A 114,332-nucleotide genomic window follows, 5' to 3' on the forward strand; every position below is an offset into this window, starting at 1 on the left:
GACCAGTGCACGCCTTCGCTGGCCGGAGTGCCGGCGCGGCGGGAGTACACATCAACCTGGTCGGCAACGATGAAGGCAGAGTAGAAGCCGACACCGAACTGGCCGATCAGGTGTGAATCCTTTTTCTGATCGCCCGAAAGATTCTTCATGAAATCCGCGGTGCCGGATTTGGCGATGGTCCCCAGGTGGGTGATCACATCGTCACGGTTCATGCCGATACCGTTGTCTTCGAGGGTGACGGTTTTGGCGTCCTTGTCGAAGCTCACACGGATTTTCAGATCAGCGCCACCCTCGAGCAACTCTGGCTTGGCCAGGGCTTCGAAGCGCAGCTTGTCGACAGCGTCAGAGGCGTTCGAGATCAATTCGCGAAGGAAGATTTCCTTGTTGGAATACAGCGAATGGATCATGAGGTGCAGCAGCTGCTTTACCTCGGTCTGGAAGCCCAGGGTTTCCTTTTGAGTTTCCACACTCATGGTCATCAAACTCCAATCAGATGGCAGTGGCCGCGACCCGAAATGGTCGGCGGCGGGTTGTCTTGTGAGTTTGGGGCGCTGTTCAGGATTTCAAGGGCTCATCGATTTTGAAGTGCGCACGAGCGGTGGCAATCGGTTCGCCTTCGGTACTTTGCCAGGCAGTGATCGCGACGTTGGCGACGCGGCGGCCCTGGCGGCAGACCTGACACTTGGCCCAGGTATCGCGGAATTGCCCGGCGCGCAGGTAATCGAGGGAAAAATCGATAATCTTCGGCACACCGGGCGCACCGGTGAAAATCAACAGATGCAGGGCGGCGCCCAGTTCCATGAATCCGGCGATCACCCCGCCATGGATCGCCGGCAATAAAGGGTTACCAATGTTGTCCTTGTTCGCCGGCAGCTTGAACAGCAGGTCATCACCGACTCGCGAGCATTCAATGCCGATCAGCCCGGCGTAGGGAATCAACTGCAACAGCGGCGCGTAGTCGCCCTGAGCGTGAGCCTGCTGCAACTGCTGCTTCAGGTCGTCACTCATTGCCCTTCTCCTTTGATTACGCCGCCAAAGCCTTTGGTGCCTTTGAGGCCCTTGCCCATGCGCATGAACGTACCGACCACATGGGCGATGGGCTGCTCGGGGTCATCTTGGTAAGCGAAGCCACGGGCAAAGATCACATCGGTGGTTACGCGGTAGCACTGGGCGAATCCGTACACCGCTTTGTTCGGCTCGGCGGCGTGCATGTAATCGATGCGCAGGTCGAGGGTCGGGCAGACCTCGAACTCCGGCAGCACGCACAACGTCGACATGCCACAGGCGGTGTCCATCAACGCCGTAATCGCGCCGCCATGGATCACGCCGGTTTCCGGGTTACCGACTATTTGCGGGCTGTACGGCAAGATTACGGTGAGCCCTTCACTTGAGGCGCTATGCACCTGCAAACCCAGTACCTGACAGTGACGCAACGCCGATAAAAATCGCGTTGCACGCTCAAAAACGCTGTTCTCGGCCATTTGATAATTACTCTCGTTAGAGCCTTTTGCCAGTAGCAAGCAAAACAGCAAAAGTTCCGTGTAAAAACAAACTTATATATCTGAAAGAAATGAGGAACTTAACCTGTAGCGCCGAGTTCTTAAGGCCAGTAGTTATTTTCCATAAGGAGAAACACCCCATGCGTAAGACTTTTGCTATTGCCTTGATGTTGACCGCTTCCCTCGGTCTCGCTGCCTGCGATAAAAAATCCGAGGACAAAGCTCAAGATGCCAACCAACATGCTGAACAAGCTCAGCAAGACATGAACAAAGCTCAGGATAAAGTGAACGACGCTGCGAAAGAAAACGCCGAAGCTGCCAAAGCTCAGGCTGAATCGAACGCCGCTGCTCAAGAAGAAGCTGCCAAGAAGCAATAATTCGCTTTTTGCTGCAGAAAAAAGAAAACCCGCCAAGTGCGGGTTTTCTTTTGCCTGTCATTTAGCGCCAGGCTCTCCTTAGAGCAAGACAGTTCTAAAAGTCGGACTAATCATCAGTAACAGCGAGCACAGTACGCCAACTACCCAAACCAGGCTGCGCAGCTTGGGCTGGTCGGCCAGATAGAGCCACAAGTAGAGGATCCGCGCGATAACAAAAACGATTGCCAATGTATCGATCAGCCATCCTGCCGTTTGAGTGGTGTGCGCCATCAACACACCGACCGCAAACAACATGAACGCTTCAATCGTATTCTGATGCGCCGCCAGCGCTCGCGCGCCGTAACCGGTCAGTTGCGCTTGTTGCTGGCGCGGCAAGTGGTTGTTGTAACCGCCCTGTTCTTTCATCGCCTTGCCCACCGGCATACGCGCGATATAAATCAACAGCGCAGTGATAAACACACACCAGAACGGAATACTCATCAAGCGACCTCTTTGTTTGTTTCGGGAAGGGGGGCTTCTGTAGGGGTATAGACCATGACATCGAGAACGTCGGAATGAAACTCGCGGCGGTACAAGACCAATACCACACCGGCGCTCATCAGCATGAACAGCCACGGGCTGACGAACCACGCCAGCATGGTCATGCCGAAGTAGTAAGAGCGCAGCCCGAAGTTGAACTGGTTGGCCGCCATCGAAATCACCCGCGCCGCCCGCGCAGCGAACGCCTTGCGCTCCTGTTCGGAAACATGTCGCTCACCGATCATTGGCGCCGAGCCAACCAACACGGCCGCGAAGTTGTACTGACGCATGCACCAACTGAAGGTGAAGAAGGCATAGACGAACACCATCGCCAGACACAGCAACTTGATTTCCGACATGCCCTGCGACGCCTGCTGCACCATCGGGATGTCTGCCAGCAACGACACCGCCCGCTCGGATGCACCGAGCACGGTAAGAATACCGGCGAGGATGATCAGCGTGCTGGAAGCGAAGAAGGAGGCATTGCGTTCCAGATTGCCGATCACACTGGCATCGGCAATGCGGTTGTCGCGCAGCAGCATGCGGCGCATCCAGTCTTCACGGTACAAGTGCAGCACGCTGGCCAGGCACGCTGTATCGCGCCCCTTCCAGGAGGCATAACGGGTATAACCGCCCCAGCAGATGACAAACCAGATGGCGGCGAGCAAGTGAATCAGGTTGGCTTGGATGAACGACATGCAATTCCTTGTGAGATGCGGATGCTGTACCTGTAGGAGTGAGCCTGCTCGCGATAGCGGTGTGTCAGCCGTCATCAATGTTGCGCGATACGCCGCTTTCGCGAGCAGGCTCGCTCCCACATTGAGATTTCGGCAATCCTTCGACGTTAGCCTAGGGAAAAAGACACTGCCTGACGCACATAAAAAATGCCCCGTATCGATTGATACGGGGCATTTCTGTTTAAACGTTGAAGACCCGCTTTTGGCGGGTCAGACAACGTCAGGCAACGGCTTCGCTGCGCTTGCCCAGCAGGCGATCGCAAACCACCGCGACCACCAAGGTCATCACGCACGGCACCAGCCATGCCAGGCCCTGCTCGCTCAGCGGCAGGTGCGACAGTTGCGATGGCATCCAGCCGGCCAGACCAGCGCCTTTCAGCGCGTCGATGGTGCCGAACACGAACGACACCAGCATCACCGGGCCGAGAATCCGGCCGTGCTCATGCCAGAAGTCTTTGCAGAAGCTGAGCGCCACCAGCACGATGCACGGCGGATAGATCGCGGTCAGCACCGGGATCGAGAAAGCAATCAGCTTGGTCAGGCCCAGGTTGGACACCAGCAGCGAGAACGCCGCCAGAATGATCACCAGGGTCTTGTAGGACAGTGGCAACACACGGCTGAAGTATTCGGCACAGGCACAAGTCAGACCGACCGCCGTCACCAGACACGCCAGCGAGATCAGCACCGCGAGGAAACCGCTGCCCAGCGAACCGAAGGTGTGTTGCACATACGCATGCAATACCGCCGCGCCGTTGGTCGCGCCTGCTGCCACTTCGTGACTGCCGGAACCGAGGCGGAACAGGCTGACGTACACCAGCGCCAGACCGACACCGGCAATCAGGCCGGCGATGATCGCGTAACGGGTGATCAGCGCCGGCGACTCGACGCCACGGGAGCGGATCGCGTTAACGATGACGATGCCGAACACCAGTGCACCCAGGGTATCCATGGTCAGGTAACCATTGATGAACCCTTGAGAGAACGGTGCCGCCACGTATTCCGGCGTGCCGTGGCCGATGTCACCCGCAGGCAAGGCGAATGCAGCGATACCCAGCACTGCCAGCGCGATGATTTTCAACGGCGCGAGGAAGCGGCCAACAGTGTCCAGCAAACGCCCTGGGTAGAGCGAGATGAAGAACACCAGCAGGAAGTACACCGAACTGTAGAGGAACAGCGCCAGCGGGCTTTCGCCGGTCAGCGGCGCCAGACCCACTTCAAACGATACGGTCGCGGTACGCGGGGTGGCGAACAACGGGCCGACCGCCAGATAGCACGCCGCCGCCAGAATGCCGCCAGCGATCTTGCCGATCGGGCTGCTCAGCGCATCCATTGCCCCACCGACCTTGGCCAGTGCAACGACGGTGATCACCGGCAGACCGACCGCAGTGATCAGGAAGCCCAGCGCGGCCATCCAGACGTGAGGTCCGGCCTGCAAGCCAACGATCGGCGGGAAAATGATGTTTCCAGCCCCAACGAACAGGGCAAATGTCATAAAGCCAAGTGCCAGGATGTCCTGACCTTTCAAAACTTTCATTAAGGTAATACCACACTACTGAATCGGAATTTAGAGGGGGATTGCCCTGTGTAATTAGGGAAATGCTGTCGATCCGTATGGGACTGACCCTTAAAGCGCGTTGCATGCCTTGTGGGCGGCAGACGCAAAAATGGCTGCTAGCCTAACGAATTTGGCTTACAAACGCACTGTTAGAGGGCGAACTATCCGATACGCGACGTTTCCGTGTCGCGTTTTTGCATGTAATTGGGGGCAAGCCTATAAATCAGCGAATGCCAGAAACGACAAAGGCCACCCGAAGGTGGCCTTTGTTTGGTGAAGCGTCAGCTAAGCGCGAGGCTTACTTGACAGCCCAACCGGTCAGCTCGGCCAGGGCCTTGCCGATGTCTGCCAGCGAACGCACGGTTTTAACGCCTGCGTCTTGCAGCGCAGCGAATTTCTCGTCTGCAGTGCCTTTGCCGCCAGAGATGATTGCGCCAGCATGGCCCATGCGCTTGCCCGGAGGAGCAGTCACACCAGCGATGTAGGAAACAACCGGCTTGGTCACGTGTGCCTTGATGTAGGCAGCCGCTTCTTCTTCAGCCGAACCGCCGATCTCACCGATCATCACGATCGCTTCGGTCTTCGGGTCTTCCTGGAACAGCTTCAGGATGTCGATGAAGTTCGAACCCGGGATCGGGTCACCACCGATGCCGACGCAAGTCGACTGACCGAAACCGGCGTCAGTAGTCTGCTTCACAGCTTCGTAGGTCAGGGTGCCGGAACGCGAAACGATACCGACCTTGCCTGGCAAGTGAATGTGACCTGGCATGATGCCGATCTTGCACTCGCCCGGAGTGATAACGCCTGGGCAGTTAGGGCCGATCAGGACTACGCCCAGCTCGTCGCACTTAACTTTAGCGTCCAGCATGTCCAGGGTAGGAATGCCTTCGGTGATGCAAACGATCAGCTTGATGCCGCCGAATGCCGCTTCCAGGATCGAATCTTTGCAGAAAGGAGCCGGAACGTAGATAACGGAGGCGGTAGCGCCAGTGGCTTCTACTGCATCTTTGACGGTGTTGAACACTGGCAGACCCAGGTGCTCGGTGCCGCCTTTGCCAGGCGTTACGCCACCAACCATCTTGGTGCCGTATTCGATGGCTTGCTGGGTGTGGAAACTACCTTGCGAACCGGTAATACCCTGGCAGATAACTTTGGTGTCTTTATTGATCAGGACGCTCATTATTTGCCCTCCGCAGCTTTGACAACTTGTTGAGCAGCGTCGGTCAGGCTGGTAGCAGCGATGATGTTCAAACCGCTTTCTGCCAGTACTTTAGCGCCCAGCTCAGCGTTGTTGCCTTCAAGGCGAACAACAACCGGGATTTTCACGCCGACTTCTTTCACAGCGCCGATGATGCCTTCGGCAATCATGTCGCAGCGAACGATGCCGCCGAAGATGTTGACCAGTACTGCAGCGACGTTGGTGTCGGACAGAATGATCTTGAACGCTTCAGTTACGCGTTCTTTGGTAGCGCCACCACCTACGTCGAGGAAGTTTGCTGGCTTGCCGCCATGCAGGTTGACGATGTCCATGGTACCCATGGCCAGGCCAGCACCGTTGACCATGCAGCCGATGTTGCCTTCCAGTGCTACGTAGTTCAGTTCGAACTTGGCAGCGTGCGCTTCGCGCGGATCGTCTTGCGACGGATCGTGGAAAGTCTTCAGCTTAGGCTGACGGTACATGGCGTTGGCGTCGATGTTGATCTTGGCGTCCAGGCAGTGCAGATCGCCGTCAGCCTTGATCACCAGCGGGTTCACTTCCAGCAGAGCCAGGTCGTGATCCTTGAACAGCTTGGCCAGACCTACGAAGATCTTGGCGAACTGAGCAACCTGCTTGCCTTCCAGACCCAGCTGGAATGCCAGCTCGCGACCCTGGAATGGCTGAGCGCCAACCAGTGGATCGATAGTGGCCTTGAGAATTTTTTCTGGAGTGTCGTGAGCGATTTTCTCGATGTCCACGCCACCTTCGGTGGAAGCCATGAACACGATGCGACGGCTCGAACGGTCAACGACAGCGCCCAGGTACAGCTCTTTAGCGATATCAGTGCACGATTCAACCAGGATCTTGGTGACTGGCTGGCCATTGGCGTCAGTCTGGTAAGTCACCAGACGCTTGCCCAGCCACTGCTGTGCGAAGGCTTTGGCGTCTTCTTTGCTGCGAACCAGCTTGACGCCGCCCGCTTTACCGCGACCACCGGCGTGGACCTGGGCTTTGACAACCCACTCGCTGCCGCCGATTTTGTCGCAAGCTTCTGCTGCTGCTTCCGGGGTGTCTACTGCGTAACCAGTGGAAACTGGCAGGCCGTATTCAGCGAACAGCTGCTTACCCTGATACTCGTGAAGATTCATGCTTTTTACCGTCTTCGTTAGGTACTGCGCATTCGGCGCTGCGCTCGTTTGAGTGCCGCGCCACCTGTGACTGCTGCTTGCGTAGCTGAGCTACGCAAGACTGCGTCCAGCGGACATTCCGCGGTGAGACTTGCTCGCAAGGCTCACGACGGGCCGTTACCGCCGTGGTTTCTTATTGTCTGTTAACGCTTTTTGCGGTTGGCAATGTGGATGGCGCCGCCATTCACTGCCAAAGCAGCTTCATGCAAGGCTTCAGACAGGGTCGGATGGGAGAAAACCATCATGCCCAGATCTTCAGCGCTGGTGCCGAATTCCATACCGATCGCGCCCTGCTGAACCAGTTCTGCAGCGCTCGGGCCAATCACGTGCACGCCCAATACGCGGTCAGTCTTGGCATCAGCGATGACCTTGACGAAACCACCGGTATCGTTGGCGGCCATGGCACGGCCGGAAGCGGCGAACGGGAAGGTGCCGACGTTAACTTCAACGCCTTCAGCTTTCAAGGCCTGCTCGGTTTTGCCAACCCACGCGATTTCCGGGTGAGTATAAATAACCGAAGGGATCAGGTCATAGTTCATCTGGGCTTTGTGGCCCTTGATGCGCTCGACAACCATGATGCCTTCTTCCGAAGCTTTGTGAGCCAGCATCATGCCGCGAACCACGTCACCGATGGCGAAAACGCCCGGCACGGTGGTCGCGCAGTGATCGTCAACGTGCACGAAACCGCGCTCGTCGAGGGTCACGCCGCTGTCGGAAGCCAGCAGATCAGTGGTCACCGGACGGCGACCAACGGCTACGATCAGCTTGTCGAAAGTGATGGTCTGTTCGCCGTTGGCGTCGGTGTAGCTCACAACGACTTCGTCGCCGTTGACTTTCGAGCCGGTTACGCGAGCGCCCAGTTTGATGTCCAGACCTTGTTTGGTCAGGGTTTTCAGCGCTTCCTTGGAAACAGCGGTGTCCGCTGCCATCAGGAAGGTGTCCAGCGCTTCCAGGACAACCACTTCAGAACCCAGACGCGACCATACCGAACCCAGTTCCAGACCGATCACGCCAGCGCCGATCACGCCCAGACGCTTAGGTACGGTCTGGAATTCCAGTGCGCCAGTCGAATCAACGATGACTTTCTGATCAACCGGAGCCGGTGGAATGTCGATCGGACGCGAGCCTGGCGCCAGAATCACGTTTTCAGCTTCGATGACTTCAACCGAGCCGTCTGGCTTGGTGACTTCGACTTTCTTGCCAGCCAGCAGTTTGCCGTGGCCCTGGATCGAAGTAACGCCGTTGGCCTTGAACAGGGTAGCAACGCCGCCGGTCAGGTTCTTGACGATGCCAGCCTTGCGGCCAACCATCGCAGCGACGTCCATTTTGACTTCGCCAGTCGAGATACCGTGAACGTTGAAGCTTTCTTTCGCTTCCTTGTATTTCCAGGAGCTGTCGAGCAGTGCCTTGGAAGGAATGCAGCCCACGTTCAGGCAGGTGCCGCCCAGGGCTTGCTTGCCTTCAGCGTCGGTGTACTTCTCGATGCAGGCAGTGGTCAGACCCAGCTGCGCCGCCTTGATGGCAGCCACGTAGCCACCAGGGCCAGCACCGATCACTACTACGTCAAATTTCTGCGACATTCAAAAAATCCTCTTTAGCGAAAAGCTTCAAGCCGCGCGCTCCAAGCCAAGCTGCCCTTTCCTGCAACTTGAAACCTGAAGCCCGCGACTGCTTCTATCAGATATCCAGCAACAGACGAGCCGGATCTTCCAGCAGGTTCTTGATGGTCACCAGGAAAGTCACAGCTTCTTTGCCATCGATCAGACGGTGATCGTAGGACAGTGCCAGGTACATCATCGGACGGATAACGACCTGACCGTTGATGGCCATAGGACGCTGGATGATGTTGTGCATGCCCAGAATCGCTGCCTGCGGCGGGTTGACGATCGGGGTCGACATCATCGAACCGAAGGTACCACCGTTGGTGATGGTGAAGGTACCACCGGTCATCTCGTCCATCGACAGTTTGCCGTCACGGGCTTTTTTGCCGAATGTTGCGATGCCGCCTTCGATTTCAGCCAGGCTCATCAGCTCGGCGTTACGCAGAACCGGAACCACCAGGCCACGGTCGCTGGAAACGGCAACGCCGATGTCCGCGTAGCCGTGGTAAACGATGTCAGCGCCGTCGATCGATGCGTTAACAGCTGGGAAGCGTTTCAGCGCTTCGGTAGCCGCTTTCACAAAGAACGACATGAAGCCCAGGCGTACGCCGTTGTGGGACTTCTCGAACAGGTCCTTGTACTTCGAACGCAGAGCCATGACTTCGGTCATGTCGACTTCGTTGAAAGTGGTCAGCATCGCCATGTTCGACTGAGCTTCAACCAGACGCTTGGCCACGGTGGCGCGAACGCGGGTCATCGGTACGCGCTTCTCGATGCGGTCGCCAGCGGCGAACACAGGAGCGGCGGCCGAAGGAGCAGCAGCCTTGGCAGGCGCGGCAGCCGGAGCGGCTTTCTTGGCAGCAACAGCAGCGACTACGTCTTCCTTGGTCACACGACCGCCCTTGCCGGTGCCGGCAACGGAAGCGATGTTGATGCCGTTTTCTTCAGCCAGCTTGCGCGCAGCAGGAGCAGCAACAGGATCGTCTTCGCCTTCAGCAGCAGCCGGGGCAGCGGCAGCAGCGGCCGGAGCAACAGCGGCGGCTGGAGCTGCGGCAGCAGCGCCGCCCGCTTCGATGGAGCCCAGCACTTCGTCGGACAGAACGGTGTCGCCTTCGTTCTTGACGATTGCGCCCAGCACGCCATCAGCGGTAGCCAGAACTTCCAGTACGACTTTGTCGGTTTCGATGTCGACGATCAGGTCGTCGCGCTTGACAGCGTCGCCCGGTTTTTTGTGCCAGGTGGCAACGGTGCCATCGGCAACCGATTCCGGGAAAGTGGGGGCTTTGATCTCGATAGCCATTATCTGTGGTTCCTTAAATTCGGTTTCAGGTGCGCGAAGGCGTTAAATGGTAAACGCGTCTTGCAGGAGTTTTTCCTGCTGCTCGGCGTGCATCGATGCGTAACCACAAGCAGGTGCAGCAGAAGCCTCACGGCCCGCGTACTCAAGTACGAGAGACTTGTCGAGGTTCCCGATGCTGCGACGCAAGTGGTGCTGGCTGCAGTACCAGGCGCCCTGGTTCATCGGCTCTTCCTGACACCAAACGGCATTTTTGACGTTGGTGTATGGAGCCAGGACTTCTTTCAAGTCGTCCTCAGGGAATGGGTACAGCTGCTCGATACGCACGATAGCGATATCTTCACGGCCTTCGGCACGGCGTTTTTCCAGCAGGTCGTAGTAGACCTTGCCGCTACACAGAACAACGCGCTCGACCTTTTTCGGGTCCAGTGCATCGATTTCCGGGATCACGGTCTGGAACGAACCTTCGGCCAGATCTTCCAGGGTCGAGATGGCCAGCTTGTGGCGCAGCAACGACTTCGGCGTCAGCACGATCAGCGGCTTGCGCAGCGGACGAATTACCTGACGACGCAGCAAGTGGTAGATCTGTGCTGGCGTAGTCGGGACGGCGACCTGAATGTTGTGCTCGGCGCACAGTTGCAGGTAACGCTCAAGACGTGCCGAACTGTGCTCAGGGCCCTGACCTTCGTAACCGTGTGGCAGCAACATGGTCAGACCGCAGAGACGGCCCCACTTGTGCTCGCCGCTGGTGATGAACTGGTCGATTACAACCTGTGCACCGTTGGCGAAGTCGCCGAACTGGGCTTCCCAGATCACCAGCGCATCCGGCGTGGTGGTCGAGTAACCGTATTCGAACGCCAGTACCGCTTCTTCCGACAGGAACGAGTCGTACAGATCAAAACGCGGCTGACCGTCGTACAGGTGCTGCAGCGGAATGTAGGTGCCTGCGTCTTTCTGGTTGTGCAACACAGCGTGACGGTGCGAGAACGTACCGCGGCCGATGTCCTGACCAGTCATCCGGATCGGGTGACCTTCGAACGCCAGGGTCGCGTACGCCATGGTTTCGGCGTAACCCCAGTTGATCGGCAGGCCGCCGGCTTGCATTTTCTGACGGTCTTCGTAGATCTTCGCGACCTGACGCTGAACCACGAAGCCTTCCGGAATTTCCAGCAGCTTGGCGGACAGTTCTTGCAGGGTCTTCAGATCAAAGCGAGTGTCGTGACGCGCAGTCCAGGCGTGGCCCAGATACGGACGCCAGTCCACGAACAGCTCTTTGTTCGGCTCTTTGACCAGCGATTTCACTACGTGCAGACCGTTGTCCAGCGCGTTGCGGTATTCGTCGACCTTGGCCTGAACACGCTCAGCGTCCAGCACACCGCCCTGGGTCAGACGATCAGCGTACAGCTCACGAGTGGTGCGCTGTTTGGTGATCTGCTGATACATCAGAGGCTGGGTGCCGCTTGGCTCGTCGGCCTCGTTGTGGCCGCGACGACGGTAGCAGACCAGGTCGATCACCACGTCACGCTTGAACTGCATGCGGTAGTCGATGGCCAACTGGGTCACGAACAACACGGCTTCCGGATCATCACCATTCACATGGAGGATCGGCGCCTGGATCATCTTGGCAACGTCGGTGGCGTACTCGGTAGAACGCGAGTCCAGCGGGTTGCTGATGGTGAAACCGACCTGGTTGTTGATCACGATGTGCACGGTACCGCCGGTCTTGAAACCGCGGGTCTGCGACATCTGGAAGGTTTCCATGACCACGCCCTGACCTGCGAATGCAGCATCACCGTGGATGGAGATCGGCAGAACCTTCTCACCGGTCGGGTCGTTACGACGATCCTGACGGGCGCGAACCGAACCTTCGACCACCGGGGAAACGATTTCCAGGTGGGACGGGTTGAACGCCATGGCCAGGTGAACTTCACCGCCGGCGGTCATCACGTTGGACGAGAAGCCCTGGTGGTATTTAACGTCACCGGAACCCAGCTCGACCTTCTTCTTGCCTTCGAACTCGTCGAACAGCTCGCGCGGGTTCTTGCCGAAGGTGTTGACCAGCACGTTCAGACGGCCACGGTGGGCCATGCCGATGACGACTTCCTTGGTGCCGTAGGAACCGGAACGCTGGATCAGTTCGTCGAGCATCGGAATCAGGCTTTCGCCGCCTTCCAGACCGAAACGCTTGGTGCCCGGGTATTTGGTGCCCAGGTATTTTTCCAGGCCTTCACCGGCGGTCACGCGCTCAAGCAGGTGGCTCTTGATGTCGGCGGAGTACGTCGGACGACCACGCACGCTTTCCAGACGCTGCTGGAACCACTGGCGCTGCTCGGAATCGGTGATGTGCGTAAATTCAGCGCCGATGGTGCGGCAATATGTCTGCTGCAACGCTTCGTGAATTTCGCGTAGGCTCGCTTCCTCTTTGCCGATGAACAGGTCGCCGGCACGGAAGGTCGTATCAAGATCGGCATTGGTCAAGCCGTAATGATTGATCGACAGGTCTGCAGGTGCAGGACGCTGCCACAGCCCCAGCGGGTCAAGCTGGGCTGCCTGGTGGCCACGCATACGGTAGGCCTGGATCAATCGCAGCACTTCAACTTGCTTCTTCTCGTGCTCACTGCTCACGCTGCCGGCGGAAACCGGTTGAGCGCGGCGCTGGTTCTTTGCCAGCAGCACGAAATGATCGCGAATTGTCGAGTGCGAAACATCAGTGGCAGAGTTGCCGTCGGCAGGCAACTTCTGAAAGTAGGTGCGCCACTCTTCTGGCACAGCGTTAGGGTCGTGCAGGTAGAGCTCATAAAGCTCTTCCACATAGGCAGCGTTTCCACCTGAAAGGTAGGCGCTGTTCCACATGCGCTGCATCACGCTTTCTTGCATGCTTGGTCACCCTCGGTTAGGGGAACACCATCGATGTCGACACCGAGCAAACTTGCAGAAGTCCGAATGCAGCGACTAAAACAAGCCACTTAGGATCACACTGATAGTCCGGGTACCAGCCCGGATGCCCCTGCTTGTCTCATTTCTTCAAAATAAGAGCCGCAGCTTATGGCTACTGCTCTGGTTATAGCCATGACGCGGGTTGAAGCCCGCGCCACAGCCTCTACGGTGCAGCGGTTACAGCAGCTGAATCACACGCCGCTCGAAAGCAGCATGTTACGGATGTGACCGATGGCCTTAGTCGGGTTCAGGCCTTTCGGACATACGTTGACGCAGTTCATGATGCCCCGGCAGCGGAAGACGCTGAACGGGTCATCGAGCGAAGCCAGACGCTCGTTGGTCTTGGTGTCACGGCTGTCTGCGAGGAAGCGATAAGCTTGCAGCAGTGCAGCTGGACCCAGGAACTTGTCCGGATTCCACCAGAAGGACGGGCAAGAGGTCGAGCAGCAAGCGCACAGGATGCACTCGTACAGACCATCGAGCTTTTCGCGCTCTTCCGGCGACTGCAGACGCTCGATGGCCGGAGCCGGCGTGTCGTTCTGCAGGTAAGGCTTCACCTTCTCGTATTGCTTGTAGAAGATGCTCATATCGACGACCAGGTCACGGATAACCGGCAAACCTGGCAGTGGACGAACAACCAACTTGTTACCTTTTACAACCGCAGACAGCGGCGTGATGCACGCCAGACCGTTCTTGCCGTTGATGTTCATGCCGTCGGAACCACAAACGCCTTCACGGCAAGAGCGACGATAGGAGAAACCTTCGTCCTGCTCTTTGATCAGGGCCAGTACGTCCAGCACCATCAGATCTTTACCACCGGTATCGATCTGGAATTCCTGCATGAACGGCGCGGCGTCCTGATCAGGGTTGTAACGATAAACGCTGACTTGCAACATGGCGGCCACCCTTAATAAGTCCGAATCTTAGGTTCAAAAGTCGGAACAGTCTTCGGCGAGAAGTTCACGGCACGCTTGGTGACGCGCTTGTCACCCGGGAAGTACAGGGTGTGGCACAGCCAGTTTTCGTCGTCACGGTCTTCGAAGTCTTCGCGGGCGTGAGCACCGCGCGACTCTTTGCGGACTTCAGCGGCGATGGCGGTAGCTTCAGCCACTTCCAGCAGGTTTTGCAGTTCCAGCGCTTCGATACGAGCAGTGTTGAACGCCTGCGACTTATCGTTGATTTTCACGTTGGCGATGCGGGTACGCAGGTCAGCAAGCTGAGCGATACCTTTCTGCATGTATTCGCCGGTACGGAATACACCGAAGTAGTTCTGCATGCAGTTTTGCAGTTCGCGACGCAGGGTAGCCACGTCTTCGCCATCAGTACGGCTGTTCAGCGCGTTCAAACGCGACAAGGCAGCTTCGATGTCGGCTTCGGTAGCGTCGTCGTATTCGATGCCGTCGGTCAGCGCTTTTTCCAGGTGCAGGCCGGCAGCGCGGCCGAATACCACCAGGTCGAGCAGCGAGTTGCCGCCCAGTCGGTTGGCACCGTGAACCGATACGCAAGCCACTTCGCCCACAGCGAACAGACCAGGGATGATCTTGTCGACGCCTTCAGCGTCCTGGGTGATCGCCTGGCCATGAATGTTGGTGGCAACGCCGCCCATCATATAGTGGCAAGTCGGAACAACCGGAACCGGAGCAACAACCGGGTCAACGTGTGCGAAAGTCTTCGACAGTTCGCAGATGCCTGGCAGACGGCTGTGCAGCACTTCCTCGCCCAGGTGGTCGAGTTTGAGCAGTACGTGGTCGCCATTCGGACCGCAACCGTTGCCGGCGATGATTTCTTTAACCATCGAGCGAGCAACCACGTCACGACCGGCAAGGTCTTTGGCGTTCGGAGCATAACGCTCCATGAAACGCTCGCCGTGCTTGTTGATCAGGTAACCACCTTCACCACGGCAACCTTCTGTAACCAGTACACCGGCGCCGGCGATGCCGGTCGGGTGGAACTGCCACATTTCGATGTCTTGTACCGGCACGCCAGCACGCAGAGCCATGCCGACGCCGTCACCGGTGTTGATCAGGGCGTTGGTGGTGGAAGCGTAGATACGACCTGCACCGCCGGTAGCCAATACGGTGGCCTTGGCGCGGATGTAGGTGGTTTCGCCGGTTTCAATGCAGATCGCGATCACACCGACGAAGTCGCCTTCCTGGTTTTTCACCAGGTCGACAGCGTAGTACTCGTTCAGGAACGTGGTACCGGCTTTCAGGTTGCCCTGATAAAGGGTGTGCAGCAGCGCGTGACCGGTACGGTCGGAAGCGGCGCACGTACGGGCAGCCTGCCCGCCTTTGCCGTAGTCCTTGGACTGACCACCGAACGGACGCTGGTAGATACGGCCCTGTTCGGTACGCGAGAACGGCATGCCCATGTGGTCCAGCTCATAAACAGCAGCCGGGCCTTCCTGACACATGTATTCGATAGCGTCCTGGTCACCGATGTAGTCGGAACCCTTGACGGTATCGTACATGTGCCAGCGCCAGTCATCGTTCGGGTCAGCGGACGCGATTGCGCACGTGATGCCGCCCTGAGCCGATACAGTGTGCGAACGGGTCGGGAAAACCTTGGTGATCACGGCAGTCTTGTGACCGCCCTGTGCCAGTTGCAGCGCAGCGCGCATGCCGGCACCGCCACCACCAATAATGATGGCGTCGAAAGAAATCGTTGGAATGTTAGCCATGACTCAGATACCCCAGAGAATCTGCACACCCCAGACGAAGTAAGCGAACATCGCAACGCCGCATACTGCCTGGAAAAGGAAACGTATCGCCGTTGCGGACTTGCCGAACGCCATTGGCGTCAGGTAGTCAGTCGCGATGGTCCACATGCCGACCCAGGCGTGAGCGCCGAGAGCAACAAGGGCCAGGAGGCTGAAAATACGCATCCCGTTGTGGGCGAACAGTTCATGCCACTGGGCATACTCGAGGCCAGGGTGGGCCACGACGTATCCGATCAGAAAGATGAAGTAAGCCGCGAGAACGACCGCAGACACACGTTGCGCCATCCAGTCATAGAGGCCCGAACGCGACAGGTTCGTGACGTTAGTTACCATATCCAAACTCCTGCCAGAACGATTACCACCACGGAAACGGCGATAACGATTTTCGAGCCCAGTTTGCCGCCTTCCAGCGTCTCACCGATGCCCATGTCCATGATCAAATGGCGCACACCGGCTACCAGGTGATACAGCAGAGCGGACAGGATGCCCCAAATCACTAGCTTGGCTAGCGGACTGGTCAGACACGCTTTCACCTGACCGAAGCCTTCCTCGGAGCTCAGCGACTTGTCCAATGCATAAAGCATGATGGCAAGGCACACGAAGAGGATGACACCGGAGATACGGTGAAGAATGGACGTGTAAGCAGTGACTGGGAGTTTGATGGTCCTTAGGTCTAGGTTTACAGGTCGTTGGCTTTTCACGGCTTTTTTTTCACACTGAAGAGCCCCTAACAATCAGGGCAAAGTTGTTGGGGAGTGCACTGGTCAGGTAACCACCACCCAGGGATGCGACCCCCAATGAAAGCAAGCCCAAAAGCCCTTGGCGGTCGGTGGCCGAGTATAGACAGTTAGGCTACTAATGACAACGCAATCACCTACCCCCAATAGCTGATTGCACAAGTTGCATAAAAGGCGTAAATGGCAGGCAATTTCGAGGAAAAAGTGCGCTTAAAGCCTTCTGGAGCAAGACTTTAGGCAAATTGACATTCGAATTTATCTCACTATAGTGGTGCGGGCCCTGCGTGGGGGGTCTGTCTGATGGTTCAAGCATAAATAGGAGGCCACATGGCTGACAAAAAAGCGCAGTTGATCATCGAGGGCGCAGCCCCCGTCGAGCTGCCCATTTTAACCGGCACCGTTGGTCCCGATGTTATTGATGTTCGGGGTCTGACGGCCACGGGCCGCTTCACTTTCGACCCGGGTTTCATGTCGACCGCCTCGTGCGAGTCGAAGATCACCTATATCGACGGCGACAACGGCATTCTGTTGCACCGCGGCTACCCGATCGAACAGCTGGCTGAAAAGTCGGACTACCTGGAAACCTGCTACCTGCTGCTCAACGGCGAATTGCCGACCGCAGAACAGAAGGCCCAGTTCGTCAGCACCGTGAAAAACCACACCATGGTTCACGAGCAGCTGAAAACCTTCTTCAACGGTTTCCGTCGCGACGCCCATCCAATGGCCGTCATGTGCGGTGTAGTCGGCGCCCTCTCGGCCTTCTACCACGACTCCCTCGACATCAATAACCCGCAGCATCGCGAAATCTCCGCGATCCGTCTGGTTGCCAAGATGCCGACCCTGGCAGCGATGGTTTACAAGTACTCCATGGGCCAACCCATGATGTACCCGCGCAACGACCTGACGTACGCGGAAAACTTCCTGCACATGATGTTCAACACCCCGTGCGAGATCAAACCGATCAGCCCGGTGCTCGCCAAGGCCATGGACCGGATCTTCATCCTCCATGCCGACCACGAGCAGAACGCTTCGACCTCCACCGTGCGACTGGCCGGTTCTTCGGGTGCCAACCCGTTCGCCTGTATCGCCGCCGGTATCGCCGCACTGTGGGGCCCTGCCCACGGCGGCGCGAACGAAGCCGTTTTGACCATGCTTGACGAAATTGGCGATGTTTCGAACATCGACAAGTTCATCGCCAAGGCCAAGGACAAGAACGATCCGTTCAAACTGATGGGCTTCGGTCACCGCGTTTACAAGAACCGCGACCCTCGCGCGACTGTAATGAAGCAGACCTGCGACGAAGTACTGAAGGAACTGGGCATCAACAACGATCCGCAACTCGAACTGGCCATGCGCCTGGAAGAGATCGCGCTGACCGACCCGTACTTCATCGAACGCTCGCTGTACCCGAACGTCGACTTCTACTCGGGGATCATCCTCAAGGCGATCGGTATTCCGACCAGTATGTTCACCGTGATTTTTGCGCTGGCACGTACTGTTGGCTGGATCTCCCACTGGAAAGAAATGCTCTCCAGCCCGTACAAGATTGGCCGTCCGCGCCAGCTGTACACTGGTTACGAGTCGCGTGATATTTCCAAGCTGGAAGACCGTAAATAAGAGCTGTCTTGCGATAACGTCTTAATGTTGTACCGGGAACGGCCTCTATTTATATAGGGGCCGTTTTTGTTTGTGTGGTCTCAGCGGCCTGTGGGCCGACTGGTTTTGGGTATTGGGTTTATATCCGTTTCTTCGGGTCCTGCCGCTGGCGGTTTCGCTCTTACAGCGACTCACTTTTCCAAACGCCGAAAAGTAAGCAAAAGGCTTTGCCCCTGGCGTACGGCACTTCGCTGAGGCTCAGTGTTCCCTCGCTACGGTGTCCATCCGGGGGCATCGCCTACGGTTTGCTTCGCTGCACCTCCTCTCGATGTATGCGGCTTCGCCGCACGGCGCTGCGCGCCTCCCCCCGGATGAACACCTACGCTCGGCCTGCCGAAAGGGGCAAAAGATCAGAAACCAAAGCCAAAGCAAGATCACAAGCCAGATCAAGAGCCCCTCACCCTAGCCCTCTCCCGGAGGGAGAGGGGACTGATTGAGGTGTTTGGGGGAGCTACGCCGACGTGCGATACCGCGTTGAACTCAGGTTTTGAAAAGCCCACAAATCGGCTCCCTCTCCCTCGGGAGAGGGCTGGGGTGAGGGGCAAATCCACCACAAATCCAAAGCCGACCACCCGCTCTTCACCACTCAATAGGCCGAGTGGCAGCTCGCCTGCTCTTGATCTTGATCCACCAGCGACGTCGGAAGGCTGAGTGGAGGGATTGATCCGGGCGTGGGAGCGCAGCGACCGTTTGGCGAAGCCAAACACAGCGAGAGGAGGTGCAGCGAAGCAAACCGTAGGCGCTGCGCCCGGATCGATCCCGCAACGAAGGAACCACGAGCCCCAGCGAGCGGGCCGCACGTAGGAGCAAGCGTTTTTTGCTTACTTTTTTTGGCGTTTGAAAAAAAGTGAGTCGCCGTCAGGGCGAAACCCTAAGCCGCCGCTACCGCAGCAACGGATATGTACACGATCCACACAAAAAACACAGCCCGCCCGATAACCGCCCACAAAAAATGCCCCGATCTCTCAACCGGGGCATTCAGCAAAACACTCAAACAAGCATCAAGCGATCAATGCGAAACCGCCCCACTCGCCCCCAACCCGGTCTGCGAACGCACAAACTGCGGGAAGAACAGCGCCCGCTCTTTATCCGCAGCCGCCGACTTATCAGTAATCGAGAAGAACCAGATCCCGACAAAAGCAATGATCATCGAGAACAACGCCGGATACTCGTAAGGGAAGATCGCCTTCTCGTGATGCAGAATCTGCACCCAGATGGTCGGGCCAAGGATCATCAAGCCAACCGCACTGACCAGCCCAAGCCAGCCGCCAATCATCGCACCACGAGTGGTCAGCTTCTTCCAGTACATCGAAAGCAGCAGTACCGGGAAGTTACAGCTCGCCGCGATCGAGAACGCCAGGCCCACCATGAACGCAATGTTCTGGCTTTCGAACAGAATGCCCAAGCCAATCGCCAGCACTGCCAAGGCAATGGTGGTGATCTTCGAGACACGAATCTCGTCCTTCTCGTTCGCCTTGCCCTTCTTGATCACACTGGCATACAGGTCGTGAGAAACCGCCGAGGCACCGGCCAGCGTCAGGCCTGCCACAACCGCCAGAATGGTCGCGAACGCCACCGCCGAGATAAAGCCGAGGAAGATACTGCCACCGACCGCGTTGGCCAGGTGCACCGCCGCCATGTTGTTGCCGCCCAACAGCGCGCCAGCAGCATCTTTGAAGGCCGGGTTGGTGCTGACCAGCAGGATCGCGCCGAAGCCGATGATGAAGGTCAGGATGTAGAAGTAGCCGATGAAGCCAGTGGCGTAGAGCACGCTCTTACGTGCTTCTTTTGCGTCACTTACGGTGAAGAAGCGCATCAGAATGTGTGGCAGGCCAGCGGTACCGAACATCAGCGCCAGACCCAGCGAGAAGGCCGAAATCGGATCCTTGACCAGACCGCCCGGGCTCATGATCGCTTCGCCTTTGGCGTGAACCTTGATCGCCTCGGAGAACAGCGTGTTGAAGTCGAAGCCTACGTGCTTCATCACCATCAACGCCATGAACGAGGCACCGGACAGCAACAGCACAGCCTTGATGATCTGTACCCAGGTGGTCGCCAGCATGCCGCCGAACAGCACGTACATGCACATCAGCACACCGACCAGAATCACCGCGACGTGGTAGTCCAGACCGAACAACAGCTGGATCAACTTGCCGGCACCGACCATTTGCGCAATCAGGTAGAACGCCACCACCACCAGCGAGCCGCAGGCCGATAGGGTGCGGATCTGGGTTTGCCCGAGGCGGTAGGACGCCACGTCGGCAAAGGTGTATTTACCCAGGTTACGCAGACGCTCGGCGATCAGGAACAGGATGATCGGCCAGCCCACCAGGAAGCCGATCGAGTAGATCAGGCCATCGTAGCCGGAGGTGAACACCAGCGCGGAAATCCCCAGGAAGGACGCTGCCGACATGTAGTCACCGGCAATCGCCAGACCGTTCTGGAAACCGGTGATCTTGCCGCCGGCCGCATAGTAGTCGGCCGCCGAGTTGTTTTTCTTCGAGGCCCAGTAGGTGATGTACAACGTCGCGCCAACGAAGGCGACGAACATCAGGATCGCTGGAATGTTCAGTGGCTGTTTGGCCACTTCACCCGTCAACGCGTCAGCCGCCCAGACACTCGGCGCGAAAGCGGCAACACTCAATAAAGCCAGTAGACGCCGGATCATTGCTGAGCCTCCTTGAGAATCGCATTGTTCAGGTCGTCAAACTCGCCATTGGCGCGGCGCACGTAGATACCGGTGAGGATGAATGCCGAAAGAATCAGCCCGACACCGATCGGGATGCCCCAGGTAATGGATGATTCAGGACTGATCTTCGCGCCCAGAATATGCGGCCCGTATGCGATCAGCAGAATGAATGCGGAGTAAAGCCCGAGCATGATTGCCGAGAGAATCCAGGCGAATCGTTCCCTTTTCTGAACCAGCTCCTTGAATCGGGGACTGTTTTGAATCGAGAGGTAAATGCTGTCGTTCATTGTTTTTATCCTCGCAGCACAGATTATTGTTGGAACATAGCTAATGTATGCGGCTGCGGGAGCGGTAACAGACGACCTTAGTAGTAGAACGCCATGACACTTTTGCCAATTTCCGGTACACACAAAACAACTGTAGGAGTGAGCCTGCTCGCGATGGCTTCGTATCAGTCGACATTTTCATCAACTGACAGGACGCTATCGCGAGCAGGCTCACTCCTACAGGGGTACAGCGGTGTGGTGGTTATTTGGTCCAGTCAGCCACGCGATCCGGGTGCTTGGCGACCCAATCTTTCGCCGCTGCGTCAGGCTTGGCACCGTCCTGAATCGCCAGCATGACTTCGCCGATTTCGTCTTTCGACGCCCACTGGAAGTTCTTCAGGAACTTGGCCACTTCCGGTGCTTTGGTCGCCAGCTCTTTGCTGCCGATGCTGTTTACGGTTTCAGCCGCGCCATACACGCCTTTCGGGTCGTCGAGGAAGCGCAGTTTCCACTTGGCGAACATCCAGTGCGGCACCCAACCGGTGACGGCGATGGATTCGTTTTTCTTCTCGGCACGGGTCAGCTCGGCAATCATGCCTGCGCCGGAACTGGCCTTGAGCGAGTACTTGTCGAGGCCATAATCCTTGATCGCCTGGTCGGTCTTGAGCATCACGCCTGAACCGGCGTCGATGCCGACGATGCGGTTTTTGAAGGTGTCATCGGTTTTCAGGTCTTCGATCGACTTGGCTTTCACATACTCCGGCACGATCAGGCCGATTTTCGCATCCTTGAAGTTCGGGCCGTAATCGACGACCAGATCCTTGTTCTTCGTCCAGTATTCGCCGTGGGTCACGGGCAGCCAGGCCGAGAGCATGGCGTCGAGTTTGCCGGTGGCCACGCCCTGCCACATGATCCCGGTGGCGACGGCTTGCAGTTTCACGTCGTAGCCGAGTTTCTGCTTGATCACTTCGGCGGCCACGTGGGTGGTCGCGACGCTGTCGGACCAGCCGTCAACGTAACCGATGTTCAGGGTCTGTTTTTCTGCACTGGCGAACGTGGAACTCATCGCAAGCACCAGAGCAGCACTTGCGCCTAAAAGTCGTCGCATCTTCATCGTTACTTCCCCGAAATGCTGCGCCCGACGGATGACGGGCGGCGTCAACGTATTGTTATGGTGCACGGCGCCCCCATCACGCCTGACCGCAAACTCGTTAGAACATCAGCGGAGTACTGACACTTCGATCATCGACCTGACGACAATAGCGACCTGCTCTGCCAGCGACCTCAAGACAACGAGAAACGACATCACAAGGCCATTAATGGCGTCTGGATATTTGACGCCAGACAATCCGCCCGAACTTTGCATGGGCAAATCATGCGAGCCACCAACCCCTCTATAAATGCAGGTAACATGCGTCGCTTTGCAGCCACTCGGCCTGACCATGTCCGCGACTTCCCGCTTTCCCTTTCTGCCGTATCTTTTCGCCTGCCTGCTTGGGCTGTTTGCCCTCGGGGGCTTCTGGTACGGCCTCGGCCAACCGGTGATCCTGCCGGACGCTGCGACCCCGACGCATAAATTGCAGTGCGCTTCCTATACCCCATTCGATAAAGATCAGTCGCCGTTCGACGTGCCGTTCAAGCTGCGCCCGGAACGCATAGACGCCGACCTCGCATTGCTGGCGACTCGCTTTGAGTGCATTCGTACCTATTCGATGACGGGTCTGGAGGCGTTGCCGGATCTGGCGCGCAAACATGGCCTGAAATTGATGATCGGCGCTTGGGTCAACAGCAACCCGGTGGACACCGAGAAAGAAGTCGATCTGCTGATCAAATCGGCCAATGCCAACCCGGACGTGGTCAGCGCGGTGATCGTCGGCAACGAAGCCTTGCTGCGCAAGGAAGTCACCGGCGCGCAACTGGCGAAGCTGATCAATAAGGTCAAAAGCCAGGTCAAGCAACCGGTGACGTACGCCGATGTCTGGGAGTTCTGGCTCAAGCATCCGGAAGTCGCGCCAGCGGTGGATTTCCTGACCATCCATTTGCTGCCGTACTGGGAAGATGATCCGTCGAACATCGACGTCGCCCTGCAACACGTCGCGGATGTGCGCCAAGTGTTCGGCAATAAATTTGCGCCGAAAGACGTGATGATCGGCGAAACCGGCTGGCCGAGCGAAGGCCGCCAGCGTGAGACCGCCCTGCCGAGCCGGGTCAACGAGGCCAAGTTCATTCGTGGTTTTGTCGCAATGGCCGAGAAGGAAGGCTGGCATTACAACCTGATCGAAGCGTTTGACCAGCCGTGGAAGCGCGGCAGCGAAGGTGCGGTTGGCGGTTATTGGGGCCTGTTCGATGCCGATCGTCAGGACAAAGGTGTGCTGGCCGGGCCGGTGACCAACGTGCCGTTCTGGAAGGAATGGCTGGCGGTCGGCGGGTTGATTTTCCTTGGCACACTGATCCTTGGCGGTCGCGCTCGTACGACACGCTCGGCGCTGGTGTTGCCGCTACTGGGCGCCCTCGCCGCTTGTTCGATTGGCGCCTGGGGTGATCTGGCGCGGGTGACCACGCGGTTTGCCAGTGAGTGGCTGTGGGTCGGTTTGCTGACCGCGTTGAACCTGTTGGTGTTGGCGCATGCGGCGCTGACGCTGAGTGCTCGCACTGGCTGGCGTCAACGGGCGTTCAATCTGCTGGAACGTCGCGCTGGCTGGCTGGTCGCGACGGCAGGTTTTGCCGCTGCGGTGATGATGCTCGAGATGGTCTTCGATCCGCGTTATCGCAGTTTTGCAAGCATGGCGTTTGTGCTGCCGGCGCTGGTTTATCTGTGCCGCCCGGTGAGCGTGCCGCGTCGCGAGATTGCGTTGTTGACGTTTATTGTCGGTGCGGGGATTGCACCGCAGTTGTATCAGGAAGGGTTGCAGAATCAGCAGGCGTGGGGGTGGGCGTTGGTGAGTGGCTTGATGGTCGCTGCTTTGTGGCGCTGCCTGCGTGTTCGCAGCTTCTGATCTTCAGAGTGGCATCAGGCCTCTTCGCGAGCCTGCTCGCTCCCACAGGAGAATGCATTCCAAATGTGGGAGCGAGCTTGCTCGCGAAGACTGACTGTCAGGCGCTACGGGACTCGCGGACCAGCCGCAAGCCGGCAATCACCAACGCAAACACCGCCAACGTGGTGTTGTACAACGCCAGTGCCGGCGCCCCAAACACCAGCGCCAACACCGCCAGCCACCACCCTGCCCGCCCGGGCACGACAAAACCGATCAGCGCCGCGCCGAGCGCCGTCCAGCCCATTACCTTGAAGTGAATCATCAACCCAAGGTTGGAACGCACCTGGCATTCCCAGCGACTGGCCTCATCCACGCAGATACCGACCCACTGCCCGTCCTCCATAAAGCCATAACGCGCGCCATAACTGGCAGCCAGCCACAACGGCAACAGAACAAGCAGCACAATCAAGGGCAAGCGGCGGGACATGAAGCACTCCAATCATGAGAAATCGGCGGCCAGCTTAATCTGCCGTCATGCATACGCAAGCGCTAACAACACTTAACTGTTCATTCAGACCGTGCAAAGTGTATCGTCCAGCTACTATTACTCCGAATTCTGCCTGTTTGGTGCCGCAGCATGGCACTTTGGCGCAAACCCGGTGGTCATAGCCTGCGAACTTCATTCGGCACCTTCCTCTAAGGGATCTAGTCATGCTCCGTTCCTTGCGCTTCGCCGCGCTGTTCAGCGGCCTTATTTCGAGTGCGTCCGCACTGGCGGTGGATATCGACGCCGCCAGTTATGGCTATCCCCTGACCAATCCGTTCGAGGCGACCATTGCCACGACCCCGCCGGACTTGCGCCCGGAATTGCCGCTGGACGATGACATCAATCAGTCAGACCGCAGCGTCACTCTGCGTCCGGAGCGCGAATTCATCCTGCCGGACAATTTCTGGCCGGTGAAAAAGCTGACCTACCGCATCGCCGAACAGGACAAACCGGCGCCGCTGATATTCCTGATCGCCGGTACGGGTGCGCGCTACGACAGCACGCTCAACGAATACCTGAAAAAGCTCTACTACAAGGCTGGCTACCACGTCGTGCAATTGTCCTCGCCGACCAGCTTCGACTTCATCAGCGCCGCTTCACGCTTCGCCACACCAGGGGTGACCAAGGAAGACGCTGAAGACATGTATCGGGTAATGCAGGCAGTACGTGCGCAAAACCCGAAGGTGCCAGTCACTGAGTACTACCTCACCGGCTATAGCCTCGGCGCCCTCGACGCCGCGTTCGTCGCTCACCTGGATGAAACCCGTCGCAGCTTCAACTTCAAGAAAGTCCTGCTGCTCAACCCACCGGTCAACCTCTATACCTCGATCACCAACCTCGACAAGCTGGTCCAGACCGAAGTCAAAGGCATCAACAACAGCACCACGTTCTATGAGCTGGTGCTGGCCAAGTTGACCCGCTACTTCCAGCAAAAAGGTTACATCGACCTGAACGACGCGCTGCTCTACGACTTCCAGCAGTCCAAGCAGCACCTGAGCAACGAGCAGATGGCGATGCTGATCGGCACTTCGTTCCGCTTCTCGGCAGCCGACATTGCCTTTACCTCGGACCTGATCAACCGTCGCGGCCTGATCACCCCGCCGAAATTTCCGATCACCGAAGGCACCAGCCTCACGCCGTTCCTCAAGCGTGCGCTGCAATGCGACTTCGACTGCTACCTGACCGAGCAGGTTATCCCGATGTGGCGCGCGCGCACCGATGGCGGCAGCCTGCTGCAACTGATCGATCAGGTGAGCCTGTATGCGCTCAAGGATTACCTGCATGACAGCCCGAAAATCGCCGTGATGCACAACGCCGACGACGTGATCCTTGGTCCGGGCGACCTCGGTTTCCTGCGCAAGACCTTCGGTGATCGCCTGACTGTTTATCCACTGGGCGGCCATTGCGGCAACCTTAACTACCGCGTCAACAGCGACGCCATGCTGGAGTTCTTCCGTGGCTAAATATCTCCTGCTGATTGCAGCGCTACTCTGCGCAGGCGTGGCCCAGGCCGACAACAGTAAAGCCAACGCGCCCGTGGTGGTCGACAGCGACGGCTTCAAAGAGCCGCTGTCCAAACTCAAGTTCAACCCGGGACTGGATCAACGCGAGTTCGAGCGCTCGACGCTCAACGCGCTGAACGTCTACGACCCGCTGGAATCGTGGAACCGCCGGGTCTACCACTTCAACTACCGCTTCGACCAATGGGTGTTCCTGCCGGTGGTCGACGGCTATCGCTACATCACCCCAAGCTTTGTGCGCACCGGGGTGAGCAACTTCTTCAACAACCTCGGTGACGTGCCGAACCTGGTCAACAGCCTGTTGCAGTTCAAGGGCCAGCGCTCGATGGAAACCACCGCGCGGCTGCTGCTCAACACCACCATCGGCATTGCCGGCCTGTGGGATCCGGCCACCGCCATGGGCCTGCCGCGTCAGAGCGAAGACTTCGGTCAGACGCTGGGCTTCTATGGGGTGCCGGGGGGTGCCTATTTCGTGCTGCCGATCTTCGGCCCGTCGAACATCCGCGATACCGCAGGCCTGGCAGTGGATTACACCACCGAATCGGCGATCAACTTCCTCAACGTCTCGGAAGTCAGCTCCAACCACCCGGAGATCTGGGCTCTGCGTGCGGTCGACAAACGCTACCAGACCAGTTTCCGCTACGGTCAACTGAACTCACCGTTTGAGTACGAGAAAGTACGTTACGTCTACACCGAGTCACGCAAACTGCAGATCGCCGAGTAAAAACGGTTGCCACAAAACACTGTGGGAGCGAGCTTGCTCGCGAATGCGGTAGTCCAGTCAATATTTAAGTCGACTGATACTCCGCTTTCGCGAGCAAGCTCGCTCCCACATTTGCTTTGTGTCGCTGGTTAGCCCTTCACGGTTTTCCAGATTTTGCCGACGACAGAAACCACCGCCAACACCACCGCGCCAGCGATGATCCCCGCGACACCATTGAGCAACATCGGCACCGCAAACCCGGCACTGCCAGCCGCCGCGCCAACACCCTCAATCCAGTGATGCAGCACTGGCACGCCATGGGTGAGGATGCCGCCGCCGACCAGGAACATCGCCGCCGTACCGACCACCGACAAGGTCTTCATCATGTACGGTGCGGCGCTGAGAATGGCGCTGCCGATTTTCTTCGCGAACTGCCCAGGCTTCTGGGTCAGCCACAAACCGAGATCGTCGAGCTTGACGATGCCCGCCACCAAGCCGTAAACGCCAACCGTCATGACGATGGCGATACCAGACATCACGATCACTTGCTGCGTCAACGAAGCATCAGCCACGGTGCCCAAGGTGATCGCAATGATTTCTGCAGACAGGATGAAGTCAGTGCGAATCGCACCTTTGATCTTGTCCTTTTCATAGGCCACCAGATCGGTCGCTGGATCAGCAACGGCCTCAGTCAACTGCGCGTGCCCTGCTTCATCTTCTGCTTCGCTGTGCAAAAACTTGTGCGCGAGCTTCTCGAAACCTTCGAAACACAAGTAAGCACCGCCGACCATTAGCAGCGGTGTCACCAGCCACGGCACGAACGCACTGATCGCCAGCGCCGAGGGCACCAGAATCAGTTTGTTGACGAACGAGCCCTTGGCCACGGCCCAGACCACGGGAATTTCCCGCTCGGCACGCACGCCGGAGACCTGCTGGGCATTGAGCGCCAGGTCGTCGCCGAGCACGCCGGCGGTCTTCTTGGCGGCCATTTTGCTCATCAACGCCACGTCATCCAGCACGGTGGCAATATCGTCGACCAGCACCAGCAAACTGCTTCCTGCCATGAATCCTGTTTCCTTTTATGTGTGAATGTTGCGAAGCATAACGCGACCACAGACCACACGGGGCATTCTTGAGCGCTGCGCGAGGCCGGTGCTACCATGCGCAACCGCCAGAACAGGCAAGGAACCACCGGGTTTATGAGCACAATCCGCGAGCGTAACAAAGAACTGATCCTGCGTGCCGCCAGCGAGGAGTTTGCCGACAAGGGCTTCGCTGCGACCAAAACCAGCGACATCGCCGCCAAGGCGGGATTGCCCAAGCCCAACGTCTACTACTACTTCAAGTCCAAGGAAAACCTCTACCGCGAGGTATTGGAAAGCATCATCGTGCCGATTTTGCAGGCTTCGACCCCGTTCAATCCGGACGGCGTACCGAGCGAAGTGCTGAGCGGCTACATCCGCTCGAAGATCCGCATCTCCCGCGACCTGCCCTTCGCCTCGAAAGTATTCGCCAGCGAAATCATGCACGGCGCCCCGCACCTGAGCGCCGACCTGGTCGAGCAGCTCAACGGCCAGGCCAAGCACAACATCGACTGTATTCAGAGCTGGATCGACCGCGGCCAGATCGCCCCGATCGACCCCAATCACCTGATGTTCAGCATCTGGGCCGCAACCCAGACCTACGCCGACTTCGACTGGCAGATTTCTGCAGTCACGGGGAAGGACAAGCTGGACGAGGCGGATTATGAAGCGGCGGCGCAGACGATTATCCGCTTGGTGCTGAAAGGGTGTGAGCCGGACTGATAGACCGCGGTGACTGCTTCGCGAGCAGGCTCGCTCCTACATTGGATCTGTGGCGTTCACAAATCCCCTGTGGGAGCGAGCCTGCTCGCGAATGGCGGCAACACAGAATAACGCTCAAACCCAAATCGCATCCCACAGCGGATAGTCGCCAAGCTTCTTAACCAAACCAGCCCGCAACGGGTTAGCCACGATATACCGAGCCAACTTCACCAAATCTTCTTCTCTGCGCAATGCACGATCATGAAAGCCTGATTGCCAAAGACTGGCCTGTCGACCCGTCGAGAGATTCACGGCTTTGGTGCTGAGGGATTTTGTACGCTGCATCAACTCGCCGAGCGAACCGCGCTTCAATTCAATCAGCCAATGAAAATGATCTGGCATGACAACCCAGGCCAACGTACTGGCAATGCCCATTTCCTCTGCGACGCTAAATTGGCTGGCGACCAATCGACCCAGTGCAAAGTCGCTGAAAACAGGCTGCCTTCCCGCCGTATTGGTTGTCAGCAGGTAGATGCGGTTGTGTTCGGAGTAACGACCGATGCGCAAACGATTTGAAGCAGATAGATTCAGCATTCCTTTGCCTTTTCATGTCCTGATCATGAAAAGGCTAGTTCGGAGATTGTCGGACCAAGCGTCAGACTTTTAGCAAGATGTGTTTTTGAGATCGTATTCGCGAGCAGGCTCGCTCCCACAGGGAGCATGGGTATTCAGACATTTTGTGTCTGAGCACAAATCCAATGTGGGAGCGAGCCTGCTCGCGAAGGCGGTTAATCAGACGCTACAAAATCAAGCAGCCACCCCCGCATCCGCCCGCAACTCCAACGCCTCCACCGCCCTGATCGCCACCTGCTCATCAATATCCGACAAATCCCCGCTAATCCCGATCGCGCCCAGCACGTTACCCGCCTGATCCCGAATCAACACACCACCCGGTGCCGGCACGACGCTGCCCTGACCCATGCTGTTGAGTGCGGCAATAAACGCCGGGCGTTGTTGTGCATCCAGTGCCAGCAGGCGCGAGCCTTTACCCAGGGCGATGGCGCCCCAGGCTTTGCCGATGGCGATGTTCGGGCGTAGCAGGCTGGAGCCGTCTTCGCGTTGCAGGGTGATCAGGTGGCCGCCGGTATCGAGTACCGCGATGGTCAGCGGCGCGGCGTTGATGCCGCGCCCTGCGTTGATGGCTTCGTTGACCAGGTTGACTGCGACTTTCAAGGTTAAAGCGCTCATGGTGCCGTCCTCATTTTGTTATAGGGAAAGTCGTGGGCCTGCGGTTTTCTGCCGCAGGCCGATGCAACAAATAGAACACAATGAGTTATTTTTTTGTATACAATAATTCTCGAAAAGCGCCACATGCGACGAAAAGCCACAGTCAGAAAGGCTTCCGACGAATGAAACAGGCGCTTGAGAAAATGGATTGACCTGCGCCGTCCGCCGTGAATACACTCTGCGCAAAGCCACTTGTATACAATTACAAAACGTAAAGAGGCACAAAACCATGAGCAAAATGAGAGCAATCGAAGCCGCCGTTCTGGTGATGCGCCGTGAAGGGGTTGATACCGCTTTTGGCATCCCGGGCGCTGCCATCAACCCGCTGTACTCCGCCTTGCAGAAGGTCGGTGGCATCGATCACGTCCTTGCTCGCCACGTTGAAGGCGCCTCGCACATGGCCGAGGGCTACACCCGCACCAAGGCCGGCAACATCGGCGTGTGCATCGGTACTTCCGGCCCTGCCGGTACCGACATGGTCACCGGGCTCTACAGCGCCTCGGCCGACTCGATTCCAATCCTCTGCATTACCGGCCAGGCACCCCGCGCCCGTATGCACAAGGAAGACTTCCAGGCTGTCGACATCACCAGCATCGTCAAGCCAGTCACCAAGTGGGCGACCACTGTTCTGGAACCGGGCCAGGTGCCTTACGCGTTCCAGAAAGCGTTCTTTGAAATGCGCTCCGGCCGTCCTGGCCCCGTGCTGATCGACCTGCCGTTCGACGTGCAGATGGCCGAGATCGAATTCGACATCGACGCCTACCAGCCGCTGCCGCTGGCCAAACCGACTGCGACCCGCGTTCAGGTCGAGAAGGCTTTGGCTTTGCTGGATCAGGCTGAGCGTCCATTGCTGGTGGCCGGCGGCGGCATCATCAACGCCGACGCCAGCGATCTGCTGGTTGAATTCGCTGAGCTGACCGGCATCCCGGTGATCCCGACCCTGATGGGCTGGGGCACTATCCCGGACGATCACCCGCTGATGGTGGGCATGGTTGGCCTGCAGACTTCGCACCGTTACGGCAACGCGACCATGCTGAAATCCGACGTGGTGTTGGGTATCGGTAACCGTTGGGCCAACCGTCACACCGGTTCGGTTGACGTTTACACCGAAGGTCGCAAGTTCATTCACGTCGACATCGAAGGCACGCAGATCGGTCGTGTGTTCACGCCGGATCTGGGCATCGTTTCCGACGCCGCTGCAGCACTGACCGTGTTCATCGAAGTAGCGCGTGAATGGCAAGCCGCCGGCAAGCTGAAAAACCGCAGTGCCTGGCTGCAAGACTGCCAGCAGCGCAAAGCCAGCCTGCACCGCAAGACTCACTTCGACAACGTGCCGGTCAAGCCGCAGCGCGTTTACGAAGAAATGAACCAGGTGTTCGGCAAGGACACCTGCTACGTCAGCACCATTGGTCTGTCGCAGATTGCCGGCGCGCAGTTCCTGCACGTCTACAAGCCGCGTCACTGGATCAACTGTGGCCAGGCCGGCCCGTTGGGCTGGACCATTCCGGCAGCGCTGGGCGTGGTGAAGGCCGATCCGAGCCGGAAAGTCGTGGCCCTGTCGGGGGACTATGACTTCCAGTTCATGATCGAAGAACTGGCGGTCGGCGCTCAGTTCAAACTGCCGTACATCCACGTCGTGGTGAACAACTCGTACCTGGGTCTGATCCGTCAGGCACAGCGCGGGTTCGAAATGGACTACTGCGTGCAGCTGTCCTTCGATAACCTGAACGCGCCGGAACTCAACGGTTACGGTGTTGACCACGTCGCAGTGGCTGAAGGCCTCGGCTGTAAAGCGCTGCGTGTGTTCGAGCCATCGGAAATCGCCCCTGCCCTGCGCAAGGCCGAACAGATGATCGAAGAGTTCAAGGTGCCGGTGATCGTCGAGATCATTCTGGAGCGTGTGACCAACATCTCCATGGGTACCGAGATCAACGCTGTCAACGAATTCGAAGACCTGGCGCTGGTCGGCAACGATGCGCCAACGGCGATTTCGCTGCTTGATTGACTGCTTTTAGCCCCCTCTCCCCTTGGGAGAGGGCTGGGGTGAGGGAAAGGTTTTGCGGTGCTCGCACAATCGGGATCAGACTCAGGATTCCCCCTCACCCTAACCCTCTCCCCCAGGAGAGGGGACTGATCGCGTTCAGTCTGACCAACCGTGTCACATCCGTTTTTCAGGAGACCACCATGCCGCGTTTCGCAGCCAACCTGTCCATGCTCTTCACCGAACAGGATTTCCTTGCCCGTTTCGACGCCGCCGCCAAGGCTGGTTTCAGCGGTGTCGAGTACCTGTTCCCGTACGACTTCAGCTCCGCTGAAATCAAGGCCAGGCTCGATGCCAACGGTCTGACCCAAGTGCTGTTCAACCTGCCGGCCGGTGACTGGGCCAAGGGCGAGCGCGGTATCGCGTGCCTGCCGGATCGGGTCGAGGAGTTCCGCGCCGGTGTTGATCTGGCGATTGCCTACGCGCAAGTGCTGGGCAACACCCAGATCAACTGCCTGGCCGGTATCCGCCCGCAAGGCGTAGACGATGCCACCGTGGAAAAGACCTTCGTTGCCAACCTCAAATACGCGGCTGACAAGCTGCAGGCAGCGGGCATCAAACTGGTGATGGAAGCGATCAACACCCGCGACATCCCGGGCTTCTACCTGAACAACACGGCGCAAGCCCTGTCGATTCGCGAACAGGTCGGCAGCGCCAATCTGTTCCTGCAATACGACATCTATCACATGCAAATCATGGAAGGCGATCTGGCCCGCACCCTGCAATCGCACATGGGCGAGATCAACCATGTGCAGCTCGCGGACAACCCGGGACGCAACGAACCAGGCACCGGTGAAATCAACTACCGCTTCCTGTTCGAACACCTCGACCGCATCGGTTATCAGGGTTGGGTGGGTTGCGAATACAAGCCGCTGACCACCACCGAAGCAGGCCTCGGCTGGCTGAAAACCCATAACGCAATCTAAGAACACTGCAAAACCCTGTGGGAGCGAGCCTGCTCGCGAATGCGGTGGTTCAGTCAACACGGATATTGAATGTTCCACCGCATTCGCGAGCAGGCTCGCTCCCACACAAAAGTAGCTCCCTTTTTGCTTGAAGCAGCAATAAAAACAAGAGGATTTTCTCATGGCTAAAATCGGATTTATCGGCACCGGCATCATGGGCCACCCAATGGCTTCGAACCTGCAGAAAGCCGGTCACAGCCTGTTCCTGTCGGCGCACCACGACGCCGCCCCGGCCGACCTGGTGGCCGCTGGCGCCGTCGCCCTGGCCAACCCGCGCGAAGTCGCGCAGGAAGCTGAATTCATCATCGTCATGGTGCCGGATACCCCACAGGTAGACGACGTACTGTTCCGCGCTGACGGCGTTGCCGCTGGCCTGAGCAAAGGCAAAATCGTTATTGACATGAGCTCGATCTCGCCGACAGCGACCAAAGCGTTCGCGGCGAAGATCAACGAGAAAGGCGCGCAATACCTCGACGCACCGGTATCCGGTGGTGAAGTCGGCGCCAAAGCCGCGACCCTGAGCATCATGATCGGCGGCGACGCCGATGCCTTCGAACGCGCACTGCCGCTGTTCCAGGCCATGGGCAAGAACATCACCCTGGTCGGTGGCAATGGCGACGGTCAAACCGCCAAAGTCGCGAATCAGATCATCGTCGCCCTGAACATTCAAGCCGTTGCTGAAGCCCTGCTGTTCGCTTCGAAAAACGGTGCTGATCCAGCCAAGGTGCGTGAAGCACTGATGGGTGGTTTCGCCTCCTCGAAGATCCTTGAAGTGCACGGCGAGCGCATGATCAAAGGCACCTTCGATCCAGGCTTCCGCATCAGCCTGCACCAGAAGGATCTGAACCTGGCCCTGCAAGGCGCCAAGGAGTTGAACATCAACCTGCCGAACACCGCCAACGCCCAGCAAGTGTTCAGCACCTGCGCAGCGATCGGTGGCAGCAACTGGGATCACTCGGCGCTGATCAAAGGTCTGGAGCACATGGCCAACTTCTCGATTCGCGACAACAAATAAAGCCACTGCCCCACCGCTTAAACCTGTGGGAGCGAGCTTGCTCGCGAAGAGGGCGTGTCAGTCGACATGGATATTGACTGATCCACCGCTTTCGCGAGCAATCTCGCTCCCACAGGGATCTCTACCGCCCTTTCGAATAACAAGAATTCCGGGAGCCCGCCATGTCGGTCGATCCGCAACAACTGCTGCGCGAGCTGTTTGCCACAGCCATCGACGCGGCCCATCCGAACCAGGTCCTCGAAGCCCATCTGCCTGCCGATCGTAGCGGCCGGGTGATCGTCATCGGTGCCGGCAAAGCCGCCGCCGCGATGGCGCAAGTGGTCGAGCGCAACTGGCAGGGAGAAGTCTCTGGCCTGGTTGTGACCCGTTACGGTCACGGCGCCCCGTGCGAAAAAATCGAAGTGGTCGAAGCCGCGCATCCCGTCCCGGACGCTGCCGGTCTGGCCGTGGCCAAACGCGTGCTCGAGCTGGTCAGCAACCTGACTGAAGAAGACCGCGTGATCTTCCTGCTCTCCGGTGGCGGCTCTGCCCTGCTGGCGTTGCCGGCCGCAGGCATCACCCTCGCCGACAAGCAATCGATCAACAAAGCCCTGCTCAAATCCGGCGCGACCATCGGCGAGATGAACTGCGTGCGCAAGCACCTCTCGGCGATCAAGGGCGGACGACTGGGCAAGGCCTGCTGGCCTGCGACTGTCTACACCTACGCTATTTCCGATGTACCGGGCGACCTCGCCACGGTCATCGCGTCCGGCCCGACCGTGGCCGACCCAAGCACCTCCGCCGAAGCGCTGGCGATCATCAAGCGCTACGGCATCGAGATTCCCGCATCCGTGCGCAACTGGCTGCAAAGTCCTGAGTCGGAAACCGTCAAACCCGGCGACCCGAGCCTGGCGCGCAGTCACTTCCAGTTGATCGCCCGCCCGCAGCAATCGCTGGATGCCGCTGCGGTGAAATGCCGTCAGGCCGGTTTCAGCACGCTGATCCTTGGCGATCTCGAAGGTGAGTCGCGCGAAGTGGCGAAAGTCCACGCCGGCATCGCCCGCCAGATCATCAACCATGGCCAGCCATTGGCAGCGCCGTGCGTGATTCTCTCCGGCGGCGAAACCACCGTGACCGTGCGCGGCAACGGCCGTGGCGGACGCAACGCCGAATTCCTTCTGAGCCTGACCGAAAATCTCAAAGGCCAGCCGGGCGTCTATGCCCTGGCGGGTGACACCGACGGCATCGACGGCTCGGAAGACAACGCCGGCGCGATCATGACCCCGGACAGCTACTCCCACGCCGCCGCACTCGGTTTGAGCGCCAGCGACGAGCTGGATAACAACAACGGTTACGGCTATTTCGCGGCGCTCGATGCACTGATCGTCACCGAGCCGACCCGCACCAACGTCAACGACTTCCGCGCCATTCTGATCCTTGAGAACTGCAAATCATGACGCCTGATAAAAAGGTCAAAATCCTCGCTACCCTCGGGCCTGCTGTCGATGGCATCGAAGACATCCGTGAACTGGTCGAGGCCGGGGTGAATATCTTCCGCCTGAACTTCAGCCACGGCGATCACGCCGACCACGCCAAGCGCTACCAGTGGATCCGCGAAGTCGAGCGTCAGCTCAACTACCCGCTGGGCATTCTGATGGACTTGCAGGGGCCGAAACTGCGCGTCGGCAAGTTCGCTGACGGCAAGGTGCAGCTGCATCGCGGTCAGGCCTTTCGTCTGGATCTGGACGTGACGCCGGGCGATGAGCGCCGAGTGAATTTGCCGCATCCGGAAATCATCGCGGCGCTGGAAGCGGGCATGGATCTGCTGCTCGACGACGGCAAACTGCGTCTGCGCGTAGTGACCAAGTACGCCGACGCGATCGATACCACCGTGCTTAATGGCGGCGAACTGTCGGACCGCAAAGGCGTCAACGTGCCGCAAGCGGTGCTCGACCTTAGCCCGCTGACCGCCAAGGACCGCCGTGACCTGAGCTTCGGGCTGGAGCTGGGCGTGGACTGGGTGGCGCTGTCGTTTGTGCAGCGTCCGCAAGACATCCTCGAAGCCCGCGCGCTGATCGGCGACAAAGCCTTTTTGATGGCGAAAATCGAGAAGCCTTCCGCCGTTGAACAACTGCGCGAAATCGCGGAACTGAGTGACGCGATCATGGTGGCTCGCGGTGACCTCGGCGTTGAAGTACCCGCCGAAAGCGTGCCGCAGATTCAGAAAAACATCATCACCACCTGCCGTGAACTCGGCAAACCGGTGGTAGTAGCGACACAGATGCTTGAGTCGATGCGCTTCTCCCCTGCCCCGACCCGCGCCGAGGTAACGGACGTTGCCAACGCCGTGGCCGAAGGCGCTGACGCGGTGATGTTGTCGGCAGAAACCGCGTCCGGCGAATACCCGCTGGAAGCTGTGCAGATGATGAGCAAGATCATTCGTCAGGTTGAGAACGGCCCGGATTATCAGACCCAGCTCGACGTCAGCCGGCCGAAGGCTGAAGCGACCGTTTCCGATGCGATCAGCTGTGCGATCCGGCGTATCAGCAACGTGCTGCCGGTGGCGGTGCTGGTCAACTACAGCGAGTCGGGTGCATCGAGTTTGCGTGCGGCGCGGGAACGGCCGAAAGCGCCGATCCTCAACCTCACGCCGAACCTGCAAACCGCACGGCGTTTGAGCGTGGCGTGGGGCATTCATTCGGTGGTCAACGATCGTCTGCGTCAGGTCGATGAGGTTTGCTCAACCGCGCTGGAAATCGCCCAGGCACAAGGCATGGCCGAGCGTGGTGACACGCTGCTGATCACTGCCGGCGTGCCGTTCGGGCAGCCGGGATCGACTAACTCGCTGCGGATCGAAACATTGATTTAAGCCACACCGTTTCAAGCTCAAAAAGCACCTGGGGGAATAGCGGTAATTCCTTCAATCAAAATGCTTGAGCGCTACAACTGGCCTCATCGCCAGCAGGCTGGCTCCCACATGGGTTTTGTGTCGTTCACAAGATCAAGACTGAACAGAGATTCAGTGTGGGAGCCAGCCTGCTGGCGATGCAGGCGCCTCGGTTTCACTGACTTTCAGAACTGCCATGCCTGCCAATCATTTCAACACCCACTGCCCCGACTGGGCCGAGGCTTTGCTCAACGGTTTCAGTCAGATATTCCTCCAGCGCCATCCGCTGTGCGGCCTCCTGTGCCTGTTGGCGATCCTGCTCACTGCACCGGTGCTGTTCGCCGGTGCGCTGCTCGGTGCCGTCGCCGGTTTGCTCACCGCGCAACGGCGCAACTACGCCAAGGCTGATCGCCAGGCCGGGTTGTTCAGCTACAACGGCATTTTGCTTGGCCTGCTGCTGAGCCTGTATTTCCCATGGTCACCGCTGCTGCCACCGCTGATTCTCGCAGCCGGCGGACTGAGCGCGATGGCCACGCAACAATGGCTCAAACATGTGTACCGCAGCCGCTCGATTCCGGCCTACACCTCGCCGTTCGTGGCGCTGAGCTGGATCCTGCTGTTGTTCGCCGAACCGTCGGCGCCGATGGCGCACATCGAGATGAACACGCTGAACCTGCTCGCCGCTGAACTGCGCGGTTTGGGCCAAGTGATGTTCCTCGGTCACCCACTGGCCGGCGCATTGATCGCCATCGGTTTGCTGATCGCTGATCGCCGGGCGTTTTGCTGGGCGCTGCTGGCGTCGGCGATCGGCCTCGGCTCCAGTCTGCTGCACCACGAAACCAGCGCTGCACTGTTAGGCCTCGGCAGCTACAACGCCGTGCTCGCCGCCCTCGCCTTTTCCGCCCAACGCCAACAACCGTGGCTGCCGCTGCTCGGTATCGTCCTCGCGCTGCTGGTCACGCCGCTGTTTGCGGCGGTCGGCCTCGCGACGTTGACCGCGCCGTTTATCCTCGCCGGCTGGCTGATCCGCGCCGGGATTCAGACGCTCGGCAAAAACCCGGTCGAGCGTGCGCCTTGCGCTCATGGGGAGAATCAACCTAGGCTGCGCTGATCTTCGATTCAGGCGTTATCCATGGACAGCAGCAACAGTTGGCGCGAACGGCTTTACGTGATGATTTTCCAGAGTGACACCCTCGCCGGGCGTCGCTTCGACGGCATCCTGCTGTTGATCATCCTCGCCAGTCTGGTGATCGTGATGCTCGACAGTATCGACAGCATTCACCAGAACTATGCGGACGTGCTGGCCTACATCGAGTGGGGCTTCACGATCATCTTTCTCGGCGAGTACATCCTGCGCCTGTACTGTTCGCCCAAGCCGTTGCGCTACGCCTTCAGCTTTTACGGGCTGGTGGACTTGCTGGCGATCGTGCCCGGCATCCTCGCGCTGTATTACAGCGATGCGCAGTACCTGCTGATTATCCGGATCATTCGGATGTTGCGGATCTTCCGTGTGCTCAAGCTCAGTCCGTACCTCAAGCAAGCCAATTACTTGATGTCGGCGCTGCGTGGCAGCAAGCAGAAAATCGTCGTGTTTCTGGTCAGCGTCTGCACGCTGGTGACGGTGTTCGGCACGCTGATGTATGTGATCGAAGGCCCCGAGCATGGCTTCACCAGCATTCCCAAAGGCATCTATTGGGCTATCGTCACGCTGACCACCGTGGGCTTCGGCGACATTGTGCCGAAGACCCCGCTGGGTCAGGTGATTTCGTCGCTGGTGATGATCACCGGTTACTCGATCATCGCCGTGCCGACGGGGATTTTCACCGCCGAACTGGCCAACGCCATGCGCGGCGAACAGCTGCAACACGACTGCCCGGTGTGCAAGAAAAACAGCCATGAACACGGCGCCGCGTTCTGCTCGCGATGTGGCAATGCACTCTTCAAGAAACTGGAATAAGCACAGAGCTTTTTAATCTTTAAACGACTATGCGCGCCCCGTTATAGTCAGTGGCAATTGAACATCACCCCCTGCTTCTACACCGATAAAACAAGGAATGCGCAGTGAAAAAACTCTTTGGCGCCTCACTTCTCGCCGCCGGCCTGGCCTTGGCCAACCTCGCCCAGGCAGCCCCGACGCTGCTCAACGTTTCCTACGACGTGATGCGCGATTTCTACAAGGACTACAACACTGCGTTCCAGAAACACTGGCAAGCCGAGCACAACGAAAACATCACGGTGCAGATGTCCTTCGGCGGTTCGAGCAAGCAAGCGCGCTCGGTCATCGATGGCCTGCCGGCTGACGTCATCACCATGAACATGGCCACCGACATCAACGCCCTCGCCGATAACGGCAAACTGGTACCGGAAAACTGGGTCACGCGTCTGCCGAACAACAGCGCGCCGTTCACCTCGGCCACTGTGTTCATCGTCCGCAAAGGCAACCCGAAAGCGCTGAAAGACTGGCCGGATCTGCTCAAGGACGGCGTGCAAGTGATCGTGCCAAACCCGAAAACTTCGGGTAACGGCCGCTACACCTACCTGTCGGCCTGGGGTTATGTGCTGAAGAACGGCGGCGACGAGAACAAGGCCAAAGACTTCGTCGGCAAACTGTTCAAGCAAGCGCCGGTACTGGATACCGGTGGCCGCGCGGCGACTACGACGTTCATGACCAACCAGATCGGCGACGTGCTGGTGACCTTCGAAAACGAAGCGGAGATGATTGCTCGCGAGTTTGGCCGTGATCAGTTTGAAGTGATCTACCCGAGCGTTTCTGCTGAAGCAGAGCCGCCGGTGTCCGTGGTCGATAAAGTGGTCGACAAGAAAGGTTCGCGTGCGGCGGCGGATGAGTACCTGAAGTACCTGTGGTCGCCGGAAGGCCAGGAGATTGCGGCGGCGAACTACCTGCGTCCGCGTGATCCGGCGGTGTTGGCGAAGTACACTGATCGTTTCCCGAAAGTTGATTTCCTTTCGGTGGAGAAGACCTTTGGTGACTGGCGTACGGTGCAGAAGACTCACTTCAATGATGGTGGGGTTTTCGATCAGATTTACAGTGGGCAGTAAGGTTTAAGCTGACATGAAAAAGGCGATCCACTGAGGTCGCCTTTTTTTGTGGCCGCTTTACCCTCACCCCAGCCCTCTCCCAGAGGGAGAGGGGGCCAACCGAGGTGTCTGGCGAGTTACATCGACCTGAAAGACCTTATCGATTATGGATTCGGCACCGCAGTTTCATGTCGGCGTATTCCTTCAGCATCCCCCAATCAGTCCCCTCTCCCTCCGGGAGAGGGCTAGGGTGAGGGTCTGCTTTTACATCGGCGGCGTCACCCCATCCTTCCCCGCAGAAATCGATTGCGCCGTCAGCGTGCCATCCGCACTCTGCGTGACGAACGTAACGATCTTCACCCCAACCTTCAGCAAGCTCCGATCCCCCGGCACCAAATTCACAATCGGCACATCCTCCGGCACCAGAATCTTCTGCTGCCCGCCCTTGTAGTTCACCGTGAGCACCCGCCCGTTGCTCACCACCAGATCGCCGACGCTGCCATTGGTCATGCTGCTGCCCTTGGCCAGATCGAACGGCCGATGCCCGTCGCCGCTACCCGCCAGCTCCGGCGGAAACACATGCACCTCCAGCGCCTTGAGCGTGCCATCCTCTTGCGGCATCGCCGCCGAACCGATGTAACTGCCGGGTTTGATGTCTTCGATATTGGCCAGGGTGACCGCGCGAACTTTGGTGTCGCCGGTCAGCTGAATCAACACGTTCTCGCCGCTGTTGACGTGGACTTTCAGGCTGTCGGTATTGACCCCGGTGATCTCTCCGCGCACACCGATGCGCATCCCCGGGGCATCGGCGGCCTGCACGCTCGTCGCGCCGAGCAGGGTGATCAAGACAATCGTTGCGGTGTGGCGAAGCTGCTGACGAAACATTGCAATCCTCCGGTCATCAATGTTGAACAAGCCCGATGCAAACATAAGCACGCTATCGAACGGGATGTAAGTGAATGTATCATCGACCCCCTACGGTCGGACGCAAGGTCCGCCGATGAATGACACGCCGCTAGCATCCTGTCATTGCGCAACGGAATAACTGATATCAACCGCCGGCGTCTTCTGCCCTTGCGGATTAATCCTTAGCCTCACCGCATCCCTTTCGCTGGATCGAGAAACGATATGACCGCCACAACCCACACAATGACCCGAGGCATGGTGCTGCTGTTCGCCTTCTGCTGCGGCGCCATCGTTGCCAACATCTACTACGCACAGCCAATCATCGGCCTGATCGCGCCGGACATCGGCCTCTCCGACACCATGGCCAGCTTCATCGTCTCGCTGACGCAGATTGGTTATGCGCTGGGCCTGTTTTTCCTCGTGCCGCTGGGTGATCTGCTGGAGAACCGCCGGTTGATGATCATCACCACCGTGGTGGCGATTGCCAGCCTGCTGGCGGCGGCGTTTACCGATCAGCCGAACGTGTTCCTGCTGATCTCGTTGCTGGTGGGCTTCAGTTCGGTGTCGGTGCAGATCCTGATTCCACTGGCGGCGCATCTGGCGCCGGAAGAATCCCGTGGCCGGGTGGTCGGCGGGATCATGGGCGGTTTGTTGCTGGGTATCCTGCTGGCGCGGCCGGTGTCGAGCGTGGTCGCCGATCATTTGGGCTGGCGGGCGATGTTCATGATTGCCGCTGCACTGATGGCGGCAATCAGCGTGGTGCTGGCGTTGACAGTGCCCAAGCGCCAGCCGGATCACAGCGCTACGTATGGCCAATTGATCGGTTCGCTGTGGACGTTGCTGCGCCAGCAACCAGTACTGCGCCAACGGGCGTTTTACCAAGGCTGCATGTTCGCCACGTTCAGCCTGTTCTGGACCGCAGTGCCGCTGGAACTGGCGCGCAACCATGGCCTGTCGCAAAGCGAAATTGCGATCTTCGCCCTGGTCGGTGCCATCGGTGCCATCGCCGCGCCGATCAGCGGACGCCTGGCTGACGCTGGCCATACTCGCATCGCTTCGCTGCTGGCGATGATATTTGCCAGCCTGAGCTTCCTGCCGGCGTTCATTCACCCCGCCTACAGCGTGATCGGCCTGGCGGTGACCGGCGTGGTGCTCGACTTCTGCGTGCAGATGAACATGGTCCTCGGCCAGCGCGCGGTGTATTCGCTGGACGCGAAAAGCCGTGGCCGGCTGAATGCGCTGTACATGACCAGCATCTTCATAGGCGGCGCCTTCGGCTCGTCGGTGGCCAGTGCGGTGTATGAGCATGGCGGCTGGTTGTGGATCGTGATTGTCGGCAGTGTGTTTCCGCTGTTGGCGTTGTTGCGGTTTTTGAGTGTTGCGCAGCGTGGTTCATTGGCGACGGCGTAAGGCAAAAGCTTCGCGAGCAGGCTCGCTCCCACAGGTTATTCATTGAGCCTGGGGGAGCGATGAAGCTTAATAACGAACCAGTTTCTCCATCGCCGCATCCGCCAGAAAGGAGGAGCGGCTTTTGACGTTGTGTTCGCGCACATAACGATCGATGCGCTGAATCACATAACCGGGCAGCGTTACGTTGACCTTCTCGGTCTTGCCGAGATAGGGCGAAATGTCCAGCTCGAGCATGCCCCAACCCATGTCGGCAAAGTCCGGATTACTGCGATGAGCGGATGCCGAAGTCGGCATAGGAATCGACTCCCCGTCCGCCGCAATCTCCTGCAGCATGATGTGGGCGACTTCAACCGCCGCGTTGTAGGCATCTTCAAAGCTATCCCCTGCTGTAACGGCGCCGGGAATATCGGGGATCTGAATACCGATGGCAGTGTTCTCGTCTCCCCACTCGATACAGATTGGATATTGCATTATGGATCTCCTTCGAAACTGGCTGGCAGGTTGTACAACCCGGCACGTCTCCTGATGCTTTTGACTGTCCCCAACGGCAAATCCTTTTTCGGATGAGGAACGGGAATCGTGTAAGGGTTGTAACGGTGCCTGAAAATGTGATGACTGCCGGTAATCCGGTCCAGCGTCCAACCCGCCTCCTCCAGCTCCTTGATCAATAACCTGCTTTGCACCAATCGCCTCCTTGCCCCGGCCCATTAAAAGTAACCCTAGAGTTATCTTTACTCAAGCACGAAAATCCACAGAGCGACGTCCGGTTGTTTTACAGAGTGTGATTGATTGCATCGCAACCGGACCCAATCACACTCAGCGGCTCAGATCCAGAGCCCTGAACAATAGAAGACCAGAAGAGATTGCTATGGCAATGGCGGTTTCTACCTGCAGAACAGGGTGGCTTCATCACCGGGCAGACATTGTTCGTCGATGGCGGCGCCTCGGTCGGTAAAGCCTCGTTTTAATCAACAACACGACTCCCCTGTAGGGGTGGACGCTGCCGGATCAGGGTTTGTGGGCGGTGTTTCCGACGGGGCGGATGGCGAGTGCCAAGGCAAGGGCGATTGTTGAGTGTGTCCACGGGCTTCTAGTGAGCAACCATTGACGCGTAACGTTTCGTTTATTGCGATTTTCGTTTAATTCGAATAACGTCCCGACATTGTCTTTTCAGAAAGCTGGAAAACCATCATGTCGATTGTTATTCATCCGCCGGTCACCCTCCCCGTAGAGCGCGAGATCAAAGCCGCCATCGAGGGCCAGCGTGCCTTGGCCGCTTACCTCGCTACCCAATTCGAAACCCAGCACATACAGATCTTCGATGAGCAGAACGAAGCTCATCGTGTCGAGTTGCCAACGTCGGCCCTGCGCCTGCTTGCTGACATTCTTGCAGCGCTGGCAGAGGGCAACGCCGTTAAAGTCGTGCCAGTACACGCCGAACTGACCACCCAGGAAGCCGCTGATCTGCTCAATGTCTCACGCCCGCACATGATTAAGCTGCTGGAAAGCGGCGAGATTTCCTACCATAAAACCGGCAAGCACCGACGTGTGCGCTTTGCCGATCTGATGGATTATAAGACCCGGCGTGACAGCGCCAGCGAGCAGGCAATGATGCTTCTCGCAGAGCAGGCACAGGCACTGAGGACAGGATACGAGTGAGGCATTCCTCCTTCACGGCTGCCTCGCCAATAAAGAGCCGATGCATGTGTTTTGTACCCTACGCCGCTAAGAGACTTTTTGATGTGGCTTGCCCTCTCGGGGCGGTTCCGGGCGCGATGGAGCAAGGAGATTCACAGCGAATGGAAACGCAATCTATTGAAGAACCGCACTGACCTGACCATGGAACAACTGGATCGTACGTCTGAATTGATGGACCGCGCGATCCCCGAAGCTTGCGTCTGCGACTACGAAGAACTGGTCAACGGATTGTCATTGCCCGATCAGGATGACCGTCATGTACTGGCGGCAGCCATTCGCTGTGGTGCAGGCGTCATCGTGACGTTCAACTTGAAAGACTTTCCCGATACGCAGCTCGCCCCTTTTGGTATCGAAGCACAGCATCCCGATGAGTTCGTCGAAAACCTGTTCCATCTTGATTCGGCAGCAGTTGTCGCTGCCGCCCAAAAGCAGCGAAAACAACTGAAAACGCCAGCGATGGATGTCGAGTCGTTTTTGCGATTACTGCAACGACAAGGATTGACCCAGTCGGTCCAAGCGCTTGAAGGTTATCGCGCCATTCTCTGAAGCATTCAGCACAAACGACAGACAAAAAAACGGCGATCCAAAGATCGCCGTTTCATTCACTGCCCGAACTGCTTGCCCAACCCCGGTGGCACGCCGTGGATGTTGGTGTCTTCCCACGGGCCGTTCGGGCTGACGGAGCGGCTCCAGCCGTTGTTCCAACGGTAGTAGGTGCGCTGGCGGTAGAAGGTGTTGGTCTGGTCGTCGAGGACGTAGACGCCGAGTTTTTGGTCCCAGTGGCTGTTGCCGCCCGGTGGCGGGGCGAAGCTGGCCGAGGTGCGCGGGACGGGTTTTGCCGGTTTCGCCGGGATGCTTTTGCCAGGTGTTGGCGAGGTCGATGGGGTCGGGCTTGGCTGCGACGGCGGGATTGGCGGCAGGTTGGTGGTCGGTTCCGGTCGTTGCACCGCACATGCACTCAAGCCCAGGGCCAGTGTGAGGACTGTGATTCGGGCGATGGTGTGCATGGCGGTGCTTTCCTGTTGTGTCCGGCTATTTGTCCGGGCTGTCGATGGTCAGTTTTTGTAGCGCAGTGGTGCTGCTGGCCAGAGGGCCGCTGCGACCGACCCATTCGCCGGCAGTCGGCTGGCCGGCACGGGAGATGCGCGCAACCAGTTGGACTTCAGGGAAGTTCGACAGTTTCAACTGCGGCATCATTGCGTCAGCATCGCCCAGTTCGACGGTCACCGGCAGATCGGCCACGGTCAGGCGTTTGGCCGCCAGCGGTGCCGGTGGACCGGAGGTGGCGCGGGCGAAAATGAACACGCTGTCACCCGGTTGCACTTTGCTTCTGAGTTCGCTGGCCAGATCGACGCTGACTTTCAACAGCGCGGCTTTCGCAGCTACCGGTGCCTGAGCAACCTTGCCACCACTGGCCTCCAGACGCTCGGCGGCGCGTTTGATCCCGCCTTGCAGCGCGGCGCGGGAATTGTCCTCCGGCGGCAATTGCGCCAGCAAGCGGGTCCAGAAGTCGATCGCTTCCTGATAACGCTCGCCTTCGAACGCGGCGATACCGAGCAGACCGAGGCTGGTAACTTCTTTCGGATCAGCCTTCAGCGCTTCGTCGGTCAGCGCCTGTATCTTCGCCGACCATTTCTTGCCATCCGCAAAGTACTGCGCCTGCGCCCACTGACCGAGCAGTTCCGGTTGACGACCGGCCAGATTGGCAGCGCGCTCAAACATCTTCGCCGCGTCCGCCGGGCGCTCTTGCGCCATGTAGGTACGACCGAGGAAATACAGGCCTTCGGCAGAATCCGGTTGCGCCGCAACAGCACGCTCCAGACGCTGGGTCATCTCTTCCATCGACTGCGGCGCCTGGGCGAATTCTCGGGTCAGTTCGACCTTGTCGGCAGCACCGAAGTGCATATACAGGCCCAGACCCAACACCGGCACCAACACCGCCGCCAGCAACGGCAACGGCTTACCCAGTTTTGAGATACGCGGCGCGGCAACACCTTCGGTATCGGCCAGCAACTCACGTGCAGCCTCGGCACGACCGCTGTCCATTTGCGCCGCGTCGAGCACGCCTTCAGCCTGTTGCGATTGCAACTCGGCGACACGCTCCTGATACAACGCGACGTTCAGGGCCGTCCGATCCTCTTCACGCTGGGCGCGACGTTCACGTAACACCGGGATCAGCAGAAAACTCAGGGCGACCAGAAGCAACAGCCCTGCGGCAAGCCAGAAATCAATCATTCTTGGTTTTTATCCAACAGTTGGTCGAGGCGCTGACGCTCATCGGCGCTAAGCGATTGCGGAGTTTCGGCGCGCTGGCCGCGACGACGGCGGACGATCACCGCGATCACCACCAAACCACCGAGCAGCAGACCGGCCGGGCCGAACCACAGCAGTGCGGTCTTGGCATTGAGCGCCGGTTTGTAGCGGACGAAATCACCGTAGCGATCAACCATGAAATCGATGATCTGCTGGTTGTCCTTGCCCTCGCCGAGCATGCGGAAAATCTCTTTGCGCAGGTCAGCGGCAATCGGTGCGTTGGAGTCGGCGATGTCCTGGTTCTGGCACTTGGGGCAGCGCAGTTCCTTGGTCAGTTCACGGAAACGCTCGCGATCACCTTCTTTGGCGAACTCGTAAGTATCGATGGCGGCATGGGCGACACCGGTCAGACTCAAGCCCAACACGGCAGCGGCTAAAAAACGCTTCATGGCTTGGCCTCATCGACCAGCGCCTGATATTTCGCGGCGAGTTTTTCGCGCCAGACCTGCTCATCGATCACGCCGACGTACTTGTCGCGGATGATGCCCTTGGCGTCGATGAAGAAGGTTTCCGGCGCGCCGTAGACACCGAGGTTCAGGCCCAGCGAGCCTTCGTCGTCGCGGATATCCAGCACATACGGATTGTGGAATTCGGCGAGCCACTTCAAGGCATCGGCGTTGGTGTCCTTGTAGTTGATGCCGTAAATCACCACGCCGCGCTCGGCGAGTTTGTTCAGCACCGGATGCTCGACCCGGCAGGAAATGCACCAGGTGCCCCAGACGTTGACCAGCGCCGGTTTGCCGAGGATGTCAGCCTTGGTCAGGCTCTTGTCGCCCTGCACGTTGGGCAGGGAAAACTCCGGGAACGGCTTGTTGATCATCGCCGACGGCAGCTCCGCCGGATCGAGGTACAGACCGCGATAAAGAAACACCGCCACCAGCAGGAAAATCGCCAGTGGCACCAGCATCAACCAACGTCTCATGCAGCCGCTCCCGTCATGCCCAGGGCTTCACGCACCTTGGCTTTCACCTTGACCCGATAACGTCGATCCAGCGCCGCCAGCAAACCACCGAAGCCGGTGAGCAGCCCGCCGAACCAGATCCAGCGCACGAACGGTTTGACGTGCACCCGCACCGCCCACGCGCCATTTTCCAGCGGTTCACCGAGGGCAACGTAAAGGTCACGGGTGAAACCGGCATCGATGCCGGCTTCGGTCATCATCGAACTTTGCACGGTGTACAGACGTTTTTCCGGGTGCAGTACGCTGATTTCCTTGCCGTCGCGGATCACGCGAATGGTGCCTTTGTCCGAGGTGAAGTTCGGCCCTTCGAAGTGCTTGGCGCCTTCGAAAATAAAGTGATAACCGGCCAGGTCCATCGACTCGCCCGGCGCCAGACGCAGGTCGCGTTCGGCACTGTTCTGGCTCGACAACACCACGCCCAACGCACACACAGCGATGCCGAGGTGGGCGATCTGCATGCCCCAATAGCTGCGGGTCAGGGTTGGCAGGCCTTTGATCAAGCCCTTGTGGCGAGTCTTGTCGACGATGTCGCGCGCACCGGCGAGCAACACCCACGCGGCGAGCAGGAAGGTCGCGATCACTGCCCAGTTGAAATCGCCGTAAGCGACACCAGCCACCACGGCCAGCGCGACGCTGCCGAGCAATACCGGGGTCAGCATGCCGGCCAGCCATTTCACCGGCGTGTCTTTCCAGCGCACGATCACCCCGATCGCCATTACCACCATCAGCAATCCCATCAATGGGATGAACAGCGCGTTGAAGTACGGCGGGCCAACCGACATCTTGGCGCCGCTCAGGGCATCGAGAATCAGCGGGTACAGCGTGCCGAGCAGGATCATCGACGCGGCGACGACCAGCACCAGGTTGTTGCCCAGCAGCAGGGTTTCCCGCGACCACAGGTTGAAACCGACCTGACTCTTCACCACTGGAGCACGCAGGGCGAACAGCGTCAGCGAGCCGCCGACCACGAACAACAGGAAGATCAGGATGAACACGCCGCGCTCCGGATCGGAAGCAAACGCGTGTACCGAGGTCAGCACGCCGGAACGCACAAGGAACGTCCCGAGCAGGCTCAGCGAGAACGCGGCAATCGCCAACAACACCGTCCAGCTCTTGAACACGCCACGTTTTTCCGTAACCGCCAGCGAGTGAATCAGCGCGGTGCCGACCAGCCAAGGCATGAAGGAGGCGTTTTCCACCGGATCCCAGAACCACCAGCCACCCCAGCCGAGTTCGTAATACGCCCACCACGAACCGAGGGTGATGCCGATGCCGAGGAAGGCCCAGGCGACGATGGTCCACGGGCGCGACCAACGTGCCCACGCGGCATCAAGGCGACCGCCCATCAACGCGGCGATGGCGAAGGCGAACGCCACCGAAAAGCCGACGTAGCCCATGTACAACATTGGCGGGTGAACGATCAGGCCGATGTCTTGCAACAACGGATTCAAGTCGGCGCCATTGCTGGGCATTTGCGGCAGGATGCGTTTGAACGGGTTGGACGTGAGGATCAGAAACAGCAGGAAACCGGTGCTGATCATGCCCATCACCGCCAGTACACGAGCGAGCATGACTTGCGGCAACTGCCGCGAGAACACCGACACCGCGAAGGTCCAGCCGCCGAGGATCAACGCCCACAACAGCAACGAACCTTCGTGGGCGCCCCACACGGCGCTAAATTTGTAATACCACGGCAACGCGGTATTGGAGTTGTTTGCCACGTAGGCGACGGAGAAGTCATCGGTCATGAACGCGTAGGTCAGAATGCCGAACGCGAACAGCAGAAAGGCAAACTGCCCCCACGCGGCTGGCTGGGCCAGGCTCATCCAGAAACGGTCGCCGCGCCAGGCACCGACCAATGGCACCACGGCCTGCACCAGCGCAAAACACAGGGCCAGAATCATCGCCAGATGGCCGAGCTCAGGAATAAAAATTGCCGAGGTCATCGATCAACCCTCCTTCGCAGGCGTTGGTGCCGATTGACCACTGTCTTTCAAGGCTTTGGTCACTTCCGGCGGCATGTACTTCTCGTCGTGCTTGGCCAGCACTTCATCGGCCACCACCACGCCGTCGGCGTTGATCTTGCCGAGGGCGACGATGCCCTGCCCTTCGCGGAACAGATCCGGGAGGATGCCGCGATAGGCGATGGTCACGGACTTGTTGAAATCGGTGACAACAAATTTGACGTCCAGCGAGTCCGGCGAACGTTGCAGCGAGCCCTTCTCGACCATCCCGCCGGCGCGGATACGCGTGTCTTGCGGCGCTTCGCCGTTGGCGATCTGGGTCGGCGTGTAGAACAGATTGATGTTCTGCTGCAGGGCGCTGAGGGCCAGGCCGACGGCAGCGCCGACCCCGACCAGGATGGCCAGAATGATGATCAGACGTTTCTTGCGCAGCGGATTCACTTGCCGTTCTCCCGGCGCAGACGACGCGCCTCTTGTTGCAGATAGCGCTTGCGGGCCGCAATCGGCGCCACCACGTTGAGGATCAGCACCGCCAGACAGATGCCGTAGGCCGACCAGACATACAGGCCATGATGGCCCATGGCGAGGAAGTCGCCGAATGAAGCAAAACTCATCGAGCGGCCTCCAGACTGTGCTGCACTTCTTCTTTCACCCAACTGGCGCGGGCTTCGCGCTTGAGCACTTCAAGGCGCATGCGCAGCAACAGCACGGCGCCGAAGAAGCAGTAGAAACCCAGCACCGTCAGCAGCAGTGGCAGCCACATTTCCGCCGGCATCGCCGGTTTTTCGGTGAGGGTGAAGGTCGCGCCCTGGTGCAGGGTGTTCCACCACTCCACCGAGTATTTGATGATCGGGATGTTGATCACGCCGACGATGGCCAGCACGGCGCAGGCCTTGGCGGCGCTGTCGCGGTTGCTGATGGCATTGCCCAGCGCGATCACGCCGAAATACAGGAACAGCAGAATCAGCATCGAGGTCAGGCGCGCGTCCCAGACCCACCACGAACCCCAGGTCGGTTTGCCCCAGATCGCCCCGGTGACCAGCGCCACGGCGGTCATCCACGCGCCGATCGGTGCGGCGCATTGCAGGGCGACATCGGCCAATTTCATCTTCCACACCAGCCCGACCACACCACACACCGCCAGCATCACGTAGATCGACTGAGCGAGCATCGCGGCAGGCACGTGGATGTAGATGATGCGAAAGCTGTTGCCTTGCTGATAATCCGGCGGCGCGAAGGCCAGGCCCCAAACGACGCCGACGCCGATCAGCAGCAACGCTGCGATGCTCAGCCACGGCAAGAACTTGCTGCTGATGCCGTAGAACCACTTGGGCGAGCCGAGCTTGTGAAACCAGGTCCAGTTCATACTGTTTCCATCACGGGTGCCGCTCATCGGTGTGAGCAGTCTCAGGGTCTTTGCTGGTTAAATTTTAACCAGACCTCATTATTCGCCGACGCTGATCTTCAGGCCAGCCGCTATTGCAAAAGGTGTCAGGGTGATCGCCAGGGCGGTCAGGCTACCCAGCCACAGCAGATACCCGGTCGCCGGCATGCCTTGCAAGGCGGCCTGCAAGGCGCCACTGCCAAGGATCAACACCGGGATGTACAACGGCAGAATCAGCAGCGCCAGCAACAGGCCGCCACGCTTCAAACCGACCGTCAGTGCCGCGCCCACCGCGCCGAGCAAGCTCAGTACCGGTGTGCCCAACAGCAACGAAAGCAACAAAACCGGCAGACAGGCGGCAGGCAAACCGAGCATCAACGCCAGCAGCGGTGAGAGCAGAACCAGTGCCAGACCGGAGAAGAGCCAGTGTGCCAGCACCTTGGCCAAGACCAGAAGTGGCAGCGGGTGCGACGAAAGGACCCACTGTTCCAGGGATCCGTCTTCGAAATCACTGCGGAACAGCCCGTCCAGCGAGAGCAGGACCGACAACAGCGCCGCCACCCAGACTAACCCGGGGGACAGGTTTTGCAACACTTGAGTTTCTGGGCCGACGGCCAGCGGGAACAAAGCGATGACGATGGCGAAGAAAATCAGTGGATTGGCCAGTTCCGCCGGGCGGCGAAACAGCAATCGGGATTCACGGGCAACCAGCAGGCCAAACACACTCATACTGCCCAGTTCCCCAGATCGATATCACGATAACCGGCCGGCATCCGGCTCAGCGTGTGGTGCGTGGTCAACACCACCAGACCGCCGCGTTCGCAGTGCCCGGCCAGATGTTCTTCGAGCTGCGCCACGCCCTGTTTGTCTAGTGCGGTGAACGGCTCATCGAGAATCCACAACGGCGGGCTGTCGAGATACAAGCGCGCCAGCGCCACGCGACGTTGTTGGCCGGCGGACAGGCTGTGGCAGGGAACATCTTCGAAACCGCGCAATCCTACAGCTGCCAGCGCTTGCCAGATGGCCTCGCGTTCGGCGGGATGATGCAGGGCGCAGAGCCACGACAGATTCTCTTCCGGGGTCAGCAAATCCTTGATCCCGGCGGCGTGACCGATCCACAGCAGGTTGCGTGCGAGTTCGCTGCGTTGTTCGGTCAGCGGCTGGCCATTGAGCAGGACTTGCCCGGCGGTCGGCTGCATCAGTCCCGAAAGCAGGCGCAAAAGGCTGGTCTTGCCGCTGCCGTTGGGTCCGCTGATCTGCACCATATCGCCACTGGCGAGTCTCAATTCGAGATTTTCGAAGAGCAGCCGCAGATCACGTTCACACGCGAGGGCAACGGTTTGCAGGACAGGACTGGTCAAGGGATCACGGGCCTTATACGGTTCAAGTCGGCTCTGGCGCGGCCGTTAAAGAGATGCAGCATAGATGCATTGACGGCTCGATCTAGAGAGCTGGGTCAAACAATTGCTATGTTTTTTATTCGAAGCGCAAGACGGGCGGCATTATACATGTCGTGCCTTACTCTCAAGAGTGCATTTTCCTCAGGTTGTGTCCGCGTATGACAGGCGAAATGAACATCCTCCCGCTCCCGCCCACGACCCCGGCGACCGTTCGCCCGCAGGTCGGTGAGCTGCTCAAGCTGCTGACCCCGGTCGAAGGCCTGATCGGCGCCGGGCAAAGCGCCAAGGCCGAGGTGTTGTCGCTCAAGCAGGCGGATCAGACCTTTCAGTTATTGCTCAAAGTGACCGTCGACGGCGGACGCCAGACCACCGTGCAGGCGACCAGCAATCTGCCGTTGCCCCAAGGCACCAGCCTGGCGATCACCCAGCCATCGGCGGGCAACCTGGCGATTACCGTGCAACAAGCCATCGCCAGCAGCGTTGCCACACTGACGCGTATCGATACCGCGCAATTGCCGGTTGGCACACTGCTGCAAGGCAAAGTGCTGACCTCGCAGGCGCTGCCGCAGACGCCGGGGCAAGCCGCGGTGTTCCGCTCGCTGGTCAGCCTGCTCAACACCGCACAGAGCGGCAGCACACTGACCATCGACAGCCCGCAGCCGCTGCGCATCGGCACTTTGCTGTCGGCGCTGGTGGAAGACGCTCAAACCCTCAAGTTCCTGCCGATGAGCAGCCGCCAGGAACAACTGGCCGTCAGTCAGCAACTGCTCGGCCAGCAAAGTCGTCAGGCCTCCCTGACAGGGTTGCTGAATGCTTTGCAGAATCTGCCGAGCGATACCGATCAGACATCGCAGGATTTGCGCGCAGTGGTCGACAAATTGCTCGCCAGCCTGCCGGACGTGCAACAACTGAGCACCGCCAAAGGCGTGGCCCTTGCCCTGGCCAACAGCGGCGCGTTCCTCGAAGCCAAACTGTTGACCGGGCAGAACCCGACACTGGCACCGGACATGAAAGCCGATCTGCTCAAGCTGATCGCGCAGCTGACTCAGGGCCTGCCGAGCAGTACCAGTTTCAACGCGATCATCGCCGCCAACACCTTGGCGCAAGCGCTGCCGAGCTTTGTCCGCAATGCGCTCGGCATGCTCGGTCAGGTCAGCGCCAAACCGCTGCCAAGCAGCTTCCCGCTGCCCGACCGCTTGCTGCAAAGCCTGGACGGCGAAGGCGATCTGGAACAGTTGCTGCGCCTCGCCGCTGCCGCTGTTTCGCGCCTGCAGAGCCATCAACTATCGAGCCTGGAACAGACCGGCGTTACCGACGATGGGCGTCTGCTCAGCACCTGGCAGCTGGAAATCCCCATGCGCAACCTGCAGGACATCGTGCCGTTGCAGGTCAAGTTCCAGCGTGAAGAAGCGCCGGAGCGCGAACCGCAGCCGAACGAGCGCCGCGACGAGCGCGAACCCAAGCAACAACTGTGGCGCGTCGATCTGGCGTTCGACATGGAACCACTCGGGCCGATGCAGATTCAGGCGCAACTGATCGCCGGCAGCCTGTCCAGCCAACTGTGGGCCGAACGGCCGTACACCGCTGACCTGATCGGCAACAACCTGTTCGCCCTGCGCCAGCGCCTGCTCGATCGCGGGCTCAACGTCGGCGACATCGACTGCCACCTCGGCACCCCGCCGCAAGGCAATCAAACCCGTCTTGAACAGCGCTGGGTCGACGAAACCGCATGAACGATTCCACTGCCCCACGCCAGGCCATTGCCCTCAAATACGACGGCAACCACGCGCCAACCCTCACCGCCAAAGGTGATGACGAACTGGCCGAAGAAATCCTGCGCATTGCTCGTGATTGCGAAGTGCCGATTTACGAAAATGCCGAATTGGTGCGGCTGTTGGCGCGGATGGAATTGGGCGACAGCATTCCTGAGGAGCTGTATCGCACGATCGCCGAAATCATCGCGTTTGCGTGGAATCTGAAGGGTAAATTTCCCGAGGGACAGGATCCGAATGCGCCGATGGTCGAGAAGGACGTCACCGAACGCGGGGATGATTATTAAGCCTTAAAAGAAAAACATCGCAGCCTTCTGCGTTTGCTGCAGGGAAAAACACTGCAATGCAGGTGCCACTGAAGGATGTGACTTAACGAGAGTCGAGAAAGACGCCACCGTTCGTCGCAACTGTCAGATCTGACAGTTGCGCACGATTTTGCCGTGGCTGCCAAATGATCATGCAGCGCCAATCATCCGATCTCGGCGCTATACCGATCAGGAGCGCTCTGATGACCTCGGCCTCGAATCCGGAAGACCCTACTGCGAGTAATGATACCTCAACCCTGTATGCACCCCACATTCCTGAGCTCATCAGCCCAATGGACGGCGACGAGGGCTACCACGGTGGCATCGGCGCAGCAGCACTGAATGCCGACCTGGTTGTTATTGTTGATCCCTGGCTAGACAGTGATATGGGCCAAACCTGCAAGCTTTTTTGGGATGACGATGTCACCGCCATTCTTACAGAGACGATCGATAAACCAGAAGAATTGAACGCCCCACTGCTTTTTCGGGTACCGGCAAGCCAGATACTCGATGGGCCTGCATTCCCCGTGTTCTACCGCGTCAGGCGCAACAGCGGCAACGAAAGCGATTCGTTCAAGCTCAACATTCTGATCAAGCGCACACTGCCAGGAGGGGTACTCGACAATCCTGAACCCCTCGGTCATCCCGGACTGCGTTATACCTTTACCCCGGATATCAAGGATGGCATCGACAGTGAAATGGCAAAGCAAGGCATTGCCATGCGTATCGAGCCCTATCAGAACATCACCGTGTTCGACCGCATCATCGCGCGATGGGGTGATACAGAACAGGTTTCCTACTATCCCGTCACGCCTGAGCAAATCAGTGATCCGCAAAACCATCCGATCCTGATCCTGTTCGATGAACAACTGATCAAGCGCGCGGGGGACGGCAAGCATTCGATCACCTACCAGGTGATCGACCGCTGTGGAAACCGTCCGCACCCTCACGCGCAGTGGGCAATCCCCACGGAAGTCAGCGTGAACGTCAATCGCATACCGGCACCGACCGTGACAGGCGAACAAGGCGGCGTGCTGGATCCTGCCTACTCGACGAATATCCAGGTTGTCGCTTCAGGAATCGGACTGGTCGCTGGCGACCGTGTTCGTACCCACTGGTTGGGCCGGGAAGAACGCGAAACAGAGGAAAAAACCTATTCGGGAAGTGGAACGCTGACATTTCCGGTTCCGCTCAGTTGGGCTAATGAAAGTGACCAGAGCACCGTCAGCATTACCCTGCGCGTAAAGCGTACTGGAGGAAACCCCACCTCCGACACCAAGCTTTTGATCATCAAAACCACGATTATTCTCAAGCCTCCCAAGGTTCTGGAGGCTTACGGTGAGCTGGGCGATCACTTGAGAATGTCCGATATCTATGAGGCCAGGTTCGTGACCGTCCAGGTTCAGCAATATGTGGGGATGGCGATCGGGCAAACCATTCGCGTCCGTTGGGCATCGGCGCGATATCTCCATGATAGTGCGATCATCCCGGTAACGGCTGTCGGCGCAATGAATGTCACCGTTCCACGGATGGAGGTCGTGGACTCCATTGGGAGTACCGTTCCCGTCAGCTTCACCGTTCGTACCTACCCCAACGGTCCTCTGCATCGATCTGATCCATTAAGGCTGGTTGTCGATGCTCAGGCATTTGTCCTGCCGCCCCCACGACTCACCGAGGACAAGTCCACAGTCACCGTTCGATATCCGGCAATGGCTGATGGTCACCAGGCGCGAGTGCGTCTGGGCGGGGTCGTTACTCGCCGGACAGCATGGAAAGACATGAAAACAGGCGTCACAGCCGATTTTCCACTCCTGCCAGACTGGATAGCTGAAAACCAAGGGAAAACCGTGTTGATCAATTACAGCGTCAATCGACGTGGCGTTGATGAGCAAAGCCAGTTCTCTCAAGTATTAAGAGTGGAACTGTAATTCAGTGAATGCCACTCACTGAAAACACCCAAAACCAGTCATTTTTTAAATGGATGAAAAAACATGAACGCGACCGTTAATGTATTTAACCTTGTCCCGCCAAAAGTGCTCAAAGCATACGGAATCAAGGGTAACCGCTTAAACATCAACGACATTTACTGGGATAAGTATGTCGAAGTCCAGACAGACTATATCGGCATGTTGAAAGGTCACGCCGTACGCGCGCGCTGGGTGACCAGAAACCACGTGTATAACAGCGAAATACTGACAGTTGAAACTCCAGGGCCTTTGATCTTCAAGATTCCGCGCCTTGAAGTGATTGATGCCATTGGGGGAATCGCCACCGTCAATTACAGTGTTCGCCCTACACCGAACGAACCGCTTCTTATCTCCAAATCGCTGACATTAAATGTCGACCAACAAATGTTCGACCTCAGTGAACCGAGACTTTCTGCCGATCGAAAAAACGTCACGGTCAAGTTCTTGAACATGACTCCCGGGTACACCGTCAGGGTCAGATGGCACGGAGTGGTAATACGCGATACTGAAACCCAGCCAATCCAGGATACTTCCTCAATGGCCTTTGATATTCCAGCCTCCTGGATAACGGAGAACGCAGGAAAAACAGTACCGATCAACTACAGCGTTCACCGCTCAGGCTCTAATGACAACCTTATGTTTTCCCGATTGCTGCGCATCACACTCTAAAATTGATGGCAGTGTAGAAAGGCTCAGTGTACAGATCGACTGTACGCTGTGCCTTTGTCATTGTGGTATCGAAACCAGCAATCACGCCCTCCTTTGCGCACTACCATTGTTCACCGCTGCATTACCAAAGGTGACAATATCGACTAACAAAAACTTGTTAGCTTTACTACTTTACTTAGCTAAAGCATTGTCTGCCACAATACAATCCTGATTTTTTTCAGCGAGTAGGCGGGACACGACCAGAAGTATCTACGGCTTGATCCTGAATAAAATAGTCGAACACAGTGGCCGCTCCATCACCCAAGGTCAGGCGAATAACCGGCACTATTCTTCCCACCGTTTCGTAATAATCTTTTTGCATAAATTTCGCGCCTTCCAACCCGACAGCACGACTAGGGCCAACAACGTAAATAAATGCCTCAATTGGAAGATCTCGTCTTCCTTTTGGCCAGACGCCTACAACCACTTCATTGGCCTGAACCCGCTCGGACGGAACCTGGAAAGCGTTACGTGCCTGCAGGCTGATAGAGAACTGGTCCTTATCTGGATTAAAACTGCACTGACTCAAATGCCTGTCTCCTCCCATTCGATGATAGTGAGACACCCACTTGTCCAGGGTTGTAACTCCCTCTTCCGGGCAAGATCTGCTGGAGTCAGGATGATAGCTGTGCGCACCGCAACCTTTATTAGTCCGGTTAGGATATATCGCACCGTCAACCGGATATGAGCACAACACAGCCACTGGATAATCGTTGCTCTTATCAACATCTGTCTGACTCTTAAAGACAAAACCCTGCGTTTCGCCTCTATAAAGACGAGCAATACCCAAATCCTCGCGCAAATATGAAAACGAAACACTTCCGGAAGTCTCGGACGATGGGCTAGGATCCCAAGCATGGTATTTTCCCGATGCGCCTGTTGTCCTGACCAATACGCCAGCGCAGTGAAATGCCGCTTTGCCACCACAATCATTTGCAACATTCGAGTACCGCGCATTCAACTGCTCTGCGACTATCTGACCATACATCTGATCACCTGCAGAAAAACTGAACACATTTCCGTCTGATGCTCCAAGATTCAATTTAACGATAGGCACATACAACGAAGTAGCACGATAATAATCACGTTGAAAATTTTGCGCATCCTGCAACTTTGAGGGCCACCAAGTATTGTAGTAAACGGCGTCTATGGGGAGTTTTTCAGGCTTGCTCTGATCCCACGTCTGAATCAGCACTTCCATGGGTTTGATCGTCCATGCCGCCCCTACAAGTGTGTGCGCTTCAAGACTCGCCTTGAATTGTGCGGCGACCACCGTGCTCAGCGAACACTGATTTTTTGGCAGCGAACTGTGCTCCTGAAAATTTTTCAACCACGCTGCAGCCGTAACGGGAGAGCCCCATAACTTTGCACAATTGGCAAGATCGGTGTCGGTTTGTGCAGTTTTGGGTGCAAACCCACAGCCGTGATCCGCCCGAATATCGAGTGATTCGGTTGGGAAGGGAAAAATACATCGCAGGTTCAGCGCCTTCCCTGCTGCCAATGCAGAAGTCTGATCCTTGAGGATAAAGCCGCTATTCCTGTGGCTGTTTACTGATGTGCTACCTACATCAGAACGAATATAAGTAAAGGCAACAGAGCCGAGTTTAGTCGCCTGGGAGCCATAATCCCAGAACTTGAAAACCGTGCTGTAATCCACACCCCGCAAGAGAACGCCGGAACAGAAATACGCAGGTGTTCCGTTCGAACACTGCGCGACATTACTCTTATATTTTTCATTTAAATCGGTGATCAAGGCCAGGCCAGACATGGCATTCGCAGGGAAAACGATACATACCGCAGCAATCATTATAAAATACGTCAGACATTTCATATAAACCTTCCTTATCTGAGAATCTTTCACTCTATCAAGAGTAACTAATTCCAAACATCTGACTGCTCATCCCTGTGAAAACTGAAAGCTGTTGGCTCACCCTCTACCAGCGTGACACGTATGACGGGAACCAACTCTCCGCTCATATCAAAATAATCCTTTTGGGCATACTTTGCGCCTTCAACCCCTACTTCCAGGGTCTGCTTATAAAGGTAGAAAAATGCGGCTATTGGCAACTGTCTCGGAATCCCCCTGGGCCAAGTCTTCAACATGACTTCGTTATGGTAAGGTCGCTCTTCATTCGGTCTTTCAAAATTATTTCGCGCTTGCAGACTCAGGGCAAATTGATCCCGGTCAGCGGCAAAACTACATTGATGCATATTTCTATTGGAAAAATAACCTGACCCTCCAACTGAACGGTAATGCAACTTCCATTTCTCTAATGTGGTTACACCTTCTTCCAGGCAGGAACGGCTATTAGTCATATATGCCTTGTTCGGACCACACCCACCATTCGTTGTCCGGTTGAAAGTATTACCATCCGAAGGATAAGAGCAAAGCAACGGAATAGGATATGTGCCTAACCGCTCAGCAGTCTGCGAATCCTTGAAAATAAAACCTTGAGTCTCATTCCAGACCAGAATCTCAATACCTAAATCCTTTCGAACATAGGAAAACGACACACCACCCGTTGCTATGGAATTATCACTCGGATCCCAGGCATGATAACTTGGCTTAGTGCCTGTCACTCTCAGAAAAACACCACTGCAATAATAAGCCGCCTTGCCGTTACAGTCGCTTGTCACGTTCGCGTATTTGATGTTCAATCTTTCGGCCACCGCCTCACCGTAGACCTGCTCCAGCGGGTTAAAGCTAAAAACCTGTTTATTCGTCGCAGATAGATTTAGCTTTACGATAGGCACATACAGCGACGTCTCCAGATAATATTCTCGCTGAAACTTCTGAGCATCCAACAACTTGGCAGGCGTCGATGCATTGTAAAACACAGCTTCAATTGGCAGTGACTCTGGCTCGCTCTTATCCCACGTCTGAATCAGTACTTCCATGGGTTTGTTCGTCCATGCCGTTCCTACAAGTGTGTGCGCTTCAAGACTGGCCTTGAATTGTGCGGCAACCACCGTGCTCAGCGAACACTGATTTTTCGGCAGCGAACTGTGTTCTTGAAAGTTTTTCAACCACGCTGCAGCAGTAACGGGAGAGCCCCATAACTTTGCACAATTGGCAAGATCGGTGTCGCTTTGTGCAGTTCTGGGTGCAAACCCACAACCGTGATCCGCCCGAATATCGAGCGATTCGGTTGGGAAAGGGAAAATACATCGCAGGTTCAGCGCTTTCCCTGCTGCCAATGCAGAGGTCTGATCCTTGAGGATAAAGCCGCTATTTCTGTGGCTGTTTACTGATGTGCTACCTATATCAGAACGAATATAAGTAAAGGCAACAGAGCCGAGTTTAGTCGCCTGGGATCCATAATCCCAGAACTTGAAGGCCGTGCTGTAATCCACACCCCGCAAGAGAACGCCGGAACAGAAATACGCAGGTGTTCCGTTCGAACACTGCGCGACATTGCTATTATATTTTGCGTTTAAGTCGGCGATCAATGCCTGGCCAGACATGGCATTGACAGTAACGGTAAAAAACATCGTCAAAAACAATGAATATTTCATGCCCATACTCCGATGAATTGAAGCTCATCTTGAGTATGTTGAATATAACAAAGCGCTATCTACTGTCAGTTCTGACAGTCCCGACAAACGGTATTTTCGTATTAATGCAAAAGATCGCAGCCTTCGGCAGCTCCTACAGGAAAACGCATTCCAATGTAGGAGCTGCCGAAGGCTGCGATCTTTTGATCTTGCTTCTAGTTCTTGTGCAACTTGCGCATCAACTCGGCCTCAGCCTGGGTCAACCCGCAGGACTGAGTCAGTTCATCGACGCTTGCGCCCATCCCCACCAGTTTCGCCGCTTGGGCGAATGACAGGCTCGACGGGTCGCGCTGTTCCAGCTGAACGATTTTGTCCGGCAACGGACTGACTACCGCGCGCAGCTCGTGCAGGGCTTCGCCCATGCGCACGTTGCCGTTCTGGTAATCGTCGACACGCTTGGCCAGGTCCTTGATGCGCTGATCACGCAGCGCATCGCCCTCGGCCTGTTGCGCAGCGATTACGCGCTGCGCCTTGATGTACGACACAAACATCGCCAACGTGCCTGCCCAGAAGAGGAACAGGACAATGACCGCAACCTCGAGAATCAATCAGATATTCTCCAGGTCCGACCATTCTTCTTCGCTCATCATCTTGTCCAGCTCGACCAGGATCAGCAACTCGTTGTTCTTGTTGCATACGCCCTGGATGAACTTGGCCGACTCTTCGTTGCCGACGTTCGGCGCCGTCTCGATTTCCGACTGACGCAGGTAAACCACTTCGGCCACGCTGTCGACCATGATGCCGACGACTTGCTTGTCGGCTTCGATGATGACGATACGGGTGTTGTCGCTGATCTCACCGGTGCTCAGGCCGAAGCGCTGACGGGTGTCGATCACGGTGACCACGTTACCGCGCAGGTTGATGATGCCCAGCACGTAGCTCGGCGCGCCCGGCACCGGAGCGATCTCGGTGTAGCGCAGCACTTCCTGCACGCGCATCACGTTGATGCCGTAGGTTTCGTTGTCCAGTTTGAAGGTCACCCATTGCAGGATCGGATCTTCAGAACCCTTTGCATTCGTCGCCTGACTACTCATACCCTGACCCCTCGAAAAAACCGCTCTGAGCGGTGTGTGTTCTGTGTGGCGGCATTCAACAATGCCGTCGCCTGATTGTTATGTCGGCTGCTATGTCGGTTTATGTAGCGGCTTGTGGCCGCCCAAGTGCTTTGCCCCACCGCTGGCGATCAACTCGGCCAGTGCGGAAACGTCAAGCAATGCACACATGTGCTCAATCACAGTGCCGGCGAGCCATGGCCGCTGACCCCGGTGACTTCTCCATTTGATTTCATTCGGGTCCAGGCGCAACGAGCGACTGACCTGATGCACCGCCAGGCCCCACTCGTAACCTTGTACCGAAATCACGTACTGCAAGCCCTGACGGAAGTCATCGCGATAGCGATCCGGCATGACCCAGCGCGCGGTGTCCAACACTTTCAGATTGCCGGCCTGGCTCGGCAGGATCCCGAGGAACCATTCCGGCTGACCGAACAACGGCGTCAGCTCGTGGCCGGCCAGCGAATAGATCGAGCCGAGGCACACCAGCGGCACCGCGAGGGTCAGGCCGGCGACGTCGAACAGCAGGCATTCGAACGCTTCCGAGGCCCAGGCCGGACGACCATCGGTTTCCACCGGTGGCGGCGTGTTGTTTGGCGGCAGGTGCACTTCGACCAGCGGCGGAACCAGCGTCTGTTCGACGGGTGCGGGTGCAACCGGGGCTGGAACGGGTTCGACCACCGCCGGTTCCGGCGCGGTTCTGAGCAATTGGGTTTGCAGCAGCGGTGCCAATGTCGAGACCGGCGCGCGAACCGGTTCGGCCTCTTCGATCAATGTAACGGGTGCTTTGGCGACCGGTGCAACGGCAGGCGCGACAACCTGAGCAGCAGGCTTGGCCGCTTTCTGTGCGTCACGCGCCTGCTCTTCCAGTACCGCTGCCTGGAACTCGTCCAGCGTTTCGCTGCTTTCGACAACTTCAGGCTGCGCCTCAATGACCGGCGGCAGCTCCTCAGGAATTTCCTGCAGCAAATTATCCAGATAAGACTGCAGCGCCAATTGCGGACGCGATGTGAGTTTGACCGGGCGATTCATGCTCACGCCACCTGCGGAACAAGTTGTTGCGCCAACAGGTGCTTGAGCAGCGCGCGGTAGGCCAGCACGCCACGGCTCTTGCCGTCGAATTGCGAAGGCGTGACACCGGCTCGGCTGGCGTCGCGCAGACGAGTATCGACCGGGATATAACCCTGCCAGATCTCTTCCGGGAATTTGTCACGCAGCACACGCAAGGTATGCATCGATGCCTGCGTACGGCGATCGAACAGGGTCGGTACGATGCTGAACGGCAGCGCCTGTTTGCGCGAGCGGTTGATCATCGCCAGGGTGTTGACCATGCGCTCCAGACCTTTGACGGCCAAGTGTTCAGTCTGCACCGGGATCACCAATTGCTGGCTCGCCGCGAGGGCGTTGACCATCAGCACACCGAGCAACGGCGGGCTGTCGATCACCGCGTAATCGAAGTCCTGCCACAGCTGCGCCAGACTCTTGGCGATTACCAGACCCAAGCCACTCTGTCCCGGCGACTGACGCTCAAGGGTTGCCAGCGCGGTGCTCGACGGCAGCAGCGAAATGCGCTCATCGCTGGTCGACAACAGCAACTGCCCCGGCAGGCCTTGCGGCACGCTGCCCTTGTGCAGAAACAGGTCGTAGTTGCTGTGTTCCAGGCTGTCGGGATCGTAGCCGAAATAGCTGGTCATCGAGCCGTGCGGGTCGAGATCGACCACAACCACGCGCTTGCCCGCCTCGGCCAGCAACCCGGCTAAAGCGATGGAAGATGTGGTTTTACCGACACCACCCTTTTGATTGGCGACTGCCCAGACTCTCATTCAGTTCGTTCCTCCCGGCCGATATGCTCGACCGAGACATAGCTCAGCGTGTTAATGCGGGTGACGGAGAATTGACGGCACTCTCGCGTCCCGGCGTCTTGACCGGGGTCGGTGCAGTTTGTGTGCCAGCCCGCTTCAATGCAGCGTCCGGTTGCGCATTGGCGGTTCCGGTGCCCGTGAGGCTGCGGCGCACATCGAGATTGCGCGACACCACCAACACAACGCGACGGTTTTTCGCACGGCCTTCGGCGGTGGCGTTATTGGCGACCGGTTGGAACTCACCGTAACCCACCGAAGCCAGGCGACCCGGGTTCACGCCCTGCATCGCCAGCATGCGCACGATGCTCGCCGAACGCGCCGACGACAGTTCCCAGTTTGTCGGATACTGCGCCGTGCGGATTGGCTGATCGTCGGTGAAGCCTTCGACGTGGATCGGGTTGTCGAACGGTTTGAGGATTGCCGCCACCTTGTCGATGATGTTGAAGGCGATGTCGCTCGGCATAGCGTCGCCACTGCCGAACAACAGGCTGGAATTGAGTTCGATCTCGACCCACAGCTCGTTGCCACGCACGGTCATCTGGTTGGAGCTGATCAAGTCGCCGAACGCGGCGCTGATGTCATCGGCGATGCTTTTCAGCGGATCGCTGGCGCCGGCGATACCGGCATCGATCTGCTCGGCGTCCTTGACCAGTGGCTTGGCCGGAGTCACGGTTTTCGGCCGCTCGTCGCCGATCTGGATCGGTTTGAGCGCGCGGTCGGAGTCTTTGAAGACGCCGACCAGCGCTTCGGAAATTTCCTTGTACTTGCCTTCGTTGATCGACGAAATCGAGTACATCACCACGAAGAACGCGAACAGCAACGTGATGAAATCCGCGTAGGAGACGAGCCAGCGCTCGTGATTGACGTGTTCTTCCTGATGCCTGCGACGAGCCATGAGGTTATTCCCTTAATCCATGAAGCCTTGCAGCTTCAACTCAATGGAGCGAGGGTTTTCACCTTCGGCGATCGACAGGATCCCTTCCAACAACATTTCGCGATAACGCGACTGCCGCAACGCGATTGACTTCAGCTTGGCGGCGATCGGCAGCAACACCAGGTTGGCACTGGCCACGCCGTAAATGGTCGCGACAAACGCCACGGCAATGCCGCTGCCCAGTTGCGTCGGATCCGCGAGGTTGCCCATCACATGGATCAGGCCCATCACCGCACCGATGATGCCGATGGTTGGCGCGTAGCCGCCCATGCTTTCAAAGACTTTTGCCGCTTCGATGTCGCGGGCTTCCTGAGTGTAAAAGTCCACTTCAAGGATGCTGCGGATCGCTTCCGGCTCAGCGCCGTCGACCAACAATTGCAGGCCTTTGCGCGAGTAATTGTCGGGTTCGGCATCGGCCACGCCTTCCAGGCCCAGCAGGCCTTCCTTGCGCGCGGTGAGGCTCCAGTTGACGACGCGATCGATGCCACCGGCCAGATCGACCCGTGGCGGAAACAGAATCCAGGCAAGGATCTGCATGGCGCGTTTGAACGCGCTCATCGGCGATTGCAGCAGTGCGGCACCGATGGTGCCGCCCAGTACGATCAATGCCGCCGGGCCGTTGGCCAGCGCACCGAGGTGACCACCCTCAAGGTAGTTACCACCGATGATGGCGACGAACGCCATGATGATCCCGATAAGGCTTAAAACATCCATCAGATGCACGCCTCGACAATGTGTTTGCCGATGTCGTCGAGGCTGTACACCGCGTCGGCGAGGTCGGCTTTGACGATGGCCATCGGCATGCCGTAAATCACACAACTGGCTTCGTCCTGCGCCCACACCGCGCTGCCGCCCTGCTTGAGCAGACGCGCGCCTTCACGGCCGTCGGCGCCCATGCCGGTCAACACCACCGCCAGAACTTTGTCACCGTAGGATTTCGCCGCCGAACCGAAAGTGATGTCCACGCACGGCTTGTAGTTCAGACGTTCGTCGCCCGGGAGGATTTTCACCGCGCCACGGCCGTCGATCATCATTTGCTTGCCACCCGGCGCGAGCAACGCCAGGCCCGGACGCAGGATGTCGCCATCCTCGGCTTCCTTGACGCTGATGCGGCAGAGCTTGTCGAGACGTTCGGCGAAGGCCTTGGTGAATGCCGCCGGCATGTGCTGGATCAGCACGATCGGCGCCGGGAAATTCGCTGGCAACTGAGTCAGCACGCGTTGCAGGGCAACCGGGCCGCCCGTCGAGGTACCGATGGCCACCAGTTTGTAGGCTTTGCGTTTCGGCGCGGGCGACGAAGCGCTGGCGGCCGGAGTACGGCTTGGAGCAGGTGCATGCACAGGCGCGGGTGCCGGACGTGCCGGTGCACTGGTGCTGTGGCTGCTGAAGCTGGATGGCGCCGGAGCCGGTGCAGGCGTTGGTGCTGCGGCTGGAGCCGGCGCACTGTAGGCACTGAAACGACGGTTACTGCGCGAGATGCTATGGACCTTCTCGCACAGCAGTTGCTTGACCTTCTCCGGGTTACGCGAGATGTCTTCGAAATTCTTCGGCAGGAAATCCACCGCACCAGCGTCCAGCGCGTCCAGAGTAACCCGGGCGCCTTCGTGCGTCAGCGAGGAGAACATCAACACCGGGGTCGGGCAGCGCTGCATGATGTGCCGTACCGCCGTGATGCCGTCCATCATCGGCATCTCGTAGTCCATGGTGATCACGTCCGGCTTGAGTGCCAGGGCCTGATCGATCGCCTCTTTACCGTTGGTAGCGGTGCCGACCACTTGAATGCTCGGATCCGCTGAAAGAATTTCCGAGACGCGGCGGCGGAAAAAACCCGAATCGTCCACCACCAGGACTTTGACTGCCATAAACACTCCATTAGGTGCAGCGGGACGTTGTCGCCCCGCCGCCCCGGATTCAAATACGCCGTGCGGCGTAACGCTTGAGCATGCTTGGAACATCGAGAATCAGCGCGATGCGGCCGTCACCCGTGATGGTGGCGCCGGACATGCCCGGAGTGCCCTGCAGCATTTTGCCCAATGGCTTGATGACCACTTCTTCCTGACCGACCAGTTGATCGACGACGAAGCCGATCCGCTGCGTGCCCACCGAAAGGATCACCACGTGGCCTTCACGCTGCTCTTCGTGAGCGGCGGAGCTGACCAGCCAGCGCTTGAGGTAGAACAATGGCAGCGCCTTGTCCCGCACGATCACCACTTCCTGACCGTCGACGACGTTGGTGGTCGACAAGTCGAGGTGGAAGATTTCGTTGACGTTGACCAGCGGGAACGCAAACGCCTGATTGCCGAGCATCACCATCAGGGTTGGCATGATCGCGAGTGTCAGCGGCACCTTGATGACGATCTTCGAGCCCTGGCCCTTGGTCGAGTAGATGTTGATCGAACCGTTGAGCTGGGAAATCTTGGTCTTCACCACGTCCATGCCGACACCGCGGCCGGACACGTCGGAGATCTCGGTCTTGGTCGAGAAACCCGGGGCAAAAATCAGGTTGTAGCACTCGGTATCGCTGAGGCGATCGGCCGCGTCCTTGTCCATGACACCGCGTTTTACCGCGATGGCACGCAGGACGTTCGGGTCCATGCCTTTACCGTCGTCGGAAATCGACAGCAGGATATGGTCACCCTCTTGCTCGGCAGCCAAAACAACACGGCCGCCACGGGCCTTGCCCGACGCTTCGCGTTCTTCCGGCGACTCGATGCCGTGGTCGACAGCGTTGCGCACCAAGTGGACCAGCGGGTCGGCCAGGGCCTCGACAAGGTTTTTGTCGAGGTCGGTTTCTTCACCCACCAGTTCCAGGTTGATCTCTTTCTTCAACTGACGCGCCAGATCTCGAACCAGACGCGGGAAGCGCCCGAAGACCTTCTTGATCGGCTGCATCCGCGTCTTCATCACGGCGGTCTGCAAGTCAGCGGTGACCACGTCGAGGTTCGACACGGCCTTTTGCATGGCTTCATCGCCGCTGTTCAGACCCAGGCGCACCAGACGGTTACGCACCAGCACCAGCTCGCCGACCATGTTCATGATTTCGTCGAGACGTGCCGTGTCGACGCGCACGGTGGTTTCGGCTTCGCTCGCCGGTTTTTCCGGTGGCGGTGTCGCCGGCGCACGGGCCGGAGCCGGAGCAGCAGCGGCCGGTTTCGGCGCTTCGGCTTTCGGCTCAGGCTTGGCGGCAGGCTTGGGCGCTGCAGCAGCGGCCGGTGCCTTGGCAGCAGGCGTGGCGACAGTCGAAGCACTGCCAGCAGCAGCGGTGCCGACTTCGGAGAACTTGCCTTTGCCGTGCAGTTCGTCGAGCAGCGATTCGAACTCGTGATCGCTGATCAGATCGCTGCCGGCCGCCGCAGCAACCGGTGCGGCTGGCGCAGGTGCCGAGGCAATCGCCGATTCCAGCGCATCCACGGCAAAGTTGCCCTTGCCATGCAGTTGATCAAGCAGGGCTTCGAATTCGTCGTCGGTGATGTCAGAGCTGTCGCCCTTGGCCGGTGCCGCAGGGGCTGCCGCCGCTGGTGCAACCGCATCCACCGCGAACTGGCCTTTGCCGTGCAACTGATCGAGCAACGACTCGAACTCGGCATCGGTGATTTCATCGCTCGCGGCTTCAGCGGCCGTTTGCGCAGGCGCAGCAGCGGCCGGGGCTTCAGCTTCAGCCTTGACGGCGTTCAGCGAGTCCAGCAGTTGTTCGAATTCGTTATCAGTGATGTCGCCCGACGCGTCGCCTTCAACGACCAGTTCTTCGATCATCTCGGCCACCGGCGATGCCGGGGCGGCGTCCGCCGATTGCGGTTCGGCCAGACGCGCCAGGGCGGCCAGCAGTTCCGGGGTGGCAGCGGTGATCGGCGCACGCTCACGAACCTCAGTGAACATGCTGTTCACCGCGTCCAGTGCTTCGAGGACAACGTCCATCAGTTCTGCATCAACGCGGCGCTCACCCTTACGCAGGATGTCGAACACGTTTTCGGCGATGTGACAGCACTCCACCAGCTCATTGAGCTGAAGGAAGCCGGCGCCCCCTTTTACAGTGTGGAAACCGCGAAAAATTGCGTTGAGCAGATCTGCGTCATCCGGGCGGCTTTCCAGCTCGACCAGTTGTTCGGACAGTTGCTCAAGAATCTCGCCGGCCTCAACCAGGAAATCCTGAAGGATCTCTTCATCGGCGCCGAAGCTCATTAATGGGGTGCTCCTACAGGTCTAAAAACCCAAAAAACCTAAAATTCCAAAACTCTAGAACCCGAGGCTGGATAACAAATCGTCCACATCGTCCTGACCGGACACAACGTCTTCTCGTTTATCGGCATGAATCTGCGGACCTTCACCCTGCGAGAGATGTTTTTGTGGATCTTTTTCTGCAAGCATCGCGGCGCGGTCATGTTCGATGCCCGCAAAGCGGTCCACCTGACTGGCCATGAGCACGAGCTTGAGCAAATTGCTTTCGACTTCGGTGACCAGTTGGGTCACACGCTTGATCACCTGACCGGTCAGGTCCTGGTAATCCTGGGCCAGCAGGATGTCGTTGAGATTGCTCGACACCGCACGGTTGTCCGTGCTGCTGCGTGACAGAAAACCGTCAACCCGGCGCGCCAGTTCACGGAACTCTTCAGCCCCGACCTCGCGACGCATGAAGCGACCCCAATCGGCGCTCAACGTCTGGGCTTCGTCAGCCAGACTGTTGACCACCGGCGTGGCGCTTTCCACCAGATCCATGGTGCGGTTGGCCGCGGCTTCTGTCAGCTTGACCACATAGCCCAGGCGTTCGGTGGCGTCGGTGATTTGCGACACTTCCTCGGCCTGCGGCATGTTCGGGTCGATCTGGAAGTTGACGATCGCACTGTGCAATTCACGTGTGAGCTTGCCCACTTCCTGGTACAGGCCACGGTCACGGGTCTGATTGAGCTCATGGATCAGTTGCACAGCGTCGCCGAACCTGCCTTTTTCAAGGCTCTCGACCAGTTCGACCGCGTGTTTTTTCAGGGTCGACTCGAAATCGCCCTGTGAAGATTCGTTATGCTCCATAGCTCCCCCGCGCGTTCATCAGCCGATGCGTTCGAAAATCTTCTCGATTTTGTCTTTCAACGCCTGAGCCGTGAAAGGTTTGACTACGTAGCCGTTTACACCGGCCTGAGCGGCTTCAATGATCTGCTCGCGCTTGGCTTCTGCAGTCACCATCAGCACGGGCAGGTGCTTGAGTTTTTCATCGGCACGCACGTGGCGCAGCAGGTCGATACCGGTCATGCCCGGCATGTTCCAGTCCGTTACCAGAAAGTCGATGCTTCCGCTATTGAGCACTGGAATGGCAGTCACGCCATCGTCAGCCTCGACGGTGTTGGTGAACCCAAGATCACGCAGCAGGTTCTTGATGATCCGCCGCATCGTTGAGAAGTCATCAACGATGAGGATTTTCATGTCTTTGTTCAATTCGACCTCCAAGCAGTCTTAAACGCGCCCAGCACCTGGACGCGCCACTTCAATCAATCGGCGCAGCACTCGAAGACTGTCTGGAGCACAACAGAGCAAGACCGGTGCCGTTCATCACCGCACCAGCCTCGTTCGCAGTGTCCCCACACTGCCTTCAGCGCGCTCGCCACTCCCCCAAACGCCCCCGCAAACGGGCCGCGCACTGGCTGTGTAACTGGCTGACCCGCGATTCACTGACGCCAAGGACTTCACCGATCTCCTTGAGGTTCAGCTCTTCGTCGTAGTACAGCGCCAACACCAGTCGCTCACGCTCCGGCAAATTGGCAATCGCGTCCGCCAACGCGGCCTGGAAACGTTCATCTTCCAGATCGCGTGACGGCTCAAGATGAGCACTCGCGCCATCCTCGTGCAGCCCTTCGTGTTCGCCGTCCTGCAACAGGTCGTCGAAACTGAACAGGCGGCTGCCCAAGGTGTCATTCAAAATCCCGTAGTAATCGTCGAGACTCAATTGGAGTTCGGCTGCAACCTCGTGATCTTTAGCGTCACGGCCGGTTTTAGCTTCAATTGAGCGAATTGCGTCACTGACCATACGGGTATTGCGGTGAACCGAGCGTGGCGCCCAATCCCCTTTGCGCACTTCGTCGAGCATCGCGCCGCGGATTCGAATGCCCGCGTACGTTTCGAAACTGGCGCCTTTGCTGGCGTCATATTTGGTCGAGACTTCGAGCAGGCCGATCATCCCGGCCTGAATCAGGTCTTCGACCTGCACACTGGCCGGCAAGCGCGCCAGCAAGTGATAGGCAATGCGTTTGACCAGCGGCGCGTAACGCTCGATCAACTCGTACTGAGCGTCGCGTGCCGACTTCTTGTAGTAGTTCATACCGCTAGCGGTCATAGCACGGGCCCTGCCGTTTGCTGCACGAGGCGCTCGACGAAAAACTCAAGGTGGCCACGCGGGTTGGCGGGCAGCGGCCAGGTGTCGACCTTCTGCGCGATCGCCTTGAACGCCAGTGCGCACTTGGAACGCGGAAAGGCTTCGTACACCGCGCGCTGCTTCTGCACCGCTTTACGCACGCTTTCGTCGTAAGGCACGGCGCCGACGTATTGTAGAGCGACGTCAAGGAAGCGATCCGTGACCTTGGTCAACTTGGCGAACAGGTTGCGCCCTTCTTGCGGGCTCTGCGCCATGTTGGCCAGAACGCGGAAACGGTTCATGCCGTAATCGCGGTTGAGCAGTTTGATCAGCGCGTAGGCGTCAGTGATCGAGGTTGGCTCGTCGCAGACCACCAGCAACACTTCCTGGGCTGCGCGTACAAAACTGACTACCGAGTCACCAATACCCGCAGCGGTGTCGATCACCAACACGTCGAGATTGTCGCCGATGTCGCTGAACGCCTGAATCAGGCCGGCATGTTGCGCCGGGCTCAGGTGGACCATGCTCTGTGTGCCGGACGCGGCCGGGACGATACGAATGCCGCCGGGGCCTTGCAACAGCACGTCGCGCAATTCGCAACGGCCTTCGATCACGTCGGCCAGTGTGCGTTTAGGGGTCAGACCCAACAAAACGTCGACGTTCGCCAGCCCCAGATCGGCGTCCAGCAGCATGACCCGACGGCCAAGCTCTGCCAGCGCCAGAGACAAGTTCACTGACACGTTAGTCTTGCCGACGCCACCTTTGCCGCCGGTCACCGCGATCACCTGTACGGGATGCATGCTGCCCATGTTATTTCTTTACCTTGTCTTGCATAGACGGAGGCCACATTACTGGCTGCGCGTTCACAACCGGAACAATGCATGGCAGACCATCGATGTAGGTACAAAAACTGTTCATGAATACCTCAGCCTACCTGCTTGGTCGGGCTGTGATAGATATCAGCGAACATGTCAGCCATGGCTTCTTCGCTGGGTTCTTCCTGCATTTGCACGCTGACGGCGCGGCTGACCAGTTGATGACGGCGCGGCAGATGCAGATCATCCGGAATCCGTGGGCCATCGGTCAGGTACGCGACCGGCAATTCATGACTGATCGCCAGGCTCAACACTTCGCCAAGGCTGGCCGTTTCATCCAGTTTAGTCAGGATGCAGCCGGCAAGCCCGCAACGCTTGTAACTGTGATAAGCGGCGGTTAGAACCTGTTTCTGGCTGGTGGTTGCCAAGACCAGATAATTTTTTGAACGAATGCCACGTCCGGCCAGACTTTCCAGCTGCATGCGCAGCGCCGGATCGCTGGCTTGCAGGCCGGCAGTATCGATCAATACCACGCGTTTGCGCAGCAGTGGATCCAGCGCCTGCACCAGCGATTGGCCCGGATCGACGTGGGTCACCGGCACATTGAGAATGCGCCCCAGCGTCTTCAGTTGTTCCTGAGCGCCGATGCGGAAACTGTCCATGCTCACCAGCGCGACATTCTGCGCGCCGTATTTCAGCACATAACGCGCGGCAAGCTTGGCGAGAGTAGTGGTCTTGCCCATGCCGGCAGGGCCGACCATGGCAATGATACCGCCCTCTTCCAGTGGCTCGACTTCCGGTACGGCAATCATCCGTGCCAGATGCGCGAGGAGCATGCGCCAGGCCTGACGCGGTTCTTCGATATCAGTGATCATCGCCAGCAGATCACGCGACAACGGACCGGACAGACCGATACGTTGCAGACGACGATACAGGTTGGCTTGCGCCGGGCGGCTGCCTTGCAGCTGATTCCAGGCCAGGGTGCCGAGCTGAACTTCCATCAACTCGCGCAGGCTGTTCAATTCGAAACGCATCGAATCCAGTGCACGCGGATCGACACCGCCGGAGGACTGCGCAGGCGCCGGGGCCGGACGCGCTGGTGCAGCGTAGGTCGGCTCGCTCAGCGGTTCGGCAGCGGTCAGCGGCAGGCCAGCCGTCAACGGCAGCCCGGCGAAGATCTGGCGATTGCTGTTGCCGTCGGCTTCGCCACGCAGGCTCAACTCGGCCTGAGCGGTGACGATGCGCGACTGGGTCTTGCGCAGCTCATCTTCGAGCTCCATGTTCGGAACCCGTGGCGCCAGCGCCGACAGTTTGTAATCCAGTGCCGCCGTCAGCTCGACACCGCCGGCAATGCGGCGGTTGCCAATGATGGCGGCATCAGCGCCCAGCTCATCACGAACCAGCTTCATGGCCTGACGCATATCGGCGGCAAAGAAACGCTTAACTTGCATAAACCACTACCTCAGCCGTTGGGCCCTACTGTCGCAACGATGGTCACTTGCTTGTTGTCCGGTATTTCCTGGTAGGCCAGCACATGCAGTCCAGGGACGGCGAGGCGGCCAAAGCGCGAGAGCATCGCGCGGATCGGGCCAGCGACCAAAAGGATCACCGGCTGACCTTGCATTTCCTGACGCTGCGCCGCTTCGATGAGCGAACGTTGCAGCTTCTCGGCCATGCTTGGCTCCAGCAGAACGCCCTCTTCCGAGCCTTGTCCTGCCTTCTGCAGACTATTGAGCAATATTTGTTCCAACCTTGGTTCCAAGGTGATCACAGGCAGCTCCGACTCAGTGCCTACAATGCTTTGGACGATGGCGCGGGATACGCCGACCCGCACAGCGGCCACCAGCGCGGCGGTATCTTGACTCTTCGCGGCGTTGTTGGCGATGGCTTCGGCAATGCTGCGGATATCGCGCACCGGCACGTGTTCGGCCAGCAGCGCCTGTAGCACTTTGAGCAGTTGCGACAGCGACACCACGCCCGGCACCAGTTCTTCAGCCAGTTTCGGCGAGCTTTTGGCCAGCAATTGCATGAGTTGCTGCACTTCCTCGTGGCCGATCAGCTCGCTGGAGTGCTTGTACAGAATCTGGTTCAAGTGCGTTGCCACCACGGTGCTGGCATCTACCACGGTGTAACCGAGGGATTGTGCCTGGGCACGCTGGCTGATTTCGATCCACACCGCTTCCAGGCCGAAAGCCGGATCTTTGGCGTTGATACCGTTGAGCATGCCGTACACCTGGCCCGGGTTGATCGCCAGTTCGCGATCCGGGTAGATCTCGGCTTCGGCGAGGATCACGCCCATCAGGGTCAGGCGATAGGCGCTTGGCGCCAGATCGAGGTTGTCGCGGATGTGCACGGTTGGCATCAGGAAGCCCAGATCCTGCGAGAGCTTCTTGCGCACGCCCTTGATCCGCGCCAGCAATTGCCCGCCCTGATTGCGATCCACCAGCGGGATCAGGCGATAGCCGACTTCCAGACCGATCATGTCGATTGGCGTCACGTCGTCCCAGCCCAGTTCCTTGGTTTCCATGGCGCGGGCCGGCGACGGCAGCAGTTCCTGCTGGCGTTTGACCTCTTCCAGCGCGACCACTTTGGCCACGTTCTGCTTCTTCCAGAACAAGTAGGCGCCACCGGCAGCCAGCGCGGCCATGCTCAGGAACGAGAAGTGCGGCATGCCCGGCACCAGGCCCATCACCGCCATCAAACCGGCGGCCACCGCCAGCGCTTTCGGCGAGGCGAACATCTGGCGATTGATCTGCTTGCCCATGTCTTCCGAACCGGAAGCACGGGTCACCATGATCGCCGCGGCTGTAGATAACAACAGTGATGGCAATTGCGCCACTAAACCGTCACCGATGGTCAGCAACGCGTAAACCTTGCCGGCGTCGGCGAAGCTCATGTTGTGCTGGAAGATACCGACGGCCATACCGCCGATGAGGTTGATGAACAGAATCAGCAGGCCGGCGATGGCGTCACCACGGACGAACTTGCTGGCACCGTCCATCGAACCGTAGAACTCGGCCTCTTGGGCGACTTCCTGACGGCGTGCCTTGGCTTGGTTCTGGTCGATCAGACCGGCGTTGAGGTCGGCGTCGATCGCCATTTGTTTGCCGGGCATCGCATCGAGGGTGAAACGCGCGCTCACCTCGGAAATCCGCCCGGCACCCTTGGTCACCACGACGAAGTTGATGATCATCAAAATCGCGAAGACCACGATACCGACCACGTAGTTACCGCCGATCACCACCTCACCGAAGGCCTGAATCACCTTACCGGCAGCGGCGTGGCCGTCCTGACCGTGGAGCATTACAACGCGCGTCGACGCGACGTTCAGCGCCAGCCGCAATAACGTCGCCACCAGCAGAATCGTCGGGAAAACGGCGAAATCCAGCGGCCGCAGCGCATACACGCAGACCAGCAGGACGACAATCGACAGCGCGATGTTGAAGGTGAAGAACACGTCGAGCAGGAACGGCGGCACCGGCAACATCATCATCGCCAGCATCACCAGCAGCAACAACGGCACGCCCAGATTGCCTCGACTGAGGTCGGCAACGTTTGTGCGAGCAGTGTTGAATAACTGAGAGCGATCCACCGGTTTTCCCCGTTCCTTTAAAGCAAACTTTTGACGCCCAGAGCGGGCTCACGGCGGGTACTGCAAGAAGCTTTCCAACTTTTGCCAAGGATTGAAACAGGAAGGGATAAACACGCTCCCTGTAGGAGTGAGCCTGCTCGCGATAGCGGTGTGTCATCCAACAAATTCGCCTACTGACACTCCGCTATCGCGAGCAGGCTCACTCCTACATTTGGTGTGCATTTCACTCTTACATTTGGAATGCAGTCTCTTGTGGGAGCGAGCCTGCTCGCGAAGAGGCCCTTATATCCGGCGCAAATTTTTCGATTTAAACGAAGCTGTTTAAAAGACACCTTCAGACACGCCTTCAAGGCTACAAATCCTTGCGCCTTTGCCTACAGCCAAGCCAGAATCCGCCGGCTTGTGCGCCTTGGGGGGCGGGTTCTATTGTGGATCGGTCGCTGACGAATCAGCGATCGGGTCTCGCAGCCCGTCGATCTTTGGACGCACAACATCCGCTTTGCTTATGGCGGCTGTACGTGGGAGACCTTCGGGTCTGCCGGTTCTAGAGTCCCGGTCTGCGACCCGCGTATAGCTGCCACCCTCATTCGTCTCGCAGCGAACGCTGGCAGCTCCAATGACTCCAGGAGCTTCACCATGATCAAAAACGAAGAACTGCTGGCCGATGCCAGCGAAACACTCGCTTCTGCAAGAACCATCGTCCATGACTTCGCCCACCTCATACCCGCGTCGCAGCGCAGGACGCTGCTGGGCACCGCACAATTGATCATGCTCGGCGATCTGACGGTGAATCGGGTGCTGGATAATCTGAAGTTGCCGCAGTAGCGTCCTCCCCCCGATGATCGTTCTCACGCTCTGCGCGGGAGCGATAAAGTAGATGCAGAAACTGGCCACAGACCTTGCTCAGGCGGGTTCTTGCCAAGCCCGAACCAACGATCTCGCGTCACTCTTCCCAATGAGAAAGGCCAACCGCCCATCGGAAATACTCGACTACCTGTCAGATTTGACAGTGGTGCAACAGTGTACTTCCTGCATTCAATGAGGCCCCTCCAGGCAATCACTCAAACGCAGGAGACACCTCATGAACTCAGTTTCAGCAGTCACCGATCCAGCGGCGCCGAAGGTCCTTGAAGCGCATGGCTCCGCGGGTGATCAATTCGATTTCAATAATGTTTATTTCGCCCGACACGTCACCGTTCAAATTCCACATTACACCGGCATGGCGCGTGGTCATACGGTTCGCATGACTTGGGAAAACCCTCGGTACACCTATCACTCAGAGGTGGTCACGGTGGTAACACCAGGCGCCCTCAACATCCTCACCCCACGCATGGAGGTAATCGATAGCATTGGTCATACCGTGAAAGTTTTTTACACGGTCCGCACTGCCCCGGGTGGTACCTTGATTGCTTCTCGATACTTGCTGTTGCACATCCTTCCTCAAGCATTCGATTTACTGGCACCGACGCTGTCGAGCGACCAGACAACCATTGGTGCGCATTATACGGGTATGACGACCGGCTACACGGTCCGCATCCGCGCGACAGCCAACACGACCTGGCAAAGTCAATCACAACCTGTTCAGACCGGCGTCCCCTCGACGTTCACACTTCCTCCGGACTGGCGCACAACCAATCGCGGTGCCGATGCCCTGATCAATTACACCGTATACAAATCGGCAAGTGGTGAGCGATTGATGTTTTCGAAAGTGTTGAGAACACGAATTGGCGAAGCCGCCACTGCTCCGACGTTGACATCGGTCAAAGGCTCTCCCAGCGGTGTCGAAATCCCTCAAGCCGGGGTCACGGTGGAAACGGCCGTCACCCTGAGCGGCAGCGCGGCCAAAGGCCAGAAGGTCGAAATCTTTGACGGCACTGTCTCCAAAGGTCCGGCAACTGCAGATCCCACAACCGGTGTCTGGACGTTGCTCGTCAGTGGCCTGGCTGTGGTGGCACACAGCTTTACCGCCAAGGCGTTGTATGGCTCTGGCGGGGAATCGTCGCCGCCCCGGACACTGAAAGTGGTTCCCGAACTTCTAGTCGACGTCACCCCGATCAGATTATTTTGGATAACAATATCGATCGCAGGCACAGGATTACCTTGGAAACCGACCGGCATAATACCTACTGCATCTCAGACTTCCAGGAGAGCCACAGGAACCCTCCCTATCACCTACACATCATCCAAGCCGGAAATTGCAACGGTCAATGGTAACGGCGACATAAGAGGACTACTCACAGGCACTACCAGGATCACAATTGGAGATTCAACGGGTCAAACCAAGGTGATCGAAGTCACGGTCGAGAACCAGAGACGCAAGCTTCTTTGGAATCGTATGCAGATGACCAATGCGCAGGCCTTAGCATGGGCTAATACATACCCAGGGTTTTCAGGGTTCTACCATACTAAAGAGGATGCCAAGAACTTCACCGGATACCAGCCTGTTAATAATATATGGACAGGAACAACGAGCTCCGCCGGATGCGAGGGTAATGTGACAAAACAAAGGCTAAGTCACCTTTTCGTCGATGGGACCACATGGTCCGGCTGCTATCCCGCCACAGATTTGGGCACTTGCATGATAATCATCCCAGACTAACAGCCATGGAAAGAGCTAAGAGGGGACAAGCGAAAAGGGAACTCATTTATTTAACAGCGATGTAGAAAATCGGGGCTTGATCGAGGGTTTTTCTGTTGACCCGGATGGCCCTTTCGCGAGCAAGCTCGCTCCCACAGGGAAACGCATTCCAAATGTGGGAGCGAGCTTGCTCGCGAAGGGGCCAGTGAAGTCAGCGCAAATCGCCTTTTAAACTCAGGCGTTTAAAAGACACCTCCAGACACGCCTTCCAGGCTACAAATTCTTGCGCCATTGCCTACAGCTACGCCAGAATCCGCCGGCTTGTGCGCTTTGGGGTCGGGTCCTATTGTGGTGCGGTCGCTGACGAATCAGCGATCGGGTTTAGCGACCCGGACCATCTCAGTGCATCAGCGTTCGTGGCTTCGTTGTGGGACTTTTCGCCCGCAATTACGTTATGGCGGCTGTATGCGGGAGACCTTTGGGTCTACCGGGGTGCCTGTGACCGGTTCGCTAACCTGCGTACAGCTGCCACCTTAACTTGTTTAGCGACAGGGAAAGAGTGGCTCCATAACCTCAGGAGTTTCACCATGTTCAAACCAACACCCAACCCACCCGAAACCGACCCCACCTCCCCCTACGAATCCCTCGATTCAAAAAAACTCCACGAAGCCGCCGACCGCGCTCTCGATCACTACCTCTGCCCACCCGGCTCCACGCCACCGCCACGCAAAACCCGGCGGATGTACGCCGTGACCGCCGACTTCAAAAACGAAGAACTGCTGGCCGATGCCAGCGAAACACTCGCCTCAGCCAGAACCATCGCCCATGACTTCGCCCACCTCATACCCGCGTCGCAGCGCAGGACGCTGCTGGGGATCGCGCAACTGATCATGCTCGGCGAGCTGGCGGTGAGTCGGGTGATGGATAATCTGGAGGTGCCGCAGTAGCAGGGATCTGTGACAAGCCTTGAGTGAGGTGTTGTGGCTGCTGACGTCTTCGCGGGCAAGCCCGCTCCCACAGGGATCTGCGCCGTTCACAACCCCCTGATCCACAGACGAACCTGTGGGAGCAGGCTTGCTCCGGGCGGCGATCCGACGAAGGCGGCCTCACAGCCCACACATGTCTTCAGGCATAAAAAACCGCTGCTCCGTTGAATCGGGGCGGCGGTTTTTTCGTTTCAGCCGTGTTAGTAGTGAGGGTGATGGAGTGCTCAATACCGGAGGATTTTTACTTTTCCATTCTTGCTCTTGGGCAATTCGAACTCGACCTCGTTGCCGACTTTGACGTTCGCCTGCCGGGCATCGGCCAATGGAATGCTGAATCGGTACTCTTTGGCGGTCAGAAAAAAACCTGTGGCCTCAGCAAAGGAAATACATCGCCCCGAGGGCTTCGGCGTGATGGTGCCAGTACCGGTTTTTTCATCGTAGCTGCTGAAAATACCTTTCATTGTCGTGCTCCCTTGCACTCGCTCGCCTGACCGCGCCAAGTAGGCGGCGCCACCTTGCATCAAACTGCAAAATCACGGCAAGCGCACCTGTCAGAGTTGACAGTAAAGGGAGATCTCAGACCAATGGCTGCACAGCACCGTCAAGAATCACGCCGCAGATCCGGCGGAATCGGCAAGTCGTCCTTGAGCGGATCCGGGCGTTTGCCCTTGCCGGCGCGGTACTGGCGGATCTGGTAGACGTAGGCCAGTACCTGGGCGACCGCCAGATACAGGCCACCGGGGATTTCCTGATCCAGTTCGGTGGAGTAGTAGATCGAGCGCGCCAGCCCCGGCGATTCGAGGAGCATGACGTTGTTGGCCACGGCGATTTCGCGAATCTTCAGTGCGAGGAAGTCACTGCCCTTGGCCAGCAGTATCGGCGCGCCGCCCTTCTCCGAATCGTACTTGAGCGCGACGGCGTAGTGCGTCGGGTTGGTGATGACCACGTCGGCATCGGGAATCGCCGCCATCATCCGCCGTTGCGACATCTCGCGCTGGGTCTGGCGGATGCGCTGTTTGACTTCCGGGCGACCTTCCTGATCCTTGTGCTCGTCGCGCACTTCCTGCTTGGTCATCAGCAGTTTCTTGTGGGCTTCCCAGAGCTGCACCGGCACATCGACAGCGGCGATGATGATCAGGCCGCAGGCCAGCCACAACGTGCTCCAGCCGACCAACGTGACGCTGTGAATGATCGCTGACTCCAGCGGCTCATGGGCGATCCGCAGAAGGTCATCGACATCCGACGACAACACCACCAACGCCACGCCCAAGGTGATCAGAAACTTGGCCAGCGCCTTGAGCAGTTCAACCACGGACTTGAACGAAAACATCCGTTTCAGGCCCGCCGCCGGGTTCATCCGGCTGAATTTGGGCGCCATGGAACCGGCCGCGAACAGCCAGCCACCGAGGGAAATCGGCCCGATCAGGGCCGCCAGCAATAGCGTGATCATGAACGGCTGAATGGCCACCAGTGCCATCTGACCCGACTTCAACAAAAATGCGCCCATGGAACCCTGGTCCATGATCACCTCACGCGACAGCGTGAAGTTCAGGCGCATCAGCTCCATCAGGTCTTCGGCCAGCATGCCGCCGAACACCAGCAGCGCGCCGGCACCGGCCATCATCACGGCGAGGGTATTGAGCTCTTTGGAACGGGCAATCTCGCCCTTCTCACGGGAATCCTTTTTGCGTTTCTCCGTGGGGTCTTCTGTTTTGTCCTGACCGCTTTCGCTCTCTGCCATGACTCAGCGCGCCCGTGCCAGTTCGCGTAACAGCTGCAAGGCTTCAGTGGCCAGCGGCTGGTACTGATTGAGAATGTCCGCCAGACCGACCCAGACGATGAACAGGCCGAGCACCAGGGTCAGCGGAAAACCGATGGAGAAGATGTTCAGTTGCGGCGCGGCACGGGTCATCACGCCAAACGCGATGTTGACCACCAGCAGCGCAGTGACCGCCGGCAACACCAACAATAGCGCCGCCCCCAGTACCCAGCCGAGTTTGCCGGCCAGCTCCCAGTAATGCGCGGTCATCAACCCACTGCCGACCGGCAGCGTGGTAAAGCTTTCAGTGAGGACTTCGAACACCACCAAGTGGCCGTTCATCGACAGGAACAGCAGCGTCACGAGCATGGTGAAGAACTGCCCGATCACCGCCACCGACACACCGTTGGCCGGGTCGACCATCGAGGCGAAACCCATGCCCATCTGGATCGCGACAATCTGCCCGGCCACGGCAAAGGCCTGGAAAAACAGCTGCAGAGAAAACCCAAGCACGGCACCGACGAGGATCTGCTCGGCAATCAACATCAAGCCACTCAGGTCCAGCGGGCTGACCACTGGCATTGGCGGCAGGCTCGGGGCAATGCACACGGTGATGGCCACGGCGAAATACAGGCGTATCCGCCGCGACACCAGCGTCGTGCCGAACACCGGCATCACCATCAGCATCGACGCGACGCGAAACAGCGGCAACATGAACGAGGCCACCCAGGAACTGATCTGGGTGTCGGTCAGCTGAAGCAGCGATTGCATGGCTTAGCCGATGACCATCGGGATGTTTTTGTACAACTGGATGATGTATTCCATGAACGTCTGCACGATCCACGGACCGGCAACAATCAAGGTCACCAGCATCACCAGCAGACGCGGCAGGAAGCTCAACGTCTGTTCGTTGATCTGCGTTGCAGCCTGGAACATCGCCACCAGCAAGCCGACCAACAGGCTCGGCACCACCAGAATCGCGACCATCAATGTGGTCAGCCAAAGGGCTTCACGAAAGATATCGACCGCAACTTCCGGCGTCATGGCGAGACACCTCCAAAACTGCTGGCCAGGGTGCCGATGATCAGCGCCCAGCCATCGACCAGCACGAACAACATGATCTTGAACGGCAGCGAGATGATCAGCGGCGAGAGCATCATCATACCCATCGCCATCAGCACACTGGCCACGACGAGGTCGATGATCAGGAACGGAATGAAGATCATGAAGCCGATCTGGAACGCGGTTTTAAGCTCGGAGGTAACAAACGCCGGCACCAGAATGGTCAGCGGTGCCTGATCCGGCGTGGCGATGTCGGTGCGCTTGGACAGACGCATGAACAGCTCCAGATCGCTGGTGCGGGTCTGCGCGAGCATGAAGTCCTTGATCGGCACCTGAGCTTTTTCTACCGCTTGCTGGGCGGTAAGGGTTTCCGCCAGATACGGTTGCAGCGCGTCCTTGTTCACCCGGTCGAACACCGGGGCCATGATGAACATGGTCAGGAACAGCGCCATGCCGGTGAGGATCTGGTTCGACGGCGTCTGTTGCAGACCGAGGGCCTGACGCAGAATCGAGAAGACAATGATGATCCGGGTGAAACTGGTCATCAGAATCACGGCCGCCGGAATGAAGCTCAGGGCGGTCATGATCAGCAGGATCTGCAGACTGACCGAATACTCCTGCGCGCCATCGGCGTTGGTGCCCAGCGTGATCGCCGGGATCGACAACGGATCGGCGGCGAACGCCAGCGGCGCGGCCAGCATCAGGGCCAGCGTCAAGACGATGCGTAACGCACCCATTACTTCTTATCCTTCTGATCCTTGCCGAGAATTTTCAGCAGGTGCTGGGCAAATTCCGGGGTCGCTTTTTCACTGGTGCCGGGCACTTCAACGGGCTCCTTGAGCACGTGCAGCGCGGTGATGGTGCCTGGGCTGAGGCCGAGCAGAATCTGCTCGTTGCCGACCTGCACCAGCAGCAAACGGTCACGCGGCCCGAGCGCGCGCGAACCGATCAGCTCGATCACCTGACCCTTGCCCGCCGGCCCTGCCTGCTGCACGCGGCGCAACAGCCAGGCGAGGAAGAAGATCAACCCCAGCACCAGCAACAGGCCGAACACCAATTGCGTCAGTTGCCCGGCCACGCCGCTGCTGACCATTGGCGCGGTGGCGGCAGGCACTGTGGTGGCTGTCGTTGGCTCGGCGGCCAGCACGCTCAATGGCAATGCCAGCAAAGCCCAGAGAAACCGTTTCACTCAGCGCAGCTTCTTGATGCGTTCGCTTGGGCTGATCACGTCAGTCAGGCGGATGCCGAACTTTTCGTTGACCACTACCACTTCACCGTGCGCGATCAGCGTGCCGTTGACCAGCACGTCCAGCGGCTCACCGGCCAGACGATCAAGCTCGATCACCGAACCCTGGTTGAGTTGCAGCAGGTTGCGGATGTTGATGTCGGTGCTGCCCACTTCCATCGAGATCGATACCGGGATGTCGAGGATCACGTCCAGGTTCGGGCCGTCCAGCGTCACCGGATCGTTGTTCTTCGGCACGCTGCCGAACTCTTCCATCGGCAGACGCGAGCCGCTGGCTGCGTCGGCAGCCAGCAAGGCGTCGATGTCAGCTTGACCATCACCGGTTTCTTCCAGGGCAGCAGCCCATTCGTCAGCCAGTGCCTGGTCGTCCTGGGCGTTCATATCGTCGTTCATCATTTGTCCTCGGCGGGCAAAAATTCAGTTAAAGGCTTGGGGGTTGGAGCGCCGTTTCAACGGCGCTCGATCGGCTCGATCACTTGCAACGCGAGGTTGCCTTTGTGCGAGCCCATCTTGACCTTGAAGGCCGGCACGCCGTTGGCGCGCATGATCATTTCTTCCGGCATTTCCACCGGGATCACATCGCCCGGCTGCATGTGCAGGATGTCGCGCAGTTTCAACTGGCGGCGCGCCACGGTGGCGCCAATCGGCACGTCGACATCGAGCACGTCCTGACGCAGGGCGTTGACCCAGCGCTCGTCCTGATCGTCGAGGTCGGACTGGAAACCGGCGTCGAGCATTTCGCGCACCGGCTCGATCATCGAGTACGGCATGGTCACGTGCAGGTCGCCGCCGCCGCCATCGAGTTCGATGTGGAAGGTGGAGACCACAATCGCTTCGCTCGGGCCGACGATGTTGGCCATGGCCGGGTTCACTTCCGAGTTGATGTACTCGAAATTGACTTCCATGATCGCCTGCCAGGCTTCTTTCAAATCGACGAAGGCCTGTTCCAGCACCATGCGCACCACGCGCAGTTCGGTCGGGGTGAATTCACGCCCTTCGATCTTGGCGTGACGGCCGTCGCCGCCGAAGAAGTTGTCCACCAGTTTGAACACCAGTTTGGCGTCGAGGATGAACAGCGCGGTGCCGCGCAACGGTTTGATCTTGACCAGGTTGAGGCTGGTCGGCACGTACAGCGAGTGCACGTATTCGCCGAACTTCATCACCTGTACGCCACCAACGGCAACGTCCGCCGAGCGGCGCAGCATGTTGAACATGCTGATGCGGGTGTAACGGGCAAAACGCTCGTTGATCATTTCCAGAGTCGGCATGCGTCCACGGACGATGCGATCCTGACTGGTCAGGTCGTAGCTTTTGACACTGCCGGGTTCGGCAGCGTTATCGGTCTGTACCAGACCATCGTCGACGCCATGCAACAGCGCGTCGATTTCATCCTGGGACAGCAGATCCTGCACGGCCATGTCGTGTTCCTACTGCAGTACGAAATTAGTGAAAAGCAACTGTTCGATCACCACTTTGCCCAGCTCTTTCTGCGCCACTTCCTGGACGCTGGCTGTGGCCTTCTGGCGCAACATCTCCTGGCCGACCGGGGTCGCCAAGGTGGCGAAATCCTGACCGGAGAAGAGCATCACCAGGTTGTTGCGAATCACCGGCATGTGCACTTTGAGCGCTTCCAGATCGGCCTGATTACGCGCCAGCATGGTGATGCTCACCTGCATGTAGCGCTGACGGCCGTTCTGGTTGTAGTTGGCAACGAAGGCCGGCGCCATCGGCTCGAAAATCGCCGGTTGCTTGCCAACAGGCGCCGCATCGGCGGCCTCGGCAGGTTTGCTCTGGGCACTGTGCATGAAGAACCAGGTCGCCCCCACGGATGCGCCAATGGCCAACAGCAACGCCAGCACGATCACAATGATCAGCTTGAGTTTGCCTTTGGTTGCGGGGTCTTTCACTGCTGCTGTTTCGCTCTTCGCCATGCCAATAATCCGTCACTATTCGGGTTTTCACAGTCGCACGGCAAGGCAAGAGCAAGTGTTATGCCAGAAGTGTCGGTGGTGGTGGAGACAACGCGAAAGTCAAAGGCACCCTCACCCCAGCCCTCTCCCCGAGGGAGAGGGAGCCGACCGAGGTGTCTTGGCTCATACACCGACCTGAGATACCGGGTCGATTATGGATTCACAGCAAAAGTATCAGGTCGGCGTACTTCGCGAGCATCCTCCGATCAGTTCCCTTTCCCTCCGAGAGAGGGCCAGGGTGAGGGGCCCCTGTCGTGAAACGTCGATCTGAAGACCGGGTCGATTATGGATTCACAGCAAAAGTATCCGGTCGGCGTACTTCGCAAGCATCCCCCGATCAGTCCCCTCTCCCTCCGGGAGAGGGCTAGGGTGAGGGGCTCTTGATTTGATCAGGCGTAATAGTCGACCGCGCTGCTGCCAATCACGCTGGTGGTTTGCGTAGCGGCTTCAGCAATGGCGGCAGGCGCCAATTCTTCATCCACCGAATCGAGGCGACCGCCGGCCGCGCTGGTGCGACCACTCTGGCCCTGCTGAGCCTGTTCCTGACCTTGCTGGCCCTGCCAGCCACGGCTCTGGTCGGAGACATTGACGTCGACCTGGCCCATGCCCTGCTGGTTGAACATGTCGCGCAAGCGATGCATCTGCCCATCCAGCGCTTCACGCACACTTGGATGCGCGCTCATGAAGGTCACTTGGGTCTGCTGGTCCGGGACCATGTTGACGCGAATGTCCAGGCGCCCTAGCTCGGCCGGTTGCAATTGAATATCTGCCGCCTTCAGATTGGCGCTCGACAGATACATGACGCGGTTGACGATTTCTTCGGTCCAGCCACTCTGATGCATGGCGATCGGCTGGTTCACCGGCACCGCGTTCGCGGTCTTCGGCGTAGCAGCTTGCGTCAGTGCCGCCAGACGGTTGGCGAAGTCATCTACGCGGGTATCGCTGGTCGCCGTCTTGAGATCTTTGAGGCCATCGTCGATCAAACCACTGAAGGCTTTTTCGCCGCCCTGGCTGGTGCTGTCCTTGTCGGCTTGGACGTCGAGCATGCTGGCCATGCCGGCGGCGAAGTTCTGCGCCGCAGTCAATTCGCCGTCGGCCTGAGCCTGAGCGGGCGACGCTTTCGGTTGCGCCTGGCTGGCAGCGGAAATGTGCCCGCCCTGCTCCATCGCCATACGTACGGCCGGCATCGAGTCGAGGGGGTCGGCCGCAGGATCGAAATCGCTGTCGGTGGTCGGTGCCGGATCTTTGACCATACCCGGCAATGCGGCGAGCGCAGGTGTTTCAGCTTCAGGCTGGGCGGTGGCGACAATAGCCGGGGTCTGCACCACAGGTGCCGTGACCACGGGCTGCACAGCGGCAACCAATGCCGGATCAAGCGCCGGGTCAACCGGTGCGGCATCAACCACTGGGGCTTGAGAAGTGTCCGTGCTGTCGTCACTGCTGGCGGTGGTGTCATCGGTTGCCGCCGTTTTATCGGCAGGCAAGTCGTTGCCGCTATCGGCAACAGCCGGTTGCGCAGCGGCAGACTGATCCTTGCCGATATCTTTTTTGCCGCTGTTGTCGGCCATCTTGTCACGCGACGGCTTGGGCGAGTTGTCAGTGCTGGCAACAGGTTTGCTCGACCCCTGATCGGCGAACACCTTAGCGAAACTTGAGGCTTTATCCCCAGTATCTACGGCCATAGCCGACGTTTTGGCCGAGGCGGCTTGCGCCTTGGCCTGAGCGGCATTCTGAAGAAGGATGTTGGGGGTCGCTGGCATGAAACGGTCTCCGCTGCACTGGGATCGTAGGTACAGTTGCGGAGATAGCTGCAAGTGCCGGGCCAGTTTTGTCCGGCGCTTTGGAAAAGCGCCGGACGGCGGGATCAGTGGGTGGTGGCGTGCTGTCGCTCTTCTTCGTAAACAGTGCGAATTTCAGCGAACTCGACGCTGATATCGGCGACCAGTTTGACGTTTTCTGCCGGACTCTTGTCTTTAGCGTTCGATTCCAACTCCTGGCAAAGAGTCGCCAGTCGAACCGCGCCCATATTGCTTGCACTGCCCTTGAAGCTATGGGCGACTTCTGACAGTTCCTTGGCATCGGCGGTCTCTTGCAATTGATGCAAGCGACTTTCCGAATCACTCAGAAAGGTGTCGAGCAAATCCGGATAGCTGTCTTCCATAACGTCGCGCAAGGTGTCGAGCACTTCGCGATCTACATGTGTGTCAGCCACTTGCTCACTCCTTGATCAAGAATTGCGCGGATTATGCCTCAACCTCCCAGGAAAACTCCACGCGGGCACTACGACCTTCGTCCGACCAACTGGCGTTATGCCCCAATTGCCGGACCAGACTGACGCCGCGCCCCGACAAACGGACACCGTCCAGCGGCCGCTCCATGACTCGCGCCACATCAAACCCCTTGCCGCTGTCTTCGACACGAATCACCAGACAACCGCCCTCGCCTTGTGGCTGCACCTGCAAATGCACACGAACAAAACCATCCTGCAGCGCCTCCAGCCGATCATTGCGCTGCTGATAGTACCGAGCGAAACCCGCCGCATCGCGCTTGAGGCTGGAATCCAGACCGAGCACGCCATGCTCCAGCGCATTGGAATACAACTCGGCCAGCACGCTGTACAAAGCGCCACTCTGCGCCCGCAGCCCATGTACCTCAAGCAGCAACTGCAACAGGTACGGCAATGGATTGAAACGCTTGAGCGTGGCACCACGGAATTCGAAGCTCACCGACCAGTCGAGCGGGCACGACTGGCCGCTGTCGGAATACACCGGCACCGACGGCTTGACACGCGCCGATTCCAGCAGGCTGACCTCGACCATGCTGACATCGTCACGTGCCTCGCCGCGAAAATCCCGCAGCGCCTGCTCGATATCCTCGAACAATCGGTCCGGCTCGCGATTGGCGGCGAACACCTGCTGCAAACGCTCGACACCGAACAACTGATCGTTGGCATCACTGGTGTCGATCACGCCGTCAGACAGCAGAAAAACCCGATCCCCGACCGTCATCGAATGCACTTCAGTGCGGTCATCGAACGCCTGCGGGCTCAGCACACCGAGCGGCAGATGACGCGCGGTCAGTGGCTCGCGCTCGCCCGTGGCGATCCGGTGCAAATACCCATCGGGCATGCCGCCATTCCATACCTCTACCGAACGTCGCTGAAAGCTCAGGCACAACAGCGTCGCACAGCAAAACATGTCCACCGGCAGGATACGTTTGAGCTTGGCGTTCATTTCACGCAGGGTTTCGGCCAGGCCATATCCCTTGGCGGTCATGCCATAGAAGACTTCGGCAAGCGGCATCGCGCCCACTGCTGCCGGCAAGCCGTGACCGGTGAAATCGCCGAGCAGCACATGCATGTCGCCCGCCGGCGTGTAAGCCGCCAGCAGCAAGTCGCCGTTGAACAGCGCGTACGGCGATTGCAGGTAGCGAATGTTCGACGCGCTGAGACAACCGGAGTGCGCCACCTTGTCGAACACCGCTTTGGCCACGCGCTGTTCATTGAGCAGGTAATCGTGGTGTTTGGCGATCAGGTCCCGCTGTTGCAACACGGTTGCCTGCAAACGGCGCAAGCGATCCATCGCCTTGATTTTGGCGGCGAGGATCACCTGGTTGTAAGGCTTCGCCAGAAAGTCGTCGCCACCGGCCTCCAGACAACGGGCCAGCGCTTCGCTTTCGGTCAGCGACGTCAGGAAGATGATCGGCACAAGCGTTTCGCCGGCCAACGCCTTGATCTGCCTTGCGGCCTCAAAGCCGTCCATGACCGGCATCATCGCGTCCATCAAGACCAGATCGGGTTGCTGACGGCGAAACAGGTCAACCGCTTCGGCACCGTTGGCCGCCGTCAGGACCTGGTGACCCTGGCGGCGGACGATGGTCGACAGCAATAAGCGATCGGCGGCACTGTCTTCGGCGATCAGGAGGGTCAGCGGCTCTTGCGCCTGCATGGCGGTCAACTGATGTCGAAGAGTTTGTCGAAGTTGGAAATGGCGAGGATCTTGCGCACGTCGGAGTTGCTGTTGACCACCCGCACGTCCGCGTCGTCACCCCCCGCGTGATCACGCAGCAAGAGCAGCATGCCCAGCGCCGAACTGTCGAGATAGGTAGCTTCTTTCAGATCAACCACAATGGATCCGGGTTTCGTATCGAGTCGCTCATAGGACTCGCGAAATTCCTGATGGCGACCAAAATCAAACCGCCCCCTGACCGAGATCGTCAGTTTTTGACCATCTGGAGAGACTTCTGTAACGACTGACATTGACTGGCTTCCTTGTCATTGACGAACCTGTACAAGGTTTAGCACCTGCACAGGGTTGCAGCAAGGTTAGAAGCTAGATCAAAAGATCGCAGCCTTCGGCAGCTCCTACACTGATCCCCCTGTAGGAGCTGCCGAAGGCTGCGATCTTTTGATTTTGTTTTAAAACGGATTCTGCCGCGGCAAGCGCTGGGACAATTCATCGAGCAACTTCTGCTCGCGCTTGTCCTCAAGGCGTTGCGCCTCTTCGCGATAACGTTGCACCAGTTTGCGCAAACCTTCGACCTTGGCGAACGCCTGCTGCCATTCCTCACGCGCCTTGTCGAGCTTGTTCTGATGCCAGACCAGGCTCTGGCGCTGCTGATCAACCGCAGTGTCGAGTTGCGCCAGAAAGCCCTGAAAACCGAGCAGCCATTGCCCGCTCACGCCGGTGCTGCCGCGCACGATCCATTGCTGCGAGTAATCCAGACGGAAGGCATTGAGGTCGGCCAGTTTGCTTTCTGCAACCTTTACCTGGCCCTGAAAGTAGCCCAGCCGTTGCACGGCGGTTTTCTCGGCCTGTTCGGCCATGTCCACCACCGGCGCCAGACGCGCGGCTCGACTGACGGCGGCCATGACCGGTTAGCCGCCCGCCGCGGGGGCAAACAGGGTTTCCAGGTAAGCCTGGCTTTCGCCCATGTTGATTTTGTCGTTGAGGCCCTGACGCTGGTAGCGGACCAGTTGCGGTTGCAGCGAGATCGCCAGATCGGTCTCGCGGTCGCCGCCAGCAACATAGGCACCGACACTGATCAGGTCGCGGCTCTGCTGATAACGCGACCACAACTGTTTGAAGTACTGTGCGCGCTGCATGTGTTCCGCCGAGACCACCGCCGGCATCACCCGGCTGATCGAGGCTTCGATGTCGATGGCCGGATAGTGACCTTCTTCGGCAAGACGCCGGGACAATACGATGTGGCCGTCGAGCACGCCTCGCGCCGAGTCGGCAATCGGGTCTTGCTGGTCATCGCCTTCGGACAGCACGGTGTAGAACGCGGTAATCGAACCGCCGCCCTTCTCCGCATTACCGGCGCGCTCTACCAGCTTCGGCAGCTTGGCGAACACCGACGGCGGATAACCCTTGGTCGCGGGCGGCTCGCCGATGGCCAACGCGATTTCCCGCTGGGCCTGGGCGAAACGGGTCAGCGAATCCATCAGCAACAGAACGTTCTTGCCCTTGTCGCGGAAATACTCGGCGATCCGCGTGCAGTACATCGCGGCGCGCAGACGCATCAACGGCGCATCGTCCGCCGGCGAGGCAACCACCACGGAGCGTTTGAGGCCTTCTTCACCGAGGCTGTGCTCGATGAACTCTTTAACTTCGCGACCCCGCTCACCGATCAGGCCAACAACGATAATGTCGGCCTCGGTGAAACGAGTCATCATGCCCAGCAACACGGATTTACCGACACCGGTACCGGCGAACAGACCCAAACGCTGGCCGCGACCGACCGTCAACAAACCGTTGATGCAGCGGATGCCGACGTCGAGCGGCACGCTGATCGGGTCACGGTTGAGCGGGTTGATCGTCGGGCCGTCCATCGGCACCCAGTCTTCGGCTTTCATGCCGCCCTTGCCGTCCAGCGCGCGACCGGCACCATCGAGCACTCGGCCAAGCATGCTCATGCCCATCGGCAAGCGACCAGTATCGGCCAAAGGCACCACACGGGCGCCGGGGGCGATGCCGGCAACGCTGCCGACCGGCATCAGGAAAACCTTGCTGCCAGAGAAACCCATGACTTCCGCTTCCACCTGAGACGGGTGATAGCTGTCGTCATTGATCACCAGGCAACGCGTGCCCATGGCGGCGCGCAGGCCTTCGGCTTCGAGGGTGAGGCCGACCATGCGCAGCAGGCGACCTTCAAGAATCGGCGCGCCGGCAATCTCGGTGGCCTCAGCGTAAGTGCTCAGGCGCTTGGCGAAACTGGTGCGTTCAAGGCGCATCGGGTGCGTCCGCGAGCGGCTCTTCAGGCGTGGCCGCCGGTTTTACGTCTTCCGGAATATCCAGGGTCAGATCCGCTTCAGCCGGGTGCAAGGCCTGCTCGTGCAACTGATCGAACAGTTTGGCCATGACCTGAGTAACGCGGGTTTCAATGCTCGCATCGATGCGGCTGTGTTCGGTTTCAACCCGGCAGCCGCCCGGCAGCAGCGATTCGTCTTCGACGATGCGCCAGTTTTCCTCATGGCGTTCGCGCAAAGCCTTGGCTTGCTCGAAGTCCTGCGGATTGACGTACAGACGCACGTTTTCCACACCCAGCGGCAACAGCTTGAGCGCATCGCGCATGACGTGTTCGATCTGGCTGGAATCGATGGCCAGCTCGCGCTTGATCACCTGTTTGGTGATGTGTTGCACGAGGTCGACCAGCGATTTTTCGATCTGCGTATCTTGCTCGGCGATGGGTTCGAACAGGTTCGCCATCAACTGCTCGAGGCTGGCAAGTTTTGCCGCCAGCGCTACTTCAGCTTCCTGACGGACCTTGAGCGTGGCGCTGTGAAAACCTTCCTTTTCGCCGATGCCGAAGCCCTCGTTGTAAGCCTCCTGACGGATACTTTCGAGTTCTTCCAGGGTCAGTGGCTGGACTTCTTCCAGCGGCACTTCTTCCATTTCCGGCGGTTCGGGTTCCGGCTCAGGCTCGGGTTCCGGCTTCGGCGGATCGAAGCTGGGCATGGCCCAGGATTCGAATCCGCGGACATCGCGGGCACGGATCAGATCCGTCACATCGTCGTCGTGCTTGTCCATGGGCTTAGATCATTTCCTCGCCACCCTTGCCACCAAGTACGATTTCGCCGGCTTCGGCCATACGACGGGCAATGGTGAGGATTTCTTTCTGTGCGGTTTCGACGTCGCTGACGCGCACCGGGCCTTTGGCCTCGAGGTCGTCGCGCAACAGTTCGGCAGCACGTTTGGACATGTTCTTGAAGATCTTTTCTTTGACGCCTTCGTCCGACCCCTTGAGGGCCAGCACCAGCACGTCGGAAGACACTTCGCGCAGCAACGCCTGAATACCACGGTCGTCGACATCGGCGAGGTTGTTGAACACGAACATGAGGTCTTCGATCTGACCGGACAGGTCTTCGTCGACTTCGCGGATCGAGTCCATGAGCTGGCCTTCGATCGAGCTGTCGAGGAAGTTCATGATGTCGGCCGCACGCTTGATGCCACCCAGGGTGGTGCGCGAGGCATTCGAGTTGCCGGAGAACTGCTTCTCGAGAATCTGGTTGAGCTCTTTCAGTGCCGCTGGCTGCACAGTGTTCAACGACGAGACGCGCAGGATGATGTCCAGACGCACCTTGTGGTCGAAGTTGCCGAGCACTTCACCAGCCTGATCCGGGTCGAGGTACGCGACCACGATCGCCTGAATCTGTGGGTGTTCGTAACGGATCACGTCGGCAACGGCGCGCGGTTCCATCCATTTCAGGCTGTCGAGGCCACTGGTGTTGCCACCGAGCAGGATGCGGTCGATCAAGCCGTTGGCCTTGTCTTCGCCCAATGCCTGGGTGAGCATTTTGCGCACGTAGTCGTCGGAACCGACGCCGAGGCTGGTCTGGTCGCCGACGATGTCGACGAACTCGCTCATGACCTGCTCGACCTGTTCGCGATGGACGTTGCCCATCTGCGCCATGGCCACGCCAACCCGCTGAACCTCTTTCGGGCCCATGTGGCGCAGCACTTGCGCGGCATCGGTCGAACCCAGGGACAGCAGCAGAATCGCGGCTTTGTCGACCTTGGTCAGTTTTAAGGTTGCGGCTCGGTTATCACTCATCTGCGTTAATCCACTCTTTCACGACCTGAGCCACGCGACCCGGATCCTCGGCCACCAGGCTCTTGATTGCATTCAGTTGCGCGTCATAACCCTCACTCGGGCTCGGCAACAGAATGCTCTGCGGACCACCGAGGCTTACGCGGTCGTTGGAAAGTTCGCCGTCCAGGCCACCCATCCCGCCGAGTTCCACGTCGCTGCCCAGACCGGCCAGCTCCTTGCCTTTGCCGCCGCCGGTGATGTTGTTGAGCACCGGACGCAGCACACCAAACACCAGCACCAGGATGAACAACACACCCAGCACTTGTTTGACGATGTCCCAGAACCATGGCTGGGAGTAGAACGGAATATCGGCAATCACTTCGCCGCGCTCGGCGGAGAACGGCATGTTGATCACGCTGACACTGTCGCCACGGCTGGCGTCGAAACCGACGGCGTCCTGGACCAGACGGGTGAAGCGCGCCAATTCGTCGGCGCTCCACGGCGCACGGCTGGTTTCGCCGTTGGCCGCGTTGACCTTGACCTGATCGTCGACCACCACCGACACCGACAGGCGATTGAGGCGACCCTGCTGCTGTTTGGTGTGGCTGATGGAACGGTCGAGTTCGAAGTTCTTGGTCGATTGCTGACGCTTGTCGGCCGGGTACGGCGCGAGCATCGGCTGGCCGGTGGCCGGGTCCATGATCTGCTGACCGTTGGCGTCAACCAGTGGCTGACCAGGCTGCACCATGGCGGCCGGCGCTGCGGTGCCACCGGTGGTTTGCGGCGCTGAAGCAGGCGATGGCGGCTGGTTGCTCAGGGCACCCGGCACACCTTGCGGGCCATTGCTGGCGGTGCGTTGTTCGTTGACCGACTGCTCGCTGCGCAACGCCGGTTGATCCGGGTTGAACTGCTCGGCAGTCGACTCGACGGCGTTGAAATCGATATCGGCCGAGACTTCTGCCTTGTAGCGATCGTTGCCCAGTACCGGCTGCAGAATGTTGTGCACGCGCTGGGTGAGCATGCTTTCCATGCGGCGGCTGTAATCGAACTGCTTGCCGGCCATGGTCATTTCGGAGTTTTCCGCCTGATCAGAAAGCAAAGTGCCCTTCTGGTCGACGACGGTGATCTGCGATTTGCTCAGCTCGGGAACGGAAGTCGCCACCAGGTTGATGATCGCAATCACCTGACCCGGCTCCAGCGAACGACCGCTGTACAGTTCAACCAGAACCGAAGCACTTGGCTTGCGCTCGTCACGGACGAACACCGAACTCTTCGGAATCGCCAGATGCACGCGGGCACCCTTGACGTTGTTCAGGCTGGAAATGGTCCGCGCCAGTTCACCTTCGAGGCCGCGACGATAACGCGTGGCTTCCATGAACTGGCTGGTGCCCAGACCCTGTTCCTTGTCGAGGATTTCGAAACCGATATTGCCGTCGCTGGGAGTGACACCAGCAGCAGCGAGTTTCATCCGCGCACGGGACAGGTCATCGGCCTTGACCAGCAAGGCGCCGGAATTCGGTTCGACGTTGTAAGGAATGTCGGCGGCGGCCAGGGTGTCCATGACCTGTTTGGCGTCCATGCCGGCAAGGCTGCCGTACAACGGACGGTAATCCGGCTGCTGCGACCACAGCACCACGGCAAAGCCAATCGCCACGCTCGCAGCCAGGCCGACCAACAGGCCCACCTGACGCAGCATGGTCATCTCGGAGAGGTTTTCCAGGAAGGACAGGCCGAACAACGGCGGTTTGCCGTCTATCGGGGTGGCCTTGGCCGGAACGTTATCGGCGACTGCTTCTGCCATGACTCAATCTCGTCCTTAAACCGGCATCTGCATGATGTCTTGATAAGCCTGAACCAGCTTGTTGCGCACCTGGGTCAGAGCCTGGAACGACACGCTGGCTTTTTGCGAAGCGACCATCACGTCCGTCAGATCGACGCCGCTCTTGCCCACTTCGAATGCGTTGGCCAACTGAGTCGACGCGGTCTGGGTATCGCTGACCTTGTTGATCGCCTGACCGAGCATGTCGGAAAAGCTGCTGCCCGCCAGTTCAGGGACAGCGGTCGTCGATTTCGGTGCAGACATGGCGTCCAATTTCATGGCCTTCATGTCCATCATCAACCGATTAAATTCAATACCTTGGCTCATGGTCTACTCTCTTGGGCGGCCCGCAATTTTTTGACACTCACTCGGCGGGTACACAGGTATTAGCAACAAGGGTGCCAGCTCATGGGCACCCCTTTCAGAAAAGCGTTTTCAAATCGTTGCGCCAGACGTCAGGTGGCAAACAGATAACCTTCGACGTCCATCCCGGCATCGCGCATTTGCGCCAGTTTGTAGCGCAGGGTGCGTGGGCTGATGCCGAGCTTTTCCGCGGCTTCCTTGCGGCGGCCACGTTCGGCACGCAGGGTGTCGATGATCATCTGAAACTCCCGGCGGCGCAGGTCGTCACCCAGAGCGCCAGCCGAATCCGCTTCGATTTCCACCTCGCGAAGCACCGCTGACACCGGCGCGGCGACAGGCATCGCGGTGTACGTCACGGGACCGGCCAGACAGAAATCCTGCGGCTGAATCAAACCGCCCTGCTGCAGGATCAGCGCACGCTGAATGGCGTTATCCAGCTCACGCACATTGCCCGGCCACGGGTAAGCGGTCAGGCACGCTTGCGCGTCAGGCGAGAGTTTCGCCGCCGCATGCTTCATTTTATTGACGTGTTTGGCCAACAACCTTTCGGCCAGCGGCAGGATATCGGCAGTGCGCTCGCGAAGTGGACGCCAGGCCAAGGGGAAAACCGACAAACGGTAAAAAAGGTCTTCACGGAAACGCCCCGCCGCTACTTCGCCCGCCAGATCGCGGTTGGTGGTGGCGACCACGCGAATATCCAGGGCAATCGGTTTACGCGCACCGACGCGCTCAACCTCACGCTCCTGCAGCACGCGCAGCAGTTTGGCTTGCAAGCCCAGAGGCATTTCGGAGATTTCGTCGAGCAACAGCGTGCCGCCATCGGCTTGTTCGAACTTGCCGGCCTGCGCGGCAATGGCGCCGGTGAACGAACCCTTCTCGTGGCCAAACAACGTGGCTTCGAGCATGTTGTCCGGGATCGCCGCGCAGTTGATCGCAATGAATGGCTGGCTGGCGCGATGGGATTGCTGATGAATGTAGCGCGCCAGCACCTCTTTACCGGTACCGGACTCGCCGGAAATCAGCACCGTGGAATCACTGCGCGCCACGCGTGCGGCCAACTCGAGCAGTTGCGCGCTCGCCGGCTCGACCGCTATCGGGCCTTCGCTTTCGCTCGCGCCAATATTGCCCAGCGCATGCCGCGCGACCAGGTCCAGCAAGGCTTTAGGTTCGAAAGGTTTGACCAGATAGTCCGCTGCACCTTGACGCATCGCATCGACGGCGCGCTCAACGGCGCCATGGGCAGTCATCAGCAACACCGGCAACTGCGGCTGACGGGCGCGCAACAATGAGAGCAATTGATGACCGTCCATGCCAGGCATATTGACGTCGCTGACCACCAGGCTGAATGCTTCGCGAGCGACCGCCGTCAACGCCTCCTCAGCGCTACCGACCGCATGATAGTCATGGCCGGCCAGCAGCAACGTATCGGCCAGCGCTTCGCGCAACGAACGGTCATCCTCGACCAGCAAAACCTTGATGCCCATGGCGTTTACTCAGCTCCCTGTGCAGCGGAAAACAGCGGCAGAATCACCTGCGCGCACGTGCCGCGGCCGACCCGCGAACGCAACTGCAATTGTCCCTGATGCGCCCGTGCCACCGCCTTGACCACGGTCAGGCCGAGGCCGGTGCCGGTGACTTTGGTGGTAAAAAACGGTTCGCCGAGCCGCGCCAGAACGGCCGGTTCGATGCCGCTGCCACTGTCGCTGATGCACAGGCGCAAGCTGTTGTCGCGGGTGTAGCAATGCACTTTCAGGCGCACGTCTGCGGCACTGGCCTGAATCGCATTTTCGATCAAATTCAAAAGTGCACCGACCAGCGTATCGCGATTGCACAACAGCTCCCCGGCATGACTGTCGCACTGCCAGCGGATTGGCAGATCCTGCACATGGGTCAGCGCCGCCGCCTGCAAGGCCTGCATCAAGGCATTCGGAGTGAGACGATCAGTCAACGGCAATTCACCGCGAGCGAACACCAGCATGTCGCGCACCTGGTGCTCCAATTCGTGCAGACGCTCTTTCAGCCGCCCGGCGAAACGCTGCTGCGTGGCGACCGGCAGCTCCTGCTCAGTCAAATGACTGGCGTAAAGCAAGGCGGCGGACAACGGCGTGCGGATCTGATGCGCGAGCGAGGCGACCATGCGCCCCAGCGAGGACAAACGCTCATGGCGCGCCAGTTGATCTTGCAGATGGCGGGTTTCAGTCAGGTCGTTGAGCAACACCAATTGCCCAGGCTCGGCATCCAGCGAGCGGGTAGCAATCGACAGGCGTCGGCCGTTTTTCAAGGAAATTTCATGACCGTCGTCTTCACGCGGGGCAAAGCAGCGCGCAATCACCTGGCGCCACAACTCGCCCTCAAGCGGCAGGCCGAGCAACTCGATAGCGGCCGGATTGGCTTCGCGCACCATGCCGTGACCGTCAATGACGATGACGCCACCAGGCAACAGGTCGAGGAGGTTTTGCAGACGGTTGGCCAGACGCTCTTTTTCCGCCAGCTCCTGCATGCGCTGGGCGCTGACCACAGCCAGTTCGCCCTTGAGCTCGGTGACCCGCGCTTCAAGCATGCTGTAGGAGTCCGTCAGTTGACTGGACATTTGGCTGAACAGCGCGAAGGCCTGCTCAAGACCCTGTCGGCTCGCCTGTTCTACGGAGGACGGCTGCCCCTCGGGACTGGAGGCAGAAGACATCTGGGCTTGGGGCATTAGCTTTCTCGCTTGGCTGACCGTCAGTTAAACGGAACGTTGCGAGGGCTGTAGCAATACCCGTGCCTAAAAAAAACTGCTTATAAATGAAGCAGTTGAAAAACAGGCGTCAATCATCCGCCTGTTCGTCTCCATCGCGCCGGCTCATGCCGTATTTGCGCATCTTTTCAACCAGGGTGGTACGGCGGATACGCAAGCGCTCAGCGGCACGCGCCACGATGCCGTTGGCATCATCCAGTGCCTGCTGGATCAAGCCCTGCTCCAGACCACCGAGGTAGTCTTTCAGGTCGAGACCTTCCGGCGGCAGCATGGCGTTGGCGGTGAAGTCCGGCGTGTGGCCATTGATCGCCACGCGCTCTTCAAGATCGCTGCGCAGGCTGTCGACCATTTGCTCGTCTTCGTCGTCGACGTAGCGGAATTTCTTCGGCAACTCGACCACGCCGATCACGCCGTACGGGTGCATGATCGCCATGCGCTCGACCAGGTTGGCCAGCTCGCGAACGTTGCCCGGCCAGCCGTGACGGCACAGCGACATGATCGCCGCCGAGTTGAAGCGGATCGAACCGCGCTTCTCGTGCTCCATGCGCGAGATCAGCTCGTTCATCAACAACGGAATGTCTTCGACACGCTCACGCAGCGGCGCCATCTCGATCGGGAACACGTTCAGGCGATAGTAGAGGTCTTCGCGGAAGGTGCCGATCTCGATCATGCTTTCGAGATTCTTGTGCGTCGCCGCGATGATGCGTACGTCAACGCTCTGAGTCTTGTTGCTGCCCACGCGCTCGAAGGTGCGTTCCTGCAAGACGCGCAGCAGCTTGACCTGCATCGGCAGCGGCATGTCGCCGATTTCGTCGAGGAACAGCGTACCGCCGTTGGCCAGTTCGAAACGGCCGGCACGGCTGGTGATTGCGCCGGTGAAGGCGCCCTTCTCGTGGCCGAACAATTCGCTTTCGAGCAGCTCTGCCGGGATCGCCCCGCAATTGACCGGCACAAATGGCGCATCGCGACGTTTGGAATGGTAATGCAGGTTGCGCGCGACCACTTCCTTGCCGGTGCCGGACTCACCGAGGATCAGCACGCTGGCGTCGGTATCGGCGACTTGCTGCATCATCTGGCGCACGTGCTGGATCGCACGGCTGGTGCCGACAAGACTGCGGAACAGATTGGGTTCGCGATGACGACCGCGCTCGCGGGCCTGGTCATACATCTCGCGATAGACCTGGGCACGGTGCAGCGAATCGAGCAATTTGCTGTAGCTGGGCGGCATTTCGAGGGTCGAAAGCACTCGGCGACGCTGGTCTTCAGGCAGGTCAACGGAAGAATTATCGCCCATCAACAAAACCGGAAGGAACTCATCCCAGGTTGAGAGTGTCTTTAGCAAGCCCAAAAGCGCGCCAGGAGCATTAACCGTCCCGATCAGTACGCAAATGACCTCACGACTAGACGACAAAGAGCCGACTGCCTGCTGCCAGTCATGGCTGCCGCAGGGTAAATTTTCTTCGCCAAGAAAATTTAGAATCACCGCCAGGTCGCGGCGGCGGACGCTATCGTCATCGATCAGCAGAATTTTGGTTTCACGCCACATGCAATAGCAACTTCCCTAGTCAACTCAATGCCCGAAATTAGGGGCAAGCGAGACGCTTGCAGGACACCATGTGCCTGTAGACGCCTGAAATCTGAAAACAGCCACTAGTTAAGTCAAAAAACCGTGCACAGTCAAATTTATGGCGCACATGTCTGGATTAACTGGGGGTTAATTAACCAAACAGATGGTAAACCTTTGCCGCCTTCTGCGCTTGGGTGATCTGCGACATCTCGTTGGCTATTGCCTGCCGCTCACCCATGGCCACCTCAAGAAGCTCCTTGTAGACATGCAGCAACTCCTCAAGGTTGTCGCGCAACGCGACTTCATCCAGCGCAGCTTCGGCCATGACGTCTTCCATGCAGGAACGGCAAGCCAGATCCAGCTCGCCAATGGCTTCCCAGTTGCGCTCGGCCAACGCAGTGACCAATGCTTCACGGGTATTGGCGATTCGCTGCAATACAAGACTCATGACGATCTCCTTAAAACTGCGGGCCAGGTGGAGCGATGCCGTCCCAACCTTCCTTCACGGTTCGCAACAGACCGGCCACTTCGTCGAGGATCTTCGGATCACTCTTGATGTTGGCCTCGGCCAGTCGCTTCATCATGTAAATGTAGAGCTGGTTGAGCTCAGCCACCGACTCGGCGCTGTTTTCCAGATCCAGACCTTCACACAAGCCGCCAATGATGCCAACAGCCTTGCTGATAGCCGTGCACTTGGCAGCAATATCCTTGCGCTCAATGGCGCCCTTGGCCTCGGCGATACGCCCCAGACCACCTTCCATCAACATTTGCACCAGACGGTGCGGGCTCGCTTCGGACGTCTGTGCGTGTGCGCCGACTTTCTGGTATTGCCGAAGGGCTAACATCGGATTCATGTTCTACCTCATTGCCACATTGACTCGTATAACCAGTGTATCGCCAACGAATCAGAGAACTTTAGATCAAAAGACAAAAACCCGGCACACGCCGATAAAGCGTAGCCGGGTTTTTGTCGTGCCTGCCTGTTACTTCGCGGACTGCTGAGCGTTCAGCGAGCTGAAGAACGACGTGATGTTGCTCGCCGTCGCCTTCATCTGGCCTACCAGCAAGTCCATGGCGTTGTACTTGGCAGTCAACGTCTTGGTCAGGTTCTCGACACGCAGGTCGAGTGCCGCTTGCTGGTCGGTCAGGTTTCTGGTGTTTTTAGTGAGAATGGCCATGCGCTGATCAAGCAAGCCGGTGCCGTTAATGCTACCCGCTGGCGGCTTGAGATACGGATCAACCACCTTGCTCATACGCGTCAGCAGGCCATTGGTGTCGTCGGTGCCGGTGAACAACTGCTGAACCTGGCCGGTCATGCCTGGCTGCGCCATGGTTTTGGTGAAAGCAGCGGTATCAAACTTCAGGTTACCGGTGTCACGGTCGGTCATCACACCCAACTGCGACAGTACCGACAACGGGCCGCCAGCGCCTGTTGCCGTCAACTGCTCACGAATATCGGCAATCAGTGCGCGCGGCATCGCGTCGCCAGTGAAAGCCGCCTGCACAGTCAGCTTGCCATCGGCATCCGCCGTCGCCTTGGACAGCGTATCGATGGTGGTCTTCAACGTGTTGTAAGCGTCGACGAACGACTGAATCGATGTCTGCAGACCTTTGGTGTTGGCGTCCACGCTGACCACAGTCGGCGTCCCAACGCCACCCACGACAGGGCTGACCGTCGTCAGGTTCAGGGTCAAGCCACTGATTGCACCGGTCACCGTGTTGCTTTTGCTGGTGACTTCAAGACCGTCGATGGTCAGCTTGGCGTTTCCCGCAACGTCGTTGACAGCGCCTGAAGCGCCTGCAGCCGGGCTAGCGCCCATCTTCTGGGTGCCATCGATTTCCAGACCGGCAATACCGCTGACTTTGAGGTCAGAGCCTTCGCCGGTCTTGCTCGAACTGATCACCAGGCGCGACGAGCCGGAGCTGTCGGTCACGATGTTGGCGGAAATCCCGTTGGCGCCCTGAGCCTTGTTGATGGCATCGCGGGTGGTTTGCAACGTGGCATTTGCCGGAATGTCGACATTGTAATCAGTGCCATTCTGACTGATTTTCAGGGTACCACTCGGAATGGCACTGGCGGCACCGCCGGCGAAAGAGGCGCTGGCGATTTTCGAGCCAGTGGCCAATTGACTGACAACAACGTTGTAATTGCCCGCCACTGCAGTGCTGTCGGACGTCGCGCTCAGATTGGTATTGCTCGAAGTCGCGGTGAAGCCGGAAAATGCAGGATTGGTCTTGCTGCCCAGATTGGTCATCGCCGTCTGGAACGCGGTCAACGCGCTCTTCAGCGAGCCGACGCCGGAAATCTTCAGCGTGTTGGCTTTGGTCGCGGTGTCGATCTGCGTCTGCTTCGGCGCCTTGTCAGCGTTGACCAACGCAGTGACGATCGCACCGATGTCCAGGCCGGAACCCAGTCCGGAACCCGGTAGAATTGGACTTGCCATGTGCATCTCCCTTCAGATTGTTGCCATTCTTTTGACCGTTACACGCGTCCTGAGAACAGACAAACATTATTCATGCCAGCTATCAGACTTTCGCGTCGAACAATACGTGGCTTGCGTTGGCCAGGCTGTCTGCCAGCTTGAGAGCTTCTGCGGAGGGAATCTGTCGAACGACCTCACCCGTCTCGCTTGCGATCACCTTGACGATGACCTTCCCGGAATGCTCGTCGATCGAGAACTCCAGATTGCGCTTGATCGATTGAACAAACTTCTCGATCTCCTGCACCGCCAGCTTCAACTTGGCGTTGTCCGAATCCTGACTCTTGGCAGCGACCGGCGCTTCAGCCTTGACAACTTTAGGCGTCTCTGACGGTTTGTCAGCGACCGGCGTGACTGGCTTGGGAGCCGGATAAGACTGGTTAAGCTTGACGCTCATGTCCATGCTCATCACCTCCTAACGTAAAAAGGCGAGAGAGCACGACAAGCGCACTCCCCCGCCCAAACTTGTTCCGAAATTACTGAAGCAGCTTCAGTACAGCGGAAGGCAGTTGGTTGGCTTGAGCCAGAACGGAGGTCGAAGCCTGCTGCAGAGTTTGCTGCTTGGTCAGGTTAGCAGTTTCTGCGGCGAAGTCGGTGTCTTGTACACGACCCTGTGCAGCGGTGGTGTTCTCAACGATGTTCTGCAGGTTGGAGATGGTGCTGGTCAGACGGTTTTGCGAAGCACCCAGGCTCGAACGAGTGCTGTTGATCGTTGCAATTGCAGCGTCGATCGCGGTGATTGCGTTGTCGATGTTGGCAGCAGCGCCCGATACGCTTGCACCGGTCAGAACTACAGTACCGCTACCTACGGACAGGCTGACGGCGTCGAACTTGGAGCTCAGTACCAGGTCGATGTGGTTAGCCGAACCGGTGTTTGCGCCCACTTGCAGGGTCACAGTACCAGCCGAACCGTCCAGCAGGTTTTTGCCGTTCAGGTTGGTGGAAGCAGAGATACGGGTCAGTTCGTCCGACATCTGGGCGAATTCGTCGTTGGTTGCTTTCTGGTCGATGCTGCCGTTGGTACCGGTACGGGCTTTAACAGCCAGTTCACGCATACGCTGCAGAATGTCGGTCGAAGCTTGCAGAGCGCCTTCAGCGGTCTGAGCAACGGAGATACCGTCGTTGGCGTTCTGGATCGCCTGGTTGCCACCACGGATCTGGGAAGTCATACGGGTAGCGATCTGCAGGCCAGCGGCGTCGTCTTTAGCGCTGTTGATTTTCAGGCCGGAAGACAGGCGCTGCATCGAAGTCGACAGAGCGTCGGAAGCGCGGTTCAGGTTTTTCTGAACGTTCAACGACGTGGTGTTGGTGTTTACTGTTAAAGCCATGACGAATTCCTCGTTGGTTGGGTACTGCGGCTTCCGGCCCTGGCAACCGCCGGGTATGGCCTAGAGAACCTTCGTAATAGTTATCGTCGGGTTTGCAGGTTGCTTGAGGGCTTTTTGAAAAAAATTTGCCATCACCCTGCCACTCCCAAAAAAACAAAGGCTTAGCACGCCCCCGCCCACGAAAAAATGACGCCATAAAACTGCCCGCAGCATCAACCCCTGCGCCAGAGCCGTCGCCCCCCCTTCAGCGCTGCGCGCTTTCCAGCAATTCAATCAGTTCATACTCGACGAAATCGGCAAGCCCCAACCAATCCTGGCGTTCCTGACACGCCAGAATGTCTGTCAGGACCTGTGTCCACGACTGCTGGAGATCCGCACGGGCGAGCGAAAACAACCGCTGCGCCTCGTCGAATACCTCGACCATGATCAGCGCCGCTTCGACATCACGTCCCAGACGAAACAAGCCGGCGCATTGCCGACATGCGCTGATGCACGTCACCTGCACACTCATTGCACAAACTCCGGATTGAACTGCGTACCCACGATCATCGCCCCTGCCCGACTGCTGTTAAGGAAGCTGACCTCTGGATGCCGCGCGATATAACGCTCCAGCACGCACAGGTAGCCACGAAAATTCAGCTGCGTCCTGACCCGTTCGCCATTGCCGTCATGGACCCAGTGCCGCGCCTGCTCCAGGGCCGGGCCGAGGTCGCCATCGTCCCATCCGGCATGTGTCTTGTTCATCGGGAAGGCAAAGTCGGCGCCGAACAGGGTGATGCGCGTGCCGCCCATTTTCACCGCCAGGTCCACTGCAGGGTGAATCACGCTGCCGCCGGCATGCAATTCGGCCCGAGGGTGCTGCTCACGCAACGTGGCGTAGACCGGGCTGGCGGTATAGGCGCCATAGCGCTTGCCCTTCCAGGCCTTCAATACCGCAGGGGAGCTCATCGGCAGATACACCAGCGGAATGCCGTCGGACTCTTCGAAAGGCAGATGCCGAAAGCTGATGAGCTGATCGATCGTCACCACCAGATCGGGGATGATCCCGTGTTGACGCAAAGGCCGATAAGCCGTGTCGACACAAATGAACAGCGGCCGCTCGGCCTGGCCGCGCACCGACGCCAGCCGTTCAAAATGACCTTCCAGGCTCGGTCCGGTGCCGATCACATAGATTTCGCGGCCAACGCAGGTGCCAAACAGTTGCGCCACGTCATCATCGGCCAGCAGCACGTCCAGACTGTCGCGCAAGCGCTGCTGAATCACCGGCGATTGCGGATCGAACTCGCGATTGTTGAAACTCAGATGAACCTCATTGACCAGCCGATCACGAATCTTCGCGCTGAAGTCATCGGCCAGGAGCATTTCGGCGGGCAGCGCAAAAAACGGCGTGTAGATATCCGCATGATCGCCGGCATACATCAGTTCCACTCTGGGGTCTTCCAGCCATTGCCGCTGGTCGAGCAACTGCAGCACCAACGCAAACAAGGCGCCGTTGAGGATATGCACGTACAACCGCTCAAGTGCGGCGCGCTCAAGCAACACCGACGGCAAGTCTCCAAGGCCGGTGCCGTAGACGTGCAACCGGGGCTTTTCCGGCAGGCTGGCCGCCTGCACCCTGGCCTCGTGGATCCGGTCGTGGCGACTGGTCAGTTGAATCCCGTCCACACTCAGCGTAGAGCCCAGGCCTTGCACCAGTTCGGCTTGAATGGCCGAACTGTCTTCTACTACCAATCGTGCAAACAGCGCCGGCCAGCGTTGCTGGATCACTTGGGCGTTGGCTTGGAAAAACTCGCTCATGTCGCCTCGCGCTCCCTTACAGGCAAAAAAATAGCGCTCAAGGTTAACCTTGAACGCTATTTTTGTATCCGCCGTTTTTGATCGGACTCAAGGGCGATAGATGATCGCCGAGCCCCACGACAGACCGACACCAAAACCGCTCAGCGCAATACGCTGCCAATCAGAATCGATGACGTGTTTTTCCAGCAGCAACGGAATGCTCGACGACACGGTATTGCCGGTCTCGACCATGTCCTTGATGAACTTCTCCGGCTCGCCTTCGAAACGTCGCGCCACGGCATCGACAATTGCCGCGCTGCCCTGGTGAATGCAGAAGGCATCGATGTCATCGGCCTTCAGACCGGAATCGTCGAGCAGTTCGTGCAAGTGTGCCGGGACTTTGAGCAGCGCAAAGTTGAAGACCTGACGGCCGTTCATGAAGAACACGCCATCGGTGACTTTCAGGTGCGGAGCACCGGAGCCGTCGGTGCCGAACTTGGCCTTGCCCAGTGCCCAGGTCGGCTCTTCGCCCATCCACGTTGCGGTGGCGGCATCGCCGAACAGCATGGTGGTGTTGCGGTCTTCCGGGTCGACGATTTTCGAATACGGGTCAGCGGTGATCAGCAGGCCGTTCTTCAGGCCGGCGGCTTCCATGAAACCCTTAATCGCATAGATGCCGTAGACATAACCGGAACAGCCCAGGGAAATGTCGAACGCCGCCACATTGGTCGGCAGACCAAGTTTGTCCTGCACGATCGCGGCGGTGTGTGGCAGGCCTTCTTCATCACCGTTCTGGGTGACGACGATCAACGCGTCGATCGATTCACGTTTCAGATCCGGGTTGCTGGCAAACAGCGCATTGGCCGCTTCCACGCACAGATCGGAAGTTTCTTGTTCAGCGTCTTTGCGCGGCAGAAACGCCGAGCCGATCTTGCCAAGGATGAATTCTTCATCCTTCTCGAATTTTGCACCTTGTGCGTAATTGTCCACGCCGGCTACAGGAACGTAGCTCGCAATGCTTTTTATGCCAATCATTACGGCTTCCCAATAAAAAACAGCCCAAGACCACCGCTCGCAAGGATTTCGAGGGGCGCCGACAAACAGAAAACGGCCGCCACAACGGGCAGCCACGGGGAGCGCAAAGGGCTATCACTGGAATCGAAAACGAGCCAGGCGCCATCTCCCCGATTAATACAATACAGTGAAGATGCGCGTTATGACTCGCAGGTCACGCTATTTTGCCGAATCGGTGCAGATCGGGTTATTCGACCAACGACCAGTCCAGCGGTGTGCCGCGCTTGATCGGCGCGCGCGCGCGGCGGCCGAGGACGGCGTCGGTGTGCTTGGGCGGCAGACCGAGACCCGGGCGAATGGCGCGCAGATTGTCCCCGGTAAAGGTGTCACCGGCGGCCATGTCGGCGGTGACGTACAGCGAACGGCGATAGACCAGCGACTTACGCTCAGCCTCTGTGACACCGTAATGCACCTGGCCCATGGCTTGCCAGGCACGCTCGGTTTCCACCACCAGACTGGCCATTTCCGCCGGCTCCAGCGAGAAACTGGCATCCACCCCGCCTGCTGAACGGTCGAGGGTGAAGTGTTTTTCCACCACGGTCGCACCGAGCGCCACGGCCGCCACAGACACACCGACACCCATCGAGTGATCAGACAGCCCGACCTCGCAACCGAACAACTCACGCAGATGCGCGATCGTGCGTACGTTGCTGTTAAGCGGTGTCGCCGGATAAGTGCTGGTGCATTTGAGCAGCACCAGGTCCTTGCAGCCTGCCTCGCGGGCGGCGCGTACTGCTTCATCCAGCTCAGCGATGCTGGCCATGCCGGTGGAGATGATCAGCGGTTTGCCGGTGGCCGCCACACGGCGGATCAACGGCAAGTCAGTGTTTTCGAAACTGGCGATCTTATACGCCGGCACATCAAGGCTTTCGAGAAAGTCCACCGCGCTGTCATCGAACGGCGTGGAAAAGGCGAGCATGCCCAATTCTTTGGCACGGGCGAAAATCGGCGCATGCCATTCCCACGGTGTATGAGCTTTTTCATACAAATCGTAGAGCGAAGTACCCGCCCACAGACTGCCCGGATCCTTGATGAAGAATTCGCCTTCAGCCAGGTCCAGCGTCATGGTTTCGGCGGTGTAGGTTTGCAGTTTCAAGGCATGCGCACCGGCCTTGGCCGCTGCCTCGACAATCTGCAGGGCAAGGTCCAGCGACTGGTTATGGTTGCCGCTCATCTCGGCGATGATGAAGGGCGGCGCGTCGGCGCCGATCAAGCGGTTGCCGATCTTGAAACTAGTCATGCGGGTGATCCTTCAAAACACGGGTGAACGCACAGGCACTCTGGGTGAACCCGGCGTCACGAAACACATTCAACGAGGGACGATTGTCCGGCAATACCCGAGCGGTAATGACCGTCAGTTGCGGCCAGTGCGCGGCAACAAATACCTCGCCACGGGCCAATAGCGCCCTGCCCCACCCCAGGCCCATCCGCCGTTCGAGCAAGTAAATCGAGACTTCGGCTTCAAACCCACGCAGGTCATAACGCACAACGCCGACCGCGCCGTCGTCCGCCTCGGCGATCAGCAGCAGGCGCTGCGGATTGCGCAAGCTCGCCGTCAGCCAGTTCAGGTGCTGCGGCCAATCGATCACGCCGCTGTCCAGCGACCAGCGCCGTACCGTTTCGGCATTGCGCCCATCGAACAGTAACTGCGCATCGTCCAGCGTCGCCGCGCGCACCTTGAGCACGGCACCGGCCAGTGCCGCCGCGACACGCTCGGCACCGCGCCCGTCGACCAGTTGCCGCGAGCGCTCGGCCAGACTCTGGCGCAAATAGTGATTGCCGGTGACAAAGCCGATGGCATCACGCAACTGCTCGACACTGACCTGCTCACGGGCGCCCATGAACACATGCGCGCCGGCTGCCGCCATGACTTCGCCGTTGGCCTGCTGATTGTTCGACACGGCAATACAGATCGTCGGCAGCCCCATCGCTGCCCGCTCCCAACTGGTGCCGCCACCGGCACCAATAAACAGATCAGCTTCGGTCATGCGCTGGTAGAAGTCGCTGACAAAACTGTGCAGACGCCAGTTCGGCCTTGTCTCGCATAAGGCCTGCATCTGCGCCCATGCCGGATTGTCGGCGCCAGCGACGAAGTCCACCTGCAACTCGGCAAAATCGGCCAGCGCGAGCATCGCGTGGTGGGTTTGCCGCGCGGCATCGAAACCGCCGAAGTTGACCAATACCCGTCGGGCCCGGTCTTTGATCTCGATGGCCGGGCAGCGGAATTCTTCACGCAACATGGCATAGCGTGGGCCGAGCAAGGTGCGGCAACCTTCTGGCAACAACGCTTGATAACTCTCGTACAGGCCCGAGAGATTCTGATTGAGCAACAGATCGACGCTGTAGCGCCGCGTGGCAAGATCATCCACTGCCGCAATTCGTGGCGCCCACTGTCGAGCAGCCGTCTGCCATTGGTGATCGAGGCCGTAGTGATCGACGATGACCCAGTCAAACTCGGCCTGACCTTCAAGCTGCATGCCCAACGCGTCGATGTCGGCCTGCCACGGCAACATCGATTCGATGGCCTGCTGTGGGTCTTCAGCGGCGTAGCGTTCAGGCAACGCAAACGTTTCGAAGCCCTCGGCGTTCAATGCATCCAGGCGATGCCCCGGCAAGCACCGGCAGGCAAACGCGACGTGGCTGCCCTGCGCGCGCAACACGCGCGCCAGCGTCAGGCAACGGGCAATGTGGCCGCTGCCGATGGTGGGCGAGGCGTCGGCACGAATCAAAACTCTCATTGCAACTCTCCCCCGGCCTTGAGCGCAGCGTAAAGGTATTCGGCGCGTTTCCAGTCTTCAGGGGTGTCGATGTCCTGCACCAGATGGAGGGGCAGAATCACCGGCAGGCTGGCGGGCGAATAGAGCACTTCGCCACGCAGCCACGCTGCACTGCGCCCCCAGTAAAACTGGCCAGCGTCCTGAAACGCTTCGGGCAGGTCCTGGGAGCGAGTCTCGCGAAATTCGGGATACAGCGCGGTCAAGGCGCCCTGTTCGTCCAGCGTCAGCGCACGCTGCACCGGAAAACCAAAACCGCACACGGAGAACGCGAAGGACTTGTCTGGACGTTGCTCAAGCAACTCGATGCCCTGGCGCAGATAACGTGCCTGCAACAGCGGCGCCGTGGCGTACACACAACAGGCGTAATCAAAGGCCGGCAGTTGCTGCAAGGCGTGCACGATCACCGCCGCGGTGCCGGTGTAGTCATCGGCCAGCGCCGCCGGACGCATGAAGGGCACCTGCGCACCGTGCGCTCGCGCCACATCGGCAATCTCGGCATCGTCGGTGCTGACCACCACCTGCTCGAACAAACCTGAATCCAGCGCCGTGCGGATCGAACGAACAATCATCGGCACGCCATCGAACGGCAAGAGATTCTTGCGCGGGATGCGCTTGCTGCCGCCACGGGCCGGGATGATTGCGACGTTACTCAAGGGCGTTTTTCCAGCAGAAACCAAGTGATGTCGTCCGCCGGGAATTGCGGATCGCGATGATAGACAAAACCATAATCGAGCAGATGCAGATCGGCATAGCGATCAAGCATCTCGCCGGCGAAATCACGTTTGAACAGCTTGCCGCTGTTGCCACGATAAGTCACTTCTACCGGCGCCGGATTGTAATACTCGGCGATCAGAATGTAGCGCTGACTCAACTCATACAACTGCGCATAAGCCGTCGGCAACAGCTGCGGTGCGAGGTGAATCAGCACACCCTTGCTCAATGTCAGGTCGTAGCGGCGTTCGCGTGGAAAATCGAACAGTGAGCCATGCCAGATCTGTGCAATGTCCAGCGCACGTGCCTGAGCACAGGCGTTGTCGTTGATCTCGACGCCGAATAGCTCACAGCGTGGCAACAGTTGATGCAACGCCTGCAAATTGTTGCCGACGTTAGTCCCCAGTTCTACCAGACTTTCGATACCTGCGGCGCGGCTGAGCGCGTTGGCAAACAACGCCTGGTTCGCCGCCATCAGCGGCTGACCCGCATTGCGCTCGACGTACTGGTTACCGAAGTCGCCCTGCCAGAACTTTTCCTGCTCACTCAACTGACGCATTGCAGATACTCATCCGTCGCCGCAGTGGCAATTATTCGGTCAGCCGACGCAATTGCTCGACCACGTAATCCTGTTGCTCATCGCTCAGCAGCGGGAACAGCGGCAGGCTGATCGCCTCGGCGTAATAACGCTCGGCTTCGGGGAAATCGCCCTCGGCGAAACCCAGGTCGCGGTAGTACGGCTGCAAGTGCACAGGAATGTAATGCAGATTCACGCCAATACCGGCACTGCGCAAGCCCTCAAACACCTGACGGTGACTGAGGCTGATGCGATCGGTCTGCAAGCGAATCACATACAGATGCCAAGCCGACTCTGCCTCAGGCTGAAGGCTGGGCAACGTCACCGGCAAATACGCCAGCAGGCGATCGTAACGCGCCGCCAGTTCGCGACGCCGGGCGATGAAGTCGTCGAGTTTGCTCAGTTGCGACAAACCCAGCGCGGCTTGCAGATCGGTAATCCGGTAATTGAAGCCCAGCTCGATCTGCTGGTAATACCACGGGCCGTGGCTCGGCTCGGTCATCTGCTGCGGATCGCGGGTCATGCCGTGGCTGCGCAAACGCTGCAAGCGCTCGGCCAGTTGCGGGCGGTTGGTCAGCACCATACCGCCTTCGGCACTGGTGATGATCTTCACCGGATGAAAACTGAACACCGTCATCGCCGCAAACTCGCCACACCCCACCGGGCGTCCTGCGTATGACGCACCGACCGCATGAGAAGCATCTTCGATCACGGTGAAGTTGTAGCGTTCGGCCAGTTGCGCAATGCGGCGCATGTCGCAGCTCTGCCCGGAGAACGCCACCGCCACCAGTACTTTCGGCAAGGCGCCGTCCTGTTCGGCCTGATCGAGTTTCGCTTCGAGGGCGAAGGCATCGAGGTTCCAGGTCAGCGGATCGATGTCGACGAAGTCAACGTCGGCACCGCAATAACGTCCACAGTTGGCCGAGGCGAGAAAGGTGTTCGGGGTTGTCCACAAACGATCGCCCGGCCCCAAGCCTGCCGCCAGGCAAGCAATGTGCAGCGCCGCCGTGGCGTTGCACACCGCAACGGCGAAGTCCGCCTGGCAACGTTCGGCCAGCGCCTGCTCGAAGCGCTCGATGCTCGGTCCCTGGGTCAGCCAGTCCGATTGCAGCACTTCGACGACCGCATCGATGTCTGCCTGATCGACGCTTTGCCGACCGTAGGGAATCATACCGAGAGCTTCGCGTGCAGGTCGGTGATCTGCCCGACCGAGAGGAAATGCGGATTGGTGTCGGAGCGGTATTCGAAATCCTCGCTCACGGCACGCCCCTGCTCGCCAAGATTGTCGACGGCAAAATCGACATCGACGCTGGTAAAGCGAATCGACGGCTGAATGGTGTAGTGATCCGCAAACTCCAGGGTCATGCGCGCATCGTCCAGCGGCACCATCAGCTCATGGAGCTTTTCGCCGGGACGAATGCCGACGTTCTTGTGCGGCAGATGTTCAGCCATGCCGCGCGCCAGATCGACGATGCGGATCGACGGAATCTTCGGCACGAACACTTCACCACCGTGCATGCGCGCAAAGCTGTCGAGCACGAACTGCACGCCGTGGTCGAGGGTGATCCAGAACCGCGTCATGCGCTCGTCAGTGATCGGCAGCTCCTGTGCGCCGTCGCTGATCAGCTTGCTGAAAAACGGCACTACCGAGCCACGGGAGCCGGCGACGTTGCCGTAGCGCACCACGGCAAAACGGGTTTGCTGCTCGCCGGCAATGTTGTTGGCAGCGACGAATAATTTGTCCGAGAGCAACTTGGTTGCGCCGTACAGGTTGATCGGACTGGCCGCCTTGTCGGTGGACAACGCCACGACTTTTTTCACGCCGTTATCGATGGCGGCGGCGATGATGTTCTCCGCGCCATTGACGTTGGTGCGAATGCATTCGGTCGGGTTGTATTCCGCCGCCGGCACTTGCTTCAGCGCGGCGGCGTGCACGACGTAGTCGATGCCGCGCATGGCCTGACGCAGACGATCGGCATCGCGCACGTCACCGATGAAGTAACGCATGCATGGCGCGTTGAACGTCTGCTGCATTTCATACTGCTTCAGTTCATCACGGGAAAACACCACCACGCGCTTGGGCTGGTATTGCTCCAGCAGGCGGGCGATGAATTTGCGCCCGAACGAGCCGGTGCCGCCGGAGATGAAAATCGATTTACCGTTGAACATGTCTGAATTCCTGTGTCCTGTTCGCCAGGCTTAGCCGAGCAATTGCGCCCAATTGATCGGGGCACTTTCACCCAGGGTAAAACCTTTGCCGGTCAGCGCCAGGTTGGCGTTGTACGCCGGATCCTGGGCAAACGCCGCGCTCCACTTCTCACGCAATGCCGCCAATGCTTCAGGGGCTTGCGGCAACTCGCCGGTGTGCAAGACCTGCACCAGCGGTGTCCACACGGTGAGGTAACCAGCCTGCCCGGCCTTGAGACACAGATCGACATCGCTGAAGCCGGCGGCGAAGGTCACGTCGTCCAGGCCACCCAGCGCTTCGAACAAGTCCTTGCGCACCATCAGGCACGCCTTCGACACCGCCGAGTAGTTCTGCTCGACCGCCAAGCGCTGCATGTAACCCTCGTTAGCGTGTTTCTCGCCGATGAAGGCCGAAGCTACCCCGTCGTTCAATCCGAGAATCAAACCTGCCTGAGAGATCTTGCCGTCGCGGTCCACCAGTTTGGCACCGACGATACCGACCTCAGGACGCTGGCCGTGATTGAGCAACGACTCGATCCAGTTCGGGTTGACCACTTCACTGTCGGTGGCCAGCAGCACCAGATATTCGCCCTGCGCCTGCTGACTGGCCGCGTTGTACAGCGCCACTTGATCAAGCGGACGATCAACCTGCAGCACGCGCACTTTGGCGTTGTGCAGCGTTCCCAGCCAATCATTGATCTCGGCCGACGGGTTCGAGCCGACCGCAATCAACAGCTCATAGCGGGTGTAACGGGTTCTGAGCAGCACGCCATCCAGGCAGCGTTTCAGTGCGGCAAGATCGTCGCCGGCGGAGACAATTACCGAGACCAGCGGCCGCTCGGCATGACGATAGTCAATCTGCCAGGTGCCTGGCTGCGTCGAAGTGACCTGAGCCTTGTAACCACGATTGCCCAAGTGCCGCAGCAGCGCCTGACGCTCGTGAGGATTTTCTTCCAGCACCGGCGCCCGGGTGATCAGCAGTGGCTCATCGAGATGGGCCAGACCGTCGAGACCACCCTCCTCGATGATGCGCAGCAGTACATCCAGCTCAAGCGCCTTGCTGAAATCGGCCTGATAACCGCCGAGCCCTGTCAGCACTTCGCGACGAATCAACCAGTGCCGTGCCATCAGTGACGGAACGCTTTGCAGCAGATCCAGGTTGAAGCCCGGGCGGAACAGATCGACCAGAGCCCCGTTTTCCTGGCGCTGGATTTCATCCGTGGCAACCGCACGCACACCCGGCGCAGCCATCAGTTCCAGACCGGCACGCAACAGGCCGGCAGCCGTGAACTCTTCACCCGCCTCAACCAGCAGCAACCAGTCGCTGGTCGATTGATTAACGCTCTGGTTGAGCTTGTCGACGAAGTTGCCTTGGGTCACTCGCACAAAGTGCAGGGTATTTTGTGCAGTGGTTGCCGCCGGCGGTTCACCGGTGGTGAACACCACGACCTTGAAGGCTTTGCTGTGGCCTTCGAGCAAGCTGTCCAGGGAGATTTGCAACTTGTCGATGTCGTTGTCCAGATCGAGCAGGAAGATGCCGAACTGCGGACCGCCGGCATTGTCTGCCAGGTGACGGGCAATCGCCGTGGCCTGCTCGGTATCCGGCGCACGCGCGGCGAGCCACTCGAGCAGGCGGCCGGTGAGCATCTTGGCGAATGTCGGCTGATGCCCTTCGAGCAACACCGCGTCCAGACGCGCGACCCAATCGCGCAGCACTGGCGCGTCGTCTTCCTCGTCCAGCGGTTGCAATTGCACGAGCAGTTGCTTGATCACCGCGCGATTGAACACGTTGGCGTCGTGCGCCTGCCACAAGCGGTCGAGCACACTTTCCGGGGTGTCATTGTTGCGTGCCAGCATCAGGCTCTGCTGGCGAGCCCAGATACCTTCCAGCTCTTTGAGCTGAACGCGTCCGGCCGGCATCGCGTGCAACAGAAACTCGAATTGCGTCAGTTGATCGAAAAACACCTGGTTATAGAAAGGCATTTCCACGTATTGCTTCGGCCCGAACCGACGCTGCGGGCCGGACTCGATATCGATCCAGGTCGATTCGAAGATCAACTCGGCGGTGAGTGCCCGGTAGGTCCGCAGGCTTTCGGCCAGCGTGGCAAAACTCTTCAGGGCAAACTGTTTGCCCTGCTGTGGATCCTGATGCTGAAGCTGGGTCGGCAACGACGCGAGGAACTCGGCAAACGCTTCGCGCCCGGCCACGTTCTTGGCGTCCATATAGGCCAGCGTGTGATAGATCTCGGTGTTGTGATCGGACTGCTCGTAGTTGATTTCGCGCACGACATACGGGATTGGCAGAATCCGCACCTTGCCCCGGGCCAGCATGTACCAGGTGTGACCGACTTCCTGCCACTGGAAGATCGTGTCTTGCGGCATGGCGGCGTACCAGTCGCGCAAGATCGCCGTACGCTGCACGGCGTAGAACGGCGGCAGGTACTGCTGCATGTAATCGAGCAAGCGCTCCTCGGCCTGATCGGCCGAGTAGTCTTCGCAGACTTTCTTGTCACGGCGGTAGTAATTGACGCTGTTGGCCAATGCCAGATACATCAGGCTGTAGCCATGGCACAGGCTGTAATCAGGGTTGGCATCCATGAATGCCACGGCTTCGTACAGGGCTTCATGCACCAGGAAGTCATCGTCGGCG

111 protein-coding genes and 3 pseudogenes (2 of these 114 running past the window's edge) are annotated in these 114,332 nt (G+C 58.7%); 26 read left to right on the forward strand and 88 right to left on the reverse strand.

What is annotated here, in order from left to right:
* The 3 genes from htpG to GTU76_RS09555 form a co-directional block, all read right to left on the reverse strand.
* Positions 1–473, reverse strand: partial view of a molecular chaperone HtpG gene (htpG, locus tag GTU76_RS09545; RefSeq protein WP_026000821.1) — the 5' portion only. 1,432 nt of this gene lie to the left of the window's left edge; 473 of the gene's 1,905 nt are visible here — the first part of the coding sequence; the start codon lies at positions 471–473; its stop codon lies off the left edge, out of view.
* An 82-nt stretch (positions 474–555) separates the two neighbouring features.
* Positions 556–1,008 carry a PaaI family thioesterase gene (locus GTU76_RS09550; protein WP_180698501.1) on the reverse strand — a complete coding sequence of 151 codons (453 nt, stop codon included), beginning with the start codon at positions 1,006–1,008 and terminating at the stop codon, positions 556–558.
* The gene (locus tag GTU76_RS09555; protein WP_180698502.1) at positions 1,005–1,481 is read right to left on the reverse strand and encodes a PaaI family thioesterase; all 477 of its coding nucleotides are present in this window, start codon (positions 1,479–1,481) and stop codon (positions 1,005–1,007) included. The genes GTU76_RS09550 and GTU76_RS09555 overlap by 4 nt, the downstream gene beginning before the upstream one ends.
* A 158-nt stretch (positions 1,482–1,639) precedes the next feature.
* Between GTU76_RS09555 and GTU76_RS09560 the strand changes: the two genes are divergently transcribed.
* Complete coding sequence (locus tag GTU76_RS09560; RefSeq protein ID WP_007919867.1) at positions 1,640–1,876, forward strand: hypothetical protein; 237 nt, start codon at positions 1,640–1,642, stop codon at positions 1,874–1,876.
* Between the two features lie 78 nt (positions 1,877–1,954).
* On the opposite strand, the gene GTU76_RS09565 is transcribed toward GTU76_RS09560, so the two are convergent.
* The 12 genes from GTU76_RS09565 to sdhC all read right to left on the reverse strand — a co-directional run bounded on the left by GTU76_RS09565 (position 1,955) and on the right by sdhC (position 16,327).
* Positions 1,955–2,356: an MAPEG family protein gene (locus GTU76_RS09565; protein ID WP_007919869.1), complete on the reverse strand. Its 402-nt coding sequence runs from the start codon at positions 2,354–2,356 to the stop codon at positions 1,955–1,957.
* Entirely contained in the window at positions 2,356–3,093 is a 738-nt protein-coding gene (locus tag GTU76_RS09570; protein ID WP_016987869.1) for a DUF599 domain-containing protein, read from the reverse strand. Before GTU76_RS09570 ends, GTU76_RS09565 begins: the two co-directional genes overlap by 1 nt.
* Before the next feature lie 259 nt (positions 3,094–3,352).
* Positions 3,353–4,666 (reverse strand): branched-chain amino acid transport system II carrier protein, encoded by a 1,314-nt coding sequence (gene brnQ, locus GTU76_RS09575; protein WP_016987868.1) that lies wholly within the window; start codon positions 4,664–4,666, stop codon positions 3,353–3,355.
* A 319-nt stretch (positions 4,667–4,985) separates the two neighbouring features.
* The gene (gene sucD, locus GTU76_RS09580; RefSeq protein WP_008082972.1) at positions 4,986–5,867 is read right to left on the reverse strand and encodes a succinate--CoA ligase subunit alpha; all 882 of its coding nucleotides are present in this window, start codon (positions 5,865–5,867) and stop codon (positions 4,986–4,988) included.
* Positions 5,867–7,033: an ADP-forming succinate--CoA ligase subunit beta gene (gene sucC / locus GTU76_RS09585; protein WP_007919879.1), complete on the reverse strand. Its 1,167-nt coding sequence runs from the start codon at positions 7,031–7,033 to the stop codon at positions 5,867–5,869. Before sucC ends, sucD begins: the two co-directional genes overlap by 1 nt.
* 182 nt (positions 7,034–7,215) lie before the next feature.
* Positions 7,216–8,652 (reverse strand): dihydrolipoyl dehydrogenase, encoded by a 1,437-nt coding sequence (gene lpdA / locus GTU76_RS09590; RefSeq protein WP_180698503.1) that lies wholly within the window; start codon positions 8,650–8,652, stop codon positions 7,216–7,218.
* 97 nt (positions 8,653–8,749) lie between these two features.
* Positions 8,750–9,973, reverse strand: a complete 1,224-nt coding sequence (odhB, locus tag GTU76_RS09595; protein WP_180698504.1) for a 2-oxoglutarate dehydrogenase complex dihydrolipoyllysine-residue succinyltransferase — start codon at positions 9,971–9,973, stop codon at positions 8,750–8,752.
* A gap of 42 nt (positions 9,974–10,015) precedes the next feature.
* Positions 10,016–12,847, reverse strand: coding sequence for a 2-oxoglutarate dehydrogenase E1 component (locus GTU76_RS09600; protein ID WP_016987865.1), 2,832 nt, complete (start codon positions 12,845–12,847; stop codon positions 10,016–10,018).
* A 251-nt stretch (positions 12,848–13,098) separates the two neighbouring features.
* Entirely contained in the window at positions 13,099–13,803 is a 705-nt protein-coding gene (locus GTU76_RS09605; protein ID WP_008077942.1) for a succinate dehydrogenase iron-sulfur subunit, read from the reverse strand.
* An 11-nt stretch (positions 13,804–13,814) separates the two neighbouring features.
* Entirely contained in the window at positions 13,815–15,587 is a 1,773-nt protein-coding gene (gene sdhA / locus GTU76_RS09610) for a succinate dehydrogenase flavoprotein subunit (protein ID WP_008077944.1), read from the reverse strand.
* A 3-nt stretch (positions 15,588–15,590) separates the two neighbouring features.
* Entirely contained in the window at positions 15,591–15,959 is a 369-nt protein-coding gene (sdhD, locus tag GTU76_RS09615) for a succinate dehydrogenase, hydrophobic membrane anchor protein (RefSeq protein ID WP_003222999.1), read from the reverse strand.
* Positions 15,953–16,327, reverse strand: a complete 375-nt coding sequence (gene sdhC, locus GTU76_RS09620; RefSeq protein WP_016773673.1) for a succinate dehydrogenase, cytochrome b556 subunit — start codon at positions 16,325–16,327, stop codon at positions 15,953–15,955. Before sdhC ends, sdhD begins: the two co-directional genes overlap by 7 nt.
* A 363-nt stretch (positions 16,328–16,690) precedes the next feature.
* Between sdhC and gltA the strand changes: the two genes are divergently transcribed.
* Positions 16,691–17,980 carry a citrate synthase gene (gene gltA, locus GTU76_RS09625; RefSeq protein ID WP_007919904.1) on the forward strand — a complete coding sequence of 430 codons (1,290 nt, stop codon included), beginning with the start codon at positions 16,691–16,693 and terminating at the stop codon, positions 17,978–17,980.
* 1,048 nt (positions 17,981–19,028) lie between these two features.
* Here the strand turns inward: gltA and GTU76_RS09630 are convergent.
* From GTU76_RS09630 to GTU76_RS09640, 3 genes are all read right to left on the reverse strand, one after another.
* Entirely contained in the window at positions 19,029–20,687 is a 1,659-nt protein-coding gene (locus GTU76_RS09630; RefSeq protein ID WP_016987517.1) for a cation acetate symporter, read from the reverse strand.
* Complete coding sequence (locus GTU76_RS09635) at positions 20,684–20,995, reverse strand: DUF485 domain-containing protein (RefSeq protein WP_016987516.1); 312 nt, start codon at positions 20,993–20,995, stop codon at positions 20,684–20,686. Before GTU76_RS09635 ends, GTU76_RS09630 begins: the two co-directional genes overlap by 4 nt.
* A gap of 241 nt (positions 20,996–21,236) precedes the next feature.
* Complete coding sequence (locus tag GTU76_RS09640) at positions 21,237–22,088, reverse strand: glycine betaine ABC transporter substrate-binding protein (RefSeq protein ID WP_016987515.1); 852 nt, start codon at positions 22,086–22,088, stop codon at positions 21,237–21,239.
* A 286-nt stretch (positions 22,089–22,374) separates the two neighbouring features.
* Here GTU76_RS09640 and GTU76_RS09645 point away from each other — a divergent pair, with 286 nt between their 5' ends.
* Positions 22,375–23,970, forward strand: coding sequence for a glycoside hydrolase family 17 protein (locus GTU76_RS09645; protein ID WP_180698505.1), 1,596 nt, complete (start codon positions 22,375–22,377; stop codon positions 23,968–23,970).
* A 97-nt stretch (positions 23,971–24,067) separates the two neighbouring features.
* Here the strand turns inward: GTU76_RS09645 and GTU76_RS09650 are convergent, their stop codons facing one another.
* Positions 24,068–24,436 (reverse strand): hypothetical protein, encoded by a 369-nt coding sequence (locus GTU76_RS09650; RefSeq protein WP_180698506.1) that lies wholly within the window; start codon positions 24,434–24,436, stop codon positions 24,068–24,070.
* 224 nt (positions 24,437–24,660) lie between these two features.
* Between GTU76_RS09650 and GTU76_RS09655 the strand changes: the two genes are divergently transcribed.
* Both GTU76_RS09655 and GTU76_RS09660 read left to right on the forward strand, forming a co-directional pair.
* A complete protein-coding gene (locus GTU76_RS09655; RefSeq protein WP_016987510.1) occupies positions 24,661–25,959 on the forward strand; it encodes a serine protein kinase PrkA in 1,299 nt (432 codons plus the stop codon).
* Positions 25,952–26,740, forward strand: coding sequence for an MlaA family lipoprotein (locus GTU76_RS09660; protein ID WP_175554974.1), 789 nt, complete (start codon positions 25,952–25,954; stop codon positions 26,738–26,740). The genes GTU76_RS09655 and GTU76_RS09660 overlap by 8 nt, the downstream gene beginning before the upstream one ends.
* A gap of 128 nt (positions 26,741–26,868) precedes the next feature.
* Here GTU76_RS09660 and GTU76_RS09665 read toward each other — a convergent pair whose 3' ends face one another.
* A complete protein-coding gene (locus tag GTU76_RS09665) occupies positions 26,869–27,783 on the reverse strand; it encodes a DUF808 domain-containing protein (RefSeq protein ID WP_016987508.1) in 915 nt (304 codons plus the stop codon).
* A 135-nt stretch (positions 27,784–27,918) separates the two neighbouring features.
* On the opposite strand from GTU76_RS09665, the gene GTU76_RS09670 reads away from it, so the two are divergent.
* The gene (locus GTU76_RS09670) at positions 27,919–28,524 is read left to right on the forward strand and encodes a TetR/AcrR family transcriptional regulator (protein WP_007919931.1); all 606 of its coding nucleotides are present in this window, start codon (positions 27,919–27,921) and stop codon (positions 28,522–28,524) included.
* Between the two features lie 114 nt (positions 28,525–28,638).
* Here GTU76_RS09670 and GTU76_RS09675 read toward each other — a convergent pair whose 3' ends face one another.
* Both GTU76_RS09675 and GTU76_RS09680 read right to left on the reverse strand, forming a co-directional pair.
* Entirely contained in the window at positions 28,639–29,097 is a 459-nt protein-coding gene (locus GTU76_RS09675; RefSeq protein ID WP_016987507.1) for an REP-associated tyrosine transposase, read from the reverse strand.
* Positions 29,098–29,310: 213 nt separating this feature from the next.
* Positions 29,311–29,751, reverse strand: coding sequence for a GlcG/HbpS family heme-binding protein (locus GTU76_RS09680; RefSeq protein WP_180698507.1), 441 nt, complete (start codon positions 29,749–29,751; stop codon positions 29,311–29,313).
* A gap of 268 nt (positions 29,752–30,019) precedes the next feature.
* Between GTU76_RS09680 and gcl the strand changes: the two genes are divergently transcribed.
* The 8 genes from gcl to GTU76_RS09720 all read left to right on the forward strand — a co-directional run bounded on the left by gcl (position 30,020) and on the right by GTU76_RS09720 (position 39,737).
* Complete coding sequence (gene gcl / locus GTU76_RS09685; protein WP_007919935.1) at positions 30,020–31,795, forward strand: glyoxylate carboligase; 1,776 nt, start codon at positions 30,020–30,022, stop codon at positions 31,793–31,795.
* A 179-nt stretch (positions 31,796–31,974) separates the two neighbouring features.
* A complete protein-coding gene (hyi, locus tag GTU76_RS09690; RefSeq protein WP_180698508.1) occupies positions 31,975–32,757 on the forward strand; it encodes a hydroxypyruvate isomerase in 783 nt (260 codons plus the stop codon).
* A 160-nt stretch (positions 32,758–32,917) separates the two neighbouring features.
* Positions 32,918–33,811 (forward strand): 2-hydroxy-3-oxopropionate reductase, encoded by an 894-nt coding sequence (locus GTU76_RS09695; protein ID WP_007919937.1) that lies wholly within the window; start codon positions 32,918–32,920, stop codon positions 33,809–33,811.
* A gap of 161 nt (positions 33,812–33,972) precedes the next feature.
* A complete protein-coding gene (locus GTU76_RS09700; protein WP_180698509.1) occupies positions 33,973–35,247 on the forward strand; it encodes a glycerate kinase type-2 family protein in 1,275 nt (424 codons plus the stop codon).
* Positions 35,244–36,659: a pyruvate kinase gene (gene pyk, locus GTU76_RS09705; protein WP_180698510.1), complete on the forward strand. Its 1,416-nt coding sequence runs from the start codon at positions 35,244–35,246 to the stop codon at positions 36,657–36,659. The genes GTU76_RS09700 and pyk overlap by 4 nt, the downstream gene beginning before the upstream one ends.
* 214 nt (positions 36,660–36,873) lie before the next feature.
* Positions 36,874–37,788: an urea transporter gene (locus GTU76_RS09710; RefSeq protein WP_175554977.1), complete on the forward strand. Its 915-nt coding sequence runs from the start codon at positions 36,874–36,876 to the stop codon at positions 37,786–37,788.
* Between the two features lie 21 nt (positions 37,789–37,809).
* Positions 37,810–38,634, forward strand: coding sequence for an ion transporter (locus GTU76_RS09715; protein ID WP_016987501.1), 825 nt, complete (start codon positions 37,810–37,812; stop codon positions 38,632–38,634).
* Positions 38,635–38,738: 104 nt separating this feature from the next.
* Positions 38,739–39,737, forward strand: coding sequence for a sulfate ABC transporter substrate-binding protein (locus tag GTU76_RS09720; protein ID WP_016987500.1), 999 nt, complete (start codon positions 38,739–38,741; stop codon positions 39,735–39,737).
* A 243-nt stretch (positions 39,738–39,980) separates the two neighbouring features.
* Here the strand turns inward: GTU76_RS09720 and GTU76_RS09725 are convergent, their stop codons facing one another.
* Entirely contained in the window at positions 39,981–40,601 is a 621-nt protein-coding gene (locus tag GTU76_RS09725; RefSeq protein ID WP_180698511.1) for a DUF5666 domain-containing protein, read from the reverse strand.
* A gap of 243 nt (positions 40,602–40,844) precedes the next feature.
* Here GTU76_RS09725 and GTU76_RS09730 point away from each other — a divergent pair, with 243 nt between their 5' ends.
* Complete coding sequence (locus GTU76_RS09730; RefSeq protein WP_180698512.1) at positions 40,845–42,032, forward strand: MFS transporter; 1,188 nt, start codon at positions 40,845–40,847, stop codon at positions 42,030–42,032.
* 66 nt (positions 42,033–42,098) lie between these two features.
* On the opposite strand, the gene GTU76_RS09735 is transcribed toward GTU76_RS09730, so the two are convergent.
* Both GTU76_RS09735 and GTU76_RS09740 read right to left on the reverse strand, forming a co-directional pair.
* Positions 42,099–42,503 carry a type II toxin-antitoxin system HicB family antitoxin gene (locus GTU76_RS09735; protein ID WP_099758378.1) on the reverse strand — a complete coding sequence of 135 codons (405 nt, stop codon included), beginning with the start codon at positions 42,501–42,503 and terminating at the stop codon, positions 42,099–42,101.
* Positions 42,503–42,715 carry a type II toxin-antitoxin system HicA family toxin gene (locus GTU76_RS09740; protein ID WP_180698513.1) on the reverse strand — a complete coding sequence of 71 codons (213 nt, stop codon included), beginning with the start codon at positions 42,713–42,715 and terminating at the stop codon, positions 42,503–42,505. Before GTU76_RS09740 ends, GTU76_RS09735 begins: the two co-directional genes overlap by 1 nt.
* A 167-nt stretch (positions 42,716–42,882) precedes the next feature.
* Here GTU76_RS09740 and GTU76_RS30530 point away from each other — a divergent pair.
* The 4 genes and pseudogenes from GTU76_RS30530 to GTU76_RS09750 all read left to right on the forward strand — a co-directional run.
* Positions 42,883–43,000: pseudogene (locus GTU76_RS30530) on the forward strand (SDR family oxidoreductase); the annotation flags it as partial.
* 26 nt (positions 43,001–43,026) lie between these two features.
* A pseudogene (locus GTU76_RS29960) lies at positions 43,027–43,140 on the forward strand (LysR family transcriptional regulator); the annotation flags it as partial.
* A gap of 83 nt (positions 43,141–43,223) precedes the next feature.
* Positions 43,224–43,691 carry a helix-turn-helix domain-containing protein gene (locus tag GTU76_RS09745; RefSeq protein ID WP_016987495.1) on the forward strand — a complete coding sequence of 156 codons (468 nt, stop codon included), beginning with the start codon at positions 43,224–43,226 and terminating at the stop codon, positions 43,689–43,691.
* An 81-nt stretch (positions 43,692–43,772) separates the two neighbouring features.
* Entirely contained in the window at positions 43,773–44,276 is a 504-nt protein-coding gene (locus GTU76_RS09750; RefSeq protein ID WP_180698514.1) for a PIN domain-containing protein, read from the forward strand.
* A 56-nt stretch (positions 44,277–44,332) separates the two neighbouring features.
* Here GTU76_RS09750 and GTU76_RS09755 read toward each other — a convergent pair whose 3' ends face one another.
* From GTU76_RS09755 to ccmA, 10 genes are all read right to left on the reverse strand, one after another.
* A complete protein-coding gene (locus GTU76_RS09755) occupies positions 44,333–44,737 on the reverse strand; it encodes a hypothetical protein (RefSeq protein WP_016987493.1) in 405 nt (134 codons plus the stop codon).
* Positions 44,738–44,762: 25 nt separating this feature from the next.
* Positions 44,763–45,965 carry a c-type cytochrome biogenesis protein CcmI gene (ccmI, locus tag GTU76_RS09760; protein ID WP_180698515.1) on the reverse strand — a complete coding sequence of 401 codons (1,203 nt, stop codon included), beginning with the start codon at positions 45,963–45,965 and terminating at the stop codon, positions 44,763–44,765.
* Positions 45,962–46,432 carry a cytochrome c-type biogenesis protein gene (locus GTU76_RS09765; protein ID WP_016987491.1) on the reverse strand — a complete coding sequence of 157 codons (471 nt, stop codon included), beginning with the start codon at positions 46,430–46,432 and terminating at the stop codon, positions 45,962–45,964. Before GTU76_RS09765 ends, ccmI begins: the two co-directional genes overlap by 4 nt.
* Entirely contained in the window at positions 46,429–46,965 is a 537-nt protein-coding gene (locus GTU76_RS09770) for a DsbE family thiol:disulfide interchange protein (protein WP_016987490.1), read from the reverse strand. Before GTU76_RS09770 ends, GTU76_RS09765 begins: the two co-directional genes overlap by 4 nt.
* The gene (locus tag GTU76_RS09775) at positions 46,962–48,950 is read right to left on the reverse strand and encodes a heme lyase CcmF/NrfE family subunit (protein ID WP_180698516.1); all 1,989 of its coding nucleotides are present in this window, start codon (positions 48,948–48,950) and stop codon (positions 46,962–46,964) included. Before GTU76_RS09775 ends, GTU76_RS09770 begins: the two co-directional genes overlap by 4 nt.
* Positions 48,951–48,953: 3 nt before the next feature.
* Positions 48,954–49,409 (reverse strand): cytochrome c maturation protein CcmE, encoded by a 456-nt coding sequence (gene ccmE / locus GTU76_RS09780; protein ID WP_016987488.1) that lies wholly within the window; start codon positions 49,407–49,409, stop codon positions 48,954–48,956.
* Positions 49,406–49,582, reverse strand: coding sequence for a heme exporter protein CcmD (ccmD, locus tag GTU76_RS09785; protein WP_003222944.1), 177 nt, complete (start codon positions 49,580–49,582; stop codon positions 49,406–49,408). Before ccmD ends, ccmE begins: the two co-directional genes overlap by 4 nt.
* Entirely contained in the window at positions 49,579–50,334 is a 756-nt protein-coding gene (locus GTU76_RS09790) for a heme ABC transporter permease (RefSeq protein WP_016987487.1), read from the reverse strand. Before GTU76_RS09790 ends, ccmD begins: the two co-directional genes overlap by 4 nt.
* Positions 50,335–50,412: 78 nt before the next feature.
* On the reverse strand, positions 50,413–51,081 hold the full coding sequence (gene ccmB, locus GTU76_RS09795) for a heme exporter protein CcmB (protein ID WP_007919970.1): 669 nt from the start codon (positions 51,079–51,081) through the stop codon (positions 50,413–50,415).
* A complete protein-coding gene (gene ccmA / locus GTU76_RS09800; RefSeq protein WP_016987486.1) occupies positions 51,078–51,713 on the reverse strand; it encodes a cytochrome c biogenesis heme-transporting ATPase CcmA in 636 nt (211 codons plus the stop codon). Before ccmA ends, ccmB begins: the two co-directional genes overlap by 4 nt.
* A 197-nt stretch (positions 51,714–51,910) precedes the next feature.
* On the opposite strand from ccmA, the gene fliK reads away from it, so the two are divergent.
* The 4 genes from fliK (at position 51,911) to GTU76_RS09820 (ending at position 56,465) form a co-directional block, all read left to right on the forward strand.
* Complete coding sequence (gene fliK, locus GTU76_RS09805) at positions 51,911–53,485, forward strand: flagellar hook-length control protein FliK (protein WP_180698517.1); 1,575 nt, start codon at positions 51,911–51,913, stop codon at positions 53,483–53,485.
* Entirely contained in the window at positions 53,482–53,811 is a 330-nt protein-coding gene (locus tag GTU76_RS09810) for an EscU/YscU/HrcU family type III secretion system export apparatus switch protein (protein WP_095050198.1), read from the forward strand. Before fliK ends, GTU76_RS09810 begins: the two co-directional genes overlap by 4 nt.
* Positions 53,812–54,032: 221 nt before the next feature.
* Positions 54,033–55,757, forward strand: coding sequence for a hypothetical protein (locus GTU76_RS09815; protein WP_180698518.1), 1,725 nt, complete (start codon positions 54,033–54,035; stop codon positions 55,755–55,757).
* Between the two features lie 63 nt (positions 55,758–55,820).
* Positions 55,821–56,465: a hypothetical protein gene (locus GTU76_RS09820; RefSeq protein ID WP_180698519.1), complete on the forward strand. Its 645-nt coding sequence runs from the start codon at positions 55,821–55,823 to the stop codon at positions 56,463–56,465.
* A 217-nt stretch (positions 56,466–56,682) separates the two neighbouring features.
* Here GTU76_RS09820 and GTU76_RS09825 read toward each other — a convergent pair whose 3' ends face one another.
* From GTU76_RS09825 to flhA, 16 genes are all read right to left on the reverse strand, one after another.
* The gene (locus GTU76_RS09825; RefSeq protein WP_180698520.1) at positions 56,683–58,335 is read right to left on the reverse strand and encodes a hypothetical protein; all 1,653 of its coding nucleotides are present in this window, start codon (positions 58,333–58,335) and stop codon (positions 56,683–56,685) included.
* A 44-nt stretch (positions 58,336–58,379) separates the two neighbouring features.
* Positions 58,380–60,020, reverse strand: coding sequence for a hypothetical protein (locus tag GTU76_RS09830; protein ID WP_180698521.1), 1,641 nt, complete (start codon positions 60,018–60,020; stop codon positions 58,380–58,382).
* 194 nt (positions 60,021–60,214) lie between these two features.
* Positions 60,215–60,607 carry a DUF2802 domain-containing protein gene (locus GTU76_RS09835; RefSeq protein ID WP_180698522.1) on the reverse strand — a complete coding sequence of 131 codons (393 nt, stop codon included), beginning with the start codon at positions 60,605–60,607 and terminating at the stop codon, positions 60,215–60,217.
* Complete coding sequence (locus GTU76_RS09840; RefSeq protein WP_038363882.1) at positions 60,608–61,093, reverse strand: chemotaxis protein CheW; 486 nt, start codon at positions 61,091–61,093, stop codon at positions 60,608–60,610.
* 90 nt (positions 61,094–61,183) lie between these two features.
* Positions 61,184–62,143 carry a CheW domain-containing protein gene (locus tag GTU76_RS09845; RefSeq protein ID WP_180698523.1) on the reverse strand — a complete coding sequence of 320 codons (960 nt, stop codon included), beginning with the start codon at positions 62,141–62,143 and terminating at the stop codon, positions 61,184–61,186.
* A 2-nt stretch (positions 62,144–62,145) separates the two neighbouring features.
* A complete protein-coding gene (locus GTU76_RS09850) occupies positions 62,146–62,934 on the reverse strand; it encodes a ParA family protein (RefSeq protein ID WP_007919990.1) in 789 nt (262 codons plus the stop codon).
* 43 nt (positions 62,935–62,977) lie between these two features.
* Positions 62,978–63,868 carry a flagellar motor protein MotD gene (gene motD / locus GTU76_RS09855; RefSeq protein WP_016987477.1) on the reverse strand — a complete coding sequence of 297 codons (891 nt, stop codon included), beginning with the start codon at positions 63,866–63,868 and terminating at the stop codon, positions 62,978–62,980.
* 12 nt (positions 63,869–63,880) lie between these two features.
* Positions 63,881–64,621 (reverse strand): flagellar motor protein, encoded by a 741-nt coding sequence (locus tag GTU76_RS09860; RefSeq protein WP_016987476.1) that lies wholly within the window; start codon positions 64,619–64,621, stop codon positions 63,881–63,883.
* Complete coding sequence (locus GTU76_RS09865) at positions 64,621–65,769, reverse strand: protein-glutamate methylesterase/protein-glutamine glutaminase (protein WP_180698524.1); 1,149 nt, start codon at positions 65,767–65,769, stop codon at positions 64,621–64,623. The genes GTU76_RS09860 and GTU76_RS09865 overlap by 1 nt, the downstream gene beginning before the upstream one ends.
* 49 nt (positions 65,770–65,818) lie before the next feature.
* Positions 65,819–68,086, reverse strand: a complete 2,268-nt coding sequence (locus GTU76_RS09870; RefSeq protein WP_180698525.1) for a chemotaxis protein CheA — start codon at positions 68,084–68,086, stop codon at positions 65,819–65,821.
* 54 nt (positions 68,087–68,140) lie between these two features.
* On the reverse strand, positions 68,141–68,929 hold the full coding sequence (locus GTU76_RS09875; protein WP_007920000.1) for a protein phosphatase CheZ: 789 nt from the start codon (positions 68,927–68,929) through the stop codon (positions 68,141–68,143).
* An 18-nt stretch (positions 68,930–68,947) separates the two neighbouring features.
* A complete protein-coding gene (locus tag GTU76_RS09880; RefSeq protein ID WP_161986607.1) occupies positions 68,948–69,319 on the reverse strand; it encodes a chemotaxis response regulator CheY in 372 nt (123 codons plus the stop codon).
* 166 nt (positions 69,320–69,485) lie between these two features.
* A complete protein-coding gene (fliA, locus tag GTU76_RS09885) occupies positions 69,486–70,226 on the reverse strand; it encodes an RNA polymerase sigma factor FliA (protein ID WP_007920004.1) in 741 nt (246 codons plus the stop codon).
* Positions 70,223–71,053 (reverse strand): flagellar synthesis regulator FleN, encoded by an 831-nt coding sequence (gene fleN, locus GTU76_RS09890; protein WP_003222917.1) that lies wholly within the window; start codon positions 71,051–71,053, stop codon positions 70,223–70,225. The genes fliA and fleN overlap by 4 nt, the downstream gene beginning before the upstream one ends.
* Positions 71,054–71,169: 116 nt before the next feature.
* Complete coding sequence (flhF, locus tag GTU76_RS09895) at positions 71,170–72,510, reverse strand: flagellar biosynthesis GTPase FlhF (RefSeq protein WP_016987473.1); 1,341 nt, start codon at positions 72,508–72,510, stop codon at positions 71,170–71,172.
* 11 nt (positions 72,511–72,521) lie between these two features.
* Positions 72,522–74,651 (reverse strand): flagellar biosynthesis protein FlhA, encoded by a 2,130-nt coding sequence (gene flhA / locus GTU76_RS09900; protein ID WP_180698526.1) that lies wholly within the window; start codon positions 74,649–74,651, stop codon positions 72,522–72,524.
* A gap of 642 nt (positions 74,652–75,293) precedes the next feature.
* Between flhA and GTU76_RS09905 the strand changes: the two are divergent.
* The 3 genes and pseudogenes from GTU76_RS09905 to GTU76_RS09915 form a co-directional block, all read left to right on the forward strand.
* A pseudogene (locus GTU76_RS09905) lies at positions 75,294–75,476 on the forward strand (DUF6124 family protein); the annotation flags it as partial.
* A gap of 256 nt (positions 75,477–75,732) precedes the next feature.
* Positions 75,733–77,250, forward strand: coding sequence for an Ig-like domain repeat protein (locus tag GTU76_RS09910; RefSeq protein WP_180698528.1), 1,518 nt, complete (start codon positions 75,733–75,735; stop codon positions 77,248–77,250).
* A 566-nt stretch (positions 77,251–77,816) separates the two neighbouring features.
* Positions 77,817–78,176, forward strand: coding sequence for a DUF6124 family protein (locus tag GTU76_RS09915; RefSeq protein WP_180698529.1), 360 nt, complete (start codon positions 77,817–77,819; stop codon positions 78,174–78,176).
* Positions 78,177–78,439: 263 nt separating this feature from the next.
* Here GTU76_RS09915 and GTU76_RS09920 read toward each other — a convergent pair whose 3' ends face one another.
* The 37 genes from GTU76_RS09920 to GTU76_RS10100 all read right to left on the reverse strand — a co-directional run.
* Complete coding sequence (locus tag GTU76_RS09920; protein WP_180698530.1) at positions 78,440–78,676, reverse strand: hypothetical protein; 237 nt, start codon at positions 78,674–78,676, stop codon at positions 78,440–78,442.
* A gap of 140 nt (positions 78,677–78,816) precedes the next feature.
* Positions 78,817–79,956: a flagellar biosynthesis protein FlhB gene (gene flhB / locus GTU76_RS09925; RefSeq protein ID WP_175555000.1), complete on the reverse strand. Its 1,140-nt coding sequence runs from the start codon at positions 79,954–79,956 to the stop codon at positions 78,817–78,819.
* A gap of 3 nt (positions 79,957–79,959) precedes the next feature.
* Positions 79,960–80,745 carry a flagellar biosynthetic protein FliR gene (fliR, locus tag GTU76_RS09930; RefSeq protein WP_180698531.1) on the reverse strand — a complete coding sequence of 262 codons (786 nt, stop codon included), beginning with the start codon at positions 80,743–80,745 and terminating at the stop codon, positions 79,960–79,962.
* Between the two features lie 3 nt (positions 80,746–80,748).
* On the reverse strand, positions 80,749–81,018 hold the full coding sequence (gene fliQ, locus GTU76_RS09935; protein WP_007920026.1) for a flagellar biosynthesis protein FliQ: 270 nt from the start codon (positions 81,016–81,018) through the stop codon (positions 80,749–80,751).
* Entirely contained in the window at positions 81,015–81,773 is a 759-nt protein-coding gene (gene fliP, locus GTU76_RS09940) for a flagellar type III secretion system pore protein FliP (protein WP_016984314.1), read from the reverse strand. Before fliP ends, fliQ begins: the two co-directional genes overlap by 4 nt.
* Positions 81,773–82,225, reverse strand: a complete 453-nt coding sequence (fliO, locus tag GTU76_RS09945) for a flagellar biosynthetic protein FliO (RefSeq protein ID WP_180698532.1) — start codon at positions 82,223–82,225, stop codon at positions 81,773–81,775. Before fliO ends, fliP begins: the two co-directional genes overlap by 1 nt.
* On the reverse strand, positions 82,226–82,675 hold the full coding sequence (gene fliN / locus GTU76_RS09950) for a flagellar motor switch protein FliN (RefSeq protein WP_007920031.1): 450 nt from the start codon (positions 82,673–82,675) through the stop codon (positions 82,226–82,228).
* Between the two features lie 56 nt (positions 82,676–82,731).
* Complete coding sequence (gene fliM / locus GTU76_RS09955) at positions 82,732–83,700, reverse strand: flagellar motor switch protein FliM (protein ID WP_038363850.1); 969 nt, start codon at positions 83,698–83,700, stop codon at positions 82,732–82,734.
* 9 nt (positions 83,701–83,709) lie between these two features.
* Positions 83,710–84,213, reverse strand: a complete 504-nt coding sequence (gene fliL / locus GTU76_RS09960; RefSeq protein ID WP_007920033.1) for a flagellar basal body-associated protein FliL — start codon at positions 84,211–84,213, stop codon at positions 83,710–83,712.
* A 428-nt stretch (positions 84,214–84,641) separates the two neighbouring features.
* A complete protein-coding gene (locus GTU76_RS09965) occupies positions 84,642–86,012 on the reverse strand; it encodes a flagellar hook-length control protein FliK (RefSeq protein ID WP_180698533.1) in 1,371 nt (456 codons plus the stop codon).
* Between the two features lie 104 nt (positions 86,013–86,116).
* A complete protein-coding gene (locus GTU76_RS09970; protein WP_180698534.1) occupies positions 86,117–86,464 on the reverse strand; it encodes an Hpt domain-containing protein in 348 nt (115 codons plus the stop codon).
* Between the two features lie 31 nt (positions 86,465–86,495).
* On the reverse strand, positions 86,496–88,199 hold the full coding sequence (locus tag GTU76_RS09975; protein WP_180698575.1) for an ATP-binding SpoIIE family protein phosphatase: 1,704 nt from the start codon (positions 88,197–88,199) through the stop codon (positions 86,496–86,498).
* A 5-nt stretch (positions 88,200–88,204) separates the two neighbouring features.
* The gene (locus tag GTU76_RS09980; RefSeq protein ID WP_016984308.1) at positions 88,205–88,510 is read right to left on the reverse strand and encodes an STAS domain-containing protein; all 306 of its coding nucleotides are present in this window, start codon (positions 88,508–88,510) and stop codon (positions 88,205–88,207) included.
* 159 nt (positions 88,511–88,669) lie between these two features.
* Complete coding sequence (fliJ, locus tag GTU76_RS09985) at positions 88,670–89,122, reverse strand: flagellar export protein FliJ (protein ID WP_077571659.1); 453 nt, start codon at positions 89,120–89,122, stop codon at positions 88,670–88,672.
* Between the two features lie 6 nt (positions 89,123–89,128).
* Positions 89,129–90,487, reverse strand: a complete 1,359-nt coding sequence (fliI, locus tag GTU76_RS09990; protein WP_175555004.1) for a flagellar protein export ATPase FliI — start codon at positions 90,485–90,487, stop codon at positions 89,129–89,131.
* The gene (gene fliH / locus GTU76_RS09995) at positions 90,477–91,283 is read right to left on the reverse strand and encodes a flagellar assembly protein FliH (RefSeq protein WP_016984306.1); all 807 of its coding nucleotides are present in this window, start codon (positions 91,281–91,283) and stop codon (positions 90,477–90,479) included. The genes fliI and fliH overlap by 11 nt, the downstream gene beginning before the upstream one ends.
* Positions 91,284–91,287: 4 nt before the next feature.
* A complete protein-coding gene (gene fliG, locus GTU76_RS10000) occupies positions 91,288–92,307 on the reverse strand; it encodes a flagellar motor switch protein FliG (RefSeq protein WP_016984305.1) in 1,020 nt (339 codons plus the stop codon).
* The gene (fliF, locus tag GTU76_RS10005) at positions 92,300–94,087 is read right to left on the reverse strand and encodes a flagellar basal-body MS-ring/collar protein FliF (protein WP_016984304.1); all 1,788 of its coding nucleotides are present in this window, start codon (positions 94,085–94,087) and stop codon (positions 92,300–92,302) included. Before fliF ends, fliG begins: the two co-directional genes overlap by 8 nt.
* Positions 94,088–94,102: 15 nt before the next feature.
* Complete coding sequence (gene fliE, locus GTU76_RS10010) at positions 94,103–94,432, reverse strand: flagellar hook-basal body complex protein FliE (protein WP_016984303.1); 330 nt, start codon at positions 94,430–94,432, stop codon at positions 94,103–94,105.
* A 128-nt stretch (positions 94,433–94,560) separates the two neighbouring features.
* Positions 94,561–95,952 (reverse strand): sigma-54-dependent transcriptional regulator, encoded by a 1,392-nt coding sequence (locus tag GTU76_RS10015; RefSeq protein WP_016984302.1) that lies wholly within the window; start codon positions 95,950–95,952, stop codon positions 94,561–94,563.
* Positions 95,953–95,957: 5 nt separating this feature from the next.
* Complete coding sequence (locus tag GTU76_RS10020) at positions 95,958–97,151, reverse strand: sensor histidine kinase (RefSeq protein ID WP_180698576.1); 1,194 nt, start codon at positions 97,149–97,151, stop codon at positions 95,958–95,960.
* Positions 97,152–97,275: 124 nt separating this feature from the next.
* On the reverse strand, positions 97,276–98,751 hold the full coding sequence (locus GTU76_RS10025) for a sigma-54 dependent transcriptional regulator (protein ID WP_016984300.1): 1,476 nt from the start codon (positions 98,749–98,751) through the stop codon (positions 97,276–97,278).
* Positions 98,752–98,923: 172 nt separating this feature from the next.
* Complete coding sequence (gene fliT / locus GTU76_RS10030; protein ID WP_180698535.1) at positions 98,924–99,220, reverse strand: flagellar protein FliT; 297 nt, start codon at positions 99,218–99,220, stop codon at positions 98,924–98,926.
* Between the two features lie 10 nt (positions 99,221–99,230).
* A complete protein-coding gene (gene fliS, locus GTU76_RS10035; RefSeq protein WP_016984298.1) occupies positions 99,231–99,626 on the reverse strand; it encodes a flagellar export chaperone FliS in 396 nt (131 codons plus the stop codon).
* A gap of 129 nt (positions 99,627–99,755) precedes the next feature.
* Positions 99,756–101,216: a flagellar filament capping protein FliD gene (fliD, locus tag GTU76_RS10040; RefSeq protein ID WP_180698536.1), complete on the reverse strand. Its 1,461-nt coding sequence runs from the start codon at positions 101,214–101,216 to the stop codon at positions 99,756–99,758.
* A gap of 82 nt (positions 101,217–101,298) precedes the next feature.
* Entirely contained in the window at positions 101,299–101,655 is a 357-nt protein-coding gene (locus GTU76_RS10045; protein ID WP_016984296.1) for a flagellar protein FlaG, read from the reverse strand.
* A 73-nt stretch (positions 101,656–101,728) separates the two neighbouring features.
* Positions 101,729–102,580 carry a flagellin domain-containing protein gene (locus tag GTU76_RS10050; RefSeq protein ID WP_016984295.1) on the reverse strand — a complete coding sequence of 284 codons (852 nt, stop codon included), beginning with the start codon at positions 102,578–102,580 and terminating at the stop codon, positions 101,729–101,731.
* Positions 102,581–102,824: 244 nt separating this feature from the next.
* Positions 102,825–103,091: a hypothetical protein gene (locus GTU76_RS10055; protein ID WP_180698537.1), complete on the reverse strand. Its 267-nt coding sequence runs from the start codon at positions 103,089–103,091 to the stop codon at positions 102,825–102,827.
* Positions 103,088–104,377 carry a motility associated factor glycosyltransferase family protein gene (locus GTU76_RS10060; RefSeq protein ID WP_180698538.1) on the reverse strand — a complete coding sequence of 430 codons (1,290 nt, stop codon included), beginning with the start codon at positions 104,375–104,377 and terminating at the stop codon, positions 103,088–103,090. The genes GTU76_RS10055 and GTU76_RS10060 overlap by 4 nt, the downstream gene beginning before the upstream one ends.
* 87 nt (positions 104,378–104,464) lie before the next feature.
* Positions 104,465–105,391 carry a ketoacyl-ACP synthase III gene (locus GTU76_RS10065; protein WP_034153282.1) on the reverse strand — a complete coding sequence of 309 codons (927 nt, stop codon included), beginning with the start codon at positions 105,389–105,391 and terminating at the stop codon, positions 104,465–104,467.
* A gap of 226 nt (positions 105,392–105,617) precedes the next feature.
* The gene (gene pseI / locus GTU76_RS10070) at positions 105,618–106,670 is read right to left on the reverse strand and encodes a pseudaminic acid synthase (RefSeq protein ID WP_180698539.1); all 1,053 of its coding nucleotides are present in this window, start codon (positions 106,668–106,670) and stop codon (positions 105,618–105,620) included.
* Positions 106,663–108,168, reverse strand: a complete 1,506-nt coding sequence (gene pseG, locus GTU76_RS10075; protein ID WP_180698540.1) for a UDP-2,4-diacetamido-2,4,6-trideoxy-beta-L-altropyranose hydrolase — start codon at positions 108,166–108,168, stop codon at positions 106,663–106,665. The genes pseI and pseG overlap by 8 nt, the downstream gene beginning before the upstream one ends.
* Entirely contained in the window at positions 108,165–108,860 is a 696-nt protein-coding gene (gene pseF, locus GTU76_RS10080; RefSeq protein ID WP_180698541.1) for a pseudaminic acid cytidylyltransferase, read from the reverse strand. Before pseF ends, pseG begins: the two co-directional genes overlap by 4 nt.
* The gene (locus tag GTU76_RS10085) at positions 108,857–109,477 is read right to left on the reverse strand and encodes a pseudaminic acid biosynthesis-associated methylase (RefSeq protein ID WP_180698542.1); all 621 of its coding nucleotides are present in this window, start codon (positions 109,475–109,477) and stop codon (positions 108,857–108,859) included. The genes pseF and GTU76_RS10085 overlap by 4 nt, the downstream gene beginning before the upstream one ends.
* Before the next feature lie 31 nt (positions 109,478–109,508).
* Entirely contained in the window at positions 109,509–110,666 is a 1,158-nt protein-coding gene (gene pseC, locus GTU76_RS10090; protein ID WP_180698543.1) for a UDP-4-amino-4,6-dideoxy-N-acetyl-beta-L-altrosamine transaminase, read from the reverse strand.
* Entirely contained in the window at positions 110,663–111,664 is a 1,002-nt protein-coding gene (pseB, locus tag GTU76_RS10095; protein WP_016984286.1) for a UDP-N-acetylglucosamine 4,6-dehydratase (inverting), read from the reverse strand. The genes pseC and pseB overlap by 4 nt, the downstream gene beginning before the upstream one ends.
* 30 nt (positions 111,665–111,694) lie before the next feature.
* On the reverse strand, positions 111,695–114,332 hold the 3' portion of the coding sequence (locus tag GTU76_RS10100) for a TIGR00180 family glycosyltransferase (protein ID WP_180698544.1). It continues 287 nt past the right edge of the window; 2,638 of the gene's 2,925 nt are visible here — the last part of the coding sequence; the start codon falls outside the window, past its right edge; its stop codon occupies positions 111,695–111,697.

The organism is Pseudomonas crudilactis (assembly GCF_013433315.1).
In the GTDB taxonomy this organism is placed as follows: domain Bacteria; phylum Pseudomonadota; class Gammaproteobacteria; order Pseudomonadales; family Pseudomonadaceae; genus Aquipseudomonas; species Aquipseudomonas crudilactis.

Coding starts and splice junctions, on each gene's coding strand:
- GTU76_RS09680 (WP_180698507.1), bottom strand. CDS start 29,751: ATGAGCGCTTTAACCTTGAAAGTCGCAGTCAACCTGGTCAACGAAGCC.
- sucD (WP_008082972.1), bottom strand. CDS start 5,867: ATGAGCGTCCTGATCAATAAAGACACCAAAGTTATCTGCCAGGGTATT.
- GTU76_RS09675 (WP_016987507.1), bottom strand. CDS start 29,097: ATGCTGAATCTATCTGCTTCAAATCGTTTGCGCATCGGTCGTTACTCC.
- GTU76_RS09860 (WP_016987476.1), bottom strand. CDS start 64,621: ATGGATGTTTTAAGCCTTATCGGGATCATCATGGCGTTCGTCGCCATC.
- GTU76_RS09700 (WP_180698509.1), top strand. CDS start 33,973: ATGTCGGTCGATCCGCAACAACTGCTGCGCGAGCTGTTTGCCACAGCC.
- fliJ (WP_077571659.1), bottom strand. CDS start 89,122: ATGGCCGCCGTCAGTCGAGCCGCGCGTCTGGCGCCGGTGGTGGACATG.
- GTU76_RS10015 (WP_016984302.1), bottom strand. CDS start 95,952: ATGGGCATCAAGGTTTTGCTGGTCGAGGATGACCGTTCGTTGCGCGAA.
- GTU76_RS09745 (WP_016987495.1), top strand. CDS start 43,224: ATGTCGATTGTTATTCATCCGCCGGTCACCCTCCCCGTAGAGCGCGAG.
- GTU76_RS10055 (WP_180698537.1), bottom strand. CDS start 103,091: ATGAGTGTGCAGGTGACGTGCATCAGCGCATGTCGGCAATGCGCCGGC.
- GTU76_RS09725 (WP_180698511.1), bottom strand. CDS start 40,601: ATGTTTCGTCAGCAGCTTCGCCACACCGCAACGATTGTCTTGATCACC.
- sdhD (WP_003222999.1), bottom strand. CDS start 15,959: ATGGTAACTAACGTCACGAACCTGTCGCGTTCGGGCCTCTATGACTGG.
- GTU76_RS10050 (WP_016984295.1), bottom strand. CDS start 102,580: ATGGCTTTAACAGTAAACACCAACACCACGTCGTTGAACGTTCAGAAA.
- fliM (WP_038363850.1), bottom strand. CDS start 83,700: ATGGCCGTGCAGGATCTGCTGTCCCAGGATGAAATCGACGCGCTGTTG.
- GTU76_RS09735 (WP_099758378.1), bottom strand. CDS start 42,503: ATGCAATATCCAATCTGTATCGAGTGGGGAGACGAGAACACTGCCATC.
- GTU76_RS09845 (WP_180698523.1), bottom strand. CDS start 62,143: ATGAATCGCCCGGTCAAACTCACATCGCGTCCGCAATTGGCGCTGCAG.
- GTU76_RS10060 (WP_180698538.1), bottom strand. CDS start 104,377: ATGAGCGAGTTTTTCCAAGCCAACGCCCAAGTGATCCAGCAACGCTGG.
- fliA (WP_007920004.1), bottom strand. CDS start 70,226: ATGACCGCTAGCGGTATGAACTACTACAAGAAGTCGGCACGCGACGCT.
- GTU76_RS09830 (WP_180698521.1), bottom strand. CDS start 60,020: ATGAAATATTCATTGTTTTTGACGATGTTTTTTACCGTTACTGTCAAT.
- GTU76_RS09870 (WP_180698525.1), bottom strand. CDS start 68,086: ATGAGCTTCGGCGCCGATGAAGAGATCCTTCAGGATTTCCTGGTTGAG.
- gltA (WP_007919904.1), top strand. CDS start 16,691: ATGGCTGACAAAAAAGCGCAGTTGATCATCGAGGGCGCAGCCCCCGTC.
- sdhA (WP_008077944.1), bottom strand. CDS start 15,587: ATGGCTAACATTCCAACGATTTCTTTCGACGCCATCATTATTGGTGGT.
- GTU76_RS09880 (WP_161986607.1), bottom strand. CDS start 69,319: ATGAAAATCCTCATCGTTGATGACTTCTCAACGATGCGGCGGATCATC.
- GTU76_RS09865 (WP_180698524.1), bottom strand. CDS start 65,769: ATGGCAGTCAAAGTCCTGGTGGTGGACGATTCGGGTTTTTTCCGCCGC.
- pseI (WP_180698539.1), bottom strand. CDS start 106,670: ATGACTAGTTTCAAGATCGGCAACCGCTTGATCGGCGCCGACGCGCCG.
- fleN (WP_003222917.1), bottom strand. CDS start 71,053: ATGGGCAGCATGCATCCCGTACAGGTGATCGCGGTGACCGGCGGCAAA.
- flhB (WP_175555000.1), bottom strand. CDS start 79,956: ATGGCAGAGAGCGAAAGCGGTCAGGACAAAACAGAAGACCCCACGGAG.
- fliI (WP_175555004.1), bottom strand. CDS start 90,487: ATGCGCCTTGAACGCACCAGTTTCGCCAAGCGCCTGAGCACTTACGCT.
- hyi (WP_180698508.1), top strand. CDS start 31,975: ATGCCGCGTTTCGCAGCCAACCTGTCCATGCTCTTCACCGAACAGGAT.
- GTU76_RS09980 (WP_016984308.1), bottom strand. CDS start 88,510: ATGTCAGTCGTTACAGAAGTCTCTCCAGATGGTCAAAAACTGACGATC.
- GTU76_RS09810 (WP_095050198.1), top strand. CDS start 53,482: ATGAACGATTCCACTGCCCCACGCCAGGCCATTGCCCTCAAATACGAC.
- pyk (WP_180698510.1), top strand. CDS start 35,244: ATGACGCCTGATAAAAAGGTCAAAATCCTCGCTACCCTCGGGCCTGCT.
- GTU76_RS09825 (WP_180698520.1), bottom strand. CDS start 58,335: ATGAAATGTCTGACGTATTTTATAATGATTGCTGCGGTATGTATCGTT.
- GTU76_RS10045 (WP_016984296.1), bottom strand. CDS start 101,655: ATGGACATGAGCGTCAAGCTTAACCAGTCTTATCCGGCTCCCAAGCCA.
- GTU76_RS09715 (WP_016987501.1), top strand. CDS start 37,810: ATGGACAGCAGCAACAGTTGGCGCGAACGGCTTTACGTGATGATTTTC.
- GTU76_RS09965 (WP_180698533.1), bottom strand. CDS start 86,012: ATGCCAGCGACCCCCAACATCCTTCTTCAGAATGCCGCTCAGGCCAAG.
- fliL (WP_007920033.1), bottom strand. CDS start 84,213: ATGGCGAAGAGCGAAACAGCAGCAGTGAAAGACCCCGCAACCAAAGGC.
- GTU76_RS09645 (WP_180698505.1), top strand. CDS start 22,375: ATGCAGGTAACATGCGTCGCTTTGCAGCCACTCGGCCTGACCATGTCC.
- GTU76_RS10065 (WP_034153282.1), bottom strand. CDS start 105,391: ATGATTGGCATAAAAAGCATTGCGAGCTACGTTCCTGTAGCCGGCGTG.
- fliK (WP_180698517.1), top strand. CDS start 51,911: ATGACAGGCGAAATGAACATCCTCCCGCTCCCGCCCACGACCCCGGCG.
- GTU76_RS09570 (WP_016987869.1), bottom strand. CDS start 3,093: ATGTCGTTCATCCAAGCCAACCTGATTCACTTGCTCGCCGCCATCTGG.
- GTU76_RS09840 (WP_038363882.1), bottom strand. CDS start 61,093: ATGAGTAGTCAGGCGACGAATGCAAAGGGTTCTGAAGATCCGATCCTG.
- ccmB (WP_007919970.1), bottom strand. CDS start 51,081: ATGAGTGTGTTTGGCCTGCTGGTTGCCCGTGAATCCCGATTGCTGTTT.
- GTU76_RS09605 (WP_008077942.1), bottom strand. CDS start 13,803: ATGTTGCAAGTCAGCGTTTATCGTTACAACCCTGATCAGGACGCCGCG.
- GTU76_RS09875 (WP_007920000.1), bottom strand. CDS start 68,929: ATGGAGCATAACGAATCTTCACAGGGCGATTTCGAGTCGACCCTGAAA.
- fliF (WP_016984304.1), bottom strand. CDS start 94,087: ATGGCAGAAGCAGTCGCCGATAACGTTCCGGCCAAGGCCACCCCGATA.
- GTU76_RS09820 (WP_180698519.1), top strand. CDS start 55,821: ATGAACGCGACCGTTAATGTATTTAACCTTGTCCCGCCAAAAGTGCTC.
- pseC (WP_180698543.1), bottom strand. CDS start 110,666: ATGATTCCCTACGGTCGGCAAAGCGTCGATCAGGCAGACATCGATGCG.
- GTU76_RS09695 (WP_007919937.1), top strand. CDS start 32,918: ATGGCTAAAATCGGATTTATCGGCACCGGCATCATGGGCCACCCAATG.
- ccmI (WP_180698515.1), bottom strand. CDS start 45,965: ATGATTGATTTCTGGCTTGCCGCAGGGCTGTTGCTTCTGGTCGCCCTG.
- GTU76_RS09550 (WP_180698501.1), bottom strand. CDS start 1,008: ATGAGTGACGACCTGAAGCAGCAGTTGCAGCAGGCTCACGCTCAGGGC.
- GTU76_RS09765 (WP_016987491.1), bottom strand. CDS start 46,432: ATGAAGCGTTTTTTAGCCGCTGCCGTGTTGGGCTTGAGTCTGACCGGT.
- fliG (WP_016984305.1), bottom strand. CDS start 92,307: ATGAGTGATAACCGAGCCGCAACCTTAAAACTGACCAAGGTCGACAAA.
- GTU76_RS09710 (WP_175554977.1), top strand. CDS start 36,874: ATGCCTGCCAATCATTTCAACACCCACTGCCCCGACTGGGCCGAGGCT.
- GTU76_RS09755 (WP_016987493.1), bottom strand. CDS start 44,737: ATGCACACCATCGCCCGAATCACAGTCCTCACACTGGCCCTGGGCTTG.
- GTU76_RS09920 (WP_180698530.1), bottom strand. CDS start 78,676: ATGAAAGGTATTTTCAGCAGCTACGATGAAAAAACCGGTACTGGCACC.
- gcl (WP_007919935.1), top strand. CDS start 30,020: ATGAGCAAAATGAGAGCAATCGAAGCCGCCGTTCTGGTGATGCGCCGT.
- GTU76_RS10020 (WP_180698576.1), bottom strand. CDS start 97,151: ATGTCTTCTGCCTCCAGTCCCGAGGGGCAGCCGTCCTCCGTAGAACAG.
- brnQ (WP_016987868.1), bottom strand. CDS start 4,666: ATGAAAGTTTTGAAAGGTCAGGACATCCTGGCACTTGGCTTTATGACA.
- GTU76_RS09775 (WP_180698516.1), bottom strand. CDS start 48,950: ATGACCTCGGCAATTTTTATTCCTGAGCTCGGCCATCTGGCGATGATT.
- GTU76_RS09555 (WP_180698502.1), bottom strand. CDS start 1,481: ATGGCCGAGAACAGCGTTTTTGAGCGTGCAACGCGATTTTTATCGGCG.
- GTU76_RS09910 (WP_180698528.1), top strand. CDS start 75,733: ATGAACTCAGTTTCAGCAGTCACCGATCCAGCGGCGCCGAAGGTCCTT.
- fliR (WP_180698531.1), bottom strand. CDS start 80,745: ATGCAATCGCTGCTTCAGCTGACCGACACCCAGATCAGTTCCTGGGTG.
- GTU76_RS09630 (WP_016987517.1), bottom strand. CDS start 20,687: ATGATCCGGCGTCTACTGGCTTTATTGAGTGTTGCCGCTTTCGCGCCG.
- odhB (WP_180698504.1), bottom strand. CDS start 9,973: ATGGCTATCGAGATCAAAGCCCCCACTTTCCCGGAATCGGTTGCCGAT.
- GTU76_RS09750 (WP_180698514.1), top strand. CDS start 43,773: ATGTGGCTTGCCCTCTCGGGGCGGTTCCGGGCGCGATGGAGCAAGGAG.
- fliE (WP_016984303.1), bottom strand. CDS start 94,432: ATGAGCCAAGGTATTGAATTTAATCGGTTGATGATGGACATGAAGGCC.
- motD (WP_016987477.1), bottom strand. CDS start 63,868: ATGGCTCGTCGCAGGCATCAGGAAGAACACGTCAATCACGAGCGCTGG.
- GTU76_RS09975 (WP_180698575.1), bottom strand. CDS start 88,199: ATGCAGGCGCAAGAGCCGCTGACCCTCCTGATCGCCGAAGACAGTGCC.
- GTU76_RS09565 (WP_007919869.1), bottom strand. CDS start 2,356: ATGAGTATTCCGTTCTGGTGTGTGTTTATCACTGCGCTGTTGATTTAT.
- fliN (WP_007920031.1), bottom strand. CDS start 82,675: ATGAACGACGATATGAACGCCCAGGACGACCAGGCACTGGCTGACGAA.
- fliT (WP_180698535.1), bottom strand. CDS start 99,220: ATGAGTCTTGTATTGCAGCGAATCGCCAATACCCGTGAAGCATTGGTC.
- fliS (WP_016984298.1), bottom strand. CDS start 99,626: ATGAATCCGATGTTAGCCCTTCGGCAATACCAGAAAGTCGGCGCACAC.
- GTU76_RS09560 (WP_007919867.1), top strand. CDS start 1,640: ATGCGTAAGACTTTTGCTATTGCCTTGATGTTGACCGCTTCCCTCGGT.
- flhF (WP_016987473.1), bottom strand. CDS start 72,510: ATGCAAGTTAAGCGTTTCTTTGCCGCCGATATGCGTCAGGCCATGAAG.
- GTU76_RS09650 (WP_180698506.1), bottom strand. CDS start 24,436: ATGTCCCGCCGCTTGCCCTTGATTGTGCTGCTTGTTCTGTTGCCGTTG.
- GTU76_RS09850 (WP_007919990.1), bottom strand. CDS start 62,934: ATGAGAGTCTGGGCAGTCGCCAATCAAAAGGGTGGTGTCGGTAAAACC.
- GTU76_RS10085 (WP_180698542.1), bottom strand. CDS start 109,477: ATGCGTCAGTTGAGTGAGCAGGAAAAGTTCTGGCAGGGCGACTTCGGT.
- fliP (WP_016984314.1), bottom strand. CDS start 81,773: ATGGGTGCGTTACGCATCGTCTTGACGCTGGCCCTGATGCTGGCCGCG.
- GTU76_RS09915 (WP_180698529.1), top strand. CDS start 77,817: ATGTTCAAACCAACACCCAACCCACCCGAAACCGACCCCACCTCCCCC.
- GTU76_RS09665 (WP_016987508.1), bottom strand. CDS start 27,783: ATGGCAGGAAGCAGTTTGCTGGTGCTGGTCGACGATATTGCCACCGTG.
- GTU76_RS09730 (WP_180698512.1), top strand. CDS start 40,845: ATGACCGCCACAACCCACACAATGACCCGAGGCATGGTGCTGCTGTTC.
- fliH (WP_016984306.1), bottom strand. CDS start 91,283: ATGGACAAGCACGACGACGATGTGACGGATCTGATCCGTGCCCGCGAT.
- pseG (WP_180698540.1), bottom strand. CDS start 108,168: ATGAGAGTTTTGATTCGTGCCGACGCCTCGCCCACCATCGGCAGCGGC.
- GTU76_RS09640 (WP_016987515.1), bottom strand. CDS start 22,088: ATGAAGATGCGACGACTTTTAGGCGCAAGTGCTGCTCTGGTGCTTGCG.
- pseB (WP_016984286.1), bottom strand. CDS start 111,664: ATGTTCAACGGTAAATCGATTTTCATCTCCGGCGGCACCGGCTCGTTC.
- GTU76_RS09600 (WP_016987865.1), bottom strand. CDS start 12,847: ATGCAAGAAAGCGTGATGCAGCGCATGTGGAACAGCGCCTACCTTTCA.
- ccmD (WP_003222944.1), bottom strand. CDS start 49,582: ATGAGTTTTGCTTCATTCGGCGACTTCCTCGCCATGGGCCATCATGGC.
- fliD (WP_180698536.1), bottom strand. CDS start 101,216: ATGGCAAGTCCAATTCTACCGGGTTCCGGACTGGGTTCCGGCCTGGAC.
- GTU76_RS09815 (WP_180698518.1), top strand. CDS start 54,033: ATGACCTCGGCCTCGAATCCGGAAGACCCTACTGCGAGTAATGATACC.
- GTU76_RS10025 (WP_016984300.1), bottom strand. CDS start 98,751: ATGTGGCGTGAAACCAAAATTCTGCTGATCGATGACGATAGCGTCCGC.
- GTU76_RS09770 (WP_016987490.1), bottom strand. CDS start 46,965: ATGAGACGTTGGTTGATGCTGGTGCCACTGGCGATTTTCCTGCTGGTG.
- GTU76_RS09655 (WP_016987510.1), top strand. CDS start 24,661: ATGCTCCGTTCCTTGCGCTTCGCCGCGCTGTTCAGCGGCCTTATTTCG.
- fliQ (WP_007920026.1), bottom strand. CDS start 81,018: ATGACGCCGGAAGTTGCGGTCGATATCTTTCGTGAAGCCCTTTGGCTG.
- GTU76_RS09670 (WP_007919931.1), top strand. CDS start 27,919: ATGAGCACAATCCGCGAGCGTAACAAAGAACTGATCCTGCGTGCCGCC.
- GTU76_RS09790 (WP_016987487.1), bottom strand. CDS start 50,334: ATGAACTGGACCTGGTTTCACAAGCTCGGCTCGCCCAAGTGGTTCTAC.
- lpdA (WP_180698503.1), bottom strand. CDS start 8,652: ATGTCGCAGAAATTTGACGTAGTAGTGATCGGTGCTGGCCCTGGTGGC.
- sucC (WP_007919879.1), bottom strand. CDS start 7,033: ATGAATCTTCACGAGTATCAGGGTAAGCAGCTGTTCGCTGAATACGGC.
- GTU76_RS09635 (WP_016987516.1), bottom strand. CDS start 20,995: ATGAACGACAGCATTTACCTCTCGATTCAAAACAGTCCCCGATTCAAG.